At 60.0% G+C, this 83771-nt stretch carries 78 protein-coding genes; 45 read left to right on the top strand and 33 right to left on the bottom strand.

Annotation, left to right across the window (positions count from 1 at the left end):
* The 4 genes from GA0061102_RS22335 to petA all read right to left on the bottom strand — a co-directional run.
* The coding region (locus GA0061102_RS22335; RefSeq protein WP_139115094.1) for a transposase at positions 1-269 on the bottom strand (269 nt) is incomplete at its 3' end.
* A gap of 101 nt (positions 270-370) precedes the next feature.
* Positions 371-1237 carry a cytochrome c1 gene (locus GA0061102_RS22340; RefSeq protein WP_092853338.1) on the bottom strand — a complete coding sequence of 289 codons (867 nt, stop codon included), beginning with the start codon at positions 1235-1237 and terminating at the stop codon, positions 371-373.
* A gap of 22 nt (positions 1238-1259) precedes the next feature.
* The gene (locus GA0061102_RS22345) at positions 1260-2534 is read right to left on the bottom strand and encodes a cytochrome b (protein WP_037151232.1); all 1275 of its coding nucleotides are present in this window, start codon (positions 2532-2534) and stop codon (positions 1260-1262) included.
* A 14-nt stretch (positions 2535-2548) separates the two neighbouring features.
* Positions 2549-3127, bottom strand: a complete 579-nt coding sequence (petA, locus tag GA0061102_RS22350) for a ubiquinol-cytochrome c reductase iron-sulfur subunit (protein WP_092853340.1) — start codon at positions 3125-3127, stop codon at positions 2549-2551.
* Positions 3128-3592: 465 nt separating this feature from the next.
* On the opposite strand from petA, the gene GA0061102_RS22355 reads away from it, so the two are divergent.
* A complete protein-coding gene (locus GA0061102_RS22355; RefSeq protein WP_092853342.1) occupies positions 3593-4540 on the top strand; it encodes an endonuclease/exonuclease/phosphatase family protein in 948 nt (315 codons plus the stop codon).
* A gap of 27 nt (positions 4541-4567) precedes the next feature.
* On the opposite strand, the gene GA0061102_RS22360 is transcribed toward GA0061102_RS22355, so the two are convergent.
* Positions 4568-6430 (bottom strand): ABC transporter ATP-binding protein, encoded by a 1863-nt coding sequence (locus GA0061102_RS22360; RefSeq protein ID WP_092853344.1) that lies wholly within the window; start codon positions 6428-6430, stop codon positions 4568-4570.
* A gap of 436 nt (positions 6431-6866) precedes the next feature.
* Between GA0061102_RS22360 and GA0061102_RS22365 the strand changes: the two genes are divergently transcribed.
* Entirely contained in the window at positions 6867-7478 is a 612-nt protein-coding gene (locus GA0061102_RS22365; RefSeq protein ID WP_092853346.1) for a LysE family translocator, read from the top strand.
* A gap of 196 nt (positions 7479-7674) precedes the next feature.
* On the opposite strand, the gene GA0061102_RS22370 is transcribed toward GA0061102_RS22365, so the two are convergent.
* Positions 7675-9528 (bottom strand): ABC transporter ATP-binding protein, encoded by a 1854-nt coding sequence (locus GA0061102_RS22370; RefSeq protein WP_092853347.1) that lies wholly within the window; start codon positions 9526-9528, stop codon positions 7675-7677.
* Between the two features lie 394 nt (positions 9529-9922).
* Here GA0061102_RS22370 and GA0061102_RS22375 point away from each other — a divergent pair, with 394 nt between their 5' ends.
* The 3 genes from GA0061102_RS22375 to GA0061102_RS22385 all read left to right on the top strand — a co-directional run bounded on the left by GA0061102_RS22375 (position 9923) and on the right by GA0061102_RS22385 (position 13498).
* Positions 9923-10420 carry a tRNA (cytidine(34)-2'-O)-methyltransferase gene (locus tag GA0061102_RS22375; protein ID WP_092853464.1) on the top strand — a complete coding sequence of 166 codons (498 nt, stop codon included), beginning with the start codon at positions 9923-9925 and terminating at the stop codon, positions 10418-10420.
* 77 nt (positions 10421-10497) lie between these two features.
* Positions 10498-11649, top strand: a complete 1152-nt coding sequence (locus GA0061102_RS22380) for a hypothetical protein (protein WP_092853349.1) — start codon at positions 10498-10500, stop codon at positions 11647-11649.
* A gap of 205 nt (positions 11650-11854) precedes the next feature.
* Positions 11855-13498 (top strand): Na/Pi cotransporter family protein, encoded by a 1644-nt coding sequence (locus GA0061102_RS22385; RefSeq protein ID WP_092853351.1) that lies wholly within the window; start codon positions 11855-11857, stop codon positions 13496-13498.
* 49 nt (positions 13499-13547) lie between these two features.
* On the opposite strand, the gene GA0061102_RS22390 is transcribed toward GA0061102_RS22385, so the two are convergent.
* On the bottom strand, positions 13548-13805 hold the full coding sequence (locus tag GA0061102_RS22390; protein WP_004116539.1) for a hypothetical protein: 258 nt from the start codon (positions 13803-13805) through the stop codon (positions 13548-13550).
* A 174-nt stretch (positions 13806-13979) separates the two neighbouring features.
* Here GA0061102_RS22390 and hemF point away from each other — a divergent pair, with 174 nt between their 5' ends.
* The 3 genes from hemF to GA0061102_RS22405 all read left to right on the top strand — a co-directional run bounded on the left by hemF (position 13980) and on the right by GA0061102_RS22405 (position 15583).
* Complete coding sequence (gene hemF / locus GA0061102_RS22395) at positions 13980-14891, top strand: oxygen-dependent coproporphyrinogen oxidase (RefSeq protein WP_092853353.1); 912 nt, start codon at positions 13980-13982, stop codon at positions 14889-14891.
* A 92-nt stretch (positions 14892-14983) separates the two neighbouring features.
* Positions 14984-15265, top strand: a complete 282-nt coding sequence (locus tag GA0061102_RS22400; RefSeq protein WP_092853355.1) for a hypothetical protein — start codon at positions 14984-14986, stop codon at positions 15263-15265.
* 132 nt (positions 15266-15397) lie between these two features.
* Positions 15398-15583: a DUF1059 domain-containing protein gene (locus tag GA0061102_RS22405; protein ID WP_092853357.1), complete on the top strand. Its 186-nt coding sequence runs from the start codon at positions 15398-15400 to the stop codon at positions 15581-15583.
* Between the two features lie 14 nt (positions 15584-15597).
* On the opposite strand, the gene GA0061102_RS22410 is transcribed toward GA0061102_RS22405, so the two are convergent.
* From GA0061102_RS22410 to GA0061102_RS22420, 3 genes are read right to left on the bottom strand one after another with little or no spacing between them, the layout of a single operon-like run.
* Positions 15598-16854, bottom strand: coding sequence for a CCA tRNA nucleotidyltransferase (locus tag GA0061102_RS22410; RefSeq protein WP_092853359.1), 1257 nt, complete (start codon positions 16852-16854; stop codon positions 15598-15600).
* Complete coding sequence (locus GA0061102_RS22415) at positions 16851-17486, bottom strand: NUDIX hydrolase (RefSeq protein ID WP_092853361.1); 636 nt, start codon at positions 17484-17486, stop codon at positions 16851-16853. Before GA0061102_RS22415 ends, GA0061102_RS22410 begins: the two co-directional genes overlap by 4 nt.
* Positions 17483-18106, bottom strand: a complete 624-nt coding sequence (locus tag GA0061102_RS22420) for a DUF1285 domain-containing protein (protein ID WP_092853363.1) — start codon at positions 18104-18106, stop codon at positions 17483-17485. Before GA0061102_RS22420 ends, GA0061102_RS22415 begins: the two co-directional genes overlap by 4 nt.
* Before the next feature lie 168 nt (positions 18107-18274).
* On the opposite strand from GA0061102_RS22420, the gene GA0061102_RS22425 reads away from it, so the two are divergent.
* From GA0061102_RS22425 to GA0061102_RS22445, 5 genes are read left to right on the top strand one after another with little or no spacing between them, the layout of a single operon-like run.
* A complete protein-coding gene (locus tag GA0061102_RS22425; RefSeq protein ID WP_092853365.1) occupies positions 18275-19288 on the top strand; it encodes an AAA family ATPase in 1014 nt (337 codons plus the stop codon).
* A 26-nt stretch (positions 19289-19314) separates the two neighbouring features.
* Positions 19315-20235, top strand: a complete 921-nt coding sequence (locus GA0061102_RS22430) for a DUF58 domain-containing protein (protein ID WP_092853367.1) — start codon at positions 19315-19317, stop codon at positions 20233-20235.
* Positions 20232-23054: a DUF4159 domain-containing protein gene (locus GA0061102_RS22435; protein ID WP_092853369.1), complete on the top strand. Its 2823-nt coding sequence runs from the start codon at positions 20232-20234 to the stop codon at positions 23052-23054. The genes GA0061102_RS22430 and GA0061102_RS22435 overlap by 4 nt, the downstream gene beginning before the upstream one ends.
* Position 23055: 1 nt before the next feature.
* A complete protein-coding gene (locus GA0061102_RS22440) occupies positions 23056-25128 on the top strand; it encodes a hypothetical protein (RefSeq protein WP_092853371.1) in 2073 nt (690 codons plus the stop codon).
* A gap of 4 nt (positions 25129-25132) precedes the next feature.
* On the top strand, positions 25133-25558 hold the full coding sequence (locus tag GA0061102_RS22445) for a GNAT family N-acetyltransferase (protein WP_092853373.1): 426 nt from the start codon (positions 25133-25135) through the stop codon (positions 25556-25558).
* A 37-nt stretch (positions 25559-25595) separates the two neighbouring features.
* Here the strand turns inward: GA0061102_RS22445 and GA0061102_RS22450 are convergent, their stop codons facing one another.
* Positions 25596-26168 carry a GNAT family N-acetyltransferase gene (locus GA0061102_RS22450; protein ID WP_092853375.1) on the bottom strand — a complete coding sequence of 191 codons (573 nt, stop codon included), beginning with the start codon at positions 26166-26168 and terminating at the stop codon, positions 25596-25598.
* Between the two features lie 355 nt (positions 26169-26523).
* Between GA0061102_RS22450 and GA0061102_RS22455 the strand changes: the two genes are divergently transcribed.
* Positions 26524-27513 (top strand): glutathione S-transferase family protein, encoded by a 990-nt coding sequence (locus tag GA0061102_RS22455; protein ID WP_092853377.1) that lies wholly within the window; start codon positions 26524-26526, stop codon positions 27511-27513.
* Between the two features lie 35 nt (positions 27514-27548).
* Here GA0061102_RS22455 and GA0061102_RS22460 read toward each other — a convergent pair whose 3' ends face one another.
* Entirely contained in the window at positions 27549-28040 is a 492-nt protein-coding gene (locus GA0061102_RS22460; protein ID WP_092853379.1) for an NUDIX domain-containing protein, read from the bottom strand.
* A 50-nt stretch (positions 28041-28090) separates the two neighbouring features.
* Between GA0061102_RS22460 and GA0061102_RS22465 the strand changes: the two genes are divergently transcribed.
* The 6 genes from GA0061102_RS22465 (at position 28091) to GA0061102_RS22490 (ending at position 32104) form a co-directional block, all read left to right on the top strand.
* A complete protein-coding gene (locus tag GA0061102_RS22465; RefSeq protein ID WP_092853380.1) occupies positions 28091-29029 on the top strand; it encodes a metallophosphoesterase family protein in 939 nt (312 codons plus the stop codon).
* A 124-nt stretch (positions 29030-29153) separates the two neighbouring features.
* Complete coding sequence (locus GA0061102_RS22470; RefSeq protein WP_425348559.1) at positions 29154-29687, top strand: tetratricopeptide repeat protein; 534 nt, start codon at positions 29154-29156, stop codon at positions 29685-29687.
* 207 nt (positions 29688-29894) lie between these two features.
* Complete coding sequence (locus tag GA0061102_RS22475) at positions 29895-30407, top strand: RNA polymerase sigma factor (RefSeq protein WP_092853384.1); 513 nt, start codon at positions 29895-29897, stop codon at positions 30405-30407.
* Positions 30408-30428: 21 nt separating this feature from the next.
* Positions 30429-31253 carry an anti-sigma factor family protein gene (locus tag GA0061102_RS22480; protein ID WP_092853466.1) on the top strand — a complete coding sequence of 275 codons (825 nt, stop codon included), beginning with the start codon at positions 30429-30431 and terminating at the stop codon, positions 31251-31253.
* Between the two features lie 100 nt (positions 31254-31353).
* On the top strand, positions 31354-31557 hold the full coding sequence (locus GA0061102_RS22485; protein ID WP_092853386.1) for a hypothetical protein: 204 nt from the start codon (positions 31354-31356) through the stop codon (positions 31555-31557).
* Between the two features lie 85 nt (positions 31558-31642).
* Positions 31643-32104 (top strand): GNAT family N-acetyltransferase, encoded by a 462-nt coding sequence (locus tag GA0061102_RS22490; protein WP_092853388.1) that lies wholly within the window; start codon positions 31643-31645, stop codon positions 32102-32104.
* A 205-nt stretch (positions 32105-32309) separates the two neighbouring features.
* Here GA0061102_RS22490 and leuA read toward each other — a convergent pair whose 3' ends face one another.
* The gene (leuA, locus tag GA0061102_RS22495; protein WP_092853390.1) at positions 32310-34022 is read right to left on the bottom strand and encodes a 2-isopropylmalate synthase; all 1713 of its coding nucleotides are present in this window, start codon (positions 34020-34022) and stop codon (positions 32310-32312) included.
* Between the two features lie 326 nt (positions 34023-34348).
* On the bottom strand, positions 34349-35533 hold the full coding sequence (locus GA0061102_RS22500; protein ID WP_092853392.1) for a benzoate/H(+) symporter BenE family transporter: 1185 nt from the start codon (positions 35531-35533) through the stop codon (positions 34349-34351).
* Between the two features lie 190 nt (positions 35534-35723).
* On the opposite strand from GA0061102_RS22500, the gene GA0061102_RS22505 reads away from it, so the two are divergent.
* Both GA0061102_RS22505 and GA0061102_RS22510 read left to right on the top strand, forming a co-directional pair.
* A complete protein-coding gene (locus GA0061102_RS22505; RefSeq protein ID WP_092853394.1) occupies positions 35724-36509 on the top strand; it encodes a DeoR/GlpR family DNA-binding transcription regulator in 786 nt (261 codons plus the stop codon).
* 22 nt (positions 36510-36531) lie between these two features.
* The gene (locus GA0061102_RS22510; RefSeq protein ID WP_092853396.1) at positions 36532-37722 is read left to right on the top strand and encodes an MFS transporter; all 1191 of its coding nucleotides are present in this window, start codon (positions 36532-36534) and stop codon (positions 37720-37722) included.
* Between the two features lie 290 nt (positions 37723-38012).
* On the opposite strand, the gene GA0061102_RS22515 is transcribed toward GA0061102_RS22510, so the two are convergent.
* A complete protein-coding gene (locus GA0061102_RS22515) occupies positions 38013-38600 on the bottom strand; it encodes an ATP-dependent Clp protease proteolytic subunit (RefSeq protein WP_092853398.1) in 588 nt (195 codons plus the stop codon).
* A 232-nt stretch (positions 38601-38832) separates the two neighbouring features.
* On the opposite strand from GA0061102_RS22515, the gene GA0061102_RS22520 reads away from it, so the two are divergent.
* The gene (locus tag GA0061102_RS22520) at positions 38833-39648 is read left to right on the top strand and encodes a DUF2076 domain-containing protein (protein WP_092853468.1); all 816 of its coding nucleotides are present in this window, start codon (positions 38833-38835) and stop codon (positions 39646-39648) included.
* A 59-nt stretch (positions 39649-39707) separates the two neighbouring features.
* Here GA0061102_RS22520 and queF read toward each other — a convergent pair whose 3' ends face one another.
* Positions 39708-40172 (bottom strand): preQ(1) synthase, encoded by a 465-nt coding sequence (gene queF / locus GA0061102_RS22525; protein ID WP_092853400.1) that lies wholly within the window; start codon positions 40170-40172, stop codon positions 39708-39710.
* Between the two features lies 1 nt (position 40173).
* Positions 40174-41088 (bottom strand): cation diffusion facilitator family transporter, encoded by a 915-nt coding sequence (locus GA0061102_RS22530; protein ID WP_092853402.1) that lies wholly within the window; start codon positions 41086-41088, stop codon positions 40174-40176.
* Between the two features lie 416 nt (positions 41089-41504).
* On the opposite strand from GA0061102_RS22530, the gene bluB reads away from it, so the two are divergent.
* Positions 41505-42188 (top strand): 5,6-dimethylbenzimidazole synthase, encoded by a 684-nt coding sequence (gene bluB, locus GA0061102_RS22535; protein WP_092853470.1) that lies wholly within the window; start codon positions 41505-41507, stop codon positions 42186-42188.
* Between the two features lie 39 nt (positions 42189-42227).
* Here bluB and GA0061102_RS22540 read toward each other — a convergent pair whose 3' ends face one another.
* From GA0061102_RS22540 to GA0061102_RS22560, 5 genes are all read right to left on the bottom strand, one after another.
* Positions 42228-42863, bottom strand: coding sequence for a glyoxalase superfamily protein (locus GA0061102_RS22540; protein ID WP_092853404.1), 636 nt, complete (start codon positions 42861-42863; stop codon positions 42228-42230).
* Positions 42864-42982: 119 nt separating this feature from the next.
* A complete protein-coding gene (locus GA0061102_RS22545) occupies positions 42983-43693 on the bottom strand; it encodes a TIGR02117 family protein (protein WP_245298107.1) in 711 nt (236 codons plus the stop codon).
* A gap of 128 nt (positions 43694-43821) precedes the next feature.
* Positions 43822-46011 carry an anthranilate synthase gene (locus GA0061102_RS22550; protein WP_092853408.1) on the bottom strand — a complete coding sequence of 730 codons (2190 nt, stop codon included), beginning with the start codon at positions 46009-46011 and terminating at the stop codon, positions 43822-43824.
* A gap of 256 nt (positions 46012-46267) precedes the next feature.
* Positions 46268-47791 (bottom strand): ABC-F family ATP-binding cassette domain-containing protein, encoded by a 1524-nt coding sequence (locus GA0061102_RS22555; RefSeq protein WP_092853410.1) that lies wholly within the window; start codon positions 47789-47791, stop codon positions 46268-46270.
* 422 nt (positions 47792-48213) lie between these two features.
* The gene (locus GA0061102_RS22560; RefSeq protein WP_167668039.1) at positions 48214-50445 is read right to left on the bottom strand and encodes a TonB-dependent hemoglobin/transferrin/lactoferrin family receptor; all 2232 of its coding nucleotides are present in this window, start codon (positions 50443-50445) and stop codon (positions 48214-48216) included.
* A gap of 276 nt (positions 50446-50721) precedes the next feature.
* Between GA0061102_RS22560 and GA0061102_RS22565 the strand changes: the two genes are divergently transcribed.
* On the top strand, positions 50722-51519 hold the full coding sequence (locus GA0061102_RS22565; protein WP_092853414.1) for an extensin-like domain-containing protein: 798 nt from the start codon (positions 50722-50724) through the stop codon (positions 51517-51519).
* Here the strand turns inward: GA0061102_RS22565 and GA0061102_RS22570 are convergent.
* Both GA0061102_RS22570 and GA0061102_RS22575 read right to left on the bottom strand, forming a co-directional pair.
* Entirely contained in the window at positions 51516-52355 is an 840-nt protein-coding gene (locus tag GA0061102_RS22570) for a protein-L-isoaspartate O-methyltransferase family protein (protein ID WP_092853416.1), read from the bottom strand. The two genes, GA0061102_RS22565 and GA0061102_RS22570, sit on opposite strands and share 4 nt — an antisense overlap.
* Before the next feature lie 184 nt (positions 52356-52539).
* On the bottom strand, positions 52540-54219 hold the full coding sequence (locus tag GA0061102_RS22575; RefSeq protein WP_092853418.1) for a formate--tetrahydrofolate ligase: 1680 nt from the start codon (positions 54217-54219) through the stop codon (positions 52540-52542).
* A gap of 167 nt (positions 54220-54386) precedes the next feature.
* Between GA0061102_RS22575 and GA0061102_RS22580 the strand changes: the two genes are divergently transcribed.
* Positions 54387-54896 (top strand): TIGR00645 family protein, encoded by a 510-nt coding sequence (locus GA0061102_RS22580; RefSeq protein ID WP_092853420.1) that lies wholly within the window; start codon positions 54387-54389, stop codon positions 54894-54896.
* A gap of 14 nt (positions 54897-54910) precedes the next feature.
* Here the strand turns inward: GA0061102_RS22580 and GA0061102_RS22585 are convergent, their stop codons facing one another.
* Positions 54911-55816: a COG3904 family protein gene (locus tag GA0061102_RS22585; protein ID WP_245298108.1), complete on the bottom strand. Its 906-nt coding sequence runs from the start codon at positions 55814-55816 to the stop codon at positions 54911-54913.
* A gap of 622 nt (positions 55817-56438) precedes the next feature.
* Between GA0061102_RS22585 and GA0061102_RS22590 the strand changes: the two genes are divergently transcribed.
* Positions 56439-57170 carry a helix-turn-helix transcriptional regulator gene (locus tag GA0061102_RS22590; protein ID WP_092853424.1) on the top strand — a complete coding sequence of 244 codons (732 nt, stop codon included), beginning with the start codon at positions 56439-56441 and terminating at the stop codon, positions 57168-57170.
* A gap of 102 nt (positions 57171-57272) precedes the next feature.
* On the opposite strand, the gene GA0061102_RS22595 is transcribed toward GA0061102_RS22590, so the two are convergent.
* The 4 genes from GA0061102_RS22595 to GA0061102_RS22610 all read right to left on the bottom strand — a co-directional run bounded on the left by GA0061102_RS22595 (position 57273) and on the right by GA0061102_RS22610 (position 60768).
* On the bottom strand, positions 57273-58412 hold the full coding sequence (locus GA0061102_RS22595) for a DUF2333 family protein (protein ID WP_092853426.1): 1140 nt from the start codon (positions 58410-58412) through the stop codon (positions 57273-57275).
* 197 nt (positions 58413-58609) lie between these two features.
* Positions 58610-59632: a hypothetical protein gene (locus GA0061102_RS22600; protein WP_092853428.1), complete on the bottom strand. Its 1023-nt coding sequence runs from the start codon at positions 59630-59632 to the stop codon at positions 58610-58612.
* Between the two features lie 72 nt (positions 59633-59704).
* Positions 59705-60091 carry a c-type cytochrome gene (locus tag GA0061102_RS22605; protein WP_092853430.1) on the bottom strand — a complete coding sequence of 129 codons (387 nt, stop codon included), beginning with the start codon at positions 60089-60091 and terminating at the stop codon, positions 59705-59707.
* Between the two features lie 95 nt (positions 60092-60186).
* Positions 60187-60768 (bottom strand): thymidine kinase, encoded by a 582-nt coding sequence (locus GA0061102_RS22610; protein WP_092853432.1) that lies wholly within the window; start codon positions 60766-60768, stop codon positions 60187-60189.
* On the opposite strand from GA0061102_RS22610, the gene GA0061102_RS32695 reads away from it, so the two are divergent.
* From GA0061102_RS32695 to ade, 8 genes are all read left to right on the top strand, one after another.
* Entirely contained in the window at positions 60761-60967 is a 207-nt protein-coding gene (locus GA0061102_RS32695; RefSeq protein WP_139115095.1) for a hypothetical protein, read from the top strand. The genes GA0061102_RS22610 and GA0061102_RS32695 overlap by 8 nt on opposite strands.
* A 35-nt stretch (positions 60968-61002) precedes the next feature.
* On the top strand, positions 61003-61959 hold the full coding sequence (locus GA0061102_RS22615) for a choline ABC transporter substrate-binding protein (RefSeq protein ID WP_092853434.1): 957 nt from the start codon (positions 61003-61005) through the stop codon (positions 61957-61959).
* Positions 61960-62143: 184 nt separating this feature from the next.
* Positions 62144-62989, top strand: a complete 846-nt coding sequence (gene choW / locus GA0061102_RS22620) for a choline ABC transporter permease subunit (protein WP_245298109.1) — start codon at positions 62144-62146, stop codon at positions 62987-62989.
* Complete coding sequence (choV, locus tag GA0061102_RS22625; protein ID WP_092853438.1) at positions 62986-64035, top strand: choline ABC transporter ATP-binding protein; 1050 nt, start codon at positions 62986-62988, stop codon at positions 64033-64035. The genes choW and choV overlap by 4 nt, the downstream gene beginning before the upstream one ends.
* Positions 64036-64071: 36 nt before the next feature.
* The gene (locus tag GA0061102_RS22630; protein ID WP_092853440.1) at positions 64072-64563 is read left to right on the top strand and encodes a HugZ family pyridoxamine 5'-phosphate oxidase; all 492 of its coding nucleotides are present in this window, start codon (positions 64072-64074) and stop codon (positions 64561-64563) included.
* Positions 64564-64930: 367 nt separating this feature from the next.
* Positions 64931-65248 carry an ArsR/SmtB family transcription factor gene (locus GA0061102_RS22635; RefSeq protein ID WP_004116664.1) on the top strand — a complete coding sequence of 106 codons (318 nt, stop codon included), beginning with the start codon at positions 64931-64933 and terminating at the stop codon, positions 65246-65248.
* 353 nt (positions 65249-65601) lie between these two features.
* Complete coding sequence (aptA, locus tag GA0061102_RS22640; RefSeq protein WP_092853442.1) at positions 65602-66930, top strand: omega-aminotransferase AptA; 1329 nt, start codon at positions 65602-65604, stop codon at positions 66928-66930.
* 93 nt (positions 66931-67023) lie between these two features.
* Positions 67024-68721: an adenine deaminase gene (gene ade, locus GA0061102_RS22645; protein ID WP_092853472.1), complete on the top strand. Its 1698-nt coding sequence runs from the start codon at positions 67024-67026 to the stop codon at positions 68719-68721.
* Here ade and bglA read toward each other — a convergent pair whose 3' ends face one another.
* The gene (bglA, locus tag GA0061102_RS22650; protein ID WP_092853444.1) at positions 68722-70368 is read right to left on the bottom strand and encodes a beta-galactosidase BglA; all 1647 of its coding nucleotides are present in this window, start codon (positions 70366-70368) and stop codon (positions 68722-68724) included.
* Positions 70369-70662: 294 nt separating this feature from the next.
* Here bglA and GA0061102_RS22655 point away from each other — a divergent pair, with 294 nt between their 5' ends.
* From GA0061102_RS22655 to GA0061102_RS22690, 8 genes are all read left to right on the top strand, one after another.
* Complete coding sequence (locus GA0061102_RS22655; RefSeq protein WP_092853446.1) at positions 70663-72243, top strand: peptide ABC transporter substrate-binding protein; 1581 nt, start codon at positions 70663-70665, stop codon at positions 72241-72243.
* 51 nt (positions 72244-72294) lie between these two features.
* Positions 72295-73218, top strand: coding sequence for an ABC transporter permease subunit (locus GA0061102_RS22660; RefSeq protein WP_092853448.1), 924 nt, complete (start codon positions 72295-72297; stop codon positions 73216-73218).
* Positions 73215-74132: an ABC transporter permease gene (locus GA0061102_RS22665; RefSeq protein ID WP_004116680.1), complete on the top strand. Its 918-nt coding sequence runs from the start codon at positions 73215-73217 to the stop codon at positions 74130-74132. Before GA0061102_RS22660 ends, GA0061102_RS22665 begins: the two co-directional genes overlap by 4 nt.
* A 1-nt stretch (position 74133) precedes the next feature.
* On the top strand, positions 74134-75129 hold the full coding sequence (locus GA0061102_RS22670) for an ABC transporter ATP-binding protein (RefSeq protein ID WP_092853450.1): 996 nt from the start codon (positions 74134-74136) through the stop codon (positions 75127-75129).
* Positions 75122-76108, top strand: coding sequence for an ABC transporter ATP-binding protein (locus GA0061102_RS22675; protein ID WP_092853452.1), 987 nt, complete (start codon positions 75122-75124; stop codon positions 76106-76108). The genes GA0061102_RS22670 and GA0061102_RS22675 overlap by 8 nt, the downstream gene beginning before the upstream one ends.
* Positions 76109-76302: 194 nt before the next feature.
* On the top strand, positions 76303-77217 hold the full coding sequence (locus GA0061102_RS22680; RefSeq protein WP_092853474.1) for a sugar kinase: 915 nt from the start codon (positions 76303-76305) through the stop codon (positions 77215-77217).
* A 126-nt stretch (positions 77218-77343) separates the two neighbouring features.
* Positions 77344-78456: a glycosyltransferase family 4 protein gene (locus GA0061102_RS22685; RefSeq protein ID WP_092853454.1), complete on the top strand. Its 1113-nt coding sequence runs from the start codon at positions 77344-77346 to the stop codon at positions 78454-78456.
* Between the two features lie 268 nt (positions 78457-78724).
* Positions 78725-79165: a MarR family winged helix-turn-helix transcriptional regulator gene (locus tag GA0061102_RS22690; protein ID WP_092853456.1), complete on the top strand. Its 441-nt coding sequence runs from the start codon at positions 78725-78727 to the stop codon at positions 79163-79165.
* Between the two features lie 29 nt (positions 79166-79194).
* On the opposite strand, the gene der is transcribed toward GA0061102_RS22690, so the two are convergent.
* From der to GA0061102_RS22705, 3 genes are all read right to left on the bottom strand, one after another.
* Positions 79195-80625 (bottom strand): ribosome biogenesis GTPase Der, encoded by a 1431-nt coding sequence (der, locus tag GA0061102_RS22695; protein WP_092853458.1) that lies wholly within the window; start codon positions 80623-80625, stop codon positions 79195-79197.
* A gap of 11 nt (positions 80626-80636) precedes the next feature.
* Complete coding sequence (locus tag GA0061102_RS22700; protein ID WP_092853460.1) at positions 80637-81320, bottom strand: tetratricopeptide repeat protein; 684 nt, start codon at positions 81318-81320, stop codon at positions 80637-80639.
* A gap of 213 nt (positions 81321-81533) precedes the next feature.
* Positions 81534-82115: an NnrU family protein gene (locus GA0061102_RS22705; protein WP_092853462.1), complete on the bottom strand. Its 582-nt coding sequence runs from the start codon at positions 82113-82115 to the stop codon at positions 81534-81536.
* 174 nt (positions 82116-82289) lie between these two features.
* Between GA0061102_RS22705 and GA0061102_RS22710 the strand changes: the two genes are divergently transcribed.
* Both GA0061102_RS22710 and GA0061102_RS33330 read left to right on the top strand, forming a co-directional pair.
* Complete coding sequence (locus tag GA0061102_RS22710; protein WP_092853476.1) at positions 82290-83270, top strand: polysaccharide deacetylase family protein; 981 nt, start codon at positions 82290-82292, stop codon at positions 83268-83270.
* Between the two features lie 227 nt (positions 83271-83497).
* Positions 83498-83771 (top strand): hypothetical protein (locus tag GA0061102_RS33330; RefSeq protein ID WP_208858690.1); only part of this gene is annotated, 274 nt, incomplete at its 3' end.

The following is an 83771-nucleotide window of genomic DNA, read 5'->3' on the forward strand; positions in this document are numbered from 1 at the left end:
ACATTACGCCGGCATTCACGCTCCAGTCGCCGGGAGGAGCGCACCTCGTTGAAATAGCCGTAGATGTAGAGCTTCAGCAGATCACGCGGATCGTAGGGGGGACGACCTGTCGAGGCCTCAACCGCTCGCCTGAATCCGAGCTGCGCAACATCAAGCCCATCGACAAAGGCATCGATCACCCGCACCGCAGCATCTGCCGCAACGTAATCCTCGATCCGGGCTGGCAACAGCGACGTCTGACCCCGATCAGTCCCTGAAATGTATCCCATGAAAATGGCCGCATCGTTTCCAATGCGGCCACCTTAATTGATTTGCCGGACTTCTCACACAGGCTGCGAAGGGCCGCCTTTTCGTGTCGTTCTCTCAATACTCAGTGAGCGCCGGCCTTGGCATAGACGGAGCGCTTGGTGAGATAGATCAATACCGAGAAGATCAGCAGGAACACTATGACCATGAAGCCGAGGTGCTTGCGATCTTCCAGATGCGGCTCGGATGTCCACATCAGGAAGGCAGACACATCGCGCGCATATTGATCGACCGTCTGCGGCGAGCCGTCGTCATAGGTCACCTGGCCGTCCGAAAGCGGCTTCGGCATCGCAAAAGTCGCGGCCGCATCGAAATACGGGTTGTAGTGCGAATTCTGCGGCACCTTGAAGCCGACCGGTGGCTCTTCATAACCGGTCAGCAGCGAGTAGATATAGTCCGGGCCGCCTTCCTGGTACTGGGTGAAGATATCGAAGACGAACTGCGGGAAGCCGCGTTCGATTTCGCGCGCCTTGGCCAGCAGCGACATATCCGGCGGCACCGCCCCGTTGTTGGAAGCAGCTGCTGCCTCGTCGTTCGGGAACGGCGAGTTGAAATGGTCAGACGGAACTGCCTTGCGAGTGAACATCTCACCCTGAGGATTCGGCCCGTCCTGCACTTCGTAGTTGGCTGCGAAGGCCTTCACCTGGGCTTCCGTATAGCCGAGATCTCCCAGCGTACGGTATGCCACCAGCTTCATCGAGTGGCAGGCGGAACAGACTTCCGTATAGACCTTGAGGCCGCGCTGAAGCTGTGCCTTGTCATAGTGGCCGAAGGGGCCGGAGAAGGTCCAATGCTGCTCGCGGGGCTCCTTCAGCGGATAATGCGGCGTCTCGGCTTCTGCGGCAGGCTTCGTTTCCGCCGCAATGGCGGCAACGGTGGCCGAACCGCCGATGAGCGCAAGCGACAGAAGGCCGACAATAAGTTTCTTCATCGTTTTCTTCCTCTATCGCCGGTTATGCCTGAGCCGGAGCGGCAACTTTACCGCCCTGCTTCTCAAGAACCGCTTCCGTAATGGAGTTTGGAACGCGCCTCGGTGTCTCGACCAGGCCGAGCACCGGCATGATGACGAGGAAGAACAGGAAGTAGAACAACGTCGCGAACTGCGCAGCCGTGGTGTAGATACCTTCCGCCGGCTGCGAGCCGAGCCAGCCGAGCAGAACGGCATCGGCGACGAACAGCCAGAAGAACAGCTTGTACCACGGACGATAAACGGCGGAGCGAACCTTCGACGTATCGAGCCACGGCAGGAAGAACAGCACGATGATCGCGCCGAACATCGTCAAGACGCCGCCGAGCTTGGAGTCGATCGGGCCGATGTTGAAAGTGATCGAGCGCAGCATCGCGTAGAACGGCAGGAAGTACCATTCCGGAACGATGTGAGCCGGCGTCTTCAGTGGGTTGGCCGGGATGTAGTTGTCGGCATGGCCGAGGAAGTTCGGCAGGTAGAAGACGAAATAGGCGAAGACCAGCAGGAAGATGGAAACGCCAAGCGCATCCTTCAGCGTCGCATAGGGCGTGAAGGCCACGGTATCGGTCTTCAGCTTGACCTCGACGCCGGTCGGGTTCGTCTGGCCGGTCACGTGCAGCGCCCAGATGTGCAGGATGACAACGCCCGCGATCATGAACGGCAGCAGGTAATGCAGCGAGAAGAAACGGTTGAGCGTCGGATCATCGACGGCAAAGCCGCCGAGCAGGAACGTCTGGATCCAGTCGCCGACCCATGGGAAGGCCGAGAAGAAGCCGGTGATGACGGTCGCACCCCAGAAGGACATCTGGCCCCAGGGCAGAACGTAGCCCATGAAGGCGGTTGCCATCATCAGCAGGTAGATGATCACGCCGAGGATCCAGAGGATTTCGCGCGGCGCCTTGTAGGAACCGTAGTAGAGGCCGCGGGCGATGTGGAGATAGACGGCCACGAAGAAGAAGGACGCGCCGTTGGCATGCATATAGCGCAGCAGCCAGCCATGGTTGACGTCGCGGACGATCTTTTCGACCGAATTGAAGGCGATCGCCGTATTCGCCGCATAATGCATGGCAAGCACGACGCCGGTCAGGATCTGCAGGACCAGCATCACGGCCAGCATGGCACCGAACGTATAGGCATAGTTCAGATTGCGCGGGACCGGATAGGCGATGAAACTGTCATAGACCATACGCGGCAGCGGAAGCCGCGCGTCGACCCATTTTTCGAGCCCTGTCGATGGCTCGTAAGACGAATGACCACTCATGATTCAGCTCCCCCTCAACCGACCTTGATCTTCTTATCCGACGTGAACGCATATTGCGGTATGAAGAGGTTCTGCGGCGCAGGCCCATGGCGTATGCGACCGGCGGTATCGTAGACCGAACCATGGCAGGGACAGAACCACCCGCCGTATTCCCCCGCCTGGCCGAGCGGTATGCAGCCGAGATGGGTGCAGACGCCGATCATCACGAGCCAGTTTTCCTTGCCCTCGCCGGCCGAACGGGCAACATCGGTTGCCTGCGCATCGGATGGAAGGTTGGCATTGCGAGCGACCGGATCCTTGAGGTCCGAGAGCTGCGTGCCCTTGGCATCGTCGATTTCCTTTTGCGTGCGGTTACGGATGAAGACGGGCTTGCCGCGCCACTTCACCGTCAGAGACATGCCAGGCTCAAGGCTCGACACGTCGACTTCGATGGAAGCAAGAGCAAGTGTCGATGCGTCCGGCCGCATCTGGTCGATAAACGGCCAAGCGACGGAAACTGCGCCAACCGCACCAGCCATACCTGTCGTCAAATAAAGGAAATCGCGGCGCGTAGGCTCGCCTATGGATTCAGTTGTCGTACTATGCTCGCTCAAGGCTGCACTTCCTCTTCCGCAAACCACGGCAGAACCGCGGTACCCCCTCACTAACGGCGAATCAACGCGACCATATTTCCGCCATAGATTCCTCCGTAACCCGCTGCGTTCTAAGCTTGATCGCAAATTATGTCCAGTCTTGGCAAGGGGAGATGGCACAATGTCGCGGCAAAACTGCGCTATTAAGCCGCAAGGCCAGGGCCTGAACTCCCCTGCCTTCAAGATAAGGCGGTAAACGCATGAAAAATCAGAGGATTTGTATAGTATTCTCTCATATTGCAGAGCAAAATAAGCAGTGATTTCAATACCGCATTGCGGAAATCGCCATAATATTAGCACTTTCGACACATCGCGGGGCCTGGGCTTTACCTCTTAAAACCGAATGGATTTCCTGCGCGATTTGTGGACGAATGCAGTTAGGCCTCGCGTCTTGAAAGTATCGAAAAATAAGCTCGAGAACGTCTCATGAGACACACGGTCTATTGCGTTCTATGCGTTCTCGCCACGCTGGCCCTGGGTATCCTTGCGGCACGCTATGTCACCGATTCCTGGTTGCTGGCCTTTTTCGAGAGCCTGCAGACCCACATAAGCCTGTTTGCGATCATACTTGCGCTGACCGCATTCTTCTTCAAGCGCCACTGGTATGCGATCTTGCTGACGGCGGCCGGAACCGTGCTCCTCGTTCACTCTGTCCTCATGCTGCAGGAACATGCCGCGTCTTCCTTCGTCGCTTCAGCGGAGGCAAGCGGCGGTCATTTCAAACTGCTCTCCTTCAACATCGAGGACAGCAATTTTGAAAACGGCGCCCGCATCGCCGATCTCATTGTCGCCTCGAAAGCCGATGTCGTTGAAATTTTCGAGGCGGGACCCGTCTTTTCCGCGATGGATCGCATCACCAAGATCTACCCCTATCGCATCGGCTGCGGCGAGATGACCACCGATTGCGACTCGCTGCTGCTATCGAAAAGACCGTTCCGGACTCGGCTCATGCGCAGCCTCGACAGCCTTTGGGACAATCGCTTTATTCTGGCCACCATCGACATGGACGGCCAGCCCGTCAATTTCGCTTCCATTCATTTGAGCAAGCCCTACTTCGACGAGTTTCACCAGATCGAACTTGGCCTCCTCGCCTCCATCCTCAACGACGCGAAGGAGCCGCTGATCCTCGCAGGAGATTTCAACGCTTCGGTCATCGCTCCGGATATGCGTGACTTTCTGGCCGCAACCGCCCTTCGACACGCCTTCCCAGAGCCTGCGACCTGGCCGGTCGCGGCAGGGCCTTATGGCATCAGCATCGATCACGTCTTTGCCCGCGCGCCGTTGCGGCTGATATCCGTAAAGCAGATCCGGGACGCGATGGGCTCGAACCATTTTGGCTTGATGGCGGAGTTCAGCGTGCCTCGGCACCCGTGATCTCACCGTCTATCGGACAAGCTTCGATCAATCGGCATCCGCCGCGATGAAACCACCGGACTGACGTGCCCATAGCTCGGAATAAAGGCCGCCGTCGGCGATCAGCTCGTCATGCGTCCCCTCCTCGATGATCTCGCCCTTATCGATGACGACCAGCCGATCGAGCTTGGCGATGGTCGAGAGCCGATGCGCTATCGCCAGAACGGTTTTGCCTTTCATCAGCCCATCGAGGTTGGACTGCAGCACAGCCTCGGCCTCCGAATCCAGGGCGGATGTCGCCTCGTCGAGCACGAGGATCGGCGCATCCTTGAGCATGACACGCGCGATCGCGATACGCTGACGCTGTCCGCCCGAGAGCTTGACGCCGCGCTCGCCGACATGGGCCGCGTAAGCCGTGCGCCCTTTCTGATCCTCCAGAGCGGTGATGAACTCGTCGGCCTCCGCTTGTCGGGCGGCCTCCACCATCTGCTCGTCGCTGGCATCCGGACGCCCGAAAACGATGTTGTCGCGAATGGATCGATTGAGAAGCGCCGTGTCCTGGGTCACCATGCCGATGGAGGCGCGCAGCGATTCCTGCCGCACGCCGGCAATGTCCTGTCCATCGATCAGGATGCGGCCGCCTTCGAGGTCGTAAAAGCGCAGCAGGAGATTGACGAGCGTCGTCTTGCCCGCTCCCGAACGGCCGACAATGCCGACTTTCTCTCCCGCACGCACCGAAAGCGAGAAATTGTCGATGACGCCACCGCCTCGCCCATAATGGAAGGTCACATTGTCGAAGCGGATTTCCGGGCCGCTGATCGCCAAGTCCTTGGCTGTAGCCCGATCGACCAGGCCGATGGGCTCGGAGATCATCTCGGCCGAATTCTGGATCGTGCCGAGATTGCGCATGATGGCGTTGAACTGCGCCATCATGCGACCGAAGAGCATATTCAGGCGCAACACCATGCTGAGCGTGAAGGCGACGCCGCCCGTCGAGATCTCGCCGGCCAGCCAGAGATGCACGGCAAGCGCGCCGATGGAGGTGATCATCACGCCGGACAGCAGAGCAAGGGATGAACGAACGCCGGTCAATAGCCGGGTGAAGGGCATGACGGCCGCCTGGAAACGATCGAACCCACGGCGGATATAGTCATCGTTCTGCTCTTCCCGTCCGAAGAGCTTCAGCGTCTGGATGTTGGCATAGGCATCGACCATGCGGCCGTTCAGCATCGACGATGCCTCCGCCGCATTGCGCGCATGCTGCCGGATGCGCGGCACGAAATGGCGGGCGAGTAGCGAGAAGATGCCGATCCATATCGCAATCACCAGCGCCAGCCGCCAGTCGAGCCCGCCGACGAGCGCGATGGTCGAGGCAGCGTAGATGATGATGAACCAGACCACCTGCAGCAGCGACACGACAAGATCGCCCGTCGCCTGCCCCGCCGACCAGACTTTGGTGACGACGCGGCCGGAAAAATCATTCTGGAAGAATTCGACGGATTGTCTGGCCACATGCCGGTAGGCCTGCCAGCGCACGAGATTGAGAAAGCCGGGAACGACGACCTGTTCCTCGACCAGCGCGCCAAGGCTCACGACAACAAAACGCACCACGAGCACCACGAAGACCATGCCGAGAAGTGCAGCGCCGTGGCCGGCGAGCAACCCGCTCCATCCCTCGCCCGGCTTCACCTTGTCGAGAATGTCGACCAGATGGCCGACGAACCAGAAGAGCGCCGCCTCCAGCATCGCCACCGCACCGCCGAGCGCCGCCATCGCCAGGAACGGCCCCTTCGCCTGACCGACGTAATACCAGATGAAGGCGCCAAGCGACCGCGGCGGCTTGAGATCGCCGCTGCGGTAATAGGGATCTATCCACGTCTCGAACAGACGGTACACGGAACGAATGAACATGGAAGCGATATAGGAAATTTCTGAAGATCCGCAAAGTAACGGCGGACGGCGGCAAAGGTTACATTTTCGTTAGAATGCCGCGTCTGGCGTTAGGATTGGCGAGCACGAGATGGCGACCGAACCGCAATTTCATTCAAGACCGGAGAACACGACGCCTCGATGTTGCCTGAAGCCATCATCGAGTGAGATTCATGCCCGCTATTTCCCCTCAAGCCGACGCGATGTATCCACCGCATCCGTCGTCAATCCGCACCTTGCCCGCGACGAACTGGCCAATCGAGTATTCCACCGCACGAAGTAGTGCGATTGCGGCTCTCATCGTTGGGAAAGCCTCGCCTGCGGCCTGCTCGAACGTCTCGCGCGGATCAGCGGCCGAAATAAGTACATCGGCTCAAGCCTTGTCACCGATACGCGGCTCTGCCATGGGGGCAATCGCATGAGCATGGAGTTTCTGATAACGACCCTCATCATCGTGGCGTCTCCCGGCACCGGAGCGATCTACACGCTTGCTGCCGGATTATCGGGCGGTGCAAAGGCGAGTTTGGTCGCCGCATTCGGCTGCACACTCGGCATCATCCCGCATTTGCTTGCCGCGATCAGTGGCCTTGCCGCACTCTTGCACACCAGCGCCGTGGCGTTTCAAGCGCTCAAATGGCTCGGAGTAGCCTATCTGCTGTACATGGCCTGGTCGATGTTTTTGGAACGGGGTGTCTTGCGCGTTGACGGTGCGCCGACCGACAAGAGCACGCGGCAAGTGATTGGCTCGGCAATCCTGATCAATCTGCTCAATCCAAAATTGTCGATCTTCTTCTTCGCCTTCCTGCCTCAATTCGTGACGCCGGATCAGGCAAGCCCGATCACGCTGATGCTGAAGCTTAGCCTGATCTTCATGGCACTCACCTTTATCATCTTCGCGGGATATGGTGTGTTCGCGGCCTACCTGCGCCGCCATATCGTCTCAAATCCGACTGTTCAGTCATGGATGCGTCGAAGCTTCGCGACGGCGTTCGGATTGCTCGCGGTACAACTTGCTCTTGCGAGCCGTTAGCTCGAGTCATCGTCTTCCGCGCTCCTTTGTTGTGCTTTTGATTTCGGGAAAATAGCCACCTTGGCCTCTTCGTTGAGCGCCAATGAAAACATTGAGAATATCGGCTCGACGGCTTTTGTTCTGCGAAAAACGGTATGGCCGAATGGGCCATCGAAGCAACAACTGGGGCACCTCGGCACCCCAGTTGTCCAGTCCATCACTGCGCTGCCGTCTCGACCTCTTCGTGATCGGCTAGGAAGCCGCCCGACTGACGGCTCCAGAGCTCGGCATAGATGCCGCCATTATGGGCCAGCTCATGATGCGTGCCCATCTCGATGATCCGGCCCTTGTCGAGGACCACGAGGCGGTCCATCTCGGTCAGCGTCGACAGGCGGTGCGCAATCGCGATCACCGTCTTGCCGTGCATGAGCGCGAAGAGGTTTTCCTGGATCGCCGCTTCCACTTCGGAATCGAGCGCCGAGGTTGCCTCGTCGAGCACCAGGATCGGCGCGTCCTTCAGGAAGACGCGGGCGATCGCGATACGCTGCCGCTGGCCGCCGGAGAGCTTGACGCCCCGCTCGCCGACCTGCGCATCGAGCCCCGTGCGTCCATACATGTCGACGAGGCCTTCGATGAACTCCCAGGCATTGGCGCGCTTCGCCGCCCGGATCACCTCCTCGTCAGTCGCGTCGGGGCGACCATAGGCGATGTTGTCGCGGATCGAGCGGTGCAGCAGCGACGTATCCTGCGTCACCACGCCGATCATCGAACGAAGGCTGTCCTGCGTGACCCCTGCGATATCGTGACCGTCGATGGTGATGCGGCCGCCCTCCAGATCGTAGAAACGCAGCAGCAGGTTCATCAGCGTCGTCTTGCCGGCGCCGGAACGGCCAACCAGGCCAACCTTTTCGCCCGCACGGATATCGAGAGACAGGTCCTCCATGACGCCCTTCGCCTTGCCGTAATGGAAGCGAATGTGGTCGAACCGGATCGCACCCTGCTTGGCGACAATCGCCGAGGCTGCCGGCTTGTCCACAATGTCGTGCGGCTTCGTCATCATCCCCATGCCGTCATAGACGGTGCCGATGTTTTCGAAGAGTGCCGACACCTCCCACATCACCCATTGCGACATGCCGTTAACACGCATGGCAAGGCCGATGGCAATGGCGATGGAGCCGACGGAGATCGAACCATTGAGCCAGAACCAGATCGAAAGCGCCGAGACGATGAACAGCGCCGCGCAATTGTTGAAATAGACCGAGGCGTGGAACAGCGTCACCTTGCGCATCTGCTTGTGCACGGTATCGAGGAACTCCTCCATGCCGGCCCTCGCATATGTCTCCTCGCGGCCCGCGTGCGAGAACAGCTTCACCGTAGCGATGTTGGTGTAGCTGTCGACCACGCGACCCGTCATCATCGAGCGCGCATCGGCCTGTTGCGACGCAATCTTGCGCAGCACGGGCACGAAATAAGCGACGATCCCGACATAGACGCCGAGCCAGAACAGGATCGGAATCATCAGCCGCCAATCGGCCGCAGCGATGACGAGGATCATCGAGAGGAAATAGGTGAAGACGTACACAAACACGTCGAGGATCTTCATGACCGTTTCGCGCACGGCAAGCGAGGTCTGCATCACCTTGGTGGCGACGCGGCCCGCAAACTCGTTGGCGAAAAAGGTCATGCTGTGACGCAGCAGGAAGCGATGCATCTGCCAGCGCGCGATCATCGGATAATTGCCGAGCAGCACCTGGTGCATAATGAAGCTGTCGAGGATTGCCGCAAGCGGCAGGCCGACCAGCACCATCGCGCCCATCCAGAAAAGCCTATGCCATTCTGTCTGCAGGAAGGTCGCCTTGTCCGCCTTCGTCAGCCAGTCGACGATATCGCCGAGGAATTGGAACAGCGCCACCTCGCCGATCGCGATCGACATGGTGAGGATGCTCATGGCGATCAGCCACGGCGCAGCCGGCTTGGAATAATGCCAGCAGAAAGCGAAGAGGCCGTGCGGAGGTGTATCCGGCACCTCGCTCGGAAATGGATTTAGTCGGCGTTCGAACCAGCCAAACATTGAAATGCTCCAAAGACTCGACCCTATGACCACCCGCTGCGCCTAAAGGCCGCAGACTCATATGGTGGTCGGGCGATAAAACAACGAGGCCATACCGGCCGCGTAATGACTCAGAAAAGGGGAATGCTTGCGAATGCGCGCCTTACGGCGCTCAGCAGGTCCGAAAATGCACGGACCGGAGGCGCATCATCACAAACAAGATATCCATCACGAGCCTCCTTCATTCGTAAGTTGTAGAGCGCCTGTCTTTTAGCGCGACTTTTCCCTTTTGAAAAGCGAAATATGCCTGAAAAATGGGCTAAATTCTTCAATTCTGCTGATGGAAAGCATCACAAAAATCGAGGAATCGACGAAAATCAGAGACAAATCGGGGTGATTTCGCTAGTTGCAGCGCATGACCACGCTCCGCATCGCCCTTTACCAGCCCGACATTCCCGGCAACACCGGCACGATCCTGCGGCTGGCCGCTTGCCTCGGCCTCGGCGTCGACATCATCGAGCCCGCGGGTTTCGACATATCGGACCGCAACCTCAAGCGTGCCGGCATGGACTACCTCTCCGCCGTCACTCTGACGCGACATGTGAACTGGGATCGTTTCGAGACATGGCGCCAGGAAAGCGGCCGCAGGTTGGTGCTTGCCTCGACCAAAGCAGCACAACCCTACACTGATTTCGCTTTCCGCGGCGACGATATCCTCCTCTTCGGCCGCGAAAGCGCCGGCGTGCCGGAACATGTGCATGACAAGGCCGACAGCCGCATTCTGATCCCCATGGTGGAGGGCCAGCGCTCCATCAACGTCGCCATGTCCGCGGCCATGATATCGGGTGAAGCGCTGCGGCAGACGCAATGGTCGCCGACGTCAACACTGGGCTTGAATGTCGCACCCGAATAGGCGTTGGCACGTCCAATAAAGTGTGAGAAGCTTGCCTCTGGAATGCTCTAACTCAGGCAACCTTGGCGAGGTGACCCATGTTCCAGACGGCATTCACGCTCTCCCTCACGCAGTTCGCGCGCACCTTGAGCCTCCCCGAGCGGCTTCAGCGCTCACCGGCCCGCAATCTCGCTCTCGAAGGCCTTCGTCAGCGGAACCTCGCGCTCGACGCGCTGTTCTACGACATCAAGGTGATCACGCCGGAGGAAGCCTTCTACCTCAGCGACTCGCTGGCAGCCGAAGGCGCAATCATGATTGTCCCGCCAAGTGGCGGTGCAGCGATAACCCTTTGCGAGACGGTGGACGAATTTGTCCTGAGAGGCGGCGATAAGGTGCAGGCCCTCACCGTCGCAGGCATCGGTGGCTCCGCATTGGGCGCGGCGGCCTTCGCCCGCAACGTGGCCGATGCAATACAGGGGCCGGTTGCCGCCGTCGTTTCAGGCTATGGCATCGCCGATGTCATTACCGAGGCTTTCGGCGGACATTTTCTCTTTGGCCATCTGCGCGGCCTGCGTCCGTTTCTGGAGATATTCGACGATATCGCCGGCCGGCCCAAGGTTGGAGCGCATGGCGACGAATCGGCCGCCCGCACCAGCCTCGATACCCGAACCGTGCGGGCGCTTCTTGCGGACTCCCGCCTGTCATTCCGGCTGTTGACCGGCCACTCCAAGGGCAATCTGGTCCTCTCCGCTGCCCTGCACGACCTGCACAAGCAAGATGAGGCGCGGATCGCGAAGCTCGCCCCTGAGATGAAGATCGTGACGATCGGCGCGCGCATCGCCATGCCGCCGGCCTTCACCGATGTCGTCGATGTCATGGGTGCGTGGGACTGGTTCGGCGAGATCAATTCCCGCCCGTTCATCGACGCCGACCGCCGCATCCCCCATGCCTGGCATCACACGAATACCGACTTGAACGGGCATTTGCCCGTGACAGCCACGCTCAGGGACATCTTGGCGACGTCGCCGGCGAAAGCGGAAGCAAAGACCGGGGAATACGATGCCGCATCCCAGGATGAATTGTCGACGGCGGCGGAAACAGTCGCTGTTGCTACCTCGCCGATTGGCTCCAAGCGACGATCGGCAACGATCGAAAACGTCAAACATGCCTTCGCTGCCGGCATATTGCCCAACGCACCGCCGATCGAACCGGGCTCACCCGACGAGCTGCAGCCGCCCAAGACTCATTGATCGGGCTTATGCGCAATTGTTGATCCAATATGTCGCAAGCAACGGTGGACTACCGTTGCAACAAGCGTATAATGCTTAGCCGGCAAGTGAATTTTCCATGTTTAAAGCAGCGCGACCGCAGACTGAAATTTACGACTTTTCAGTAGGTTATCATCACTTTCGGAATCATTGACGACATAGCGGCATGAGAAAGATTTAGCAGAAAATGGAATCCACCATCGTCATGATTAATCTGTTCGGCGCCATCGGCCTCCTGCTGTTCGGCCTTGCGCAGGTAAAAGACGGTGTGTCACGCGCTTTCGGCGCCCGCCTCAGAACAGGTCTTGCCAGAGGAACCCGCAGCGGCACGCGATCGTTCGCATCCGGCTTCGTCGCGACAATCGCATTGCAGAGCTCCACGGCAACGGCGCTCATGATCGCTTCCTTCGTCGAGCGCGACCTCGTCCTGCCGAGCATGGCGCAGATCGTGCTGCTGGGCGCCAATGTCGGCACTGCGGTCACCGCATGGATTGTCGCGACCGGCATCGAATGGCTGTCTCCCCTCATCATCCTGATCGGCATCATCTTATATCGCCGCACCTCGACCTCTCAGCAGGGCGCGGGAACCGCGCTTATCGGCATCGGGCTCATGCTGCTTTCTCTGCAGCTGCTCAGTCTTGCGACCGCGCCGATGCGGCAATCGGCAGCGCTTGGCGCCTTCATCGGGCTGCTGGACGGCGCGCTGCCGGTGGCGCTCATCTTCTCGGCGGTGCTGGCCTTCGTGTCTTCGTCGAGCCTTGCGGTGGTCGTGCTGATACTCTCACTTGCATCGACCGGTATTTTGTCTCCGGCATTGACCGTCGTTCTCGTGCTCGGCGCCAATCTCGGCGGCGCGGTTCCACCCGTCATGGCGACGCTGTCTGGCCCGGCAACCGTTCGGCGCGTCACCTTGGGAAACCTGATCGTGCGCGCAATCGGTTGCCTCATCGTGCTGCCGCTCGCAGGCTATATCGGGGATTGGATGCAGGGCCTCCATTTCTCGCCGGCCAAACTGCCCGTAGACGTGCATCTGCTTTTCAATATCGCCCTCGCCATCTGCGCATGGCCCTTCTCGCGCCTGCTCTCGAGGACCATGCTCCGGGTCGTGCCCAACGATCCGCAGACCGACGATGGCCCGAAGTTTCTCGACCAGCAGGCCCTGCAAACGCCCGTCGTGGCGCTTGCCAGCGCCACCCGAGAGGTTCTCGCGGTTGGCGACCTCATCGAGCGCATGCTGATCCGCACCGAAAATGCCTTCAACAACAACGACCTGTCGCCCTTGAAGGAAATCCCGGTTCTGGAAAAGCGCGTCGACCGCATCCAGCAGGAGGTGAAAATCTACCTGTCGAAGCTGGGACGTGACGGGCTGGACGACGAGAACGGCCGCCGCTCGATCGTCATCATCGATTATGCCATCAATCTCGAACATATAGGCGACATCATCGAAAAGGGCCTGGCCGAACAGGTGGGGAAGAAAATCGACAAGGGCCTGACTTTCTCGGAGGACGGATATCGCGAGCTGAGAAGCCTCTTCAGCCTGACAGTCGATAATCTCCGTATCGCCCAGACGATCCTCGTGACCCGCGACTTCAATCTGGCCAAGCAGCTGATGGAGGTGAAGGTGGACGTGCGCCGGCTGGAAAAGCAGTCCTCCGAGCGTCATCTCGAAAGATTGCGCGACGGCCGCGTCGATAGCCTGCAGACCAGCTCGCTGCATCTCGACATGCTGCGCGATCTGAAACGCATCAATGCCCACATCGTTTCGGTGGCGCATCCGATCCTGGACGAGAGCGGGCTGCTGATCGAAAGCCGTTTGAGGAAGACGCAGTAGCCTACTTCAGGCTGATCGCCTGCCGCTGCAACCGCTCATTTCGTCCGTTTCAATCCGCCGACGGCAAACGCCGCATGGTGAACTCGATGCGGTCGCCCTCAATCTGGCGCCAGCTTTCGACTTCGGTCCAGTAGGCGGCTTTCGGGAACTCATCGAACCATTCACGCGCCTTGGCACGCGCTTCGGGGCGACTGAGACAAAAAGTCTCTCGAACGAAATCGCTCTTTCCGCCGGCCGGATGTTCCTGCCGATAGCGGAATATTCTGCTTCTCAACCCATCAAGGGGCGGCGGTCCGGGTATCTTCATGATGAAACCTCGCCTTTGAGAGGGGGAACATAATACCGCATCGGAAATTTTGCGAGTCGATTCTCCTGCAACGCCGCTGCACTGGTTGTGCCGTAGTGTTGCTGTTATTCAAAATCACGATACATACGGTGCGAATCGCGGGCCGCCGGCTGCTCGCGCCGTCGGAGAGCATGAATGGAACGACCCAATCTTCCCAAAGGACTGCCTGAGGATATTGAAGCAAAGAAAGAGGCCGCGAGAACCTGGTTCGAGAGCCTGCGCGATGCGATCTGCGCCGAGTTCGAGAAGCTGGAGGACGAGCTTGCCGGCCCTCTCTCCGATCAGGAGCCGGGACGCTTCGTCGCCAAGGACTGGCAGAGGGAAAGCGGTCAGGGCGGCGGCGGCCGCATGTCGATGATGGAAGGCCGCGTCTTCGAAAAGGTCGGCGTCCACACTTCCACCGTCTATGGCGAGTTCTCTCCGGATTTCCGCAGCCAGATACCTGGCGCCGAGGAAGACCCACGTTTCTGGGCTTCGGGCCTGTCGCTGATCGCCCATCCCGTCAATCCGAACGTGCCGGCTGTGCATATGAATACCCGCATGGTGGTCACGACGAGCCAATGGTTCGGCGGCGGCGCAGACCTGACGCCGGTGCTCGACCGTCGCCGCACCCAGGAAGACCCCGACAGCGTCCTCTTCCATCGCGCCATGCAGATCGTCTGCGAGCGGCATGCCGTCGCCGACTACCAGCACTATAAGAACTGGTGCGACGAGTATTTCTTTCTGAAGCATCGTAACGAGCCGCGCGGCATCGGCGGCATCTTCTTCGACTGGCTGCATTCGCCGGAGGAAGCCGGCGGCTGGAACGCCGATTTTGCCTTCACCCGCGACGTCGGCCGCGCCTTTTCCATGGTTTATCCGCGCATCGTCCGCTCAAATTTCAACGAAGCATGGACGGAAGAGGACCGCGACGAACAATTAATCCGTCGCGGGCGTTATGTGGAGTTCAATTTGTTGTATGATCGGGGTACAATATTCGGGCTGAAAACAGGCGGCAACGTGGAATCGATCCTATCGTCTCTGCCGCCCGTGGTACGCTGGCCGTAGGGCATCCAACATAAAATGACCGAATAAGCCCTGAAATCGGCGGAGTGAGTGCATAGATTAGGTAATGCTCGTTTCAATCGGAGGAGGTTGTAATGGCAGTACAGATTCAGGTCGTGGAAGTTTCGAAGGAAACGAGGCTTTCGCGCACTGTCGATAGTCTGGAATTCATCGTCCGGCTAGCCGAGGACATGAGGGTCCGCAGCGGGTCCGATTTACCTCTCTCCTGCTTCATCGAGCAGGTGAGAATGCAACTTGCAGGCAACAGGTCGCCGAGCGATCTCGCTCGCATGGAGGCCGATCGCTCGGCCAGACAGGCGCCCGTTACGACATATCAGTCGTCTGACTGCTTCAAATCCTGGGCAATGCCGGACTGAAATCCGAAAGAATGGTCCGGCAAGCGTTGGAACCTTGCCGGACAGAGAAACCTTTTCCCATTCGTAGCGTTTTAACCTTCATGTCCTTCGGCATGAAGGGCCGCAATCCTGTTGAATATTGAGGAGGAAGACATGCGACTGTTCGAATGTGGTACGCTTGTACCCGGCTGCACATGGCACACGCGCGCCAAGGACGATGCCGAAGTGGTTCGTCGCGCTGTCGAGCACATGCGTGATGCGCATGGCGAAACAATCGTCAGGGAAAATATGATCGACAACATCAAGGCACGCATACGCGACGAAGCCAATGCAGCCTGAGCTGCGCTCTGTCGTCAGGCGTTAGCCAGATCCGTCAACCGGGCGAGAAGACCCGCCCGGTCGACAGTAAAGTTTCCTTCAAGCCATTCCTGCTCCAGCTTACCGAGAAGTTCGCCGACGCGCGGACCTGCACTGATGCCTGCGGCAAGCGCATCCGAACCGCTGAGAGGAAAAGTCGGTCTCTTCCACTTCGACGCACGCTCCAGCAACTTGCCGAGCCGTGCAGTGCGCGCCATCTCCTCGAAATCGCCCTCGGCCTTGCCCCGCGCAACAGCCAGCGCCAGCTTCAGCCGGACAGCTATGCCGGATGGATCATAGCGGTAAAGCAGCCGATCGAAAGCGGCCTCCGATATCTCATCTTTTATACCGGGCGCATTCGCCCAAGCCTGCAGATAGGCTGCCTCGGCCTTCGACAGACGCAGACGCTCGGCAAGTTTGCCAAGTCTCGCCGCATCCGGCGGCACGATAGCGGCAAGCCGCAGCAAAGGATCCGCCGCCCAACCGAGCGCTTGCTCGGCGGCAATCAACGCCGGAATGGCGTCGATACCCCATTTTTCCGTTTCCGGCAGAACCTCGGTCAGCACCCCAACCTGGCGCATCCAGAGCAGCGCCCGGCCCGGATCCCCGGCCGAAAGCAGCTTCTTCATTTCCGACCAGACACGCTCGGCCGACAATGTCGCGATCTTCGCCCGCGCCGCCGCGCAGGCGCGTAGTCCGTCCGCATCCGGGCGGCCGCTGCCGTAATGCGCAAAGAAGCGGAAGAAGCGCAAAATGCGCAGATGATCCTCGGCGATCCGCGTCGCGGCATCGCCGATAAAGCGGATATTGCGTCGTTCCAGATCGGCTAGTCCACCCACCAGATCGAGCACCTCGCCATCGGCGGAAGCATAAAGCGCGTTGATTGTCAGATCGCGCCGCTCGGCATCGGCCTGCCAGTCCTCGCTGAAGGCAACGCGTGCGCGCCGCCCATCCGTCTCCACATCCCGGCGTAGGGTCGTGATCTCGAACGGCTTTCCATCGATGACCAGGGTGACCGTTCCATGTGCGATGCCTGTTGGCACCGCCTTGATACCGGCGGCATTTGCTCTTTCGACGACAGCCTCCGGCAGCAGTGTCGTTGCGATATCGATATCGGCGACCGGCAGCCCCATGAGACTATTGCGCACGGCACCACCGACCACACGGCCCTCGCCGCCATCGGCATTCAGCAAGGCCAGCACCCGCTGCAGCGCCTTATCCCGGAACCAGGCTTCACCGGCAACGGACGTCATGTGTAAAGCCTTTCATAAAGCGTGCGGACGATGCCCGCTGTAATGCCCCAGATCATGCGCTGCCCATAGGGTATGCGATAGAAATGGCGTTCGGTTCCCTGCCAGAGCATGGTGTCTGTCGCATGGTGGCTTGGGTCCATCAAGAAGGAGAGCGGCACCTCGAAGGCATCCTCCACCTCTGTGGGGTTGAGGGCCAGATCGAAGCCCGGCTTCACCACCGCAAGGATCGGCGTGATGCGAAAGCCGGTGGCGGCTAGATAATACGGGAGCCGCGCGACGGGTTCTATGAAGATATCGCCCAGCCCGATCTCCTCACCTGTCTCACGCACGGCAGCCATTTCCGGCGAAGCGTCCTCCGGATCGATGGCGCCGCCAGGGAATGCGATCTGGCCGGAATGCTTGCGCAAAGTCGAGGTCCTGAGCGTGAAGATCACCTTGGCGTCGTCGCCGCTGTCGACGACCGGCACGAGCACGGCGGCATCCTTCAGCTTCAGCCCTTCGACTTGGGATATGGTCTCGGGATTGAGGCGATGATCGCCATGATCGCGCCAGGCGAACTCGACCGCGCCACCGCTCTGCCTGAGAGCACGGCGCCGGAACTCATCCGCGGAATAAAGAGGGAATTCGCTCATCGTGTCAGCGCGTCCAGTTCGGCAACCGTCATGACGGGAAAGATCGAGCCGCCGGAGCGCACACAGAACACCTCTCGCCCTGCTATCTCGACGGGCTCGCCGAGTTCGATGAGATCATACATGACCGCGCGCGTCACCAGCGCCTCCAGGCGTCCGCGGACGTGCAGGTAGGGCTTCAGCTCGTCGTTCTCGCCGCGGATGACGAAACGGAGCGGATGTTCCCTGCCCGCCTCGACGACATCGCCGACATTGGTGCGGAAAGTCAGCACGCGTCTGCCGTCACGCTCCGTCACGCTCATCTCGACGGCGACGAACGGCGAATCGGCGACGCGAATGCCGACCTTTTCCACAGGCGTGACGAGATAGGTCTTCCCGTCGGCGTCCTTGCGCAGGACAGTGGAGAACAGCCGCACCAGCGGGGCACGCCCGATCGGCGTACCCAGATAGAACCAGGTCCCGTCAGCCTTGATCTCCATATCGATATCGCCGCAAAACGGGGGATTCCAGCGATCGACCGGCGGCAAGCCCTTCTTGCGATCGCCGCTGTCTCCAGCGGCACGCGATATGAGGGCTGCGAGACTCGCTGCATCGCCGGTAGCCTTGATTTCCTCGGTTGCCATTCTTCCGTCCCGGTTCGCCGTTAGTCACGAATACGACAGTTTCTCACGAGATAGTCATTCGAAACGTGCTTGTCAGCCATGCTCGTGGCGATAAGTTGTATTGATTATGGGGCAAATGTGTAAGGTCTGCGAATCGCGCGCACCGCTTTTCTGCCATTGGAGACGCAAATGGGCATGATTAAATCGACCGAAACGAGCCTCGACGAGCAGGCCATCATCGCTTCAGCCGAAAAGGCGCTGAGCGATATCGCCAGCATCCGCGAAGAAGTATCGAAGGTCATTTTCGGTCAGGAAAGCGTCGTTGAGAATACGCTCCTGGCCGTGCTCGCTGGCGGCCATGCCCTGCTGGTCGGCGTGCCCGGCCTTGCAAAGACGAAGCTTGTCACGACGCTCGGCGCAGTCCTGGGCCTTGCCTCCAACCGCGTGCAATTCACGCCCGACCTGATGCCCTCCGATATTCTCGGCTCCGAAGTCATGGATCAGGACGAAACCGGCCGCCGCTCCTTCCGTTTCGTCAAGGGTCCGGTCTTCGCACAGTTGCTGATGGCAGACGAAATCAACCGCGCCTCGCCGCGCACGCAGTCTGCGTTGCTGCAGTCCATGCAGGAATATCACGTCACCATCGCCGGCCAGCGTTATGACCTGCCCGCTCCCTTCCATGTTCTTGCAACGCAGAACCCGCTCGAACAGGAAGGCACCTATCCGCTGCCGGAAGCCCAGCTCGACCGCTTCCTGCTGCAGGTCGATGTCGGTTATCCCGAGCTGGCCGACGAGCGCCGCATCCTGCTCGAAACGACCGGCTTGAGCGAAGCGACGCCGCAGGCGGTCATCAATGCCGCACGTCTGCTGGAAATTCAGCAGCTGATCCGCCAGATGCCCGTCGGCGACGGCGTGGTCGATGCGATCCTGTCTCTGGTGCGCTCTGCCCGCCCGGGCCAAGGCAACGCCTCGACCGACAAGCATGTTGCCTGGGGTCCAGGCCCGCGCGCCGGCCAGGCCATGATGCTCTGCGCCCGCGCCCGCGCACTGTACGAAGGCCGGCTTGCGCCTTCGATCGACGATGTGCATGCACTTGCCGAGCCCGTGCTCGAGCATCGCATGGCGCTGACCTTCGCGGCCCGCGCCGAAGGCATGTCCGTGCGCGATGTCATCTCAGGGCTGGTAAAACAGCCGAGAACGTGAGCCCGATGTCGAGGAGAGTGTAGCGCGTGGCATCCATCGGACAAATCGTCAGACCGACTTCGGGCAATGATGCGCTCTCCAGAGCTCGCAGCCGCGCCGCTCTCGTGCCGGATTGCCTTGTCGAAGCCAAGCGCATCGCCAATACGGTCATCGCCGGCTGGCATGGCCGGCGCAAACGCGGCATCGGCGAGAATTTCTGGCAGTTTCGCCCCTATACCGAGGGCGAAAGCCTTTCGCGCATCGACTGGCGGCGTTCCGCCCGCGACGATCATACCTATATCCGCGATCATGAATGGGAAGCCGCTCACACGATCTGGCTCTGGGCCGACCTTTCGCCATCCATGATGTACAAGTCGGCCTATGGCCACGCTTCCAAGGAAGGCCGTGCGCTCGTCATCATGCTGGCACTTGCCGAAATCCTGTCCCGTTCGGGCGAACGGATCGGCTGCCCCGGCGTCATGGAGCCGGTCTCGACCCGAAACGCCGCCGAGCGTCTGGCGGCAGCCCTGATGCACACGCTGCTCGAAGGCGGCCTGCCGCAAACCGAGATGATCCGCGGCTGGAGCGATATCGTGCTGATCGGCGATTTTCTCGATGATGCCGACAGCGTCATGAGCCGGATCGGACCTCTGGCGCGCCGTGGCTTGCGCGGCCATGTCGTTGAAGTGGCCGATCCAGCCGAGGAAATCTTTCCGTATAGCGGCCGCACGGAGTTCAGCGATCCGGAAACGGGCTCGAAACTGATTGCCGGCCGTGCGGAAAACTTGCGGGACGACTATCAGCGGGCCTATCTCGCCCGCCGCGAGAACCTCGGCCAGGCCCTGCGCCATCTCGGCTGGACCTTCGTCAGCCATCGCACCGATCGTCTGGCGTCAGAAGCGCTCGTCGCCGTGCATATGTATCTTTCCGGCATGCCTGCGCGGGTAGCACCTGGAGGGCGGCCATGACCGGCCTTTCCTTCGCATTCGCTTCCCCTGCCATCCTCGCAGCCCTGATCCTGCTTCCTGTGATCTGGTGGCTTCTGCGCCTGACGCCGCCGCAGCCGCGAACGGAAGTCTTCCCGCCGCTGCGCATCCTCGCGTCCATTCTCAAGCGTGAGGAAACGCCGGCCCGCAGCCCGTGGTGGCTGACATTGCTACGCATGCTGCTTGCAGCGCTGGTGATCCTCGCGATCGCCAATCCGATGTTCAATCCGCGCACCAACACCCTGTCGAGCGGCGGCCCGCTGGTCTTGATGATCGACAATAGCTGGGCGAGCACGTCGGACTGGGAGCGCCGTGTCCGAACAGCAGACGCACTGATCGACGATGCCGACGCAAAGAGCATCCCGGTCTCGATCGCCTTTACCGCCGAACAGGGCAATGATGCGACACCGGGTGCCGCGACGGCGGCGCGCGACAAGCTGCATGCGATGAACCCAAGACCGCTGGTGCCGGACCGGCAGCGTGCCGCCGACGCCGTGAAGGCCGCGCTCAATGGCAGCAAGCCGGGGACTATCGCTTTCATCTCCGATGGCATCGAGAGCAAAGCCAAGGACGACATCGTCAGCCGGCTCTCCGCGCTTCAGCCGAGCGAGCTGCGCCTGATCGAAGGCGACGGCAACGACATTCTCGCGATCACCGGCGCAGCCAACAACGCCAACGACATGACGGTTACGGCAACGCGGCTGAACGGCGCCAACCCGCTCCGACTTCAGTTGACGGCACAGGACAATCAGGGCCGACCGATCGCCAACGGCTCGCTGAGTTTCGCCGGCGGTCAGACGGTTGCGACCGGCTCCATCGCCGCTCCCTTCGAGATGCGCAACGATTTTGCCCGCATCAACGTCGACCGCTATGCCAGCGCCGGCACCGTTCACCTGCTCGACGATGGCTTCCGCCGCCGCCGTGTGGCGCTTCTTTCCGGTCAGGCGGCCGACGAATTCCAGCCGATCCTTTCGCCGCTCTACTACATTGAACGCGCCCTTAACCCCTATGCCGAGCTGATCCAGCCCAACAGCGCGGATCTGGCAAAATCGATTCCGCAACTGCTGGCCGGCAACCCCTCTGTGATCATCATGGCCGATGTCGGCCGCCTGCCGCAGGAAAGCTATGCGCCGCTGCAGCGCTGGATCGAGAATGGCGGCACGCTGATCCGCTTCGCCGGACCGCGCCTTGCCGCAGCGCCCGCCGATGATCCGCTCGTCCCCGTGACACTGCGGCAGGGCGAGCGGACGTTCGGCGGCGCGCTCTCCTGGGCCGAGCCACAGCCGCTAGCCGATTTCCCATCGTTCGGCCCCTTCGCCGGCATGCCGAAGCCGACCAATGTGCTGATCAAGCGGCAGGTTCTGGCCGAACCGACGCCGGATCTTGCCGAGCGCACCTGGGCAAGCCTTGCCGACGGAACGCCGCTGGTTACCGAAAAGCAGATGCACGCCGGCCGCGTCATTCTCTTCCACGTCAGCGCCGAACCGCAATGGTCGGATCTGCCGATCTCGGGCGATTTCGTCGAAATGCTGCGCCGTATCGTCCAGCTGTCGCGCTCCGGCGGCGTCACCTCGACGGAAGGGGCAGCCAAGGCGACCGAGGCATTGCCGCCATACCGGCTTCTGACGGCCAAGGGCGTGCTGACGAGCGAAATCGGCAGCGCCCGGCCGCTGGAGCCGAACCACAAGGGCGCAGCTGTCGCCAGCTTCGACAACCCGCCCGGCCTTTACGGCTCCGAAGAAGGCTTTACCGCGCTCAATGTGCTAGCCCCCGGCGCCTCGCTCAAGCCGCTGGATGCATCGGCCGCGGGAGCGATCGCGCGGGAGGGCCTGATCGGTGGCGAAGCATGGTCCGCCAAGCCGATCCTCTTCACCCTCGCCTTCCTCATCCTTCTGGCCGATAGCCTGATCGTGCTCTTCATGAATGGCGCTTTCCCGCGCCTTGGCAGGTCGACGAAAACGGCCGGCGGCGGCGCGGCGATGCTGTTGCTGGCTCTTGCGGTCGCGATCTTCCTGCATCCGGCAAACGCCTTGGCCGACGATTCCAAGCCCGGCGACGACACTATCTTTTCGCGGCTGGATAAGACCCATCTTGCCTATGTCGTCACCGGCGAATCCGACGTCGATCGTATTTCCGAGCGCGGCCTTGCCGGCCTCTCCGACTATCTGACCTACCGCACGACATTGGAGCCAGGCCCGCCGGTGGGGCTGGACCCAGCGAAGGATGAACTTGCCTTCTATTCGCTGATCTACTGGCCGATATCAGCGACGGCGCCGATGCCGTCCAACGACGCCATCAACCGCATCGACGCCTATATGCGCAACGGCGGCACCGTGCTCTTCGACACGCGCGACGCCATCAACACCATGGGCGACACATCGACGCCGAGCCCGAACGGCCAGCGGCTGCAGCAGATCCTCGCCAATCTCGATATTCCGCCCCTCGAGCCTGTGCCGTCAGGCCATGTGCTGACCAAGTCCTTCTATCTGCTTTCGAGTTTTCCCGGCCGCTATGCCGATAGCCCGCTCTGGATCGAAGCGCGGCAGGATACGCGCCGCGACGGTAACGCGGTCTCCTCCTCCGATGGCGTGACGCCGATCTTGATCACGGGCAACGACTTTGCCGGCGCCTGGGCGATCGACGAAAACGGCTCGCCGCTGCTGCCGACCGTGCCGCCGGACGAGACGCAGCGTGAATATGCCTACCGTACGGGCGTCAACATCATCATGTACATGCTGACCGGAAACTATAAGTCCGATCAGGTACATATCCCGGATATCCTGCAGCGGCTGGGGCAGTGAGATGAATATCGGTTTTGCCCCATTCCTGCCCTGGCCCGTGCTATCAGCTCTCGCGGCGCTAACCCTTGTCATCGCGGCCATTGCCATCTATCGGCGCCTGCGCGGCAGCTGGATCCGCGCGCTCGCCGGCATCGCCCTCCTGGCCGCCCTCGCCAATCCGGTGCTGCTGCAGGAAGACCGCGATCAGCTCACCACCATCGTCCCCGTCGTCGTCGACCGCAGTCTCAGCCAGGACACGCCGGAACGCACCAAAATGACCGACGATGCCTTGGCTATGCTCAAGGACCGGCTGGCGCAATTCCCGCGCATAGAGCCCCGCATCGTCGAGGCGCGCGACCCCGCTGAATCCGACTCGCCGTCGACGCGGCTTTTCTCTGCCCTCTCCTCCGCGATCGCGGACGTGCCACCTGCTCGGATCGGCGGCGCGATCTTCCTCACCGACGGCCAGATCCACGATATTCCAGGCGTCAACCAGCAGCTCGGTTTCGACGCGCCTATTCATGGGCTGATCACCGGCAAGCCCGACGAATTCGATCGCCGCATCGAAATCGCGCGCGCACCTCGCTTCGGCATCGTCAATGATGAACAGCAGCTCGTCTTCCATGTCGTCGACGACGGCAAAAGCCCCGGCGGTGTCGCTGATGTAACCGTCAAAATGAATGGCGACGAAATCGCCACACTGCAGGCGACGCCGGGCCAGGATACGCCGTTCAGCTTCAAGGTGCCGCGCGCGGGCAACAACGTCCTCGAATTCGCCGTTGCCGAAGTCCCCGGCGAGGTTACGCCCATCAACAACCGCACGGTCCAGCTGATCGAAGGCATTCGCCAGAACATGCGCGTCCTGCTCGTTTCCGGCGAGCCGCATTCGGGCGAGCGCGCCTGGCGCAACCTGCTGAAATCGGACGCGTCGGTCGATCTCGTGCATTTCACCATTCTGCGTCCGCCGGACAAACAGGACGGGACGCCGATCAACGAATTGTCGCTGATCGCCTTTCCGACGCGCGAACTCTTCGTCGACAAGATCAACTCTTTCGACCTGATCATTTTCGACCGTTACCAGGACCGGCAGAACGTCCTGCCGACGATCTATTATGATTACATGGCGCAATATGTCGAAAACGGCGGTGCGTTGCTCGTGGCGGCAGGCCCCGAACATGCCGCCGGCAATTCGATCGCCCTGACGCCGCTCGCCTCGGTTCTGCCGGCAGAGCCGACCGGGCAGATGATCGAGAAGCCCTTCTATCCGCGCCTGTCGGAGCAGGGCCGCAAGCATCCGGTAACGCGCGGTCTCGATGGATCGGACACGGAGCCACCGCATTGGGGCCGCTGGTTCCGCAGCGTCGATGTCGAAAAGCCGCAGGGACAGACAGTCATGGTCGGTGCCGACAACAGCCCGCTGCTGGTGCTGAACCGCGTCGGCCGCGGCCGCGTCGCCATGCTGCTTTCGGACGAAGGCTGGCTTTGGGCACGCGGTTTTGAGGGCGGCGGCCCGCACGTGTCGCTCTATCGGCGCATTGCCCATTGGCTGTTGAAGGAGCCGGCGCTGGAAGAAGAGGCCCTGACGGCGAATGCCGCCGGCCGCACGCTGCAGGTGACGCGCCAGACCATTGGCGACGATCCCGGCCCGGCAACGATCAAATCGCCGTCCGGCAAGACGCAAGCATTGCCTCTGAAGCAGACAGAGCCTGGTCTCCACCAGGCTCAGAAGCATATGGACGAGATCGGGCTTTTCCAGATCGCCGACGGCAATCTTTCGACGCTGGTGCATATCGGCGCCATCGATGCACCGGAATTCAAGGCGATGATCTCGACCACCGAAACGCTGAAGCCGCTGGCGCAGAAGACTAAGGGCCTCGTCACTCGCGTCGCCGGCGCCAATGGCGGCGTCACGGTCCCGCAGGTCCTGCCGGTTCGCGGTGCCGTGCGCATCGCAGACGGCCAGCGCCTGACCATCCGCATGACGGACGAAACCGTGCTGAAGGGGATCAATAGTCTGCCCCTCTTCGCCGGCTTTGCCGGTCTAGCCGTACTCCTCTTTGCCTTCTCGGCCACATGGTGGCGCGAAGGACGGTGAACCGATGACACAATTCGACATAACCGACGCCCCCTCCGAAGCCGAACTCGCCGCGATCAGCGAGGGGCTGACCGCCTTCAACGCCGCCGATGTCGGCGCATCTGAAAGGCGATCGCTGGCGGTGCTGATCCGTGACGAGAGCGGCAAGACCATCGGCGGGATTTCGGGTTACACGGCTTGGGGATGGCTGTTCACGCAATGGCTGTTCGTGCCGGAAACCTTGCGCGGCCAGGGCATGGCAGGCAAGCTGCTCGAGGCGGCGGAAGCCGAAGCTGCAGCCCGCGGCTGTTTCGGGGCGTGGATCGATACGTTCAATCCGCAAGCACTGCATGCCTATCAGCGGCAGGGCTATGCGATCTTCGGAGAACTGCCAGACTTTCCCGTCGGCCGCACCCGCTTCTTCCTGCAGAAAAAACTATCGCCTCGCTGATCACAGCGCGGCGACGTTTTTCCATATATTGTAGGGCTTAGACGGCAATCGCCGTCCGCTGCATCATGTCGTCGAGATCTTCGTCTTGGTCCGCGATAGCCGAGGCGGCATCATCGCGCCAGGCGATAGAACCCTGCAGCCGCGCATGCGTGTCGGCAGCGATCGGCACGACCAGAACGCGGTTGGGATCGACCGGGCCTGGAAATGCCAAGGCATTGTAGGCAACCTTTTCGAAGCCGAGCGGGCAGTAGTATGGCGGGTCGCCGACGAGGATGACGGCTTCCGAGCCGTTGCGTTTGGCTGCCTCGACAGCGATCCGCACAAGCTCGCGACCGATACCCTTGTTCTTATGCGAGGGCCGCACGGCAAGCGGTCCGAGCAAGTGCCCTCTGACCGTGCCGGCAAGAACCGGCGTCATCCGTACAGATGCGATCGTCTCCCCATCATCGGCGCAGATGAGGGACAGCGACAGATCATGCGGCCCCTGCTCGCGAATCCGCGCGGCGGCGCGCGTAAACCGACCGGGACCAAATGCTTCTTCGTTGATGAGTTCGATGGCAGCGTCGTGCGACGCATCCTCAGTGAGGTAGATCAGATCGTGCTTGTACATTAGACCAAGAAAACCGGATAGACAGACGGAATTGTTCTCGAAGGCGCTCGTCGAGCGTTCGGGATCATCGGCGTCGTCGCAGGCTTCTGGTGACTTTCATGACAAGTAGTCCTCAAAGTGTGACAAGCCCGATAGCAGGAAATATCCGGCGCGTCCAATGCAAAATGCATGCTGCCATCTGTTGATGCAAGATGATGTCCGCATGATGACAGCCGCAGAAAATCAGTGGTCAGCACACTACATCTGCCAAAGATCCCACCAGCTACGCAGTGTTCAGCGTTTATCATCTCGAAATTTGACGACCATGCCGTATGTTCACCCTCAAACCTCAGCAGTATTCCGAAAGGACAGAACAATGGGCATGTTGGTTGACGGCGTTTGGCACGACGTCTGGTACGACACCGAAAAGACGAAAGGCCATTTCAAGCGCGCCGCGTCGCAATTCCGCAACTGGATCACGCCTGACGGCGCAGCCGGCCCAACCGGAACTGGGGGCTTCAAGGCAGAGGCCGGACGCTACCACCTCTACGTTTCGCTCGCCTGCCCCTGGGCGCATCGAACCCTGATCTTCCGCAAGCTGAAGAAGCTAGAGTCTCTGATCCCGGTCTCGATCGTCGACCCGCTGATGCTGGAAAATGGTTGGGAATTCAAAGGGAAAGACGGCGGAACGATCGATCCCCTTTTCGGCGCCAAGACGCTCTGGGAAATCTACGTCAGGGCCGACCCGCATTATTCCGGCCGGGTGACCGTCCCCGTTCTCTGGGACAAGCAGACCGGAACGATCGTCAACAACGAGTCGGCCGAGATCATCCGCATGTTCAACAGCGCATTCGACGCATTGACCGGCTCCAGGGAGGATTTCTATCCCGCCGATCTGCGCGCTGATATCGATGCCCTGAACGAACTCGTCTACGACAGGGTCAACAACGGCGTCTACAAAGCGGGCTTCGCGACGGCGCAGGACGCCTACGAGGACAGTGCCCGCCGCCTCTTTGAAACCCTCGATATGCTCGACGCCAGGCTGTCGACGCAACGCTACCTGTTCGGAGAAGGTTTGACCGAAGCCGATTGGCGGCTGTTTACCACGCTCGTGCGGTTCGACGCCGTCTATGTCGGCCATTTCAAATGCAACATCCGCCGCATCGCCGACTATCCGAACCTAACGGCATATCTGAGAGACCTCTATCAGGTTCCCGGCGTGGCAGAGACCGTGAACCTCACCCATATCAAAGATCATTACTATCGCAGCCACAGGGCGATCAATCCGACGGGCATCGTTCCCGTCGGCCCCGAGCTGGATTTCGATCGTCCGCATGGCCGAGAGCAGCTCGCGAAAGCGGCTTGATCGGAGAGCACAAGTCTCCTGCCACCGGCGGGCGGCTACCAGTAGCTGGAAGGGCGCTCAGCCCCTTCCAGTTCCTCCAGCCTGCGATATGTCGCCTGCGTCGTACCCGGAGGAAGTGCGTTGCGCGGAAAGAAACCGGTTTCGACGATTTCACGATCCGCCATGCGCGGCGCGGTCTGCGTTACCTCGACACGGTAGAAGACGACATGATCGCGTTTGCTGATACGATTGTTGAAATAGACGTGGAAGAGCTGCGGCTCGCCTGAGATCACCAGATTGCCTTCCTCGCGCAACTCCTTCTCGAGCGCCTGCTCCACCGTTTCGTGGCGTTCGACGCCGCCGCCAGGCATGTGCCAGCCGGCGATATAGGAGTGTCGCACCAGAAAGATCCGCCCTTCGCTGTCGAAACACGCGGCGCGCACGCCGAGCGTCATACTGCGGGTCAGCACGAAATAGACATGCAATGCACGGCCAAAGAGCCATGCCCACGCGCTACTCTTCTCATTCCGGGCAGCCTTCTCACTCATGCACGAACCTTCATCCCTCGCCTTGCATTCAAACGGGCGATCTATTTGTTTTGACGATAGACTGGGCTATGTCTCATCCCATGTTCAAGCTCGCGCATATTTCCGACGTACACCTCGGCCCCCTGCCACGCCTTTCGATCAGAGAACTCGCCTCCAAACGTATAACCGGATTTGTGAACTGGCACAGGAACCGGCGCAAGCATCTTTTTGGCAATACGCTCGACCTGCTTCTGGACGATATCAGGACAAAGCAGGCCGACCATCTCGCCGTAACGGGCGATCTCGTCAACCTTGCGAGCGGCATCGAGATCGAGACGGCGGCCACATGGCTGAAGATGGTCGGCGACCCCGTGCACACTTCGGTCGTTCCCGGCAATCACGATGCCTATGTGCCCGGCGCCTACGAAAAGGCCATGCGCGCCTGGTATCCTTACGTCAGAGGCGACCGCGCGTCGGCCGAATGGCGGGAGGATCAGCGCGTCTTCCCGTATCTTCGTATTCGGGACCAAGTCGCACTCATCGGATGCTCGACCGCCGTCGCCACGCCGCCTTTCGCCGCCAGCGGCTTTTACTCCGCCCGCCAGGCGCGCGAGACGGTGAATATGCTTCGCGCGGCCGGCGATGCCGGGCTCTTTCGCATCGTCATGATCCATCATCCGCCAATCCGCGGCGCGACTAGCTTCTACAAGCGTATGATCGGCATTCGCCGCTTTGCAGCAGCCATTTCGACCGGTGGTGCTGAGCTGGTTCTTCATGGCCATACCCACCTCAATACCGTGCACTGGCTGCGCGGCCACGCCGACCCTGTGCCGGTTGTTGGCATCGCGTCGGCTTCCCAGAATGTCGGCGGATTAAAGCCACCGGCCGCCTACAATCTCTTCACGATCGCTGGCCGGCCAGGCGCCTGGGAGTTGAAGGCCGAACGCTATAGCCTTAACACCGCTGGCAACGGCGTGGATGCGGACGGCGTCGATATTCTTGCGCCATGATCCGCGTTTTGCCGCCATGGACCTCGTCGTTTCGGTGGCGTTTTCTAAGATGCCGAGCTACAATTGAAACCTCGGAATCCTGGAGGATAACATGGGTCTCAAGGTCTCGATAAAGAGCTCAACAATGATGACGGTCGCTGTCGGATTTTTGCTCGCCACCAGCTTGCAGGCCCTTGCCGCCGGCTCGGAAAGCGATGAAACGGCCCCGCCGCCGAAAAGCAAGACGACCACCGAATGCACCGGTGGCAAAGTGTGGGATAAGGACAAGAAGGAATGCGTGAAGCCGAACGAAAGCGGCTTCAACGACGACCAGCTTTTCCAGGCCGCACGCGAATTCGCCTATGCCGGCCAGTATGAGAATGCCATCACCGTTCTGAAGCTTGCCAGGGACCAGAACGATCCCCGCATCCTTAATTATCTCGGCTATTCCAATCGCAAGGCCGGCCGCATGGAGCTCGGCATGAGCTACTATCGCAAGGCTCTGCAGCACGATGAGAACTACATTCTCGCGCGCTCCTACATGGGACAGGCGCTGCTCGAACAGGGCGACGTTCAAGGCGCGCGCGTGCAGCTCGTCGAAATCCGTGATCGTGGCGGCGAGAATACGTGGGCCTATCGCTCGCTGCTGCAATCACTCAAGGGTCATGTCGTTTATTGAGGAGTGATCCATGGCATCCAGGCGAGTCGCCAGCTCAATGACAGGCAACCACGCGAGTGCTTTTGAAGACTTGCGAAGCGGCACAAAAATGGTTCATACCAACACAGGACGATCATTCCGTTCGCATCGCCCTTTCCAAGGGAAAGGCCCAGATTTGCGGGAAGACGTCGTCGATGTCACAACCTCCAACGCCTCTTTGGAACGACCATGCACACGCCGGTAGCAGCAGCCATCGATATCAGACGCGACCTGGTCGGGCTTCTTCCGAAGCTGCGCCGCTTCGCAGTGACTCTGACCGGCGACCTGACCGAAGCCGACGAACTCGTCCAAAGCATCTGTCAGCGCGGCATAGCCAAGTTCCATCTCTGGAACGGCACCGGCAAACTGGAAAGCTGGCTCTATACGATGGCTCGGAATCAGTGGGTCGATGAAGCGCGGCGTCAAAAACTGCGCCCCGCAAAGGGCAACGCCCTCGAGCAGGGCGAGCCCGCAGCCGGCCTGCATCCAAATCCTGTGGAAGCCGGAGAAGCCCATCGCTTGGTCACATCTTTGCCCGAAGGATTTGCCAGTGTCTTTCTGCTGGTCGATGTCGAAGGGCATAACTACAAGCAGGCGGCTGAGATTCTCGGCATTCCCTTGTCGGCATTGGCTTCACGGCTCTCCAGCGCCCGTCTCTACCTCGCCTCCCAAGGTCATAACCGTTCGTCTCGAAGGTTTTAAGCATTGCAGGACATGAAGAAAATGCCGCTCGAAATTCGCTTGTCCGCCTTTATGGACGGCGAAATGAGCCGTGACGAAAAGGAAGAGCTGGAAAAGCTGATCGCCTCCGATCCGGAGGCCCGGCGGATTCTCGATGAATTGAGACACGGCTCCGATGTCGGCCGCAAGGCACTCGACGAGGTGTTGAAGGAGCCGGTGCCGTTGGCGCTCGTGCGGTCCATCAAGAGTGCTCAACCTCCCAAGACACGCGACCCCTCCCCCCGCCTCGCGCGACCGTCATTCAAGCTTGCGCCGACAGGCCGGCAGTCGCTTGCCGCAGCCCTCATTTTGTTTGTGCTCGGCGGCGGTATCGGATACCTTTTCGGCATGCAGCCGGCCCAAGTGCCTGCGGCCACCCCTCCCACCCCGGCACAGGTGGCGATGCGCAATTGGCTTGATGATATCGCAGCATATCATCGCATCTATTCGCGGCAGCCGCGCCACATGGTCGAGCTGCAGGCCAGCGAGCAGGATGAGATCAGCAAGTGGCTGTCGAACACCGTCGGCGTGAAATTCAATTTTCCGGACCTCGCTGCCGACGGCCTCGTCTTCCAGGGCGCCCGCCTGTTCATCGCCAGTGGCAAGCCTGTGGGCCAGCTGGTCTACAAAAATCTCGACGGCGAGGTCATTGCCATCTGCTTCACCAAGACCGACGGCGTTGCGAACAGCAACAATTTCGACGAAACCATTCGCGACGATGTCAGCATCGTCTCCTGGTATCGCGATGGCGCGACCTATGCCGTCGTCGGCCCATCTTCGGATGCGATGCTCGACCAGATCGCCAACAGGGTATCCGCCGAGATCTGATGGAACCTCCTCTCGCTTTGCAGCTTGCGGCTATCAGCCTGCCGATGGATAATGCGGTGCGATAATCGCACTGGATAGATATACTCGTTGGAGTTTCAACATGTCGGACGTTTTTCTGACCATTCCGGAAATCGACAGGCGCATAGCGGTGATCAGGGAAAATCTTCGCGAACTGATCGAACAGGCCACCGCCTTTTCCGGCGCGGCCGACGAAGAGCGGACGTCGGAGCGCATCTCGGAACAAGAGGAAGAGCTGGAGCGCCTGACGAAGCAGCGCGACGAGCTTGCCAGTCAGAAGCCATGAATGCAGGGAGGACGGTGTCTCCGTCCTTCGGCGACGGCCAGCTTCAGCGCTGGCCGCTGTTCTTCTCTACGTGGACTAAAATGCAATGGCCGACGATTTTCTGATCCGATTCGTGACACCGCAAGACCATGAGCAGTGGCTTATCCTATGGGAAGGCTACAACAGGTTTTACGGGCGCTTCGAGGCAACGGCCCTTCCGGCCAATATCACGCAGATGACGTGGCAGCGCTTCTTCGATGCCTATGAACCCATGCATGCGCTCGTTGCCGAAAGAAATGGCCGGCTGCTCGGGCTGTCGCATTATCTCTTCCACCGCAGCACCATAGCTATCGAGCCAAGCTGCTATTTGCAGGATCTGTTCACCGACGAGGCGGCGCGGGGAACGGGCATCGGATCGGCATTGATCGAAGCCGTTTATGAACAGGCCCAGCAGGCGGGCTCGCATCGCGTCTACTGGCAGACGCATGAAACGAACACCAAGGCGATGCGCGTTTACGACAAGATCGCGGAACGCTCCGGATTTGTCGTCTATCGCAAGTCATTGTGAAACGGCTGCTCCGCCGACCAAACTGCTCGCCACAAGCAGAACGAAAAATCCCCTCGACGATATCGAGGGGATCGATCTTCACTGAACTTAGAGCATTTCCAGGAAAAGTGCGCAGCGGTTTTCCGTCCGGAATACGTAAAGAAACAAGAAGGTAGGGCGTTTTCGCGATTCGAAGAAAAGCGGAAACGCCCTAGTCGGTTGAATTTCAGCCCTTTGCTGCCTTGATATCGAGCACGCGGTTTGCGGCCGAAACGATCGCCTCAAGGGAAGCGGCGACAATGTTCGTATTGATGCCGGCACCGAAGAGCTTGCCGTCCGGATAGGAAATCTCGACATAGGAGATCGCCGACGCGTTGGAGCCATGCTGCAGCGAGTGCTCGGAATAGTCCTCGACGGACATCGAAACGCCGAGATAGATCGATAGTGCGTTGATAAAGCCGTCGATCGGGCCGTTGCCCCTGCCCTCGATGCGCTTCACCTCGCCATTGTCGGAAATCTCGGCCGCAACGATACGCTGCCCCTTGTGTTCGGGATCGGCGAATGTGTGATGATCGATAAAGCGAATCCGGCCGCCAGGCTGCGTCACATAGCGCTCGATGAAGTGCTCATAGATGCGCTTGGACGGCAATTCCTTGCCCTCCTCGTCGGTGATGCGCTGGATCTCTTCGCGATACTCCACCTGGAGATTGCGCGGCAGGTTCAGACCGTAGTCCTGCTGCATGATATAGGCGATGCCGCCCTTACCCGACTGCGAGTTGATGCGGATGATCGCCTCATAGGTGCGGCCGACATCCTGTGGGTCGATCGGCAGATAGGGCACTTCCCAAACCGGATCGTTGGCGACCTTGGCCGCCTTCATGCCCTTGTTGATCGCATCCTGATGCGAGCCGGAGAAGGCGGTGTAGACCAGCTCGCCGACATAGGGGTGGCGCTCGCCGATCGCCATCTGGTTGGAATATTCGAAGACTTCTTTCATGCGCTCGATGTTGGAGCAGTCCAGCTCCGGATCGACGCCTTGGGTGAACATGTTCAGCGCCATGGTAACGACGTCGACATTGCCGGTGCGTTCGCCATTGCCGAACAAGGTACCTTCGACGCGGTCGGCGCCGGCCATCAGCGCCAGTTCGGCGGCAGCGATGCCCGTGCCCCGGTCATTGTGCGGATGCAGGGAGATGATCAGGTTTTCTCTGTTATCGAGATTGCGGCACATCCATTCGATCTGGTCGGCATAGATGTTCGGAGTCGCCATTTCCACGGTGGACGGCAGGTTGATGATCAGCTTGTTGTCCGGCGTCGGCTTCATGACGTCGATGACGGCGTTGCAGATTTCCAGAGCCACATCCAGCTCGGTGCCGGTAAAGCTTTCCGGCGAATATTCGAAGCGGTAGCCGCCGCCGGCCTTGGCCGCCATGTCGCTGATCATTTTGGCTGCATCGACTGCGATCTGCTTGATGCCTTGCACGTCCTTGGCAAACACCACGCGGCGCTGCAATTCGCTGGTGGAATTGTAGAAATGCACGATCGGCTTGTTGGCGCCTTCCAGCGCCTCAAAGGTGCGGGTGATCAATTCCGGGCGGCATTGGACGAGAACCTGCAACGACACGTCGGCAGGCACATTACCCTGCTCGATGCACCAGCGGGCGAAGTCGAAGTCGGTCTGGGACGCCGAGGGGAAACCGATCTCGATTTCCTTGAAGCCCATATCCAACAACAGCTGGAACATGCGCGCCTTGCGATCGTGACCCATCGGATCGACCAGCGCCTGATTACCGTCACGCAGGTCGACCGAACACCAGATCGGCGCCTTGGTGATGACCTTGGACGGCCAGGTCCGGTCGGGAATGTTGATCTGGGGATAGGCACGGTATTTCACCGTTGCGTCGGGCATGCCTTTGGGGGAATGGCTGTTTGCGTCCATGGTCTCGTCTCTTCCTTTCCCGTCATTTCATCCCGCGTCTTAGCCGATCGGATGCGGCTTGGCGATGATAAATGCGGACCCTTTGCGGGTATGCTGTCGATTTAGGGTAGGTCGCGAGGAGCGATGGCCAGCGGGCTTTTCGGCCGCCGGGCGCTCCTCAAAGGACCCGGCAACCGCGCGTAAGGCCGAGGAGGAGAAGCGAGGTAAGGGCGCGCGTATTGTCACGCAGAGCTACGCGCCCACGTGCAATCTGTTCGGAAATCTTTGCGCCAGTCAACTTCATGGCCGCGCTTATAGCCGCCGGATAGCAAAGAAGCAACCCCTTGTCACTTCTTCAGCATCTGCACGCCGCGCGACAGCGCCATCATCAGGCCGCCGGCAATCAAGCCCCAGAAGGCGCCTGAGATACCTCCGAAGGAAACACCCGATGCCGTCACCAGAAAGGTGATGGCGGCCGCCTCGCGCGATTCCGGCTGCTGGAAAGCATTCAAGGCAGAATTCGACAGCGCGCCGACCAGCGCCAGACCGGCGACCGCCTCGATCAGGATCGGCGGTGCAAGCGCGACAAATGCGGTGACAGCACTCGCAAGCAGGCCCAAGACGACATAGCCAATGCCGGCGATGATCGCGGCCCAGTAGCGCCGCTTGGGATCGTCATGAGCATCCTGTCCCGCACACATGGCGGCGGTGATCGCAGCGAGATTGACGGCATGGCCGCCGAAAGGAGCGGCGAGAAGCGAGAATACGCCGGTCACGGCAAATAGCGGACCAGGCTTGGGATCGTAGTGATGCACCTTGAGCACGACGATGCCCGGTATGTTCTGCGACGCCATCGTCACGATGAACAGCGGCAGTGCGATGGAAACGATGCCGGCAAGGGTGAAGACCGGTTTCACGAATTCCACTGTCGGCAACAGCGAATGCTCGAGCGAGCCAAGCGCACCGTCGGGTATCTTCACACCGAAGGCCAGCACCAGGGCAAAGGCCGCAAGGGCCGCCGGCACCGCCCAAAGCCGCTTGAACGAGCCGACGACGATCCAGGCAAGAATGATCGGCAGGCCGAAAGCGGGATTGAAGGCAATCGCCTTCACCGGCGCAAAGCAAAGACCGAGCAGAACGCCGGCGAGCATGGCATTGGCCAGCGGTGCCGGGATGGCGGCAACCGCGCGGCCGAATGGGCGAAAGAGCCCGGCTATGACGATCAATATGCCACAGACAAAGAATGCTCCGACCGCTGCGGAAAAGCCGCCCTCGATCGCTCCGCCGCTCGCAAGCAGCGCCGCCCCGGGCGTCGACCAGGCGATACTGATAGGCAACTTGGTGACCGTGCTGAGCATAATGGCACAAAGGCCCATCGCAACCGAAAGCGCCATCAGGCCCGACGCAGCCTGCGCGTCCGTCGCACCGACAACCTGCAAACCGTGAAAGACAACGGCAAAGGAACTGGCAAAGCCGACAAAGGCGGTCAAACACCCCATGAACAGGCTTTGAACGGAGAAATCTTTGAGCATGACGACGAAGACTCATACGAAGAGCGATTGAACCCGCATGGAGCATTACAAGCGTCAGGCGTGCAAGTGCAGTTTCGGAGCGAAATGGCGGCGGTAGCAGTCAAATCGATCGCCATATGTATCGGATCCGGCCTAATCATGCATAAACGTGCATATTGACTTTCTTGTTTATGCACGATAATGAGAGTTCATGAGTAATTCACTTCCATTGTCTCGGCGGGATGTCATCGAAGCACGGCTCGCAGAGGGCCGGCAGATCGTCGCCGCATCGCTCGCCGTGGAGTTCAATGTTTCCGAGGACGCCGTGCGCCGCGATCTGCGGGCACTTGCCGCCGAGGGCAAATGCCGGCGCGTCTACGGCGGCGCACTCCCTCTCCTGACGCCCTCCCAACCCATATCCGCACGGATCGGACAGGAATCCGGGCGCAAAAGGGTCCTGGCGCAAGCAGCCGTCGCGATGATCGAACCGGGGGAATTCCTCTTTCTCGACAGCGGCAGCACGAACCTTGAGATGGTGGAACTGCTGCCGAAGAACCTGGACGCAACGATCGCGACGAATTCCATCGACATAGCTGCCGCGGTCATGAAGCGCGGCGACGTTCCGCTCGTGCTGATCGGCGGGGCGGTCAATCCCGTCGTCGGCGGCAGTGTAGATGCCTCCGCGGTCGCTGCCATCGAAGCCTTGAACATCGACCGCTGTTTCCTGGGTGTTTGCGCGATTTCGGCAAGAGGCGGCATCAGCGTGTACGAACATGCAGACGCGATCTTCAAGCGGACGCTTCTTAGAAGAAGCGCAGCACGCATCGCGCTGATCACGTCCGAGAAATTTCACGAACGCGCGCCGCACCGGATTGGCGGCGCTGCAGATATCGACTGGCTTGTTGTCGAGGATGACCTGCCTGCAGATGACGAGAAGGCGGTCATCGAAGCCGGCTTCTCGCTCCTGCGGCTGCGCGACGTCACTCCATCCTCCTGATCTCGAAAGACGAGGAACCATCATGCAATCCACCGATCGGCCGGAAACCCGGCTGGCAACACGCCTTGCCTTTCTGGTCGCGGGTTTCGCCCTCGCCTGCTGGGCGCCGCTCGTCCCATTCGCCAAGGATCGTCTCGCGGTCGATGACGGCGTGCTCGGTATGCTGCTGCTTTGCCTGGGCCTTGGTTCCGTCGCTGCGATGCTTGCCACCGGCATGTTGAGTGCGCGCTACGGCAGCAAGCCGATCATGATCGCGGGTGGCTTGGGCCTCGCGCTCATTTTGCCGATGTTGACCGTGGCTAGCACGCCCTTCACCCTCGGCATTGCACTCGCGGCTTTCGGCGCCTGCCTGGGATCGCTTGATGTCGCCATGAACATTCACGCCGTCGAGGTCGAGAAAGGCACTGACCGACCGCTGATGTCCGGCTTCCATGCGCTGTTCAGCATAGGCGGCTTCATCGGCTCCCTGGTCGTCACGCTTCTCCTGTCCGTCAGGGCCGGTCCGCTTGTCGCAACATTGCTATGCTCGGTGCTGATGATCGTCGCCATGGTCGTTGCATGGCCGCGGCTGCTCCGCACCGTTCAATCGGAGGACACGCCGCTCTTCGTCATGCCCCGCGGCTTCGTGCTGCTGCTTGCGGCCCTTGCGGCCATCACCTTCCTCGTCGAAGGCGCCATCCTCGACTGGAGCGCACTGCTTCTCACCACTCAAGGGAGGGTCGATGCAAGCCACGGCGGTCTCGGCTACATGCTGTTCGCGATCGCGATGACGGCGGGCCGCCTAGCCGGCGATGCCATCACCGCAAAGGTCGGAGACAGGGCGATCATGCTATGGGGCGGCGTGATCGCGGTCGCAGGCTTTGTCGTCCTCCTCATCAGCCCGATTTCGATCCTTGCCATGAGCGGCTTCCTGCTGATCGGCCTCGGCGCCTCCAACATCGTCCCGGTTCTGTTCCGCAAGGGCGGCGCGCAGAAAGTCATGCCGGCTGGCCTGGCCGTCGCCGCAATCACCATGACCGGCTATGCCGGCGTCCTGGTCGGCCCCGCCGGCGTTGGCTTCGCGGCGGATCATCTGGGCCTGCCCGGCGCCTTCTGGATGCTCGCTTTATTGCTCTGCGTCGCGCCTCTCTGCGCCGGCATCGTGGCCCGCAATCGAGATCAGGAAGAGGGAGAGGCCGATGCGCATCGCTCATACCGCTCTATGGACGCCTGAATCGGCACTGCAGCGGCGTTCCGGAGGCCATTTCGGTGTGACGGTCGGCGAGCCAGATCGAACCGGCAACCGGCCTCCGACATCCCCCTAGCGCAACGGCAATCTTTCGAGTTCGCCACCTCCGGAAACGTTGCACCCTCTTGAGTGGCGAAGGCTGGCGGCGGATTTTTCCGTCGCCAGCTTATTTCTTCCGATCGAAGCCGATCCTGATCGAAAACCTCAAAAACAAAAGCCCCCACCTGCCTTCCGGCAAGCGAGGGCGCTCAATGCAATCGGGAAAACCCGCTAGATCAGATATCCGCCTGGGACGTCACGATGCGCGAGACCAGGCCGTAAGCCTTGGCTTCCTCGGCGGAGAGCCAATAGTCGCGGTCCGTATCCTTGGCGATCTTTTCGATCGCCTGGCCGGTGGCTTCCGAGAAGATCCTGTTCAAGCGCTCATTCATCTTGATGATTTCGCGTGCCTGGATCTCGATGTCGGAGGCCATTCCGCGCGTGCCGCCGGACGGTTGGTGCAGCAGGAAGCGCGTGTTCGGCAGGCAGATGCGGCGCTCCTTTGGAGCGGAGACATAAATCAGCGCACCGGCGGAAGCGACCCAGCCAGTGCCGATCATCCAAACCTTCGGCTTGATGAACTTGATCATGTCGTGAATGGAATCGCCGGATTCGACATGGCCGCCGGGCGAATTAACGTAGATGCGGATATCATCGTCGCTGGCGGCGGCAAGCGCTACGAGCTGCGAGCAGACCTTCTGCGCCAGCTCCTGGGTGATACCGCCATAGATGAAGATCGAACGCGACTTGAAAAGATTCGCCTCCGCGTCCTTGCCCAAAGGCAGCTCGGTCTTCTTGTCTTCCTGTTCGTCTTCGTCGTTCATTCAACTCTCCAGCATGATGCGTCGTTCACCGCACATAGTGCGACTCAATGCGTAAAACAATGCCGGAAAAAGACAAGGCGGGAATAGCGACTGACAACATGGTGTTATGGTTGCGGATTACCGAAATGTAACTTGAATGGCTTTGAAAAGCCGAGATTGGATCCTACGTCAGGTCAGCGCGGTCAAGAATCGCGCCCCGAATTTACAGCAACAGATTGCCAAGGAGGCCATCATGTCGCCTGAAGAACGTCAACTGCTCGCGTCTCTCTTCGATCGCGTGCGCTCCGCTGCCAGCACCCAGCGCGACGCCGATGCGGAGACTTTTATCAACCAGTCGGTCCGCGACCAGCCCTATGCGCCCTATTTCCTGGCGCAGGCCGTCATCATGCAGGAACAGGGCATGAAGGCTGCGGCCGATCGCATCCAGCAGCTCGAGGCGCGTGTACACGAGCTCGAGCAGCAGAGCGCCCAAGCCAATCAGCCGCAGGGCCAGAGTGGCGGTTTCCTCGGCGGGATAGGCTCGCTCTTCGGCGGCGGCCAGCAACAGCAGCGCGCACCCGCGCCGCAAGCCGCCAGCCCGCAGCAGCAGGGTCGCCTCTATGACGACTATGCCCGCAATGCGCCGCAGCAGCAGCCCGGCCCATGGGGCGGCCAGCCGCAACCGCAGCCATCCGGCCCATGGAGCCAGCAGGCAGCGGCCCCTTCGGCGGGCGGTAGCTTCCTGCGCGGTGCGCTTGGCACGGCAGCCGGCGTCGCCGGTGGCGTGATGCTGGCGGAATCGCTCTCCAGCCTCTTCAGCCCGCATCTCGGCGGCACAGGCGGCGGTCTCTTCGGCGGCAATGCCGGCAGCGGCCTCTTCGGAGGCACGGCAGCCAACGCAGCCGAACAGCCGGTGCAGGAAACCATCATCAACAACAACTATTTCGGCAATGACGATCAGAATGATCAAAGTGCCGCCGATTACGCCCAGGATGCTGCCCAGGACGCTCAGGACGACGACAATGACGATTCGTTCGACAACAGCGACGACGACAGTTCGTTTGCCTGAGCCGGTACCAGCCCAACAAAAAAGCCGCAGCCGCCATCCTTGGATGGCGGCTTTTTCATTCAGCCTCGGCCGCGATAGGGCTGAACGCCCTGATCCGGCAGCCAGACGCCTTCCGGCGGCTTGCCGGTCTGCCAGAAAACATCGATCGGGATGCCGCCGCGCGGATACCAGTAGGCGCCGATGCGGAGCCACTTCGGCTCCAGCAGGTCCACCAGACGCTTGGCGATATAGATCGAGCAATCCTCGTGGAATGCGCCATGATTGCGGAAGGAATGCAGGAAGAGCTTCAGCGACTTCGATTCCACCAGCCATTCGTTCGGCACGTAGTCGATGACGATATGGGCGAAATCGGGCTGTCCCGTCATCGGGCAAAGCGAGGTGAATTCAGGCGCGGTAAAGCGCACGACGTAATCGGTGCCGGCATGGCCCGCCGGCACTTTTTCGAGAACGGCCTCTTCCGGATTGCTTGCGGTTTCCGTCTGGCTGCCGAGCATCGACAGGCCGGACACATCGGTCTTGGGCATCTCAGGTCTCCTTGATCACTTTGACGCGGAGACCATGGGCCTTCTCGCCCTCCGGCTCCACATGAATGGTTATTTCGGCACCCGCATGGATCGCCCTTATGGCGTCTTCAAGGCGGTCGCAGATTCGATGCGCGTCACGTACCGGCATGGCGGCAGGCACCACCATATGAAAATCGACGAAGGTCACCGCCCCTGCCCGCCGCGTCTTCAGATCGTGAACGCCAAGCGACCCCTCCGCATTCCTGGCGATCGCGTCCTTGATGGTCTCCTCCTCCTCCGGCAACACTGCCTTGTCCATCAGCCCGTCGATGGAATTGGAGATCACCTTCCAGCCCTGGTAAAGGATGTTGATGGCGACGAGAATGGCAAGCACGGGGTCGAAGATCGGGTGGCCGGTGCCGAGCGCCAGCAGCAAGCCGATCAGGACCCCGATCGAGGTATAGACGTCGGACATGATGTGCTGCCCGTCCGCCGTCAAAGCCGGCGAGCGATGCGTCCGGCCGGCTCGCAGCAGAGTCAATGCCCATATGCCGTTGATGACGCCGGCGACGAAGTTGATCGCCAGACCGAGCACCGGCGCCTGCATCGGCTGCGGGTTGCCAAGGTGCCCGACCGCCTCCTGCACAATCATCAGCGCCGCAACGACGATCATCACCCCTTCGGTGACGGCGGAAAGATATTCGGCCTTGTGGTGACCGAAGGGATGGTCGTGGTCGGCCGGCTTCTGCGCGTAACGGATGACAAAAAAGGCAATGAAGGCCGCAACGACATTAACGAGCGATTCGAGCCCGTCGGACAGGAGCGCCACCGAACCTGTCAGCCACCAGGCCAGCATCTTCAGCCCCATGACGCCGAGCGAGAGCGGAATGCCCCAGAGGGCCAGCCGCCTGATCGTATCGTTTCCCTGACTGTTCATGCCCTTCTCCAGTATCCCGCGCCTGCTTATGCGAATGAATTGCAAGAAAGGCGCCGTTGAAATGCAAAACCGCCCGCGCGAATTTCGCGCAGGCGGCTCATTGACGGTTCATATGGGGCACGGCGCTAAAATTGTCAAAGGCAGCATAGCCCTTAATGCACCGCAATTCATCTTCAAGGCTGGCGATCGTGATTGCGGCGGCGCATTGAAGCTTTCGCGTATCTGTGCTCGCTGCAACTGGAAACCAATGATACGCTCACCTTTAAGAGATCATGCCGATAGCTGACCTGGCAAACGGACTTCGAGGCGTTTGCTCGCCCGGCCGTTGACGCCGAACGGAAGATCTCCAAGAAACATGGTAGAATATGCCCATTCCTGACGACACCGCCGACACCATGACATCCACCCCAACAAACATGTCAGATCATCATATGGTCTCGGCTGGCGCTTTTTCGGAGGACGAGCGCAGGGCGGTCTATCGCGCTATCGAAACGCGGCGCGACGTACGCGACCAGTTCCGGTCTGATCCTCTGCCCGACGACCTCGTCCGGCGCTTGCTCGAGGCGGCCCATTCGGCGCCATCAGTCGGCTTCATGCAACCATGGAACTTCATCCTGATCCGTCAGCCGGAGACGCGCGAGCGCGTCTGGCAGGCATTTCACCAGGCCAATGAGGAAGCCTGCAGCATGTTCGAAGGTGATCGCCGCGCGCAATATCAGCGGCTGAAGCTGGAGGGTATCCGAAAGGCGCCGCTCAGCATCTGCATCACCTGCGATACCAAGCGCGGCGGCCCGGTCGTGCTCGGCCGCACGCATAACCCGGCAACCGATGTCTATTCGACCGTCTGCGCCGTCCAGAATCTCTGGCTTGCCGCAAGAGCCGAGGGCGTCGGTGTCGGCTGGGTCAGCATCTTCCATGAAGACGCCATCAAATCGATCCTCGGCATACCCGAGCATGTGAAGATCGTCGCCTGGCTCTGCATCGGCTATGTCGACGAGCTCTACGACATGCCGGAACTTGCCGTGAAAGGGTGGCGCGAGCGGCTGCCGCTCGACAAGCTTGTCTTCGAGGAAGGCTGGCAGGATTGCGATGATATGTAAGGGCCGCCGCTCTGCGGCAACCCTCGACGGATCAAGGTGTTACGATCTGAACGTAACAAACGAGATCACATTGCCATCCGGGTCACGCACATGAAAGTCCGTGCCGCCCCAGGCCTGCTTGGCGAGCGGTTGCGCGAACTCGACATCCCGCGCCTTGAACTCCTCGAACAATCCCTGAACATTCGAAACCTCGATAGAGGCGAGAATGAGCGACCCCTCCTTTGCCGCCGCAGCAGCAAAATAGGGCTCATAGACAAGCCGCAAGTGGATCCAGATGCCGTCGCGCGACACCGCTCCATAGAACGGCGGTGCGCCATGCAGAAATTCTGCTGCAAAGCCCAGCTTCTCCCGGAAGAAAGACGCGCTGGCGGTCACATCCCGCACAAAAAGGATCGGAATGACGCTCTTGAAAATCGGCGGTTCCGATGATGCCGCCGGCATCTTCGGCGCATCCACTGCCACGGCCTTCAACTCGGTCCAGTTCTTGTGCCCCGCTTCGACCGCAACGATCTCCTGCGCCAGGGTCAAAGGGAATTTCATCTCGAGGATCTCGCGATCCGTCAGCGCCTTGAAGCGGTCGAGCGTTCGTACTCTTCCGCCAATGGAATAATCACGATCACGGTGCCAGCGCATCAGCAGCTTGGCTTGTTTGCGATAGGTATCAAGGGTTGGCATGGGCAGACTCCTGCTGGGGATAATCAGCGGGCAGGCCTAGCCCTTTCGGCCCCAATGCCGATGTGCCCCACAGGAACGACCGAGAGGTTAGGGTACAACCTGCAGCAAGTCAAACTGCCTCACGGCAGAGCTTGGCTCGCAGCGAAACGCTCATCCTTATTGTGCAGGCGCAAGGACAATCGCAGCATCCACGGCAACGACGTCCAAAAGCCGGAGGTCAGTCCCGCCTGCCTCAGCGCGGCCGCGGTCCAAGTATTGCATCCCATCAGCGCGTTGAAATATCCCCGCGCCTCGAAGAACGCATCATTCGGTCCATAATTGCTGCCGATCAGCGGGCTTGGTCGATTATCCGTCTGCTCGAGACTGCCGAGAATGAACTGCTCGAGCCGCTCCAGCCCGTCGGCATCAATGCCGATCGCCGTGACGCCAGGCGCATTCAGGGGAATATCACCCGCTAGCTCCGCATGAATGACTGAACGATCCAGAGCGAAGCTCTTCAGAACAGGACCAGTCTTCAAATCAGCCCATGTCCGCGTCTCCGTATAGAAACTCCGGCCGCCCCAGCCGAAAACGAGATAGCGCAGGTTCGGATTGTCGAGATCGAGCCCGGCTGTCCGCAAGAATGCGAAACGGTCGATCAGATCGCCGTCGACGGGGATGGCAATATCCGTATGGATGGGATTGCTGAGCATGAGGATTTGTTGCGAGCGCTCGGCTTTTCCAACCGGCTCGTCATGCCAGAGTGGCCGCGGCACGACGATGCCAATGCCGACGACCGTCACGACGGTAAGCATGGCGAAGAAAACGCCCTTGACTATCCTTGAAATCACCGACCGAAGCCCCCGCCGACATTGAATGTCTTCCGCGGCTTGTTGGCTCTTTCAAGGCAAAAACGCCCCCATGCACTCTTTCTGAGCGCTGGGGGCGTTCAAACTGCGGAGCCGATGGCTCGCGCGCATCAGGCAGCCTTCGTCTTCACTCGCCGCGCCAGATGCGCCACCACATTCTCGATCATCCGCATGCCGGCATCGCCGCCGAGCGTCATGATCGATTCCGGGTGGAACTGCACGGCCGCAATCGGCTCTTTCACATGCTCGATACCCATGATCGTGCCATCTTCGCTTTCGGCGGTGATGGTGAATTCAGGCGGCAGGCTCGACGGATCAGCAAAGATCGAGTGATAGCGACCGACCGTCACTTCACGGCCAAGACCGGAGAAGACCAGTCCGGGTTCCAGCACGCGAATGCGCGAGGGCTTGCCATGCATCGGGATCGCCAGATGGCGCAATTCGCCGCCATAGGCTTCGGCGATTGCCTGCAGGCCCAGGCAGACGCCGAAAATCGGCAGGTTGCGCGCCCTTGCCTTCTTGATAGTCGCCTTGCAATCGAAATCCTTCGGATTGCCAGGCCCCGGCGACAGCACGATCAAATCGGGGTCGAGCCGGTCGAAGACCTCTTCCGGCACCGGCGTGCGCACGGTCGAAACCGTCGCGCCCGTCTGGCGGAAGTAATTCGCCAGCGTATGGACGAAGCTGTCTTCATGGTCGACGAGCAGGATCTTCACGCCCTTGCCGACAGAAGCGACGTCACGTTGCTGTTTGCCGGAATTGCCGGTCTTGGCATCACGGATGGCGGAAAGCATGGCGGAGGCCTTCAGTTCGGTTTCGGCTTCTTCTTCTTCGGGGATCGAATCGTTGAGCAGCGTCGCGCCAGCCCGCACTTCGGCAATGCCGTCCTTAATGCGCACGGTGCGCAGCGTGAGACCGGTGTTCATGTCGCCATTGAAGCCGACCATGCCGATCGCGCCGCCATACCAGGCGCGCGGGCTCTTCTCGTGGTTTTCGATGAAGCGCATGGCCCAAAGCTTCGGCGCGCCCGTTACCGTAACGGCCCAGGCATGGCTCAAGAAGCCGTCGAAAGCGTCCATGTCGTCCCGCAGCCGGCCTTCGATATGGTCGACCGTGTGGATCAGGCGCGAATACATCTCGATCTGACGGCGGCCGATGACCTTGACCGAGCCCGGCTCGCACACGCGGCTCTTATCGTTGCGATCGACGTCTGAGCACATGGTCAGCTCAGACTCGTCCTTCTTGGAGTTCAGAAGCTTCAGGATCTGCTCGCTGTCGGCGATAGGATCATCGCCGCGCTTAATCGTGCCCGAGATCGGGCAGGTCTCGATGCGGCGGCCGGAAACGCGCACGAACATTTCGGGCGATGCTCCCACAAGATATTCCTGATTGCCGAGATTGATGAAGAAGGAATAGGGCGATGGATTGATCGCCTTCAGGCGTTTGGAAATATCGGACGGCTTGCTGTCGCAGCGCTCCATGAATTTCTGGCCTGGCACGACTTCGAAAAGATCGCCCTTGCGGAAGCTCTCCTTCGCCTTGACCACCAGCTCGGCATATTCACCCGGGCGATGATCGCTCTTCGGCGGAATGGCGTCGGTGTGGCGGAACGGCTCGGGCATGATCTCGCCGGACTTGCCCTCCGTCGATTGGCCGTCCTTAGCGAAGTCGTAGCGATCGATCCAGGCCTTGGCGGAATAGTTGTCCACCACCAGAATCTCGTCCGGCAGATAGAGCACCATATCGCGCTGGTCGTCCGGGCGCTTGAGCTTCAGGTTGATGGCGTCGAACTGGAACGCCAGATCGTAGCCGAAGGCGCCATAGAAACCGATGCTGGCATCGGCCTGCGAATAGAACAGCTCGGTGACAGCACGCAACACGGTGAAGACCGTCGGCATCTTCGAGCGTTCTTCCTCGGTAAAGACCCGATCCGGCGTCTTCACCGTCAGATCGAGCCGGCGCGGCGTCGAAGTGCCGATGATGACTTCGGAAACCGTCTTCAGCTTTTCCGCGACGAAGCCGAGAATGACCTCGCCCCGCTCGTTATAGGCTTCGATCCACACATCGCGCCCATTGCAGGAAAGACCGAGCGGCGGGTCGACGATGGCGGTATCCCAACGCGTATAGCGGCCAGGATATTCGTAGTTGGAGGAAAAGACCGCGCCACGGCGCTCGTCGAGCTTGTCGATATAGGACGATACGGCATCCGCATAGGGCGTCGGCCGGCGCTGCCGGGTGACGGTAATGCCGCCCTTCGTCTCGTAGATTTCCGCACCATCATCCCGAAGGATCGTTACCATTGTTCCTCACTCCGTTGTCAGGCCCGGATGACAGGCGGCCAATATAACAAAAAAGCCGCCTCGAAATCTCGGGCGGCTCACTCGTCGTCTTTGAACACGATTGGTCGAGGCCGCCTCAGCGCGCCCACCACCAAACTGCAATGTTGTTCAAGGACATGTTCATGGCGGGAATTGTTAGCGTGAGATGAGGTGATGCGCAAGCCGCAATCTCGGCAATGGGCAGAAACGATTTTGCGTCTCTGCCCATCCTATATTCCTACTCCTGCCCCCTCGCCGCCTCGAAGAACTCCTCCGGACTGTCCACCTCGACCAGTCGCTTCCGGTCGATGAGCCAAAATCGGTTGCCGACCGAGCGCACGAAACTGCGGTCATGGGAAACAAGCAGGCAGCTTGCCTCGCCTTCCGTCAACTCGCCCTCCAACGCCTCCTGTCCGTCGATATCCAGATGGTTGGTCGGCTCGTCCAATAGATAGAAGTTAGGATTGGTGAGCCGCAGCACCAGCATGGCAAGCCGCGCCTTCTGCCCGCCGGACAGACGGCCGATCTCCTTCCCCTGCATGTCGATGGCGATTCCGACGCCGGCAAGCACGGTGCGGGCACGCTGCTCACCGAGCTCGAACAGGCGCGTGATCATCCCGAGCGGCGCGTCGTCCTGGCCGAGACTGGAGAGCGCCTGGTCGCTATAGCCGAGCACAAGCGACGGCGTCGGCTTGATCGCTCCACCGCTCGACGGATCGGCGATGGCCCTGCGGATCATCTCGACAAAGCGCGTCTTGCCGGCGCCATTCTGCCCGAGCAGCACGATGCGATCGCCCTGGCAAATCCATTGCTGCCCTGTCTTGAACAGCAGCGCGCCGTCAGGCGTCGTTACCGCGGCATCCTCCAGCGTCAGAAGTACCTTGGCCTGGATGCCGCGATTGGTGAGCTTGATCGAGCCGGAAGAGCGTTCGCGGTAGCCCGGCCTCGCGCCGTCCTCCAGCTTCTCGGCCCGCGCCTTCAGCTGCTTCGTCTTGACGGTCAGCAGATCGCTGCCGGAATTGACACCGAGATTATAGAGCTTGGCCGCCTGCTTGCGCAGCTGCTGCGCCGTCTTCATCTCCTTCTGATAACGGCGCTCATCGGAAGCATTGACCTCATCCAGCGCCGCCCGCGCCCGGCTATAGGGCAGCGCATAGCTCTGCGGCTGCTCCTGACGCAGGAAAAGCGTCCGGTTGCAAACGGCATCGAGGAAGGAGCGGTCGTGGCTGGCGATGATCACAGGCACGTCACGCGGCAACGCATTCAGCCAATCCTCCAGCAGCGCGATCTTGGCGAGATCGAGGTGGTTGGTCGGCTCGTCCAGTAGCAGCACGTCGGGCTCCGTTACCCATACGCGGGCAAGCATGGCAAGCCGCTGCCAGCCGCCGCTGAGCTGGGCAAGGGCCCTCTCCCGCATCGCCGCCGGCACATCAAGGGAATCAAGGGTGACGTCGGCGCGCCAGCTTTCGCTCGCGACCTGCTCTTTCGGCAACGCGCGGAGAACGGCATCGTAGAAGGAAACTTCCAGCAGGTTCGCCGGCACATTCTGCTCGACGTAACCGACGCGGAGACCTCGGGCGCGGGTAATATCGCCGGTCGTCGGCTCCTGCCTGCCCGCTATGCAGTTAAGCAGCGTGGTTTTTCCGCGTCCGTTCGCGGCCACGATGCCGACGCGATCACCGGCATCGACGGTGAAGTTGAGATTGGAAAACAAAGGCGCACTCATGGTGACGCCCAGATTGCGGAGATTGATCAGAGCCATGGTCTTTTCCGGTCTTGCTCGAGCATTCTCCCGACATCGCCGGCGGCTCCTCCTGCCGCGCTGCAGATGCGGTTGGCCATATGCCGGCCAATGCTCGAAAGATGTCACGACGCGGCCGCACAAAAGCGTGAGCCCACGTCTCCCAAAAGGGCAGACCAGAAGAAATGAGTGAGTTACAGCCTCTGATCAGCCCTGCAAACGCATCTGCAGGGCACGATTCGGACCGAACTGGCGAATATGCCAGACTATCTTTGTCATACGGTCCTCCTCTCTTTTATCTGAATAGGTTTAAAGACTGCGCGCTTCCCATAACACCGGAGACTGCGATTTGCAATTGCGCAACCCCTCCCGCATCTCTTCAAAAGAGCAAAAAAGAGGCGGTGCCGAATCACCGCCTGAGTTTGCCGCGTCGATGTAACAGCTCAGAACCGCTGGGTCAGCGTCAGCTTGAAGGTCCGGCCGGGCTCGGAATAATAAGAAGCCCGCTGCGTTTGCGAACCTGCGTAGGACGGAGAATTGAGCGAGTCGTAGTAGGTCTTGTTGAAGATGTTGTAGATACCGCCGCGGATGGTGAGACCCTTCACCTGCTCCGGCTCCCACCAGCCCGTCAGATCGAAGATGCCGTAGCCGGGCGCGCGCAGGGTATCGCCGGTCTTCTTCGGCTCGCTGGTCGCAGTGACGAAGGTCAGATCCGTTCCCCAGACTTCGGTGGCATAGCCGACCGTGAAGGCCGCCTTTGCCGGGGCGACGGAGTCGATCCATTGGCCGGTGTCGGAGTCCTTGCCGTTGACGTAGGCAAGAGCGCCCTTGATGTGCATGCCGTTGTCGAACTTCTTGTGCGCGTTCATCTCGACACCGTACATGCGGACATTGGCACGGTTGAAGTATTCAGTAATGCCGAGCGGGTAGGTGCCGGTCGGATCGTTCGACCGCGACGTGTCGATGAAGTTCTTGTATTTGTTGTAGAAGACGCCGACATGGCCGCCGAAATCGTCATCGCCGAGGTTGGTGCCGATTTCGATGCCGTTGCTGGTTTCGGGCTTTAGGTTGGGATTGCCATAGTTCACGTAACCGCCGGGCACGCCGTAGTTCACGTAGAGCTCGCTGACGTTAGGTGCACGGAAGGCCATGGCCCACTGCGCGTAAAGCTCGATATTGTCTTGCGGCTGGTACGAAGCGCGCAGCTTCGGCGAAATGCGGCTGTCCGACTGGCCGGCAGGCAGGCCCTGATAGTTGGCGCTGTCACGGAAGGCGGCCGTGTTCTTCGGCGAGTAGTCATACCAGTCAAAGCGCAGGCCCGGCGTCAGCGAGAAGTCGCTGGAGCCGAACTCGATCTTGTCGTCGATAAAGGCGCCGACGCGCTTGCTGTCCACATCGGGCATGTCGGACTGGTTGGTATGCAGGAACGAGCAAGAGAAGGCCCAACGCGGGTTGGCGCAGCTATCCTTGCCGGCCGAGTACTGATGTATCTTGCCGAAAGACGTATCGAGACCGAAGGTGACCTTGTGATGCAGGCCGCCGGTGTCGAACGACTTCGACGCATTGCCGCTAAACCCGATGCTGCGGTTCTCCATTTCGTTGCGGCGCCAATAGTCGCCGATGACGGAGGTGTAGCGGTAGCCTTTGACACCGTTTTCACGCAGGAGATTCTGCCAATAGAAGACAGCATTGGCGGTATCGACAAGAGAATCGGCGCTCTCTGCTTCATACTTGTAATCGAGCGAGATGCGATTGCGCTCTACGTTGTCGGTCTGATCGTAGTTGCCGGGCCGGAAGTTGCCGGTCGGGCTCTGCAGATGCATCGCATCGATGGTCTTGTCTTTGTTGTAATGCTCCGCCGTGATGCCGAATGTGCCGATATCGGTATATTGCCGGATCTTGAAGAGGCCGCTCTTCTGATTGTAGTCGGCCGGATCCGCCTCCGTGCGCTTGGTCGAATAGCCGCCGATATCGCCGTTGTTCTCAAGCTCGTGACCACGCGTATAGCCACCCTCGAAAAGAACGGCTGTATTGTCGATGCGCTTGGCAATCGCCGCGGACCCGCCGATGCTCCGGTCATCACCGTTATAACCGAGCTTGAAGACGCCACCCCAGGTAGAACCGGGCGCGATCAGATCCTCAGGCTCCAGCGTGCGCAGCACGAAGGCGCCGCCGAGAGCCCTCGAACCGCCGCGGCTGGAATCGGCACCACGCACGATGTCGACACTGGAAAGCGCGTTGAAATCGAAGCTGTTGATACCGCCTTTGGCATCGCGGGACGCGTCGAGCAGATAGGGAATTTCGATGCCGTCGACCGTCGTCAGCACACGATCGTCGCCAAGACCGCGAATGTTGACGCCACCCGTGGTGCGATTGAAGCCGACGCCAACCTCGGTGCTCCGACCGAGATCCTCGATACGCGTGATCTGCTTGTCGTCGATTTCCTTTGCCGTCGTCTCGCTCGCGGTCGGTGAGTCGGCAAGCGCATCCTGCGTCGCCTTGGCCTTACCCTTGACGACGATCGGCTTCAGGTTGGTCACACGATCGCTTTTGGCAGCTTCGCCCGTCGCAGCATCAGCTTGGGTTGCTGTTTGCGCAAATGACGTCGTCGCCAGCCCAAGGGCGAAAAACGCAGTGCATGCCAATAGGGTCGAGCGGTAGCGCCGGACAACCATAACCATTCCTTTCGAACTGCTTCACCGGGCTGGCTGGTTGCTGCATCGGAAGCAGACAAGGGGCTGGCTGGGTTAGTTTTGTTAACAGGACGGAAATATTCCGCCTTCTTTCTGCCGCATAGAAAACATGACTATTATTGTCAATATATTCGGCGCGAATAATCATGAATAAAATTATCATGTTTAAAGCCAAACCGAGAAAGTTGCTGAATTGCAACGAAACGACCACCTCAGGCGTTCTATCGGCATCATCATTAGAGTTGGCTGATTTACTTGATGCTGTTCAGAATCGTTTCACTAAGCTCTACGATCTTTATGCTTATGGCCGCTGCCCTTCCGCAAACCGGTCCGATACCGGAACAAAAGCCGGACAGCGGACAGGAGCAGCCGGCCGAGACCCCGCCGATCCCTATGACAAAGCCGGCAGTGTCTTCGGAGGAGCCGGCGGCCCCAGAAGATCAGTCGGCTACTGGCGAGATGCAGGGGCCGCCTCGCCCGCCGTTGACGATTGCCTCGGAACCGGACGAAGAGCACATCGCCTGCATGACGAAACTGACCGCCATGGGCGCGACCCTTAAGGAAATCCCACGCATTGACGATGGCAATGGCTGCGGTATCGACAAGCCCATCGCCCTCGCCTCGCCGCTGCCAGGCATAGAACTCAAACCCGAGGGCAAGATGCGTTGCGAAACCGCGCTGGCGCTCGCTCAATGGATGAAGACAAGCGTCATCTCTTCCGCTGCCGCACTGGAGAACGGCAAGATCGTCACGATCAATCAAGCATCGACCTATATCTGCCGTCTGCGCAACAATGCTTCTGCCGGCAAGATTTCTGAACATGCCCGCGGCAATGCCATCGATATCGCCAGCTTCACTTTCGAAAATGGCAAAACCATCGGCGTCGAACCCAGGCGCGAAGATCCGACCCTAACGGGCGCATTCCAGCGCGCGGCAAGCGCTTCGGCCTGCCTCTACTTCACGACCGTTTTAGACCCGGAGAGCGACGCCGCCCACGAAACGCATTTCCATCTGGATGTGCTCGAAAGGAATGGCGGCTTCCGATATTGTCATTAGGCGAAGGCATCTGAAAACCACAGATCCCTATAGATCGCGACCGCGGTGTCATCGGGCGCGCGATCACGCGTCAGCCAGACCGATCGGATGGACCAGGCGCCTGGAACGGTTGGAACCTTGCTGCATTGAGCTGGATCCGATGCCCCGACGCAAGGAATGAAATAGGCAGGCATCAATGCCCGAGCATCATACCCCCACTCCGTGCGGGTAATGCGAACGGCAAGGCCGATCCTGTCATTGGCATGCCACGGTATGATGATCCGGCCTCCGGGCCGCAACGCCTGCAGCCACGACACTGGCGGCGCGACGACGCCGGCATTCACATAGATCAGGTCGGCATCCGGCAACTCCAAAGAGGTTGCATCGCCGTGAATGACGGAAATGCCCTCGAATGAAGCGAGATTTTTGCGCGTCCGCTTCGCCAATGCCCTGTCGATTTCGATAGCGTAAACATGGCCGCCCGGCGCCACGAGCGTCGACAGAAGAGCGGTATAATACCCTGTTCCCGTTCCGATATGAATGACCGTCTCGCCGGGCCCCGGAGCGACCGCACCAATGAAGGCCGCATGGAGGAACGGCTCGCCGTTGTTGATCCCCTTTGCTCTATCCAGCGCAACAAGCACATTCTGATAGAGAAAGGCGGGATCGTCGCCCGGCGTTTGGAGATAGCGCCTGTTGACCACAATCTGCCACGGCCCCGGGCCCATGAACGCTTCTCGCCTGATGATGTTGAAGGCCTGCTCCAGCCTCTCATCCGAGGAGTTGCTGGCGGCGGCCATCATCTTCGCATGGAAGGCGCGTATTTCGTCCAGACTGGCGCGGCTACCTGCGGTCACGATCTGCCTCCATCGTCACATGCGATGATGTCGATACCCGCCAATGATCTTGCTAGCGATTTCTGCCACGTCAACGGCGCAGATGCTTCGATGCGCCTGGCAATGACGATTCTTCTCGCCGACGACTTCGGTGCCGGCAAGCGCCAGCACCGGACTGTGCTGGGAGTTGAATCAAATTCTGAACTTAAAACAGTCCCTCGATGTAGCCCTGATCATTGAGGAAAATCCTCTCGGCTGCCGGTGCTTTCGGCAGGCCCGGCATTGTCATGATCTCGCCGGTAATGGCGACGACGAAGCCGGCGCCTGCTGACAACCGCACCTCGCGAACGGGCACGATATGCCCTTCTGGCGCGCCGCGAACGTTCGGATCCGTCGAGAAGGAATATTGCGTCTTCGCCATGCAGACCGGCAGGTGGCCATAGCCCTGGTCTTCCCAGGACCGCAACTGATCGCGCACGGCTTTGTCCGCGGTTACCTCACCGGCATGGTAGATCTTCGAGGCGACGATCTCGATCTTCTCCAGGAGAGGAAGATTGTCCGGATAGAGCGGCTGGAATTTCGCCTGGCCGGATTCGGCAAGCTCCACCACCTTATGCGCGAGATCAACGATGCCGGCCGAGCCCTCGGCCCAGTGACGGCACAGGATCGCTTCGGCGCCAAGGCGCGCGACATAATTCTTCAGCGCCTCGATCTCCGCCTCGGTATCCGAAACGAAGTGATTGATGGCAACGACGACGGGCACGCCGAACTTGCGGACATTGGCGACATGCCGGCCGAGATTGGCGCAGCCTTTGACGAGCGCCTCGACATTCTCATTGCCGAGACCCTCCTTCTTGACACCGCCATTCATCTTCAGCGCCCGCACAGTCGCGACGATGACCGCCGCATCCGGCGAGAGGCCGGCCTTGCGGCACTTGATATCGAAGAACTTCTCGGCACCAAGATCTGCGCCGAAGCCCGCTTCCGTCACCACGTAGTCGGCCAGCTTCAATGCCGTGCGTGTGGCGATCACCGAATTGCAGCCATGGGCGATATTGGCAAAGGGGCCGCCATGTACCAGCGCCGGATTGTTCTCCAGCGTCTGCACCAAGTTAGGCTGCATCGCGTCCTTCAAGAGCACGGCCATGGCGCCATCGGCTTTCAGGTCGCGGGCGTAGACGGGCGTACGGTCGCGGCGATAGCCGACGATGATGCTGCCGAGCCGCTTCTCCAGATCCTTGAGGTCGGCTGCCAGGCAGAGGATCGCCATGACTTCGGAGGCCACGGTGATGTCGAAGCCGCCTTCGCGGGGAAAGCCATTGGCAACCCCACCAAGCGAGGAAACGATATCGCGCAGCGCACGATCATTCATGTCCATAGCTCGGCGCCAGGTTATGCGGCGAATATCGATATTCTGCTCGTTGCCCCAATAGATATGGTTGTCGATCAGCGCGGCGAGAAGATTGTGGGCGGAGGTGACCGCATGGAAATCGCCGGTGAAATGCAGGTTGATGTCTTCCATCGGCACGACCTGCGCATAGCCGCCGCCAGCCGCGCCACCTTTCACGCCGAAGCAGGGGCCGAGCGAAGCCTCGCGCACGCAGACCACCGTCTTCTTGCCGATCCGATTCAGGCCGTCACCGAGGCCGACCGTCGTGGTGGTCTTGCCCTCACCCGCCGGTGTCGGATTGATGGCCGTAACGAGAATCAGTTTGCCATCCTTCTTCTCGGCCTGCGCCGCAATGAAGCCGGCACCGATCTTTGCCTTGTCATAACCGTAAGGCGCCAGATCTTCCGCCGGAATGCCGAGCTTGGCACCAATCTCGATGATCGGCAGCTTATTCGCCGCACGCGCGATTTCGATGTCAGATGCCACGGTCGCCATTAAACTTGCCCCCAACACACGGTCATTCGCATGTCGGGATAAACCAATAAGTTTCCGGTGTGAATAGGAGCGATGCGGTGTCTTCCGCGAAATGATCCGCCTTGTCGCGAGGCACCGGCACACCTATTTTCGGGATCCAAATTCAAAGCGAGAACAAAGGAAAAGATATGAAGTCCCTGGAATTGCTGGTCGAGCGCATCATTCTCTCCAGTCGCTGGCTTCTGGTGGTCTTCTATCTCGGTCTTGCCGCCTCGCTCGCCGTCTATGCGGTTTCGTTTATCTATAAGTTCTACAAGGTCGCGATCAACGCTCTTGTCTATGACGAAGCCGATATGATCCTGGCCATTCTCGGCCTCATCGACGCCGCCCTGGTGGCGAGCCTGATCGTCATGGTGATGATTTCCGGCTACGAGAACTTCGTCAGCCGATTCGATGAAGGCGAAGACCAGGTTTCCTTCCTCGGAAAACTCGATTCAGGCAGCCTCAAGATCAAGGTCGCCTCCTCGATTGTCGCCATCTCCTCGATTCATCTGCTGCAGATCTTCCTGAACGCCACTCAGTATGACAACGCCAAGCTGATGTGGTTCACGATCATTCATCTCGCCTTCGTCGTCTCGGCGCTGCTGCTCGGATTCCTCGAAAAGATCATGGCGAAAGCAAAAGCCAAGGATAGCTGAGGCCGAAACGGTCGCTATTGACCGACCATGGCCGATCGACCGGCCGGCGATGGCGGCGGCGCAACGCAATCCGAGATCGGCTGATCGCTCCCACAATTGCGTGCCGAAACCAGTACAATAGCGTCGGCGAGTTCCGTCGTCAGCTTCAGCTTGAGGGCATCCATCTGCGAAATGAGATGGATGCCGTTGGGGTCGGTTCCGAGCATCAGATCAACAAGCGATTTATCGATACCCATCTTGCCGAAGAATCCGACCAGCCGCGCCTTCTGCGCCCTGTCGAGCTTGGTCGTATCGTACTTGCCGACGAACTTGCGCCCGATCTCCCTCTTAGAAAGGATCTTGCGCTTGCCGTCCACCACTTCATATTCGGTACGATACTGGACGCGCACCTCGCTGTAGGTCGTCGTAATCTGATGAACGCCCATGAGTGCGAATGGGCTGTAGACACGCTGGATACCGCCGGTGAAAAACAGCGGGCAGGCGGAAAAACAGACCGCGCCCGCCGAATATGGTTCTCCCTTGATCGAGCCATCCTTGGCGATCGCAGCCGAGCAGATCGGCTCGGCATAGGGGCATAGGCGCGAGCGGGTGCGGCCAACTGCAATGGAGAGCTTCTGCTTGCGGATCGCATAAGCCATCTCCGTCGCCGCCTTCACGTCGCCGCCGGGCGAATTGACGACGATCGGCAGCTTTCGATTGCCGAGCTGCTTCAAGAGCTTCCGCAGCTTCCTTGGCGAATCCGCCATGATCTGCCCTTCCGCCGAGATCCAGTCGGGGCAAGTATCATCACCACGGCATTGGCCCATATCACCATGAACAAGCAGGAAACGCATGGGCTGGCCACTGGCAACCTCCGCCGCATCGACAGCCAAGGGCGACAGGACCAGTAGCGAAACGGCCGTCAAAAGCCACAACGCCATTTGACAACACCGCGTTGCAAGCTGCGGCAAGAAGCGAAAGTTCATAAGATACACGCCTGGAAGCGATTGCTTTGGCAAGACCGATAGCAACCGCTTTGGGCCTTCGCAAGGCACGGCCCCGCACCGCTATATTATTTAAGGAAAGACAGGTCGCTAGCACGCTTCAGGCGGATTTGACTGCTGCCGTTAGTCGGGGTCTTCGGCCGGCAAAGCTTGCTCGATGAGGGCTCAATTGCAGCCACAACCCATCATACCATATAAGCAGAAAATCACTCTACCATAAGCATGTCTAGGACACGATATCAAGCCCGTGAGTCAATATCGGTGACGATCCGCTTTTCCGGATAAACCGCCTCAGGCATGGTTTGAGATCATGGACACCTTCTTGCCAAATCCCATTTTGATGGCGTCCGCCGCATATTTTGGGCGCATTTGCCGATATCAGAGGCGAGTTTTTCACTCAAAATTGCCGTTTGAGCAAAGCACGCGCAGCCCTAAATGTTATAATATTAAGATATATGAAAATGAATTTATTTCTGGTTCTGTGGTATTTTTGCGTCTAGCATTCACCCATAGATCAGGTATTTGATAGCGATAATACGCTGTGGGCGCCTCTACTCATATGTCCTATATCATTGCTGCTGAGAGACAATTGCTGCTTTCTGCCGAGTTGGCTGCTGCTCGGACACAGACAGCGTTCGCCCTGGCGCTCGAGCAGTCGGCAACTGCCTTTGGCTTCAGTCATGTGGCCCTCATGAACGCCCCGATTCCCGATGATTCGATGATGGCGTCGCTGCTCATTGCGGGATCGGTACCGGCGCAATTTGTGCGAGAATTCGATCGTCAACAGCTGGTTCGGCGCTGCCAGACATTGCTGCGCACACGCGATTCCGTGATGCCGCGCGCGTGGCATCTGCTGGAAAAGGAAAGCGCACCCGACATCGATCTGTCGCGCGAATTCCATGCCCTGCTGATCAACTACAATTGCCCGATGAACGTGATCATTCCGATCAATTCCTCGGACGGGCAGCGTCTGCTTTTCTGGTTCATGGGCAATCGCAGCACTCTCAGCCAGAGCGAGCTCAACGAGCTCACCATGATCATGATGCAGGCGCTCGATTCCTATAATTGCCTGAAGCGCAGCGACGGCTCAGCCCCGCACACGCTTTCGGCTCGCGAACTCGAAGTGGTTCGCTGGACGGCGCAGGGCAAGACTTCGGTTGAAATCGGCCAGATCCTTTCTCTCTCCGACCACACGGTCAACGCCTACATGATGAATGCGATCAAGAAGCTCGATTGTGTCAATCGCACGCAGCTCGTCGCGAAAGCCATTCGGCTCAAACTGATCAGCTAGTCCTTCCAAACCTCGTCCCGATATCAAGCCTCCCGCACGGCAGCGCTGGCCGATTGCGGCGGCGTAATCATGCCTTACGCCGACCGGCGACGAGGTTCACGCTTAGCGACCACCCAGAACCGTGCGGATTTCAACGAGATTCGACCGCACGCGCAGGACATGGAAGCCCATCGTCGCAAGATGGCTCGGCATGAAGGAACTGTCTTCGCTGCCATTGGAGATGATGAACGGCTGGATCCGCAGCGCCGTCCGCAGCATCGCGAGGGTGTCGGTCCAGAGCACGCTAGCATTGCGCTCGGCGATGACCTGCTGAAAGTCTGCACCGGCAGCACTCAGGATGCCGTAACTGGCGTAGAGCTGGCCATAAGCGAACCAGAAGCGATCGTCCGCACGCGTGTCGAACCATCCGTAACTGTAGTTCTGAGACCGGTCGGCCAGGATATTGACCGTGCTGCCGAGATCGCCGGCGATATGGTCGACAAACTGCAGCAGTTTGTCGGCGCGTCCGTCGAAAATCGTCTTGCAGCTGCCCAGATCCGCATTGAAGTTACGAAGATTGGCAATTGCCGCGCGATAGTAGCTGGGTGACGGTGTTTTCGGCCCAAAGGGATGCAGCCCGAAATACCAGCTGGACTCGTCGAACTGCAGGTTGCCGCGCGCCTTCTGCAGGTCGCTGTTGATGCCGGAAGTCCCGCGCACGCGGCCAATCGTATCGACGAGTTCTGCCGATGTGCGACGGACAACCGAGTTCACGCCCCGCTGGAAGGAAGCCTTGTTATCGAGAAAAGGCGTATCGTCCCATGACATCCCGAAGAAGCCGAGCTTGTAAAGCAGCATCGAGGAGATCCAGGCGTTCTGGTTCACGTTGAAATCGGTCAGATCGGCCGCGACATCGACCACCGCCGAAGTTTGGCAGGCCTTCGGCGCGGTAGCCGCAGCCTGCTGCCCGCTTGTTGCCGGCAATTCCTGTCCGGCGGAGAATTTGCGCTCGGAGAATTTATAGACGTCGGGATAGGCTGTATTGAAGCCGGACCAGACCTGGGTCTGCCAGATGAAATAGATGTAAAGGACCGCGAGCAGGGCCACGAAGGCGGCGACCGGCAGCTTGATCATCCAATTGCGGTGCCGATACCAACCATGCGCCGCCAGAAAAGGCCAGGCAATCCCGACGAAGACGAGCCCCAGCCATCGCCCGATGGCGGCAGTCATCCGCTTCCAGAGTGCCGTGATCGAGTCAAGCATGGACACGTCTCCTAAACCGCACCGCGCATCCCGCCATCACGCGAAGGACACATCACACCGAACCTGCGCACTGGCCGTCTCGAAAATCTCTTTCGATTTCCGTGCTATAGAACTTCGTCGCTATTCGTTTTCAGCAAATATGTGTTCTTGAGGAAAACGACAACAGCCCGCATGGAATTTTCGGCACTATGTGCCATTCATCCCTCCGGTTGCGTGTCATCGGAAGTCTCTTCCACCTCCGCAGGCGCCGGCAGCAGATGCGGTTCCAGCCGCCTGGCGAACACGAAGTCGACATGCGCCTTGCGTGCCGCGAGATCATGCCCGGCCAGCACATTCGACTCGAAAGCCTGGATCAGACTTTCGACCGCCGCCGGTCGAGCCGCCGCTAATGACGGTGGATCGACCTCCAGCGCCAATGCCTTCAATAAAGCGATCCGCTGCTCGATATCGACCGTAAGCTTGCCCGCCATGGCGCCGACGGCGGCGATCTGCGCATTCAGGACACCCGCCAACCCCTCATAAATATCGATAAGGCGCTGGCGCATCGTTCGATCGGACTGCAGTCTCCTCTCCCGCTTGCGAATTTCATCCTGCTCGGCCAGCAAATCGCGGTAGTCCTCCCCCAGCTCCGGATGAGCATCGGGATGAAACGTGGACGGCAAACTACGACGCAGGCTCGTGATCCTGGCGATCACGGCATCGGCATCGCGCTGCACCTCCTCGATCTCGAAATCGAGTTTCCGCCGCCGCTTGATCACCCCTTCCAGATGGATTTCGCAATCGTGAAAGCATCGTGACAATGCCGGCCGGGCCTGCTTGAACAGGAGATTGAGGGTCGCAGACGCACTCAGGGCCACATCGAGATCGGTCATGATTGCTTCGGGCTTCATCGGGCCGCGGGCGAGCTTCCGGCGAAGCAGGCTTGCATCCTCGAAGCCGGCGTTTTCGTCAAACCGCCGTCGATGCTGCAGATCCGCCTCCGCCGTCACGCGATCCAGATCCTTCACCAGCGACAGGGCAAGGGATTTCCATCGATCCAGCAATTCGACGGCCTCACGCACCAGCGTTTCCTCGACCGGGAAGTTGACGGTGTCGATGCGTTCCTCGCCCCTAGCGTGGCTGGCCAGCGTCGCCACTGCGGCGCCCATACTGCCGATGGCGTCGTCGAGCGTTGCCTGCGCCTTGTCGAGCACGCCGTCAAAGGAATGAGGTATGGCCATGAAAGCATCTCTCCCCTGCCTCTCGACACGAGAGTAGCTGCTTCCGCATGACATGAAAATGCCCCGCCACATTTATTGGGCAGCGGCTGGATTCCGCAAATAGGCGATCAGATTGTCGAGATCCTTATCGCTCTTGAGGCCAGGGAAGGTCATTCTGATGCCCTTCACCAAAGACTGCGGTGCCGGCAGATATTTGCGCAGCAAGGCTTCGTCCCAGATCTTGCCGTCAGCCCCAAACGCCTTCATCGCCGGCGAGTAATTGTAATCCGGCACGCTGGCGACCGGGCGGCCGACAATGCCCATCAACGATGGTCCGACGCGGTTCTCCCGCGTGGTCGCCGTATGGCAGGCGGCACATTTCCTGAAAACGGCAGCACCCACCACCGGATTTCCATCCGCAAGAGCCCCGGAACCAGAAGCGAGTATAATCGTCGCCAATGTCAGACAGAACAGCTTCATCACACCTCCCGATCCCGTCATATTTTGCCAGACCCGGCTACCGCGCGATTGACGGCGTCGCGACCACTCGTCCGAAGCGAAAACGACCTGGGGCTTCACTCGCCCGAGATCGCCTCTTCCCAATGATGGCGGCAGAGCGAAACATATTTGTCGCTGCCGCCGATCACTATCTGCGCACCTTCGCGCACGACCTCTCCGGCGGCATCCAGCCGCACGACCATCGTCGCCTTGCGGCCGCAGTGGCAAATCGTGCGCACTTCCCGCAATTCGTCCGCGATGGTCAGCAATTCCTGCGATCCCGGAAACAGCCTTCCGTGAAAATCCGTGCGCAATCCATAGGCCATGACAGGCAAGCCAAGGCGATCGACGATATGTGCGAGCTGCCACACCTGCTCGCGCGTCAGGAATTGCGCCTCATCGATGAAGACGCAAGCCAGCGGATCACTTGCATGCATTTCATCGATCAGTGCATAGAGATCGTCACCGATCTCGAACGGTATGGCATCCATCGTCAGGCCGATACGCGAGGCTATCGTGCCGCGGCCGGCGCGATCATCGAGGGCCGCAATCAAAGCGGCTGTGCGCATGCCGCGCTCCTGATAATTATAGGCGGCCTGCAGCAGCATGGTCGACTTGCCGGCATTCATCGTCGAATAATGGAAATACAGCTTGGCCATGACATTCTCCTTGAATGCTTCATGGGTGCTGCGCGACGATAAGAAAAGACATGCTCTAAGAAAACCACAGGATTCAGGAGCATGTATGGATGGCGTCAAAGGCCCTGGCAACGCTCGCGCAGAAAAATACGGGCGTCGCAATCAGCCCCCTCAAACCGGCGCAAATACACTGTGGTCGCTTGAAAATGTCAGTTATTGATGGTTGCTTGGGAACGTTACACTGGGAGTCACGCAATGATAAAAATGACCCTTACCGCAGTCGCTTTCGCTTCAGCTCTTTCGGCCCTGACACTGGGTGCCACCGCTGCTTCGGCAGCCGAGGCAGCGAGCTGTAGCACCGTACATTTTGCTGATGTGGGCTGGACCGATATTACCTCCACCACCGCGACGGCCTCTACTCTTCTGAAGGCCCTCGGCTACGACACCGACGTCAAGGTGCTTGCCGTGCCGGTGACCTATCAGTCTCTTAAGAACAAGGACATCGACGTATTCCTCGGCAACTGGATGCCCTCCATGGCCGAGAACATCAAGCCGTTCGCCGCAGACAAATCGGTCGAAACCGTCCGCGCCAATCTCGAAGGCGCCAAGTACACGCTGGCGACCAATGAAAAGGGTGCCGCGCTCGGCATCAAGGACTTCAAGGATATCGCCGCCCACAAGGATGATCTAGACGGCAAGATCTACGGCATCGAGCCGGGCAATGACGGCAACCGCCTTGTTATCGACATGGTCGACAAGAACACCTTCAGCCTGAAGGGCTTCGAAGTAGTCGAATCCTCGGAGCAGGGCATGCTGGCGCAGGTCTCCCGCGCCGACAAGGAAGGCAAGCCGATCATTTTCCTCGGCTGGGCGCCGCATCCGATGAACACCACCTACAAGATGACCTATCTGACCGGCGGCGATGACGTCTTCGGACCGAATTTCGGCGGCGCGACCGTCTATACCAACGTCCGGGCCGGCTACCTGCAGCAGTGCCCGAATGTCGGCACCTTCGTCAAGAATCTCGTCTTCTCGCTGCCGATGGAAAACGAAATCATGGGCAAGATCCTGAACGACGGCAAGGATCCGGAAGTGGCCGCAAAGGAATGGCTGAAAGCCAATCCGGCAGCTGTTACTCCCTGGCTCGCCGGCGTCACCACCAAGGATGGCGGCGATGGCCTGGCGGCGGTCAAGTCCAAGCTTGGCTTGTAATAACGTCGGTTGATTGAGGGGCGGCCAAACCGCCCCTTTCTCTTCCGTGAACGGACTGCTTCCTTCGCGTCGCGCCATCCCTAGGACAACGGTCCGTATGGCGTGACAGACCGTTATTCTTCGGCGGCGCTTTCCGGAATATACGATACCATCGGAATAGCCGCCCCCAATCGTGGGCAAAGACGTGAACTGGTTAACCGATTACCGCCTCCCCATCGGGCCATGGGCCAAAGCTGTCGTGGACTGGCTGACGACCAACGTCACATGGTTCTTCGACGGCCTTTCCTTCGTCGTCGCACATGTCATCAACGCGTTGCTGTTCCTTCTGCAGGCGCCGCATCCGCTGATCGTCGTCGTCGTTTTTGCCGCCGTTGCCTACTGGATGCGCCGAAGCGCCGGGGTCACGGCCCTCACCTTCATCGGCCTGCTCATCACGATCAACCAGGGTTATTGGAAGGAAACAACCGAGACGCTGGCGCTGGTGCTGGCCTCGACCTTCGTGAGCATGCTTGTCGGCGTGCCGCTCGGCATCGCTGCCGCCCGTCGGCCCTGGCTCTTCGCCTTCATGCGGCCGATCCTCGACCTGATGCAGACCATTCCGACCTTCGTCTACCTGGTGCCGGCCATGATCCTGCTCGGCCTCGGCATGGTGCCCGGCCTCGTTGCGACGGTCGTCTTCGCCATCCCCGCCCCGATCCGCATGACCCGTCTCGGCATCATCTCCACGCCTCCTTCTCTGGTGGAAGCAGCGGAATCGTTCGGCGCCACGCCACGGCAGGTGCTGCGCAAGGTGGAGCTGCCCTTCGCTATGCCGCAGATCATGGCAGGTCTGACGCAGACCATCATGCTGTCGCTCTCGATGGTATCCATCGCCGCACTCGTCGGAGCTCCCGGCCTCGGCGTGCCGGTTCTGCGCGCGCTGAATAGCGTCAACGTTGCCAAGAGCTTCGACTCTGGTGCCTGCATCGTCATCCTGGCGATCATTCTCGACCGTATGTTCCGCGCCCCCGGCGAAGGAGATCGCTCATGACCACCGCTGTCGCATTCAACAATGTCAGCATCATTTTCGGCGATCGCCCCGATGCCGCACTGAAACTCGTCGACGGCGGCAAGTCGCGTGACGAAATCGGCAAGTCCACAGGCATGGTGCTTGGCGTCGCCAACGCTTCGCTGGAGATCGAGGAAGGTGAAATCCTCGTCCTCATGGGCCTCTCCGGCTCGGGAAAATCGACGCTGCTGCGCGCCGTCAACGGCCTCGCCCCTGTCGTGCGGGGCGAGGTCGTCGTCAATACCAAGAACGGCCCCGTCAATCCCTATGCCTGCAATCCCAAGACACTGCGCGATCTGCGTATGCACACGGTCTCGATGGTGTTCCAGCAGTTCGCGCTGCTGCCGTGGCGCACCGTCGCCGACAATGTCGGCTTCGGCCTTGAGCTTGCCGGCGTTCCGGAAGCCGAGCGCAAGAAACGCGTCGGCGAACAGCTCGAACTCGTCAACCTCACGCAATGGGCCAATCGCAAGGTCAACGAGCTTTCGGGCGGCATGCAGCAGCGCGTCGGCCTTGCGCGCGCTTTTGCGACCGGCGCCCCGATCCTGCTGATGGACGAGCCGTTCTCCGCGCTCGACCCATTGATCCGTACCCGCCTTCAGGACGAACTGCTTGAATTCCAGCGCCGCCTGAAGCGCACGATCCTCTTCGTCAGCCACGATCTAGACGAGGCCTTCCGCATCGGCAACCGCATTGCCATCATGGAAAGCGGCCACATCATCCAGTGTGGAACGCCGCAGGAGATCGTCAAGAACCCGGCCGATCAGTACGTGGCGGATTTCGTACAGCACATGAACCCGATCAGCATGCTGACGGCGCGCGACGTCATGCAGCAGGGCGTCGGGCACTCGGCCAATGGCGGTTCCGTTACCGCCACGGCAACCGCCGCCACGCCGCTCGTCGATATCCTCGACGCCCTCACCCGCCAGCCGGGCAATATCGGCGTTGTTGACAACGGCACGATTATCGGAACGATCTCTGCACAAGACGTCGTGGCTGGTCTCACCAGCCACCGGCGAAGGGAGTAGCCGTTCGCGACTGCTCCTCAATTCATGGAGCAGTCAATGACCGATAAACCATCGGTAATCAGGGAAACGGACGAGGATGCGCGCAACCAAGCGCGCAACCTCATGCATACGGCCGCGCACGCAGCGCTGGCCGTCATCGACCCCGAGACCGGATTTCCGTCCGTCAGCCGCGTTCTGACGGCCATGGATACCGACGGCGCACCCGTCATTCTCGTGTCAGGCCTTTCCTCTCATACGAAGGCCTTGGTGAAAGACCCGCGCGCTTCGGCGCTATTCGGCGAACCCGGCAAGGGCGATCCCCTCGCCCATCCCCGCTTGACCGTGCGCTGCAGCGCCGAACGTGTCGACCGGCAAGGCGATGCCCATGCTCGCACTCGCGAGCTGTTCCTCGAACGTCACCCGAAGTCTAAGCTCTATATCGACTTTCCGGATTTTTGCTTTTTCCGCCTCGTTCCGCTCGATGCCAGCCTGAATGGCGGCTTTGGAAGGGCCTATATTCTGTCCGCGGAGGACTTAGTGATTCTCTAAGCTGAAAAAATTTCTGTTGCAATAAGACCATACAATAGTGCGAGAATTAGTAGCCGAGCAGCCGGAGGTAGTGGCGACCATTATTGGTATGTTTCTATCCAACTACCCTGAAAGGGGGCCGATTTATGATCGATAAGCGATCATAACCGACCTATTTTGGGTTAATTGGTGTCCTGAAACGAGTCTCGGCCGCCCTTTATGACATCGCTTGACTGTCATACGTACATGCCTAAAACAGCATACCCGATACCTTAAATTTAGGTATATACAATCTTCGGCTCCTATTGGTATTGTTCAATATCGGTTTGGTACCGGCATAGCGATAGCACAATTTCTGATGTGCGCTCCGCACTGGGAAGTTTAAAACATGAAGACAAGAAATTTAGCCGAACACTCTAATGTTGCGGCGGCATTATTATCTGCAATGGCGAACCCAAAGCGTCTTTTGATTCTTTGCAGTCTTGTTAAAGGCGAGGTTCCTGTTGGCGTTTTGGCCAATCAAGTCGGACTGAGCCAATCGGCACTTTCCCAGCACCTTTCGAAGCTTCGCGCTCAGAAGCTGGTGAAGACGCGCCGTGATGCTCAAACGATTTACTACTCCAGCACGTCGGAATCGGTCATCCGGGTTCTCGAAACGCTGGAAGACATTTATTGTGAACCTGAAAAAAGTAGATCGGCTGCCTAAGGCTTCAACAAGCCCCCAGCTTTGCCGGCGAACGATCTTGCCGGGACACTTTCTACCCCGGAAGATCGACTTTCTTTCATCACCACACGTTTAACTGCTTCGGCCGGCAAATCAGTGATTTGCCGGCTTTTTCATTTGTATCTCGGTACCAGCTGCGGACGGGCTGCTCTTACCGGGATCAAGTCCGATCAGCCGCCCAAGCAGACGCGGCCTTTCATGGCGCCCCCCTCCCCGATGCCATCTTTGCCTTGACGCCAAAAGGCCGGCTGATAATTTGACCAGGCAGTAAATATAATCGCGCGACGCTGCGCCGCGGACGGGAAATGGCCCCCGAATGGCCATTGGAGAACAGCATGTCGGACCGTTTGAATGCCACCCCCAACGATTTGCGCGCCTTCTGGATGCCGTTTACGGCCAACCGTCAGTTCAAGAAGGAACCGCGCCTCTTCGTCAGCGCCAAGGACATGTACTACACCACCCATGACGGTCGTCAGGTACTGGATGGAACTGCGGGACTGTGGTGCGTGAACGCAGGACATTGCCGCCCGAAGATAACCGAAGCCATTGGCCAGCAGGCCGGCGAGCTCGACTACGCTCCTGCCTTTCAGCTCGGCCACCCGAAGGCCTTCGAGCTGGCGAACCGGCTGGTCGATATCGCCCCCGAAGGGCTGGACCACGTCCTCTACACCAATTCCGGTTCTGAATCGGTCGAGACGGCCCTCAAGATCGCGCTTGCCTATCACCGCGTGAAGGGCAACGGCTCACGCTTCCGCCTCATCGGCCGCGAGCGCGGTTACCACGGCGTCAACTTCGGCGGCATCTCCGTCGGCGGCATCGTCTCGAACCGCAAAATGTTCGGCACGCTGCTGGCCGGCGTCGATCACATGCCGCACACGCACCTACCCGGCAAGAATGCCTTCACGCGCGGCGAGCCCGAGCATGGCGGCGATATCGCCAGCGAACTGGAGCGCATCGTCACGCTGCATGACGCCTCGACCATCGCGGCCGTCATCGTCGAGCCGGTTGCCGGCTCCACCGGCGTCCTCATTCCGCCGAAAGGCTACCTGCAGAAGCTGCGCGAAATCTGCACCAAGCACGGCATCCTCCTGATCTTCGACGAAGTCATCACCGGCTTCGGCCGCCTCGGCACCCCCTTTGCCGCTCAATATTACGACGTCAAGCCGGACATGATCACCACCGCCAAGGGCCTGACCAACGGCGTCATTCCAATGGGTGCGGTCTTCGTCACCTCGGAAATTCATGATGCCTTCATGCAAGGCCCCGAGCACATGATCGAGTTCTTCCACGGCTACACCTATTCCGGCAACCCGATCGCGTCGGCCGCAGCACTTGCAACACTCGACACCTACAAGGAAGAAGGCCTGCTCACCCGCGCAGCCGACCTTTCAGACTACTGGGCCGATGCCCTGCATTCACTCAAGGATTGCCCGAACGTCATCGACATCAGAAACACCGGCCTGATCGGCGCCATCGAGCTCGACCCCATCGCCGGCGAACCGACCAAGCGCGCCTTCACAGCCTTCCTCAAGGCCCACGAGAAAGGCTTGCTGATCCGCACCACCGGCGACATCATCGCACTCTCGCCGCCGCTGATCATCGAGAAACATCACATCGACGAGCTGTTCGGCAAACTCCGCGAGATCTTGCAGAATAATATCTAAGGCATAAGCTCGAACACATCTGCGCCCCTCACGCCTTCTTTTGCATCAGCAGAAGAGCCGGCATGAGGGGCGATCCATATGCGAGGGACGAAGATGACCACCAAACTCGAACGCTACATCGACCAGGGCGTCGGCCGCGAGCCTGCGGATATCGTGCTGAAGAACGGCCGGTTCTTCGATCTGGTGACGGGGGAGCTGGTCGCCTCGGATATCGCCATTTGCGGCGACCGCATCGTCGGCACTTGCGGCGACTATCAAGGGCGCCGGGAGATCGACATCTCCGGCCGCATCGTCGTGCCCGGCTTCATCGACACCCATCTTCACATCGAATCCTCTTTGGTGACGCCGCTCGAATTCGACCGCTGCGTCCTGCCCTATGGCGTCACGACGGTCATCTGCGATCCGCATGAGATCGCCAACGTGCTGGGCACCGAAGGCATTCAGTATTTTTTGGATTCCTCCCTCGAAACGATCATGGACATCCGCGTCCAGCTCTCCTCCTGCGTGCCGGCAACGCATCTGGAAACCTCCGGCGCCGATCTGCCGATCGAAACGCTCTTGCCATTCCGCAACCATCCGCAAGTAATCGGCCTTGCCGAGTTCATGAATTTCCCCGGCGTGGTCCACAAGGATCCCGTCTGCATGGCGAAGCTCGAAGCTTTCCAGGGTGGCCATATCGACGGCCATGCCCCGCTGCTACGCGGCAACGATCTCAACGGCTATCTCTCAGCCGGCATCCGCACGGAGCATGAATCGACGACCGCCGAGGAAGCGCTGGAGAAGATCCGCAAGGGCATGCATGTGCTGGTGCGCGAAGGCTCCGTCTCCAAGGATCTGCATGCGCTGATGCCGATCATTACCGAGCGCCTGTCGCCCCATCTCGCGCTCTGCACCGACGACCGCAACCCGCTCGATATCGCCGAGCAGGGCCATCTCGATTACATGATCCGCACGGCAGTCGCGCATGGCGTGGAGCCCTTAGCGATCTATCGCGCTGCCTCCATCTCGGCCGCCCGCGCCTTCGGCCTGCGGGATCGCGGCCTGGTGGCGCCCGGCTGGCGCGCGGATCTCGTCGTCATTGACAGCCTGGAGAATTGCAAGGCCGAGATCGTCTTTTCCGCAGGAAGGCACGTGACGGCAGAGCTCTTCGCGACCCGCAATTCCGTCGCCCCGGTCGGTCTCGACAGCGTCAAGGCGCGCCCGATCAATGCCGCCGATTTCGGCGTGCCGGTGACAGAAGGCGAATGCTCCGTTATCGGCGCGACGCCCGGCAAGATCATTACCGAACATCGCCGCTATCGCCTGCCAACCAAGGGCAACCAGACCGATATCGACCTCGGCAACGATGTCATCAAGGTCGCCGTCATCGAGCGGCACGGCAAGAACGGCAACCACGCCAACGGCTTCGTCCAGGGTTTCGGGCTGAAGAAGGGCGCGATCGCCTCGACCGTCGGCCATGATAGCCACAATATCTGCGTCGTCGGCGTCAACGAGGACGATATGGCGCTTGCCGCCAATCGGCTGAGCGAAATCAATGGCGGCTTCGTCGTCGTCGAAGATGGCGTCATCACCGGCGAGATCGCCCTGCCCATAGCCGGCCTGATGAGCTTGGAGCCCTATGAAAGCGTGCGCGACACGCTGCATCATCTGCGCCAGGCTGCCTATGCCCTCGGTGCGACTCTGGAAGAGCCCTTCCTGCAGCTCGCCTTCCTGCCCCTGCCCGTCATCCCGCATCTGAAGATATCGGACAGAGGTCTTGTCGACGTCGACAAGTTCATGCTGATCGGCTGATCAGGCGAGTTTGCCGCAATAAACATCCAGTGCGGCAAGCGCCACCGTCGATCCTGCGTCGGCGGTGGTGAACCCCGGCATGGCGATCGTCTTGCCCAGCTTGAGATCCTTGGGCAAAGCGACCTTCACCGGCTTGCGGGACAGATTGAAGACGAATAGCACCGTCTCGCCATCCTTGGAGCGTGTGAAGGCAAGGACATCCTCCTCGGTATCGAGGAAAGTCATGTCGCCATCACGCAGCGCTGCATGCTCTGCACGGAAGGCCAGTGTCTCCCGATAGTGATGCAGCACCGAATCCTCGTCCGCCTCCTGCTTGTCGACCGCAAGCGCCGCATGCTGATAGGGAACCGGCAGCCATGACTTGTCGGCGGTCGTAAAGCCCGCATGGGCGCGGCTGGCCTCCCACGGCATCGGCGTGCGGCATCCGTCACGCCCCTTGAAAGCCGGCCAGAAGCGAATGCCGTAGGGATCGCGCAGATCCTCAAAGGCAAGCTCCGCCTCGGGCAGCCCGAGCTCCTCGCCCTGATACAGGCAAATCGAGCCGCGCAGGGTGGAGAGCAGCGAAATAGCGAGTTTTGCGACGCGCGGCTGCTCTTCCTCGCTCTCAGCAAAGCGGCTGACATGGCGCTGGACGTCATGGTTGGAGAAAGCCCAGCAGACCCAGCCGTCGACGACATTGTCCTGGAAATCGCTGACGCAGCGGCGGAAGTGCGCCGGCGTAAAATCGGGGCCCAGCAGGTCGAACGTATAGCACATATGCAGCTTGTCGCCGCCGCTGGTATAGGCCGCAACCGTCTGCAACGAGCGCGCGCCGTCGCCCACTTCGCCGACGGTCGCGCGGTTTTCGTATTGATCGAGCAACGCTCGGAACCGCTTGAGGAAGCCGATATTCTCCGGCTGCGTCTTGTCGTAGAGATGGTTCTGCATCCCGTAAGGGTTGCTCTCGGGCGCATCGAGCCCGCTCGTCGCGACAAGAGCCGCCGGATTGTCCCGCAACTCCTTATCGCAGAAATAGTAGTTGACAGTGTCCAGGCGGAAGCCGTCCACGCCCCGGTCGAGCCAGAATTTCACGGCCGCCAGCACGGCATCCTGAACCTCGGGATGATGGAAATTCAGGTCGGGCTGCGACGTCAGGAAGTTGTGCTGGTAATATTGCCGACGCACGCCATCCCATTCCCAGCCAGGCCCGCCGAAAATCGACAGCCAATTGTTCGGCGCCGTGCCATCCGGCTTCGGATCGGCCCAGACGTACCAATCCGCCTTGGCATTGTCGCGACTTGCCCGGCTCTCCACGAACCAGGGATGCCGATCCGACGTGTGCGAAATCACCTGGTCGATAATGACCTTCAGCCCCAGCTCGTGCGCTGCCGCCATCATCTCATCGAAATCGGCCAGCGTGCCGAAAATCGGATCGACATCGCAATAATCGGCGACGTCATAGCCCATATCGGCCATCGGCGAAGTGAAGAAAGGCGCCAGCCAGATCGCATCGACTCCGAGTGCGGCAATGTGAGGCAGGCGTCGGGTAATCCCCTTTATGTCGCCTAGCCCGTTGGCATCCGTGTCTTGAAACGACCGCGGGTAGACCTGATAGATTACCGCCCCGCGCCACCAATCGGCTTGCGCCGCTTTATTCGTCGATTTCATCAAGCCGCCTCGATATCGCACAAGGCCTCTCAGTTTGCATACTCGGACGCAGGCAGCAAGCCGCAATCGGTGACTGACCCGAATGCTACTGGCGAGCGTGTAAATTCGCGCTATCAATTTTAGAGATTTATCAACATGGAAGTTCGCACCTGGATCATGTCCGTCTCTTTTGGGCTTGAATGCGACGCGGCTTCGGATAACTTCCGCCACTGACCTGCAAGGACAGGTCGCCTTAGGGATCAAAAATACCCCTGTAAAATCAGGGACAATAACTCCAGAAAGGTGGGAAAACATATGACTCATATCGCCAGAAAATTTCTAGCGACGGCTCTCGTCAGCACGGTATTGAGCTTCTCCGCACATGCCGCGACCCTCAATATCCACAATGGCGGCGACCCGACTTCGCTCGACCCGCAAAAGATTTCCGGCGATTGGGAAAACCGCATCGACGGCGATATTTTCGAAGGTCTGGTGACTGAGGATCCCAAGGACAACCCCATTCCGGGCCAGGCTGCGAGCTGGACCATTTCCCCTGATCAGAAGGTCTATACCTTCAAGCTGCGCGACGGCATCAAGTGGTCCGACGGCCACCCGGTCACCGCCCAGGATTTCGTCTTTGCGTTTCAGCGCCTGATGGATCCGAAGACTGCCGCCCAGTACGCCTACCTGCAATACACGATCAAGAACGCGGAAAAGATCAACAAGGGCGAGATCAAGGATCTGACCCAGCTCGGCGTCAAGGCAATCGACGACAAGACGCTGGAAATCACGCTCGAGAACCCGACGCCTTACTTCCTCAACGCCTTGATGCACTACACGGCCTATCCGCTGCCAAAGCATGTCGTCGAGGCCAAGGGCGACCAATGGGTCAAGATCGAGAACATCGTCACCAATGGCGCCTATAAGCCGGTGGAGTGGGTGCCGGGCTCGCATGTCGCCAACGTCAAGAACGATCAGTATTATGACGCCAAGGACGTGAAGATCGACAAGGTGAACTTCTACACGCTGGAAGATCAGGCGGCCGCGCTGAAGCGCTATCGCGCCGGCGAATTCGATGTCGTCACCTCGTTCCCCGCTGATCAGTATGAATGGCTCCAGAAGAACCTTCCCGGCCAGGCGCATGTCGTGCCGTTCCTTGGCACCTATTATTACGTCCTGAACGCCACCAAGCCGCCCTTCAACGACAAGCGCGTTCGTCAGGCTCTCTCCATGGCCGTCAATCGCGAGGTCATCGGTCCGAAGATCCTCGGTACCGGCGAGTTGCCGATGTATTCCTGGGTACCGCCGGGTACGGCCAATTACGGCGAGCCGGCCTATGTGAGCTGGAAGGATGAGCCTTACAAGCAGAAGGTCGAAGAGGCCAAGAAGCTGCTGAAGGAAGCAGGCTTCGGCCCCGATCATCCGCTGAAAGCACAGCTTCGCTACAACACCAACGACAACCACAAGCGCATTGCAGTCGCGATCGCTGCCATGTGGAAGCCGCTCGGCGTCGATGTTGAACTCTACAACACCGAAACCAAGGTGCACTACGATGGAATGAAGCGCGGCGAAGTGGAGATCGGTCGTGCCGGCTGGCTCGCCGACTACAACGACCCGATCAACTTCCTCAGCCTGCTCTCGACCGGCGTCGACATGAATTACGGCCGCTGGAGCAATCCGAAATACGATGCACTGATCACTCAGGGCAATGAGCAGACCGATCTGAAGAAGCGCGCCGAGATCTACAAGCAGGCCGAACAACTGGCCCTTGACGATAGCGCCGCGATCCCGATCTACTACTACGTTTCCCAGAACATCGTCGCCCCGAAGGTCCAGGGCTTCGTCGACAACATTCAAGACATCCACCGCACGCGCTGGCTGTCGATCAAAGAATAATTGGGAACAGCCTCCCTCCCGGGCAAAAGCGGGAGGGAGGCGTCTAAAATCATGTTTGGCTATGCTCTCCGTCGTCTGCTGTCGACAATCCCAGTCATGTGGATTGCCGTAACAGTATGCTTTTTCATTTTGCGTCTCGCTCCCGGCGGCCCCTTCGATGGCGAAAGGCCATTGCCGCCGGAAGTCAAAGCCAACCTCGCGGCTCACTACAATCTCGATAAGCCCCTGGTTGAGCAATACCTGATCTATGTCGGCGATGTCATGAAGGGCGACCTTGGCCCCTCTTTCGCCAATCAGGATTTCACCGTCACCCAACAGATCATGTCCGGCTTTCCCTATACGCTGACCATCGGCGGCTCTGCCTTCGTGCTCGCAACCATCGTCGGCGTGTTCATAGGCTGTCTCGGGGCGCTCTACCAAAACCGCGCGGCCGACTATTGGCTGGGTGGCGGGCTCCTCATCGGCTTAGTGATGCCGAGCTTCCTGATCGCGCCGATCCTTCAGCTCGTCTTCGGCAACACGCTCGGCTGGCTGCCGGTCGGCGGCTGGGGCGACGGCTCGATCCGGTTCCTGATCCTGCCCATCATCGTCCTGACACTCCCACATGCGGCCCGCATCTCGCGTCTGATGCGCGGTTCGATGATCGAGGTGATGGGCCAGAACTTCATCCGCACCGCCAAGGCCAAGGGTATCGGCCCACGGCTCACCGTGATGCGGCACGCATTGAAACCAGCCATGATGCCGGTCGTCTCCTATCTTGGACCGGCGGCAAGCTATCTGCTCACCGGTTCGCTGGTCGTCGAAAGCATTTTCGGCCTCCCCGGCGTCGGCCGCTACTTCGTCGGCGCGGCGCTGAACCGTGACTACGGCATGGTCCTCGGCACGGTCATTTTCTACATGGTCCTGATCGTGGTCCTCAATCTGCTGGTCGACATCGCCTATGCCTGGCTCGACCCGAAAGTGAGAATGCGATGATCCTCAATTCCGCCAAGAGAGAACTGCTGGAAGCAGAATTGCTTTCGGCAGAAGGGCTTGCACCCAAAGGACGGTCCCTGACCGGCGATGCGATGCGTCGCCTCCTGCGCAACAAGGCCGCCGCACTTTCGCTGATCGTGCTGGCGTCATTGGTGCTGATCGCTATTTTCGGCCCCAGCTTCCTTCCCTTCAACTATGAGGATCCTGACTGGACGTCCTTCCGTGGCGCTCCGGACTTCGCTGCCGGCCACTACTTCGGCACCGACGGCAACGGTCGTGACCTGCTGGCGCGCACGCTCTACGGCACCCGCGTCTCGCTCACCGTCGCGCTCGTAGCAACGCTCGTCTCGGTGGTTATCGGCGTGTTGTACGGCGCTGTCGCCGGCTATTTCGGCGGTCGTATCGATGCCGTCATGATGCGCTTCGTCGATATCATGTACGCCTTGCCCTACGTCCTGTTCGTCATCCTGCTGATGGTGATCTTCGGCCGTAACGTCTATCTGCTGTTCGCAGCGATCGGCGCGCTCGAATGGTTGACCATGGCCCGCATCGTGCGCGGCCAGACCTTGTCGATCAAGCAGCGGGAATTCATCGAAGCTGCGCGAGCGTCCGGACAAAGGTCGTTCAAGATCATCCTGAAGCACATCGTGCCGAACCTCGTCGGTCCGGTGGTCATTTATGCGACGCTGACCATTCCGGAAATCATCGCCACGGAAAGCTTCCTTTCCTATCTCGGCTTCGGCGTACAGGAGCCGCTGACATCGCTCGGCACGCTGATTGCGGAAGGCTCGGCCGGCATGGAGACGACACCCTGGCTACTGCTCTTCCCGGCCGGATTCCTGGTCGCGCTGCTGATGAGCCTGCTCTTCATCGGCGACGGTCTGCGCGACGCTTTCGATCCGAAGGATCGCTGACATGACAGACACACTTCTCGAACTCAAAGACTACTCCATCACCTTCCGTACGCCGGAAGGCGAAGTGGCGGCGGTCTCAAAGATGAACCTCAAGATCGGCCGTGGCGAGCGTATTGCCGTGGTCGGCGAATCCGGTTCCGGCAAAAGCCAGACCTTCCTCGGCCTGATGGGCCTGCTCGCCAAGAACGGCCGCACCAGCGGCCAGGCGCTGCTCGACGGCAAGGACCTGTTGACGCTGAAACCGCGCGAACTCGACCATGTCCGCGGCAAGGACATGGCCATGGTCTTCCAGGACCCGATGACGGCGCTTAATCCGTCCCTGCGCATATCGCGACAGCTGACGGAGCAGCTCGAGGTTCATGGTGGCCTTACGGCACGCGCGGCGTCATCGGCTGCGCTGGATATGTTGAAGCGTGTCGGCATTCCTGACCCGACGCGCCGCTTCAACCTCTACCCGCACGAACTCTCGGGCGGCATGCGCCAGCGCATCGTCATCGCCATGGCGTTGCTCACCAAACCGAAGCTTCTCATTGCCGACGAGCCGACCACTGCGCTCGACGTGACGATCCAGGCGCAAATCCTCGATCTTTTCAACGAGCTGACGGCGGAAATGCACACGGCGCTTGTCATGATCACCCATGACCTCGGCGTCGTGGCCGGTCTCGCCGACCGCGTCGCCGTCATGTATGCGGGCCGCATCGTTGAGGAAGCCCCGGTCGAGGAACTGTTTGAGGATCCGGCGCACCCCTACACGGCGGCGCTGCACGCCTCGATCCCCCGCCCTGATCAGGATGTCGACGATCTCGCCGTCATCCCCGGCCGACCGCCGAACCTGATGCACCTGCCGCGCGGCTGCGCCTTCTCGCCGCGCTGTGCCCATGTGGAGGACGACTGCCTCGACGCGGCGCCGCCGCTAAGCCAGCTCGCGGCACGTCGCTGCGCAGCTTGCTTCCACCCCCTTTCGGCTGATCAGGAACGGAGCCTCGTCCATGGCTGAACAAACGCTTCTGAAGGTCGAACATCTGACCACCGAATTCGAACTACCGTCGAAATCCTTCTTCAAGCCGCCATTGGTTCTGACGGCGGTCAACGACGTCAGCTTCGAGCTGAAGACCGGCCGCACGCTCGGCATCGTCGGCGAGTCCGGTTGCGGCAAGTCCACGCTCGGCCGCTCCATCCTGCGGCTGATCAAGGCGCAGAAAGGCCGCATCCTCTGGCAGGGCAGCAACCTTCTGGATCTCACTGAGGAGGAGATGCGTGCCGCACGTCGCGACATGCAGATCATCTTCCAGGACCCGATCGCCTCGCTCGATCCGCGTATGACCGTCGGCGACATCATCGCCGAGCCGCTTACCGTCTTCGAACCGAAACTGACCCGCGCACAGCGGCAGGATCGTGTCCGCGAGATCATGTCGGCAGTTGGTCTCGTTCCCGAGATGATCAACCGCTACCCGCATGAGTTCTCGGGCGGGCAGGCGCAGCGTATCGGCATTGCGCGGGCGGTCATCACCCGGCCGAAGCTCATCATCTGCGACGAGCCGGTCTCCGCGCTCGATGTCTCGATCCAGGGCCAGGTCATCACGCTTCTGCGCCGCCTGCGCAAGGAGTTCGGCCTGACGCTGATCTTCATCAGCCACGACCTTTCGGTCGTGCGCCTGATCTCCGACGATGTGCTCGTGCTCTATCTCGGCAAGGTCGTGGAAGCCGGCGATGCCGCGACGGTCTTCGACCATCCGGCTCATCCCTATACCCAGGCATTGTTCTCTGCGGCCCCTATCCCGGACCCGAAGCTGGCACGGAACCGCGAGCGCATCCGCCTGCAGGGAGATCCGCCTTCGCCGCTCAACCCACCACCGGGCTGCGTCTTCTCGCCCCGCTGCTGGAAGGCGACGGATATCTGCCGCACGAAGATGCCGCCGACCCAGCAGGTGCGCCCCGGCCAGACGGCGGCCTGCTACCATATGGATAGGCCGTAGAGCAATTCCAGGAAAAGCGCACAGCTGTTTCCGTCCGAAATTGCGAAAGACAAAAGAGATAGAGCGGTTCAGGGAATCCGTGAGAAGGTGAACCGCTCTAGGGCTTCAAAAGTGGGCGGCGACGACTGCCGCCCACCTTGCCCAAGCAGCTGCTTGCGCGTATGCAGCAGCAAGGCAAAGTGCAGGAGGAAGACTTGGGCGGACGTTTCCTATCGATCGGCGAATGCATGGTGGAACTGTCGCAGGCCAATGACGGCCATCTGCGCAAGGGCTTTGCCGGCGACACCTTCAATACCGCCTGGTATGCCCGCGCCTGCCTGCCCGCCGACTGGTCGATCGACTATTTCACCGCGCTTGGCGACGACGCCATGTCCAATGAGATGGCAAGCTTCATGAGCTCGGCCGGCATCGGCACGGCAAGCATCCGCCGCCTTCGCGGCAAGACGCCCGGCCTCTATATGATCAATCTGAAGAATGGCGAGCGCTCCTTCAGCTATTGGCGCGACAGCTCTGCCGCCCGTCAGCTCGCAGCCGACGGCGACGCGTTGCGCGCGGCGATCGAAGCCTCAGACGTGCTTTATTTTTCGGGCATCACCCTGGCGATCCTGCCGCGCGAGGATGCCTATACGCTGCTGGCCGAACTTCGCCGTGCCAAGGCGGTCGGCAAGCTCGTCGCCTTCGATCCCAATCTGCGCCCTCGCCTGTGGTCCAGCCTCGACGCGATGCATACCCTGATCGCCGACGGCGCCCGCGCCTCGACCCTTGTCATGCCGAGTTTCGATGACGAGGCTGCGCATTTCGGCGACGATTCCATCTCCAGCACCATCCGTCGCTACCACCAGTACGGAGCCAATATGGTCGTCGTCAAGAACGGCCCCGAAGGCGCGACGATCGGATCTGGCGCAGACGAAACGCTTGTCCCCGCCGTCAAGGTGAACAAGGTCGTCGACACCACCAGCGCCGGCGACAGCTTCAACGGCGGATTTCTCGCCCACTATCTGCAACATGGCGATCCGCTCGCCGCCGCCGCTTTTGCCGCCGAAATCGCCGCGAAAGTCATTCAGGAACACGGCGCGCTCGTCTCGCCCAAGAAGCTGAAGATCGCCTGATCGGCACTGTAATAATTCCATCATGGACACCCCCCACAATAGAGCGGGCGCGGGAATCATGTTTGAAGCACCGCAATCGCTGGCACCGTCATCATGAGGATGCGGTGCGGATGGGCTGTTTTGGGCATGTTGCAACGCTTGTCGGACATCGAAGACAATATTTGGGCGCAGGCGGCGACGCCTATCGCGATACCGGAGCGGTTGCTCATCGTCAGCGATGCATGGCATCCGCAGGTCAACGGCGTCGTCCGCTCCATCGAGAACACCAATCGTGAGCTGATACGCCGGGGCGTGGAAGTGTCCATGATCACGCCGGACGGTTTCCGCAACATTCCCTGCCCGACTTATCCGGAAATCCGGCTTTCGATCGCCTCCTATCGCAAGGTGGCAGCCAAGATCGAGGCGGCGCGCCCGACTTATATCCATATAGCCACGGAAGGCCCCCTTGGGCTCACTGCGCGCCGCTGGTGCATCCGAAACGGAATGCCCTTCTCGACCAGCTACCACACACGGTTTCCTGAATATGTCGCAGCGCGCCTGCCCATACCGGAAAGCTGGCTCTATGCCTTCGTCAAATGGTTCCACAATGCCGGCTATGGCTGCATGGTGGCCACTCCCAGCCTCGCCGATGAGCTCAAGCAGAGAGGCATCCGCAATCTGCTCTCCTGGAGCCGCGGCATTGATTCGACACTTTTCCGACCCTACCCTCTGGAAGACAATCCCTTCGGCCTGCCGCGCCCTATCTTCATGACTGTCGGTCGTGTGGCGCTTGAGAAGAATCTGCCGGCTTTCCTCGATCTCGACCTGCCGGGATCAAAAGTCGTCGTTGGCGACGGGCCGGCACGCGCAGAGTTGCAGAAGCTTTACCCGGACGTGCATTTTCTGGGCGCCAAGTTCGGCGAGGAGTTGGCACACGCCTATTCCCAGGCCGACGTCTTCGTCTTTCCGTCGAAGACCGATACGTTCGGCAATGCGATCCTGGAGGCGCTGGCGAGCGGCGTCCCGGTCGCCGCTTATCCTGTTACCGGCCCGGCCGATATTCTTCACGGCAACGCGAAAGCCGGTGTGGTGGATACAGATTTGGCAAAAGCCTGCGTTGCCGCCCTCTCCTGCTCCCGCGAAGCCGCGCGTAGTGTCGCCCTTAACTATTCCTGGGAAGCCGCCACCACGCAATTCATCGGCAATGTCCGCGTTGCCAATCATCGCGGCCGAAAGCAGACGCATGCGGTAAGCCTGTAGCCGGGCAAGACTCGATATTGATTTCTTGACACCTATTTTCTCCAGCTATTGGATAGCAGCGCGCTCAGACGCCGGTGCTGGTTAGAGCATGTCGCGTGACCTGCGATGCCTTCGACACGAAAGTCTCGATGGCATCCGCAGCGTTCAGCCGAGTGGCCGCCGAAAATTGGCTCTCCCAAAAAGCGCAAGAAACCCGTAGCCGCCGCACGCTTTTTGGCGTACAATTATTTATCGCACGATTTAGATAATCTCCTAGGGAGTATTGGAAATGGCGGACGACCCGCTGAAATTGGACACCTTCATCTGCTTCGCCCTCTATTCGGCGAACCATGCGATGAATCGACTGTACAAACCCATGCTCGACGCATTGAATCTGACCTACCCGCAATATCTCGTCATGGTGACGCTGTGGGAGGAGGACGGACAGACCGTGGGCGGTATTGGCGAAAAGCTCTTCCTTGAATCGAGCACTCTGACACCGCTGCTGAAGCGCCTGGAAGCGGCAGGATTCATCCAGCGCATCCGCAGCAAGGAAGACGAGCGTCAGGTGCTGATCCATCTGACCGGCGAAGGCGTGGCCCTAAAGAAGAAGGCCGCAAGCATTCCCGCCTGCATTCTCGATGCCTCGGACCATACCGTCGAGGAACTGACGCGATTGAAGGCGGAGATCACCACATTGCGCGCTGCATTGAGCAAGAACGCGGCCTGATCAAACCCGCCCTTGGGCGGGGGAGTGCATCAGGTCCGCTTCTTCTTGTTCTCGAAGGGATTTTCCGACGAACGGAAATGGATGCGGATCGGCACGCCGGGTATGGAGAAATCTGCGCGCAGGCCGTTGATCAGATAGCGTACATAGGAATCCGGCAGGGCGTCAGAGCGCGTGCAGGAAATCATGAAGGCCGGAGGCCGCGCCTTCACCTGCGTCATATACTTGAGCTTGATGCGGCGGCCGGAAACGGCCGGTGGCGGATGCTGGACCTGCTGCGTTTCGAGCCAACGGTTGAGGCGCGCGGTCGACACGCGCTTGTTCCAGACCTTGTCGGTATCGACGATCGCCTGCATCAGGCGGTCGAGCCCCTCGCCGGTCTGCCCGGCAATCGGTATGGCGCGGATGCCGCGCGCCTGCGGCAAGAGCCGGTCGGTCTTCTCGCGCAAATCGGCAAGCACGGCTTGACGGTCCTCGATCATGTCCCACTTGTTGAAGGCGAGCACGGCGGCGCGGCCTTCACGGATTACGAGATCGACGATCTGAAGATCCTGCTTCTCGAAGGGAATGGTCGCATCGAAGACGATGACGACGGTTTCGGCGAAGCGGATGGCACGCAGCGCATCGGCAACGGAGAGCTTCTCGAGCTTTTCCGTGACCTTCGCCTTGCGACGCATGCCGGCGGTGTCGAACATCTTTATGGTGCGCCCGCGCCAGCTCCAGTCCACGGAGATCGAATCGCGCGTGATCCCGGCTTCGGGGCCAGTCAGCAGCCTGTCCTCACCGAGGAAGCGATTGATGAGCGTCGACTTGCCGGCATTCGGGCGACCGACGATGGCGACGCGCAGCGGCCGCGTGTCGTCATAGGCGGGTTCTTCGTCGGTCTCCTCGCCATCTTCGCCGGCAGCGGGACGCGGGATGGAAACATTGATCTCCGCCTCGTCGTCCGCCTCCGGGAAGGCGCGTTCATGGCCGATCGCGTCGATGATCGCGTCGCGCAGATCCATCATGCCCTGGCCGTGCTCGGCCGAAATCGGGCAAGGCTCGCCAAGGCCGAGCGTATAAGCATCGTAGAAGCCGCTATCGGAACCGCGCGCCTCGGACTTATTGGCGACGAGTACGACGGGCCGACCGTGCTTGCGCAACATTTCGGCCAGCGTCTTGTCGACATGGGTCAGCCCCGTCTTGGCATCGACGACGAACAGCGTCAGATCGGCCTCGTCGATCGCCGCTTCCGTCTGGGCGCGCATGCGGCCCTGAAGGGATTCATCCTGGGCCTCTTCAAGACCGGCCGTATCGACGATGCGGAAGCGAAGATCGATCAGCTTGGCGTCGCCGGGGCGGCGGTCACGTGTGACGCCCGGCGTATCGTCGACGAGCGCCAGCTTCTTGCCAACCAGACGGTTGAACAGCGTAGACTTGCCGACATTCGGGCGACCGACGATCGCGACCGTGAAGCTCATTTGGCGATCCTTCAGCCTTTTGCGACCGGAGCCTTGCCGGATGCGGTGATGAGATCAAGCAGCATCTGCGCACGATTGGCGACATTGCGCGGGCTCTGCGGATCGTCGACGATCGCCTGGAACCACTGCCGGGCCTTGGCGAAATCGCCGGCCTTGTAGGCGGCAAGACCCAGAACGTCACGCGCCGAATGGCGGAAAGCATTCGCCGGCACGGCCAGTTCCTGGGCTTCGGCCGCAACCTGATCATAAGTGCCGGTATCGACGAGCATGTAAGCTGCGCGCAGGCGTGCCGCGTCGCGAACGACGACCGGAACATCCGTCTGCTTGCCGACGGCGGAGAAGACGGCAATCGCACCGGCCTTGTCACCCTTCTGCGCCTGCAGCGTGGCCGCGCGCAGACGTGCAAGCAAAGGATAGGAACCCGGGCCGCTCTTTTCGATCGTGCCCAACGCGGCAAGCGCATCATCCGTCTTGCCCTGATCGGCCAGCGTCAAGGCAGCGAGGAACTGATCGCCACCGGCACCGGCCTGGTTTCCTGACCAATAGCGATAGCCGCTAAAGGCTGCCGTACCGAGAACGATGAGCACGGCTCCCCCAATGATGAGCCGGCCAAAACGGCGCCATACGAACCGCAACTGGTCCGAACGCAGTTCCTCGTTCACCTCACGGATGAAGCTGTCGTCATTGAATGCCATTCTCGTCTCCGGCCCAGGCCAAATAGTTCCAAAAAGCTTAGAGCATGACGCCGAAAATCGTCAGCGGTTTTCGGGCGACATTATACTCTATCTCTTAAATTCCAGAGCGGATCCAGATTTCTGGTCGATGCGACCTGAAATCATCCGGCTCTAGCGTCAGTGGGGCCTTCTACTCCATTTTGCGGCCGTTGTAAGGGGGAATGGCAGAAATCGTCACATAACCAGCGGCGAAACCCCGATAATCCACGCATGAAGCTTCCAAATGATCAGGGCCCAGGCGACGGCGCCGATAACGATCGCATAGAGATCGTATGTCGCCGAAACGAACGGACGCAGGGTGATCTCGCCGGCGCGCTCACGCCGCTTCAGCGAAATGCGCAGGATCACGCCCCAGGCGAGAAAGGCCGCAAAGAGCAGGATAGCAGCGCGATCGCCATTCGACAGAAGGTGCGCCAGCGCCCAGATTTTCACCGAAAGCACCATCGGATGCTTCGTTCTGACCGCGATGTGCCCCGCCGGAAGCAGCGAGGCAGCCAGACAGATCAGCGCAAACAGCATCAGCAGAATGGTGATGTGGCTCATCCAGAACGGCGGTGACCAGATCGGCGTCATGTCCCGTGCCTGTCCAAAGCCGTAGATCAGGACGACCAGCGCGACGATGCTTACGATCGAATAGGCGATCTTCCAGCCGGCTTCGCCGAGGCCTACGATCAAAGAGGTTCGAAATCCGGGTGCGACAACGCGGATCAAATGGATGCCAAGAAAAAGAACAATACCGAGAACGAGCAATGACATGGATGAAATCCCCTACGTGTAGCAATATCCTTATCGGCAGCCGCAAGAAATTGCCAGCTTCACCGCAGCTTCGCCGCATTTGCGCGAAAGGAAGGAAACGACCCCGGGGCGTGCCGTCCAAGATCGCCGGATGATCTTTGGCAAGGCATGCTCGATCAAGCAATATCGGTGCCCATGTTTCGCTTAACTTCCTGCCTCTCACTTGCGTTTTCCCTCGCCCTGCCTGCCATCGCCCAGGCCGATGAAAAACCCAAGCAACTTGTCATGATTTCCTTCGACGGCGCGCATGACAATGCGCTCTGGACCAAGAGCCGCGAGATCGCTTCGCGCAACGGCGCGCATTTCACCTATTTCCTGTCCTGCACTTTCCTGATGAACAAGGCGCAAGCCAAGGCCTATCAGGGGCCGATGCAACGCGCTGGCAAGTCCAATGTCGGCTTCGCCAAGAGCGAAGACGATGTGCGCACCCGCATCGCCAATATATGGGGCGCCCATCTGGAAGGACACGATATTTCCAGCCACGCTTGCGGCCATTTCGACGGCAAAGGCTGGAGCGCGGGCGACTGGAAACAGGAGTTCGTGAACGCCCGCACAGCCCTTCGTGATGCCTGGAAGAATGTCGGCGTGGCCGACAAGGAGCCGCAGGGCTGGGAAGATTTCGCCACGCATGACGTCAAGGGCTTTCGCGCCCCCTACCTTTCCGTCAGCGACGGCCTGATGCCGGCAGAAATGGAGATGGGCTTCCAGTATGATGCAAGCCTGGTGACGAAGGGGCCCGCCCTGCCACAAATGGTCGACGGCATCTATCGCTTCGGCCTGCCATTGATCCCCGAAGGCCCCGAGCATCGCCAGGTCATTGGCATGGACTACAATCTCTATGTCCGCCATTCCAAGGGCGCCGAGGACAAGGCCAACGCCAAGACCTATGAAGACCGCACCTTCGACGCCTTCGAAGCGGCCTTCGACAAGCAATATGACGGCGAGCGCATTCCACTGCAGCTCGGCTTCCATTTCGTCGAGATGAATGACGGCGCCTATTGGCGTGCGCTCGACCGCTTCGTCAGCGATGTCTGCCACAAGCAGGATGTCGCCTGCGTCAGCTATTCCGAAGCTATCCCGCTAATCGCCGCCCGAGGCAAGCCTCAGCAGGGGTGAGGAGCGGTCCGGCAAAGCCGGAGCAATCGACCCAGTGGGTCGATTGCAGCGACGAACGCCCTGAGCCAAAGCGAAGGGCCGGTGGTGCGGCCAGCACTGGTTTCTCGGTTACCCTAAAAGCTCAGAGATCCCCGGCTTCCCTGCCGTTGCCGTGATAAAAAGGCTCCGTTTCCGGAGCCTCAGACTGCTGACAAACCTCTGGCTTTGGCCGGAGGTTTTTGATTCTCATGTCCGTTTTCAAGAGTTTGGGCATAGGTTTTTCGCGTCGCCTTTTTCAGCGTCGACGAGGGACAAATATGCTGCCTATTGCAGGACGCGGCGGCATTGAGACGACGGTTGATCAGACTCTGATGCGCGGGTTGAATACCGCAGGACCGTGGTTCGTCTCGGGCCTTCCTCTGTCTCACATGGCGCGTGTTGCCGTTTCAGGCTCGCAGAATCACAACGAGGGTTGCCCTGACCGGCCGCCACGCCCAACAATAAGCAGCGTGATGGAATTAA

The sequence above is a fragment of the Martinezella miluonensis genome (assembly GCF_900094545.1).
Classification (GTDB): Bacteria; Pseudomonadota; Alphaproteobacteria; order Rhizobiales; family Rhizobiaceae; genus Rhizobium; species Rhizobium miluonense.

What these genes read in the sequence shown, in the direction of transcription:
- hemF (WP_092853353.1), top strand. Translation starts at nt 13,980, where the DNA reads ATGGAACGACCCAATCTTCCCAAAGGACTGCCTGAGGATATTGAAGCA.
- GA0061102_RS22450 (WP_092853375.1), bottom strand. Translation starts at nt 26,168, where the DNA reads ATGTACAAGCACGATCTGATCTACCTCACTGAGGATGCGTCGCACGAC.
- GA0061102_RS22595 (WP_092853426.1), bottom strand. Translation starts at nt 58,412, where the DNA reads ATGCTTGACTCGATCACGGCACTCTGGAAGCGGATGACTGCCGCCATC.
- GA0061102_RS22440 (WP_092853371.1), top strand. Translation starts at nt 23,056, where the DNA reads ATGAATATCGGTTTTGCCCCATTCCTGCCCTGGCCCGTGCTATCAGCT.
- GA0061102_RS22340 (WP_092853338.1), bottom strand. Translation starts at nt 1,237, where the DNA reads ATGAAGAAACTTATTGTCGGCCTTCTGTCGCTTGCGCTCATCGGCGGT.
- GA0061102_RS22385 (WP_092853351.1), top strand. Translation starts at nt 11,855, where the DNA reads ATGGAATCCACCATCGTCATGATTAATCTGTTCGGCGCCATCGGCCTC.
- GA0061102_RS22435 (WP_092853369.1), top strand. Translation starts at nt 20,232, where the DNA reads ATGACCGGCCTTTCCTTCGCATTCGCTTCCCCTGCCATCCTCGCAGCC.
- GA0061102_RS22555 (WP_092853410.1), bottom strand. Translation starts at nt 47,791, where the DNA reads ATGGCTCTGATCAATCTCCGCAATCTGGGCGTCACCATGAGTGCGCCT.
- GA0061102_RS22690 (WP_092853456.1), top strand. Translation starts at nt 78,725, where the DNA reads ATGGCGGACGACCCGCTGAAATTGGACACCTTCATCTGCTTCGCCCTC.
- GA0061102_RS22700 (WP_092853460.1), bottom strand. Translation starts at nt 81,320, where the DNA reads ATGGCATTCAATGACGACAGCTTCATCCGTGAGGTGAACGAGGAACTG.
- GA0061102_RS22375 (WP_092853464.1), top strand. Translation starts at nt 9,923, where the DNA reads ATGACCACGCTCCGCATCGCCCTTTACCAGCCCGACATTCCCGGCAAC.
- GA0061102_RS22515 (WP_092853398.1), bottom strand. Translation starts at nt 38,600, where the DNA reads ATGAACGACGAAGACGAACAGGAAGACAAGAAGACCGAGCTGCCTTTG.
- bglA (WP_092853444.1), bottom strand. Translation starts at nt 70,368, where the DNA reads ATGAAATCGACGAATAAAGCGGCGCAAGCCGATTGGTGGCGCGGGGCG.
- GA0061102_RS22590 (WP_092853424.1), top strand. Translation starts at nt 56,439, where the DNA reads ATGTCCTATATCATTGCTGCTGAGAGACAATTGCTGCTTTCTGCCGAG.
- GA0061102_RS22630 (WP_092853440.1), top strand. Translation starts at nt 64,072, where the DNA reads ATGACCGATAAACCATCGGTAATCAGGGAAACGGACGAGGATGCGCGC.
- GA0061102_RS22470 (WP_425348559.1), top strand. Translation starts at nt 29,154, where the DNA reads ATGATGACGGTCGCTGTCGGATTTTTGCTCGCCACCAGCTTGCAGGCC.
- GA0061102_RS22605 (WP_092853430.1), bottom strand. Translation starts at nt 60,091, where the DNA reads ATGAAGCTGTTCTGTCTGACATTGGCGACGATTATACTCGCTTCTGGT.
- GA0061102_RS22390 (WP_004116539.1), bottom strand. Translation starts at nt 13,805, where the DNA reads ATGAAGATACCCGGACCGCCGCCCCTTGATGGGTTGAGAAGCAGAATA.
- GA0061102_RS22420 (WP_092853363.1), bottom strand. Translation starts at nt 18,106, where the DNA reads ATGGCAACCGAGGAAATCAAGGCTACCGGCGATGCAGCGAGTCTCGCA.
- GA0061102_RS22370 (WP_092853347.1), bottom strand. Translation starts at nt 9,528, where the DNA reads ATGTTTGGCTGGTTCGAACGCCGACTAAATCCATTTCCGAGCGAGGTG.
- GA0061102_RS22540 (WP_092853404.1), bottom strand. Translation starts at nt 42,863, where the DNA reads ATGCCAACCCTTGATACCTATCGCAAACAAGCCAAGCTGCTGATGCGC.
- leuA (WP_092853390.1), bottom strand. Translation starts at nt 34,022, where the DNA reads ATGGACGCAAACAGCCATTCCCCCAAAGGCATGCCCGACGCAACGGTG.
- GA0061102_RS22565 (WP_092853414.1), top strand. Translation starts at nt 50,722, where the DNA reads ATGCTGTTCAGAATCGTTTCACTAAGCTCTACGATCTTTATGCTTATG.
- GA0061102_RS22460 (WP_092853379.1), bottom strand. Translation starts at nt 28,040, where the DNA reads ATGAGTGAGAAGGCTGCCCGGAATGAGAAGAGTAGCGCGTGGGCATGG.
- GA0061102_RS22585 (WP_245298108.1), bottom strand. Translation starts at nt 55,816, where the DNA reads ATGGCGTTGTGGCTTTTGACGGCCGTTTCGCTACTGGTCCTGTCGCCC.
- bluB (WP_092853470.1), top strand. Translation starts at nt 41,505, where the DNA reads ATGTCAGATCATCATATGGTCTCGGCTGGCGCTTTTTCGGAGGACGAG.
- GA0061102_RS22345 (WP_037151232.1), bottom strand. Translation starts at nt 2,534, where the DNA reads ATGAGTGGTCATTCGTCTTACGAGCCATCGACAGGGCTCGAAAAATGG.
- GA0061102_RS22475 (WP_092853384.1), top strand. Translation starts at nt 29,895, where the DNA reads ATGCACACGCCGGTAGCAGCAGCCATCGATATCAGACGCGACCTGGTC.
- GA0061102_RS22615 (WP_092853434.1), top strand. Translation starts at nt 61,003, where the DNA reads ATGATAAAAATGACCCTTACCGCAGTCGCTTTCGCTTCAGCTCTTTCG.
- GA0061102_RS22530 (WP_092853402.1), bottom strand. Translation starts at nt 41,088, where the DNA reads ATGAACAGTCAGGGAAACGATACGATCAGGCGGCTGGCCCTCTGGGGC.
- GA0061102_RS22610 (WP_092853432.1), bottom strand. Translation starts at nt 60,768, where the DNA reads ATGGCCAAGCTGTATTTCCATTATTCGACGATGAATGCCGGCAAGTCG.
- GA0061102_RS22660 (WP_092853448.1), top strand. Translation starts at nt 72,295, where the DNA reads ATGTTTGGCTATGCTCTCCGTCGTCTGCTGTCGACAATCCCAGTCATG.
- GA0061102_RS22410 (WP_092853359.1), bottom strand. Translation starts at nt 16,854, where the DNA reads ATGACGTCCGTTGCCGGTGAAGCCTGGTTCCGGGATAAGGCGCTGCAG.
- queF (WP_092853400.1), bottom strand. Translation starts at nt 40,172, where the DNA reads ATGCCCAAGACCGATGTGTCCGGCCTGTCGATGCTCGGCAGCCAGACG.
- GA0061102_RS22710 (WP_092853476.1), top strand. Translation starts at nt 82,290, where the DNA reads ATGTTTCGCTTAACTTCCTGCCTCTCACTTGCGTTTTCCCTCGCCCTG.
- GA0061102_RS22445 (WP_092853373.1), top strand. Translation starts at nt 25,133, where the DNA reads ATGACACAATTCGACATAACCGACGCCCCCTCCGAAGCCGAACTCGCC.
- GA0061102_RS22400 (WP_092853355.1), top strand. Translation starts at nt 14,984, where the DNA reads ATGGCAGTACAGATTCAGGTCGTGGAAGTTTCGAAGGAAACGAGGCTT.
- GA0061102_RS22655 (WP_092853446.1), top strand. Translation starts at nt 70,663, where the DNA reads ATGACTCATATCGCCAGAAAATTTCTAGCGACGGCTCTCGTCAGCACG.
- GA0061102_RS22670 (WP_092853450.1), top strand. Translation starts at nt 74,134, where the DNA reads ATGACAGACACACTTCTCGAACTCAAAGACTACTCCATCACCTTCCGT.
- GA0061102_RS22480 (WP_092853466.1), top strand. Translation starts at nt 30,429, where the DNA reads ATGCCGCTCGAAATTCGCTTGTCCGCCTTTATGGACGGCGAAATGAGC.
- GA0061102_RS22560 (WP_167668039.1), bottom strand. Translation starts at nt 50,445, where the DNA reads ATGGTTGTCCGGCGCTACCGCTCGACCCTATTGGCATGCACTGCGTTT.
- GA0061102_RS22685 (WP_092853454.1), top strand. Translation starts at nt 77,344, where the DNA reads ATGTTGCAACGCTTGTCGGACATCGAAGACAATATTTGGGCGCAGGCG.
- GA0061102_RS22575 (WP_092853418.1), bottom strand. Translation starts at nt 54,219, where the DNA reads ATGGCGACCGTGGCATCTGACATCGAAATCGCGCGTGCGGCGAATAAG.
- ade (WP_092853472.1), top strand. Translation starts at nt 67,024, where the DNA reads ATGACCACCAAACTCGAACGCTACATCGACCAGGGCGTCGGCCGCGAG.
- GA0061102_RS22455 (WP_092853377.1), top strand. Translation starts at nt 26,524, where the DNA reads ATGGGCATGTTGGTTGACGGCGTTTGGCACGACGTCTGGTACGACACC.
- GA0061102_RS22675 (WP_092853452.1), top strand. Translation starts at nt 75,122, where the DNA reads ATGGCTGAACAAACGCTTCTGAAGGTCGAACATCTGACCACCGAATTC.
- der (WP_092853458.1), bottom strand. Translation starts at nt 80,625, where the DNA reads ATGAGCTTCACGGTCGCGATCGTCGGTCGCCCGAATGTCGGCAAGTCT.
- GA0061102_RS22665 (WP_004116680.1), top strand. Translation starts at nt 73,215, where the DNA reads ATGATCCTCAATTCCGCCAAGAGAGAACTGCTGGAAGCAGAATTGCTT.
- GA0061102_RS22635 (WP_004116664.1), top strand. Translation starts at nt 64,931, where the DNA reads ATGAAGACAAGAAATTTAGCCGAACACTCTAATGTTGCGGCGGCATTA.
- GA0061102_RS22600 (WP_092853428.1), bottom strand. Translation starts at nt 59,632, where the DNA reads ATGGCCATACCTCATTCCTTTGACGGCGTGCTCGACAAGGCGCAGGCA.
- GA0061102_RS22380 (WP_092853349.1), top strand. Translation starts at nt 10,498, where the DNA reads ATGTTCCAGACGGCATTCACGCTCTCCCTCACGCAGTTCGCGCGCACC.
- GA0061102_RS22365 (WP_092853346.1), top strand. Translation starts at nt 6,867, where the DNA reads ATGAGCATGGAGTTTCTGATAACGACCCTCATCATCGTGGCGTCTCCC.
- GA0061102_RS22580 (WP_092853420.1), top strand. Translation starts at nt 54,387, where the DNA reads ATGAAGTCCCTGGAATTGCTGGTCGAGCGCATCATTCTCTCCAGTCGC.
- GA0061102_RS22415 (WP_092853361.1), bottom strand. Translation starts at nt 17,486, where the DNA reads ATGAGCGAATTCCCTCTTTATTCCGCGGATGAGTTCCGGCGCCGTGCT.
- GA0061102_RS22355 (WP_092853342.1), top strand. Translation starts at nt 3,593, where the DNA reads ATGAGACACACGGTCTATTGCGTTCTATGCGTTCTCGCCACGCTGGCC.
- GA0061102_RS22705 (WP_092853462.1), bottom strand. Translation starts at nt 82,115, where the DNA reads ATGTCATTGCTCGTTCTCGGTATTGTTCTTTTTCTTGGCATCCATTTG.
- GA0061102_RS22520 (WP_092853468.1), top strand. Translation starts at nt 38,833, where the DNA reads ATGTCGCCTGAAGAACGTCAACTGCTCGCGTCTCTCTTCGATCGCGTG.
- GA0061102_RS22500 (WP_092853392.1), bottom strand. Translation starts at nt 35,533, where the DNA reads ATGCTCAAAGATTTCTCCGTTCAAAGCCTGTTCATGGGGTGTTTGACC.
- aptA (WP_092853442.1), top strand. Translation starts at nt 65,602, where the DNA reads ATGTCGGACCGTTTGAATGCCACCCCCAACGATTTGCGCGCCTTCTGG.
- GA0061102_RS22425 (WP_092853365.1), top strand. Translation starts at nt 18,275, where the DNA reads ATGGGCATGATTAAATCGACCGAAACGAGCCTCGACGAGCAGGCCATC.
- GA0061102_RS22405 (WP_092853357.1), top strand. Translation starts at nt 15,398, where the DNA reads ATGCGACTGTTCGAATGTGGTACGCTTGTACCCGGCTGCACATGGCAC.
- GA0061102_RS22485 (WP_092853386.1), top strand. Translation starts at nt 31,354, where the DNA reads ATGTCGGACGTTTTTCTGACCATTCCGGAAATCGACAGGCGCATAGCG.
- GA0061102_RS22510 (WP_092853396.1), top strand. Translation starts at nt 36,532, where the DNA reads ATGCAATCCACCGATCGGCCGGAAACCCGGCTGGCAACACGCCTTGCC.
- GA0061102_RS22550 (WP_092853408.1), bottom strand. Translation starts at nt 46,011, where the DNA reads ATGGTAACGATCCTTCGGGATGATGGTGCGGAAATCTACGAGACGAAG.
- GA0061102_RS22490 (WP_092853388.1), top strand. Translation starts at nt 31,643, where the DNA reads ATGGCCGACGATTTTCTGATCCGATTCGTGACACCGCAAGACCATGAG.
- GA0061102_RS22360 (WP_092853344.1), bottom strand. Translation starts at nt 6,430, where the DNA reads ATGTTCATTCGTTCCGTGTACCGTCTGTTCGAGACGTGGATAGATCCC.
- GA0061102_RS22505 (WP_092853394.1), top strand. Translation starts at nt 35,724, where the DNA reads ATGAGTAATTCACTTCCATTGTCTCGGCGGGATGTCATCGAAGCACGG.
- choV (WP_092853438.1), top strand. Translation starts at nt 62,986, where the DNA reads ATGACCACCGCTGTCGCATTCAACAATGTCAGCATCATTTTCGGCGAT.